A 113050-nucleotide genomic window follows, 5' to 3' on the forward strand; every position below is an offset into this window, starting at 1 on the left:
GGCAAAAAACCGGGCAATCGTCGCAAAGTCTTGTCTGTAACGGACGCTTGTGCAACCACGACCCTCAATACGCCAACGCGATTCAGGAAATCACCATGTCTGAAACGGAAGACAATATCCCGGCACCCGTGACCGGAACCCTCATGAAGGGCAAGCGCGGTGTGATCATGGGTGTTGCCAACAAGCACTCCATTGCCTGGGCCATTGCCAGCGCCTGTGCGGCACAGGGTGCGGAACTTGCTTTCACCTATCAGGGCGAGGCCCTGGGCAAGCGCGTTCGTCCGCTGGCCGAGAGTGTCGGGTCTGAACTCGTCATCTCCTGTGACGTCAGCGATGACGACGCCATCAACACCACGTTCGACGAGATCGAGAAGGTCTGGGGCAAGATTGACTTCGTGCTCCACGCCATCGCTTTTGCGGACAAGCAGTATCTCCGCGGCCGCTATATCGACACGCCGCGCGATGCCTTCCTGCAGGCCATGGACATCTCCTGTTATTCCTTCGTCGCCGTCGCACGTCGTGCGTCTGCCATGATGAATCCGGGCGGGTCCTTCCTGAGCATGACCTATCTCGGCGCCGAGCGCGTCATGCCGCACTATAATGTGATGGGTGTGGCCAAGGCGGCTCTGGAAGCCTCCGTGCGCTACATGGCTGCCGATCTGGGCCGCGACGATATCCGCGTCAACGGTATCTCCGCCGGTCCGATCATGACGCTGGCCGCCAACGGGATCAGCGATTTCCGCTACATCCTGCGCTGGAACCAGCTCAACGCTCCGATGGAGCGCAACGTGACGCTCAAGGATGTCGGCGGTTCGGGCATGTACCTGCTCTCCGATCTGTCCAGCGGCGTGACGGGCGAGATCCATCATGTGGACTGCGGCTACCACACGGTCGGCATGAAGAACCCGGACGCTCCGGACATCGCAGCGGTCGGCTCCGGGAACTGACATGTCGGACAACAGCTTCGGGAAGCTCTTTCGCGTCACCACCTGGGGTGAAAGCCACGGGCCGGCCATCGGCTGCGTCATTGATGGCTGCCCACCCCGCCTGAAGCTGTCCGAAGAGAACATCCAGCCCTGGCTTGATCGTCGTCGTCCGGGGCAGTCCCGCTTTACCACGCAGCGCCGGGAGGCGGATCAGGTCCGGATCCTGTCGGGCGTGTTTGAAGGCCAGACGACCGGCACCCCCATTTCGCTGATGATCGAAAATACCGATCAGCGGTCGAAGGATTACGGCGATATCGCAACCCGCTATCGCCCCGGTCATGCCGACATCGCCTATGACATGAAATACGGCGTCCGCGACTATCGCGGGGGCGGCCGCTCCTCGGCCCGGGAGACCGCCATGCGGGTTGCGGCGGGTGCCGTGGCGCGCGTACTGCTGAAGACACTGGTGGGCGAGAGCGTGAAGATCCGTGCCGCCCTGACGGGCATTGGAGGGCAGACCATCGACCCCTCCCGCTGGGACTGGGACGAGGTTGAGCGCAATCCGCTGTGGTGCCCGGATGCGGACTCCGTGGCGTCTTGGGAGGCGCTGCTCGATTCCGTTCGAAAGGATGGTTCGTCCATCGGTGCGACCGTTGAAGTCGTTGCGGAAGGTCTGCCAGCCGGACTCGGTGCGCCGGTCTATGGCAAGCTGGATGCCGATCTGGCAGGCGCCATGATGGGGATCAACGGCGTCAAAGGTGTCGAGATTGGAGACGGCTTTGCCGTGGCCGCCCTTCGTGGCGAGCAGAACGCCGATCCGATCGCGCCGGGCCCGCAGTTTGCGTCCAATCATGCCGGTGGCATTCTAGGCGGTATCTCAACGGGACAGCCTATCGTGGCGCGCTTTGCGATCAAGCCGACCAGCTCAATTCTTACACCCGTTCCTAGCATCACCCGCGATGGCGAGTCTGTCGAGGTGATGACAAAGGGGCGTCACGATCCCTGCATTGGTATCCGGGCCGTTCCCGTAGCCGAGGCGATGATGGCCTGTGTGCTGGCCGATCATCTGCTGCGCGATCACGCCCAGTGTGGCTGGGGTCGCTAGACCCCCGCCAGCCGGCGCCTCAGCCTTCGAACGTGGCGTCCAGCGTAATCTTGGCCTTGATGACCTGTGATAGCGGACAACCTTCCTTGGCCTTGTTCGCAATCTCAAGGAACTGCGTCTCGGAGGCTCCGGGGACCTTGCCGCGCAGCGTCAGGTGAGACTGGGTGATGGCAAAGCCTTCGCCGGACTTGTCGAGCGAGACGGTCGCTTTCGTTTCCAGTGATTCGGCTTTGAAACCGGCCTGTTCGAGCATCATGGACAGCGCCATGGTGAAACAGCCTGCATGAGCCGCGCCGAGCAGTTCTTCGGGGTTCGTGCCGGGCTTGTCTTCAAAGCGCGTATTGAAGCCATAAGGCTGGTCGTGCAGGGCGCCGCTCTGGGTGGAAATGGTGCCTTTGCCGTCCTTGAGACCGCCGGTCCAGTGTGCCGAAGCTGTCTTTTTGATGGTCATGATGCGCTCTTCCGTTTTGTGGGCTTGGATCCCCAAACGCGGTGTTGTCCGGATCGTTGCTCGACGCGATGTTCACGAAATTTCCCAATTCTGTGACCGGTATCACACACCGGGAAAATGCCCCGGGGGAAAACTCTTGGGATAACAACGCTTAGGGGCGGTTTTCTGCGATCAGCACTATATCTAGGGGAATTAACGAATTCCTTCCCTAGATATGGGATGGTTCAAATTCACAGCTCGTCCGATTTTGCAAGCGAACTTCGTGCTTGCGATCGGGTTCGGAGTGATGGAAATGAGTGCTCGAGATACCAGAAATAGATGCCCGGCGGAGACAACGAATGACCCTTCATGACGTGACGATGGACGTGTCCGACAAGGCCGATCGTGCCCATGATGTGCGTCCGCCTGTTGACCATCCTATTGGAGAAGCACCTCTTTCGGCCGATGCCGATTTCGGGGACATGTTCGACGATGTCGTGCAGCTTCCGGGTCATCACGCCGTGCGGGTGGATCGTTCGCGCGATTCCCTGCTGACGGATTTCGGCAAGGCGACTCTGAACAACCGATACCTGCTGCCGGGCGAGGACTATCAGTCGCTTTTCGCGCGCGTGGCGTCCTATTACGGTGCGGATGCGGGCCATGCGCAGCGGATTTATGACTATATTTCCCGCCACTGGTTCATGCCCGCGACGCCCGTTCTGTCCAATGGCGGAACCGAGCGCGGACTGCCGATTTCCTGCTTCCTGAACGAGGCTGAAGACAGCCTTTCGGGAATCGTGGGACTGTGGAACGAGAACGTCTGGCTGGCGTCCAAAGGCGGCGGCATCGGGTCCTACTGGGGCAATCTGCGCTCCATCGGCGAAAACATCGGCCGCAATGGCAAGACGTCCGGCGTCATTCCCTTCATCCGCGTGATGGACAGCCTGACGCTGGCGATCTCGCAGGGCTCGCTCCGTCGCGGCTCGGCGGCGGTGTATCTGCCGGTCTGGCATCCGGAAGTGGAAGAATTCGTCGAGATGCGCCGTCCGACGGGCGGCGATCCGAACCGCAAGGCGCTGAACCTCCATCACGGCGTACTCGTGACGGATGCGTTCATGCGTGCGGTCGAGGCAGACGAGGAATGGGCGCTGCTCTCGCCGAAGGATCACAGCACGATCCGCAAGGTGTCGGCGCGGGGTCTGTGGATCCGCATTCTGACGGCCCGGATGGAGCAGGGCGAGCCCTACATCATCTATTCCGACCATGTGAACCGCGCCCGTCCGGAGCATCACAAGCTGGCCGGACTGGAGGTGAAAACCTCCAATCTCTGTGCCGAGATCACGCTGCCGACCGGTATCGACCATCATGGCAAGAATCGTACGGCCGTGTGCTGCCTGTCCTCGCTCAATCTCGAGACCTGGGACGAGTGGAAGGATGATCCGCAGTTCATCGAAGACGTCATGCTGTTCCTCGACAACGTGCTGCAGGACTTCATCGACCGCGCACCGGACGACATGGCGCGCGCCAAATATGCTGCCGCGCGTGAGCGTTCTGTGGGCTTGGGCGTAATGGGCTTCCATTCCTTTCTGCAGGCCCGGATGATTCCGTTCGAGTCCGTGATGGCGAAGGTCTGGAACCGGAAGATTTTCGAATATATCCGCAAGCAGGCCGATGCCGCGTCAAAGCATCTGGCGGAAGTGCGTGGTCCGTGCCCGGATGCCGAGGAATACGGCTTCATGGAGCGCTTCTCGCACAAGCTCGCCATCGCCCCGACGGCCTCAATTTCCATCATCACGGGCAATGCCAGCCCCGGAATCGAGCCGATCAGCGCAAACGTGTTCCTGCAGAAGACGCTTTCGGGCTCGTTCTCGGTGCGCAACCGCCATCTGAAGACGATTCTGGAAGAGCGCGGTTACGATACGGACGAAGTCTGGTCTGCAATCACGCTGAACAAGGGCTCCGTGCAGAACCTCGACTTCCTGACGCAGGACGAGAAGGACGTGTTCAAGACGGCGTTCGAGCTCGACCAGCGCTGGGTTGTGGAACATGCCGCCGACCGTGCACCGTTCATCTGTCAGGCGCAGTCGGTGAACCTGTTCCTGCCGGCCGACGTTCACAAGCGTGACCTGCACCAGATCCATTTCCAGGCGTGGAAGAAGGGACTGAAGTCCCTTTACTACTGCCGCTCCCTGTCCGTGCAGCGCGCCGATGCGGTGTCCACGCTGGCGGTGAAAAGCGACATTCTGGAAGACGAAAAATACGAAGCCACGGCTCAGGCCGCTCCGCGCGGCGAGATGAGCAGCGGCGATTACGAAGAGTGCCTGTCCTGCCAGTAATGGTGGGATGCGAAAGGACGAGATCATGAGCGACACGACCCCGACGACCGGACATCAGGCCGAACAGCATTTCGACCTGATGACCGCCAACCCGGTCTACAAGCCCTTCCGCTACCCCTGGGCCTATGACGCCTGGCTGACCCAGCAGCGCGTCCACTGGCTGCCCGAGGAAGTGCCGCTGGCCGATGACGTGAAGGACTGGCACCGGACGCTGACGGCAGCAGAACAGCATCTGGTGACGCAGATTTTCCGCTTCTTCACGCAGGCCGACGTGGAAGTGAATTCCGCGTACATGAAGTACTACAGTCAGGTTTTCAAACCGACCGAAGTGCTGATGATGCTGTCGTCGTTTTCGAACATCGAGACGATCCACATCGCTGCGTACTCCCATCTTCTTGATACCATCGGGATGCCCGAGACCGAGTATTCGGCCTTCCTGAAGTACAAGGAGATGAAGGACAAATACGATTTCATGCAGTCGTTCAACATCGACAACAAGCGTGAAATCGCCAAGACGATGGCGGCTTTCGGGGCGTTCATGGAAGGACTTCAGCTTTTCGCGTCCTTCGCGATCCTGCTGAACTTCCCGCGGTTCAACAAGCTCAAGGGCATGGGGCAGATCGTGTCCTGGTCGGTGCGTGACGAGACGCTGCACTGCCTGTCCATGATCCGCCTGTTCCGGACGTTCATCCGCGAAAACCCGGAACTGTGGACAGCCGATTTCCGCGAGGAACTCACACAGGTCTGCCGCACGACGGTCGAGCACGAAGATGCGTTCATTGATCTGGCGTTCGAGATGGGGCCGGTTGAGGGTATGTCGTCCGACGACGTGAAGGCGTATATCCGCTTCATCGCCGATCGCCGCCTGACACAGCTTGGTCTGGACCCGATCTATGGGCAGGAAAGCAATCCGCTGCCGTGGATTGATGACATGCTCAACGCCGTCGAACACGCCAACTTCTTCGAAAACCGTTCGACCGAATATTCCCGTGCCTCCACGTCCGGCACCTGGGAAGAAGCGTTTGAAGGCAACGTCTTCAGCTAAAAACAGGGTCTGGAGAGGTCCTGACCTTCGGGCAGGGCTTCTCCATCTCTCAACACGCGTTCTGCAGCGGCTGTAAAGCGGCCGTCTGCTTCATGCAGGACAAGTCCGGCCCGCAGCCGGAAGATCCCGCGGCCTCCATGGACCGCGCGGACCAGAACCAGTTTCGCTTCACGGCCCGCTCGCGGCCAGAAGGGATAAAGCTGGATCGAGCCACATCCATTTTCCAGTAATGTCTGACACGCTCGGTCCGCGATGGCCGTGGACAGGACGAATGTCAGCGTGCCGCCCGGAAGCACCCATTTCGTCAGGGCGCGGACCCAGTCTTCGGGTGCAGTCGTCTCGGCACTCAGGGCCAGACGGCGTCGGCTGTCGGGCGAAGGTGTGCCGTGGGGGCTGTGCCAGGGGGGATTGGCCATCACATGATGGAAGCGGCCATTGGCGGTCGGGGTGAGGGCGCGCAGGCTTTTGGGAATATCGGGCAGGTGGGCCTGAAGGACCTGAAGCCGCGTTGCGCCATCGGGATCGGCATTGGCCCGGATATTACGTTCCGCCAGTTTCAGGGTCTCGGGATCGGCTTCCAGCCCGACTCCGCTTATCTCTGCAAGACGGGCAGCCAGGCACAGCAGGGCCGCGCCAGCCCCGCATCCGGCTTCCAGAACCGTCTCACCACGTTTTGCTGGAATGGAGGCTGCCATCAGAACGGGCTCAAGCCCCGTCCTGTAGCCCTCGATGAACTGGTCGTAGCGCACGCGTCCTCCCAGCAGGGATCCTTCTTCCCGTACAGGCGCCTGTACGGAAAATGCGCTCGCGGAGATGGGGTTCGGAGGGGGCAATGGGTTGACCGTCTTCCTGCTGCCGCTCATATGGTCTTTCCAACCTGTCGTCCGGCGTTACATGGTCCGTTCGTTCTTGTCGCGACAGGAGAGAAAGAACGGGCTACGCCACATCATATCGTGCCCGTGCGCTCCTGGGCCAGTCCCCGGAGCCGTTGCGGGAACTGGAGTAATGACCCTTGGATTCTGCCGCACCGGACGTTTCTGCGACCGTTGATAAAGCTGTGCTCAGGGATGCAGGGAGCGAGAGCGCCCTTTCCGCTCTGTCCGCCTATCTGGAACAGGACATGCAGGCCTGCAACCGCGCCATCATCGCGCGGATGGAGAGCCCGGTCCCGCTCATTCCGCAGCTTGGCGCCCATCTTGTCGCTGCGGGCGGCAAGCGGTTGCGGCCCCTGCTGACACTCGCCGCCTCCCGTCTGTGCGGCTACCAGTCGACTCCGGAAAACCAGCGGCACGTCGGTCTGGCGGCCTGTGTGGAGTTCATCCACACAGCAACGCTGCTTCACGATGATGTGGTCGATGAGAGCAACCTGCGACGCGGGCTGGCGTCGGCCAATGCGGTCTTTGGGAACAAGGCGTCCGTTCTGGTGGGCGACTTCCTGTTCGCACGCTCCTTCCAGCTGATGACGGCGGACGGTTCGCTCAAGGTTATGGCGATCCTGTCCGATGCTTCGGCAACAATTGCCGAGGGCGAAGTCCTTCAGATGGTGACGCAGAACGACCTCTCCACGCCGGTTGAGCGTTATCTGGAAGTCATTCACGGCAAGACGGCAGCCCTGTTTGCAGCGGCCTGCCGCGTCGGGGCAGTTGTTGCCGATCGTCCTGAAGCGGAAGAAGTCGCACTGGACCGTTTCGGCACCAATCTGGGCATGGCGTTCCAGTTGGTGGACGATGCGCTCGACTATGCCGCCGATCAGCAGGTTCTGGGCAAGACCGTTGGTGACGACATGCGCGAGGGCAAGATCACGCTGCCAGTTCTGGCCGCCTATGAAGCTGGTTCTCCCGAAGACCGGGCGTTCTGGGAGCGTGTCATTGAAAAGGGTGAGCAGACGGAAGCCGACCTGCCGCACGCGCTGGCCCTGATCGAGAAGACCGGCGCGATCGCCACGACCATCGCCCGCGCGCAGGTCTATGCCGCCGAGGCCGTCGAAGCGCTATCCATTTTCCCGGAGAGCGAACTGCGTCGCCTGATGACGGAGACGGTCCAGTACACCGTCGATCGCGCCCGCTGAGGCGCCTCAACCCCGACCCGTGATCGGGTAGGGGTTTTTCAGCTTTCCGCTGTCATGAGCGGAGCGGGGGCGGTGAGCAGCTCCCACCCCCTGAAACCGAGCCTTGCGATGGCGGCCTGAAGCCCGGGTGCGGTGTGCGGCAGTCGGGTCATGAGGAAACGTCCTTTCTGCGCTGCTACTGCTTCGTGAGGCGTCGTCTGAAGGACGGTTCCGACCTGTCGGGCGACGGCGAAAGCCGGGTCCAGCCAGCGTACACCGGCTGGAGACAGGCGTTTAAAGGCGTCCATCAGGAAGGTGTAGTGAGTACAGCCCAGCCCGACCGTATCAATCTCGCCGCCATAAGACTGCCCAAACAGGCAGTCCAGTTCGTGCTGCACGTCCGCATCCGCGATAATCTCACCCAGAAAAGCACGTTCCGCCAGATCGGCCAGTCTGCGCGCACCATGAGTAATCAGACGGCAATCCGCAGCGAACTCCTGATGCAGCCGGAGTGTGTAGGGGCGTCGTGCAGTGGCGGAGGTCGAAAGCAGGCCGATCACGCGGGTTTCTGAAACACGTCCGGCCCATCGGATGGGAGGGACGCAGCCGACCACCGGGATGCTGAGTCGTTCACGCAGGGCGGGAAGGGCGATCGTGCTGGCGGTATTGCAGGCAATGACCAGCACATCGGGCTGGAGCCTGTCGCAGGCCGCGACCAGCAGGCTGACGATGCGCGATGTCAGCAGGTCATCCGGCTGTTCGCCATAGGGGAAGAGCTCCGTATCGGCGAGGTAGTCGATATGAAGGGCGGGAAAGAAGTCGCGCAGGGCCTGCACGACGCCCATCCCCCCGATGCCGGAGTCAAAAACCAGACTCCGGCCTGCTGGCACGGATGCGCCAGTCTCCATCAGGCTTCGGCTTTGGCCTTGAGAGCCAGCGCTTCTTCCGCGCTGCTCACGCCACCATGCTTCTTGGACCAGCCGCACGGGTCTTCGAGGAAGCGGCGGACCTCGGCGCTGTCTTTTTCAGAGAAATAATTTGCTCCGGCACAGGCTTCCAGAACGTCCCACCAGGTGCACAGCGAATGGAGCGAGATGTCCATGTCCGCCAGCGTTTTGTGAGCGCCAGGGAAGACGCCGTAGAAGAAGACGACGAAGGTATGGTTCACGATCGCGCCCGCATCGCGCAGGGCATTGGCGAATCGGATCTTGGATGCGCCATCCGTCGTCAGGTCCTCGACCAGCAGGGTGCGCATGCCTTCGGGCACATCGCCTTCGATCTGCGCGTTACGGCCGAAACCCTTGGGCTTCTTGCGGACATAGGCCATCGGCGTCATCATCCGGTCCGCGATCCAGGCCGCGAACGGAATACCAGCGGTTTCGCCACCCACGACGGCGTCGATGCTTTCATAGCCGATGTGACGGCCGATTTTCTCGACGGCCAGTTCCATGATCTTGGTGCGCGCGCGCGGGAAGAAAATGATCTTGCGGCAGTCGATATAGACCGGAGACTTCCAGCCTGACGTCAGGGTGTAGGGCTCTTCCGGGCGGAAGTTGATGGCCTTGATCTCCAGCAGGATACGGGCCGTGGTGAGGGCCGCGTCGCGGTCCCACTGGGTGCGGCCCGCCATCGGGCTTTCGGCGAACTGGGTCATGCTTGTCTCCGCTGACGTCGTTTTCTCGTGGTTTACCGGCCTGTCGCCGGGAAGGGTAGGGGCAATATCGCCCGCTTTTGGACTGTGTGAATTTTATCCGCTGCCTGTCAGTGTCACAGGCTGTTCCGATCTTCCTGCTTGCATGGGAGGCCGGGGAGTTCTAGGGAGAGGTATCGATATTCATTCTCATTTACGGCAGGATCAGAAGTGAGCATAGAGACCAGCCGGATCGGCCGGAAATGCGAACGCGCTGTTGTGACGGCCTATCAGGAACTGCGGGACGTCGGTCAGCCCGATATGCAGGCCTTCGCCGCCTGCACGACGCTGTACCGCATCCATCACCCCGAATCTTCCGTCAAGGAAGCCCGCCGCCTCGTGGCGGAATGGATCGACCACCACGTCGTCCGTCAGGCCAGAGGTCAGACCCCGGGCTGCGACTGCTGAATTTTGGAGAGGAGCCTCAGCTCCTCTCGCTCATCGGGATGAAACTCCGCTCCGCCGCACCGATATAAAGCTGTCGGGGGCGGCTGATGCGAACGGACGGTTCCTCGATCATTTCCTTCCACTGACTGACCCAGCCCACCGTCCGCGCGACAGCGAACAGGACGGTGAACATGCTTTTGGGAATGCCCAGAGCCTTGAGGATCAGCCCGGAATAAAAATCCACATTCGGATAAAGGCGACGGCTGACGAAATAGTCGTCCTCGGTCGCCACACGCTCCAGCTCCATCGCCAGATCCAGAAGCGGGTCGCGCTTGAGGCCCAGCTCTTCAATGACTTCATGGCAGGTCGCCTGAAGGATTTTCGCCCGCGGGTCGAAATTCTTGTAGACGCGATGGCCGAAGCCCATCAGGCGCACGCCGGAATTGCGGTTCTTGACTTCATTGAGGAATGCCGGAATGCCGTCGCGGCTTCCGATGGATTCCAGCATCCCCAGAGCCGCCTCGTTCGCGCCGCCATGTGCAGGCCCCCAGAGGGCGGCTATGCCTGCCGCAATGCAGGCGTAAGGGTTCGCGCCGGTCGAGCCGACAAGCCGCACCGTCGTCGTGGAAGCGTTCTGCTCATGGTCGGCATGCAGCAGCAGGATGCGATCCATCGCGCGCGCCAGAACCGGATTGACGCGGTAATGGTTACCGGGCCGGGCAAACAGCATGTGCAGGAAGTTCTCAGAGAAGGACATCTCCTCATCGGGATAGATGAACGGCTCGCCGATGGAGTATTTATAGGCCCAGGCTGCGATGGTCGGAACCTTGGCGATCAGACGCCGGGCGGAAAGATCCCGCGCCTCGGGCTGGGAGATGTCCAGTCCGTCATGATGGAATGCGGATAGAGCGCCGACGGTCCCGCACAGGATCGCCATGGGATGCGCGTCGCGGCGGAAGCCGTTGAAGAAGTTCCGGATCTGCTCGTTGAGCAGCCGGTGGGTGTTCATGTCTTTGCTGAAGGTCTGATACTGCGTGGCCGTTGGCAGTTCGCCATAAAGCAGCAGATAGGCGGTTTCCGTGAAGCTCGCGTTGAGGGCCAGATCTTCGATCGGATAGCCGCGATGGAGGAGGACGCCTTTGTCGCCGTCAATATAGCTGATGGCGCTGGTGCAGGTGGCGGTGCTGCCCAGTCCGGGATCGAAGGAAAACACGCCCGTTTTCTGGGACAGGGCGCGCATGTCCATGACGTCCGGACCGATCGTCGCTTCCAGCAGCGGAAACTGGCGGCTGAGGCCATCGAGGCAAAGGGTCGCGGAACGATTTTCGGACATGCAGAAGATAACCCGCCTGAAATGTAAGGATGTTGTTCTGTTTTATCTCCGAAAGGTTTTTTATGTCCAGAGAGCCCCTCTGGACGGATCTTTCAGGGAAGAAGGAGTGTGGCCGGTTGAATGGTCGACGGACGGACGTCCAGCCACTCTCCCGGAATATCGAGAATCGTCAGGCCCGCGAGCGGATACCCCCGATAAATAGCCGAGAAGTGCGTGCTCTGAAGGGCCGGGCCGAGAAGGTCGCAGGCGAACTCGCCAATGGTCGGGTTATGCCCGACGATCAGAAGCGTTCGTACCGCTTCTGATGTGGCATGTACGAGGCCGTAAAGCGTGTCCGGGGTTGCCGCATAGAGACTGTCTTCGATCGTGAATGCAGGCATCTGATCCAGTGCATCCAGCACACCCTGAGCCGTCTGTCGGGTGCGGGTGGCGGGGCTGCAAAGGATCTGTATCGGATCGGACAGATCGCGCGACGCAAGCTGTATGCCGATGCTTGCGGCCTGTTCTCGTCCTCTGGACGTCAGGGCTCGGCTACGGTCGCCACCTTCCGTCAGGACATGCGGGACAGCTTCCGCATGGCGCAGAAGCAGAAGGCGGCGCAGGGGCATCAGTTCTGGATCACCCGCTTTGGGCCATCAGCCTTCCGAAGCCCTGCGCGCGCTGGCGGCGATGGCTTCGTGATGGCGGATGACTTCGTGAATGACAAAGGCCAGAAATTTTTCGGCAAAGTCAGGATCGAGATGGGCATCGCGGGCAAGCTGGCGCAGGCGTTCGATCTGCCGTGTTTCGCGGGACGGGTCCGCAGGCGGAAGATGGGCACGGGCCTTGAGCTGTCCGACTTCCTGCGTGCAGCGGAACCGTTCCGCAAGCATATGGATCAGGGCAGCGTCGATATTGTCGATGCTGCCGCGCAGGCGTTCGAGTTCAGCCAGAGCGGGATCGGGGTTGCGGGATGTGGAAGACACAGGCTCAGGGCTCATTCAGATCAATCCATGCAAGATGGCCGCCTTTTCCGGCACCAAGATCGGTAAAGACGGCCGTGCCCCCCAGACGTCCCGTCCGGCGCCAGGGGCGTCCGTCGGTCGAGCGGCGGTCATGGCCGACATAGACCGTCATCCCTTCGGGGATGCGGTTGATCCAGGTCAGGCGGCGTTCGGGATAGCCATCCGGCTGCATGCGGCCGGTGGTTTCTCCAAAAAGGGCGCGGGACAAAGGCGCGGACATCTCGCCCAGACCCGGCACGGAAGAGTGGGACAGCATGGCAGTGTGAAAACCGCCATGCACAAACAGGGAGCGTCCGATCCGCAGCCATGTCGGCGCTTGGTCGATCGCCCTGTAAATGCGTTCGGGGAGACCTTCGTACTCAGGCAGCGAAATCTGACGCAGGGTTTCCTCAAGCGGAGGATCGCGTCTCAGACGGCGGCCTTCAAGGGCACGACCGAGTTTGCGGTCATGATTGCCGAGAATGAAAAGCCCGCGCTGCTGTTCCAGAAGATCAAGCATCAGCTCCATTACGCCCGCACTGTCAGGTCCGTGATCGACGAGGTCTCCGAGCTGGATGACGAAGCGTTCCGTCGCCGTTGCATGCCGGAAAGCGTTCAGATCACCATGCACGTCCCCTACCACGCGGATGCCGTGTTCACGGATTCGCGTCATGACGGGGTCGGGAAGGGGAGGATCAACGAAGATGGCGCGTGCTTTCTGATTTTCCTTCTATCAAAGGGCCAGAACGGTCCAAGGTCAATTTATCTGTTTGAGAAAATTGACCTCAGCCGTCCATCAACGCGGCTGCGCGCCCCAGATCGACTGACAGCACCCGGCTTACACCACGCTCCTGCATCGTGACACCATAAAGACGATCCATATGCGCCATTGTCAGCTGATGATGCGTCACCACCAGAAACCGCGTTCCGGCTTCCCTGGTCATGTCGGACAGCAAAGAGCAGAACCGCTCCACATTGGCATCATCAAGCGGCGCATCCACTTCATCGAGCACGCAGATCGGGGCCGGATTGCATCGGAAGGTCGCAAAGATCAGCGAAAGTGCGGTCAGGGCCTGTTCGCCACCCGACAGCAGGGACAGCGTGGAGAGCTTCTTGCCCGGAGGCTGCGCGAAAATTTCCAGCCCGGCTTCCAGCGGGTCATCGCTTCCGACCATACCCAGATGGGCGCGTCCGCCGCCGAACATCCGGGCGAACAAAGACTGGAAATGCCGGTCCACTTCCGAAAAGACCGCCAGAAGGCGCTCGCGTCCCTCGCGGTTGATCGTGCCGATCCCGCCGCGCAGCCTGTTGATGGCAGCCGTCAACTCCGCATGTTCGCGGGCAATGGTTTCCGCCGTCTCGCGGGCTTCCTCGAATTCGGCTTCGGCCCGCAGATTGACCGCACCAAGGTCTTCGCGCTCGCGCGTCAGGCGGGAGAGGCGCCGGCGGGTCGCGGTCTCAGCCTGTTCAGACAGGTCGGAGGGGTAGGCTGCGCCCTGTGCGCCGCCTTGTGGGGGTTCGCTGTCGGCCAGCAGGCGTTCTCGGGCGGCGACAGCCTGTTCCGCGCGCTCGGTCAGGCGTGCGATCGCCTCGCGCCCCGCGGCCAGCGCCAGATCGGCAGTGCGGCGCTGCTCATGTGCTTCAAGCCCGGCAACTCCAGCGGCCTCATCAGCGGCCCGTGCCGCATCGTAAGCGCTCTGGGCGTCCGTCAGGATCTGGTCATGACCGGCAAGTTTGCGCTCCAGTTCGGCGGGAACCGCGCTCACGGTCTGGAAGCTGTTGTGCAGTTCGTCCCGCCGGTCCCGCAGATGCGCAAAGCTGGCTTCTCCGGCCGCGATCTGGTTTGCCAGTCCTTCAAGTCTGGCACGGATCGCAGTCAGGGCGCCGGTAAGGCGAACGTCTTCGAGGGAAAGGCGCGCGCTTTCGGTGCGGGCAGTTTCCAGAAAATGCCGCGTTGCATGGAGAGGAGCCGTGGCGTCCTGAACCGCCTGTTCCAGCCGTGCGGGTTCAGGACGCTCCGCCAGTTCGGCCATCCGTTTCGCATGGTCGTCCCGCAGACGGGTGACGAGGGCCTGAAGCTCCGTCTGACGGGGTTGCAGTGCGTAGCGGCGGGCGAGGGTCGTTGCGGCAGTCTGGTCCAGCGTCTGGAGTTCGCGGGTCAGACGCTGGGCGTCTTCACGGCTCTTTCGCGCGGCTTGTGTCGCTGTATCCGCCGCAGAGCGTGCCAGATCGAAAACCTGCTGCGACGTTTCGGCGGCGGTCCTCAGGGCGAAAATGTCAGGACGGTTTTCCTGCTGTTGAAGAGAGGCACGCTGTTCTGCAAGACGGGCCTGTTCCGCTTCCAGCCGCGCTATGGCTTCATCCAGATCCCGCAGACGCGCCAGCGTGGTGTCGTGGCGCAGAAGAGCCTGATCCAGCGTCCGGGCGGCGGTATCGGCGGCATTCCGGGCGTCCTGAAGTCTCGTTCCCGCCACCCGGAGCGTTTCGCGGGCGGCTTCGGCATCCTTTGTGCTGTTTCGGGCCTGCGCCTGAAGGTTCTCGGGATCGGGATGGGCGGCCAGTTCGGCTTCTGTCTGCGTGACGCTGGTCTGTGCGGCTGTCAGCGCGCCTTCCGCGTCTTTCAGGCGTTCGCTGGCCTGTTCCCAGTGGGCGAGCGCAAGGGCCGCTTTCTGTTCCATCCGCGACGAGACGGTCCGGGCTTCGGCCAGTTGGGGTTCGAGTGTCGCGCGTTCCTGTCGCAGGGCGGTGAGAGCCACTTCCGCCCGCTCGCGGGCCTGCAAGGTTGCGGCACAACTTTCTTCCAGTGCGGGCTGTGACGCAAGATGGGACTGAAGCAGCGTGCGGGCGTCCGTCAGGCGGCGACGCTGCTCCAGCCGTGCAGCACCGGAATCCGGGGCGTCGGCCGAGCGGATAAAGCCGTCCCAGCGCCAGAGCGCCCCGCTGCGACACACCAGAACCTGCCCCGGATGGAGGGTCTTTTGCAGTTCGGGCCCCGCAGCGTCGTCATCCAGCAGGAATGCGGCGTCCAGACAGCGTTGCAGTGCTTCAGGCGTTTGAACAAGCCTCGAAAGCCGGACGCAGTTCTGCAGTTCTGCGGGCGCAAGCCGCTCCAGCGGCCGCCAGCGCCGATCGGCTGGAACACTGTCCGGAGCAAGAGAGGCATCCAGCCCCTCCGCCAGAACTGCCGCGACGGCCCGCGCCATGTCTGCGGGAATGTCCAGCACATCTTCGAGTGGGTCGGGCTGTGCGGCCACGGCACTAAGGCTCTGCTCCAGCCCTTCACATTCGCCCTGCGCGCGCAGGATCAGCGTCTCCAGTGCGGAAAGTGCCTGCCGCGTCTGCGCCTCCCGCTCACGGGCGGTCGTGAGGGTGGCGTCCGCGTCCGAAAGAGACTGTTGAAGGGTTTTCAGGCGGTCTTCAGCCTGCGTTACGGTATCGCGGACGCCCTGAACCGTCTGCTCAGGAACGAGAGCGGTTCGGGCCGTAGCCTCCGTCGTTGCCGCGAGCTGCACTTTCTGGCGCGCCTGATCGCGTGTGTGGCGGCTCTGTTCGACGGCGCGGAGCAGCGTTTTATGACGCTGCATACCTTCCTCGGCCGCCGCACGGGCTTCCAGCCAGATCGTGCCGAGGCGTTCCTGCTCCTGCCTTGCCTGTGCTTCCTGAGCGTGGGCGTCGCTCTGGGCCTGTGCCGTGACGGCGCGGGTTTTTTCAAGGTCCGCTCGGGCTGCTTCGGTCAGGAGCCCGGCCTGGGCAGCCTCACGTGTTGTGCGGTCCTGCGTGATCTGCGCCTGTGTTGTCTGAAGGCGTCTGTCCAGATCGGCTTCCGTGGCTTCCAGCGCCTGAAGGCGATTTTTACCATCTGTCAGCGCCTGTCCGTCCAGTTCCGCTTTCAGGCGCGCGTCCTGCAAGGCCGTTATGCAGTCCTGTTCCCTGCGGCTGTCGGCTTCGGACTGTTCCTGCATCGACGCGACATTCCGGCGCAGCGCATTCAGTGTCGCATCATCAGGTGTGGCCGCGTCCAGCGCTGTAATTTCAGCCTGAATGGCATCGAGCGCGCTGGCTTCCGCATCGAGCCGCAGCGTCAGGGCATCGAGCCCTTCCATCATCGCATCCCTGCGGATGGCTTCGGCATCCCGCAGACGGGTTGCGTCTTCCAGCGTGAGCGCCTGCTCCTTTTCGAGCGCATCAAGGCGTTCGCATTCGGAGCTACAGGCTAAGCGGAGCTGAGGCAGGGCAGCCATCTCGGATTCAAGGTCCGTACATTCCCCGACTGCGATGCCTCGCGCAGTCTGGTCCGCCGTCAGGCTGGCATCACTTCGGGCCAGATCGCCTTCTGCCTGTTCGAGGCGCAGGCGTGTTTCGGTTTCGGTCTGCCGGGCGCGGTCGAGATCCTGTTTCAGGGTCTCGGACTGGACTTTCAGGCGTTCAAGCGTACTGCGCAGACGGTCCGTTTCCTCGCGCGCCTGCGGGGCGGCCTTGCGGGCTTCGAACTCGGCGATGGCCGCGGTTTCGGCGGCAAGTTCGGCTTTCTTCAGATCCTCGCGCGCCTTGGCCAGATCGTCCCGGCTGCGCTGTACGGCCAGATTGGCGCGGGCATGAAGCAGGGCGTGAAGCGCGGTTTCCGTCTCGCGGATTTTTTCGGAAAGCTCACGGTATTTCCGGGCCTGAACCGTCTGGCCTTCGAGGCTCGCAAGCCGCTCCTCAAGTTGAAGACGCAGGTCTTCGGCACGGGAGAGGTTGGCTTCGGTCTGGCGGAGCTTGAGTTCGGCGTCGTGGCGTCTGGCGTGCAGACCTGTGATGCCCGCAGCTTCTTCAAGCAGCAGGCGCCGTTCCTCGGGCTTGGCGGCGATGAGCTGGCCGACGCGGTTCTGGCTGATGATCGCGGAGCTTCGTGCGCCGGAAGCCAGATCGGCAAACAGGGTCTGAACGTCACGCGCGCGCATGACGCGACCGTTGATGCGATATTCGCTGCCCGATCCGCGTTCGGCGCGGCGGCTAATTTCCAGCTCTTCCGCGTCCTGAAACGGCGAGGGCGCCAGACCTGCCGCATTGCTGAGATGCAGCGTGACCTGTGCGATATTGCGGGCCGAGCGTGCGCCCGTACCAGCAAAGATCAGATCATCAAGCTCTCCGCCCCGCAGGGCGCGGGCGGAGGTTTCGCCCATCGCCCATCGCAGGCCTTCGACGACATTGGACTTGCCGCAGCCGTTTGGCCCGATGATCCCCGTCAGACCCGGGAGGATATCGAGACGCACCTCATCGGCGAAACTCTTGAAACCGCCGATGCTCAGGCGGTCGATCGTCGTGGTACGGCTCGACATCAGGGTATGGAAATACTGGTCCTAAGGTTGGCGGATCAGGACGCCTTGGCGACGAGATCGGCGAATTTTTCGTAAGTTTCAGGGTCCTGGTCGTAATGCGTATTGTTGAAGCGGAAATACGGCGTACCCTGGATGTTGTATGTGTCCGCGTCCTTCTTGACCTGATCGAACAGCGCCTCGGCGAAGGCATTGTCCTTGCTGATGGCGTCGAACTGGGCTGCGGAGACACCGGCGAGAGCAGACATCTGCTGAAGGCGCTGCATCGGGTCGCCGCCTGCGGCGAAAGCCCACTGCATCTGGCTGGAGAACAGGGCTTCGATGAAGGGAACGTAACGTTCTTCGGGCAGGGAGCGGGCCACCATGGCCGCCGTCAGGCCAACACGATCACCGCAGAAATCATGGAACTGATAGCGGATCTTTCCCGTGTCGATCAGCTTTTCCTTGATCTTGGGAAATTCTTCCGTCGCGAAATGCGCACAATGCGTGCAGGTGAGCGAGAACCATTCCTGCACCAGAACCTTGGCGTTCGGGTTGCCAAGAATACGCGGGCTCAGTCGGGCGTCGCTTGAAGTCGCATCGGCGGCACGGGCTGTACCGACGGCGGTTCCCGCAACGGCGAGGGCCGGGGCGGCAGAGACGAAAAAGCGGCGGGAAAGGGAAAGACGGGTCATTCAGGAGGCCTTTGCGACTGCTTTGGCGAAATCATCATAGCTCCCGACCACGGTGGGCGCGGGAACATCATTGATGCGGAAATATGGCGTGCCCGGGATCTGGAGGAAAGCGCCGTCGTGATCCTGTTTGTTGATAATGGCTTCACGCAGGGCATTATCGGCGTTGATCCGGTCGAATGCTGCTGCGTTCACCCCGAACAGGGCCGCGCGTTTCTTCAGTTCGGCAACCGGGTCAATGTTCTGTGCGAAAGCCCATTCGTCCTGATGGTCGAGCAGATCCGTCACAAAGGCTGCGTATTGGTCCGCCGGCAGGGAGCGGGCCACCATGGCGGCCAGCAATGCAACCTGATCAATCGGGAAATCATGGAACCGATAGCGGATCTTTCCCGTGTCGATCAGGTTCTTGCGAACCTGCGGAAAAATCTCCCGCGAGAAATGCGCGCAGTGCGAACAGGTCAGGGAGAACCATTCGTCCACTATGACCTTCGCATCCGGCGAGCCGATGAAGCGTGGCCCCATGCGCTGATCGCTGGCGGGTACGTCGTCCGCGTGGGCGAAGGGCGCGGCCGCAGTGGCTATGAGAGCCATTCCGGATGCGAGAAGGGTACGGCGGCCGAGAAGCTGGGCGGCAGGCATGAACGGGGCTCCGCTGGAAACGATGGTGATACTCGAACGACGAACGGGGGGCTCCGTCAAGAGCCCCGATCGTCTTCCTGTGTCTTGAGAGCGGGAAGAGGCTTGTTTTCCCAGCCTTCCGGAACCCTCATGCGCAGGGCGCGGATATGCCGGGCGTCGGCGTCCAGAACGCGGAATTCGAGGCCGCTTTCATGGGTCAGAACCTCATCCCGGGCAGGAACATGTTCGGCCAGACGGAACACCAAGCCCCCCACCGTCTCGATTTCGGCCTCCCGTTCGGCCTCCGTCAGGACGGCGCCAAGCCGTTCTTCAAGCTGCCGGACCGGAAGACGGGCGTCGATATCGAAAGAACCGTCCGGACGCTCCACCCACATGGTCGTCACCGGATCGTCATGCTCGTCCGAAATATCGCCGACGATGGTTTCGATCAGATCTTCGATCGTCACGAGCCCGTCGATGCTGCCATATTCGTCAATGACGAGGGCCATGTGCATCTGGCGCTGACGCATCTGGAGCAGCAGGTCCAGCACGGGGATCGTTGGTGCGATCATCAGGGGCTGACGCAGAAGCGGACGGATGTCGAAGGCTTCCGGCTCGCCGACATAGGCGATCAGATCCTTCACATGGATCATGCCTGCGATGTCGTCGAGCTGATCGCGATAGACCGGAAGGCGGGAGTGGTTTTCCCGACGCATCAGGTCCAGCGCTTCGCCGAACGGGAGAGCCTCGGGCATGGCAATAATGTCTGCGCGTGGGATCATGACGTCATCAGCCGTGATGTCGCGCAGGCGCAGCACGTTCATGATGAGGGCGCGTTCCTGCCGGTCGAGTTCCGGCTCGTCGCTGGAATCCTCGGCCGGCTGGCTGGCTTCGTGAACAAGGGTCGCGATGGATTCGCGCAGGCCCTGATCGCGGTTGCGACGGTTGAAAAGTCCGAAAAGTCCGCGCGATGAGCGGCTTTTGCCCGACTCTTCCGATGAGCGGTCGTTTGTATCGTCACTCATATCCGGACACTCCCCGCCATCTGCCCGTTGCCCTGCTGCCATGGATCGCCAAAGCCGAGGGAGCGCAGCGTCCGGGTCTCGATCCTTTCCATTTCCCGGGCTTCACCGGGGTGGTGATGATCATAACCGGCAAGATGCAGCGCGCCATGCACAACAAGATGGGACAGATGCGCCTTCAGTGAGCGTCGTGCGGCGTCTGCTTCCCGGCGGACAGTCTCATAGCCCAGCACGATATCTCCGCCATGCTCCGGCGAAAGTGGCTCGAACGTCAGGACGTTCGTGGGCTTGTTCTTGTCCCGGAAGCGCGCATTGAGGCGCTTGACGATCCTGTCCGTTGCCAGAAGGATCGAAGGGGCCGGAGACTGTGTGAAATCGGGGCCACCCTGGCGGGCGACCGCGACGAGAGCGCGCCGGATTGCGCGCTCCGTTCCCGGCACCGAGGCGCGCCAGCGCGCGTCCTCGATGATGATGTCAGTGCCGGCGTGTCGACTTGGAGGTTCCATTGTTTTCCCGGCGCAGCCTGTTCCGGAAGACGTCCCGGGGGGCTGGCGCTTTCTGTTCATAGGCATCGACGATACGGGCAACCAGCGGATGGCGCACCACATCTTCGGAAGAAAAACGCGTTATGCCGATTCCCTTGATGCCTTCGAGGGTCTCGACCGCTTCGCGCAGACCGGATGATACACCATTTGGCAGGTCGATCTGACTCAGATCGCCCGTAATGGCCATGCGTGTGCCTTCACCCATGCGGGTGAGGAACATCTTCATCTGGGCTGCGGTCGTATTCTGGGCTTCGTCCAGAATGACGTAGGAATGAGCGAGCGTGCGTCCGCGCATGAAGGCGAGGGGCGCCACTTCGATCTCACCCGTCCCCATGCGGCGCACCACCTGATCGCCCGGCATCATGTCATGCAGGGCGTCGTAAAGCGGGCGCAGATATGGGTCGATTTTTTCGCGCATGTCGCCAGGCAGGAAGCCGAGGCGCTCGCCAGCCTCAACAGCCGGGCGGGACAGTACGATCCGGTCCACCTGTCCGGCGAGCAGCATGCCGACGGCCTGCGCCACGGCGAGATAGGTCTTGCCCGTGCCGGCAGGCCCGATGCCAAACACCATGTCGGTATTGGCCAGCATTTCCATATAAGCGGCCTGACCGTGCGAACGCGGCGCGATCACACCGCGTTTGGTCCGGATGGCGGGCAGATCCCCGAACGGAGTGGCGGGCAGCGTCTGCGGTTTGCCATGACCCTTTTCCGGACGGCGCTGGCCATTGCCGCGCGGAGAAGGCTCCTGCGCAGCAGCCGGACGGGCCTGTCGTGTATCGACCGGACGCTCCGGACGGCTGGGGAGGGCGGTCAGGCGAATGACGCCATCGACCTGCGAGGCATCAATCGTGCCGCCCTGTTCGAGCTGGTTGTACAGGGCGATGATGGCCGCCTGTGCGCGCCCGACCGAGTCCGTTTCGCCAGAGATGGCAATCTTGTTGCCGCGACAGGACAGCTTGACGTTGAACCCTTCCTCCAGCCGGACAAGATGCCGGTCATGGTCTCCCAGCAGGCGCTGGAGCAGGATGTTGTCGTTAAAACGCAGGGCAACGGTGCGGTTGCCTTCGGAGCCACTGCTGGTGGCGACGGGACGGGTCGGGTGCGTTGTCAGCAAGCGGAGGCTGTCTCCCGGATCAGGGTACCGCCCAGGGAATTGGTGCGGCGTGTGGTGATGGCGACCTTGACGGTGGAGCCGATCAGATGGTCGGGGCCGTCGAAGTGAACGGGTTGCAGATAAGGCGAACGCCCGGCGATCTGCTCGGGCTTGCGGCCCCGGTTCGTCACCAGGATTTCCTGCACCGTCCCGACCATGTCGGCATTGAAAGCGTCCTGCTGTTCGCGCAGAAGCGCCTGCAACTCGGCCAGACGGCGATCCTTCACGTCCTCGGGCACCTGCATCGGCTGACCGGCGGCGGGTGTGCCTGGACGGGGGGAATATTTGAAGCTGTAAGCCATGGCGAAACCGATATCGCGCACGAGCTGCATGGTCGCTTCGAAATCTTCCTCCGTCTCGCCGGGATGACCGACGATGAAATCGGAAGACAGGGCCAGATCCGGCCGGGCCTCACGCAGCTTTCGAACGCTCTCGCGGTATTCATCCGCCGTATGGCCGCGGTTCATGGCCTTGAGGATCCGGTCCGAGCCGCTCTGCACCGGGAGATGCAGGAACGGCATGAGGGCCGGGTTGTCCCGGTGCGCGTCGATCAGGCTCTGGTCCACGTCGCGGGGATGGGACGTCATGTAGCGGATGCGGCCCAGACCGGGGATCTGCGCAAGCTGTTCGACCAGCTCCGCCAGCGTGGCACTCCCGCCTTTGCCGTCATCGCCATGATAGGCGTTCACGTTCTGCCCGAGCAGGGTGATCTCGCGCACGCCGCTCTCGGCCATCCGGCGCGCCTCGGCCATGACCGAGGCAACCGGACGGCTCGTTTCCGCGCCGCGCGTATAGGGCACGACGCAGAACGAACAGAACTTGTCGCAGCCTTCCTGAATGGTGAGGAACGCCGTGAGATTGCCCTGTGTCTGTGGGGCGGCATCCGTGGGCAGGAAATCGAATTTCTGCTCGACCGGAAAGTCCGTCTCGATCACGGCGCCACCGGCACGGGCGGCGCGGGCCACCATTTCGGGCAGCTTGTGATAGGTCTGCGGACCGAGCACCAGATCCACATAAGGCGCGCGGGAGAGGATGACCTCTCCCTCGGCCTGCGCCACGCACCCGGCAACAGCGATGATGGTGCGATCCTGACCGTTTCCGATGCGCTCGTCGCGGATCTTGCGAAGGCGTCCGAGCTCGGAAAAAACCTTCTCCGTCGCCCGTTCGCGGATGTGGCAGGTGTTGAGAATGACCATGTCCGCGTCTTCGGGGCGCTCGACCGGTCCATAGCCCAGCGGGCGCAGGACATCGGCCATGCGCGCGCTGTCATACACGTTCATCTGGCAGCCCCATGTGATGACATGAAGGCCGCGCGGTGCCTGCACGGTGGGCATGGGGTCGGAAGAAGCGGGCATGGCTGGGAAATTCGGGGTGGTGGTCAAAGTTTCGGTCCGGGAATGGCAGATTCAGGCACACACATCGGGGCAGGCATCCTCGGGGTCAAGCCTGTTCCGGGAAACGGCATGCCGAACGCAAGGGGCCGACGGATGATCAGACGGTCCTGAATGGGTAATACCACCTCCGGACACGAAGGCCGGGTTGCCGCCGTGTCATGATCCGAAAGTGACGTGGGAGCGGGCTTCAAGTCAAGACAAACCTGATGTCAGTCCCCGCTATGGAGCGCATTTCAGGCTTTCACAGCTTTCGGGCGACCGCGGCGGAGGTCTGCCGCACCGCTGTTGACGGCTTCGAAGGTCGCGCGCGAGAGGTCTTTGCGGGACAGGAAGCCATCCGGTGTGATGGGCTCGTGCAACATAAGGGACGCCCCCATGGAGCGCCACTGCCCGAAGGACCACAGATGCGGCGCAAGATCCATGTCGCCGTACCAGGAGAACACATTCCGTCGTCCACGACCGACCGGCAGCCCTTCAAGGCTGTCATAAACCACGGAAACCGGCTGGATCAGGACAGGCGGTGCCTTGGGCAGGCCCACCTTCTCCAGGCGTCCGGGCTTGGCGACCGCGAAGAACGAGGACAGGAACGGCAGAACGCGTGAGCCGTCCGACGACGTGCCTTCGGGGAAGAGCACGATATCGTCGCCGTCCCACAGATGCGCGGCCATTTCCTGAAGTTCGCGGCTGGTATCCTGACGGTTGCGGCTGACGAAAATGGTGCGGCCCAGACGCGACGCCGTACCGATGAGCGGCCATTTGCCGACTTCGCCCTTGGCCACGAACACGACGGGAAGTTCGCTGCCAATGATGGCGATGTCCAGCCAGGAACAGTGATTGGCGACGAACACGACCGGGCGTTTGCCGTTACGGACGTCCCTTGCGGTCCGCACGCCACCCGCGCTGCGGCCGATGACTTTTGTCTTGATGCCCAGAATCCGGCACACGCCTCTCCAGTAAATGCGCGGCATCATGATTTTCAGCCGCCCGGGCAACCGCACCAGAAGAGCCTGCAGACTGCACGCCCAGAACGTCCAGATCAGGACGAGGGACAGGCGCAGCGCACAGCGCAGACGGCTGTAGAGCGATGTGGACGTTGTTGGCTGCAAAGCCGGAAAGGCGGCATTTCCATCCACGACGGGACGGTTGTGACCGCGTCGGCCGTTCGGGGTCTGGGCATCACGATTGGACATGGGTGCTGAGTGATACGGTTTTCGAAGGGACGACACAATCTTGTTTGTCTCCGCGGCCTTCATTTGTGTTAGTGGGTACGGAGCGTTTTTCCGGCGTGTCCCAGCGGGAGAGGGCTTGACAGGGAGCGCCGTGCAAGGTTCCTCGGACATAGCAGCCCTGTCGTTCGGTCTGCCCGCCCGTATCCGGCTTTCACAAGGCCGGAAATGCTTTCAAGACAGATTTTTCAGGACGCACGGTGAAGTCAGGCCGCCGCTCAGTTTCTTATTCTGTGTCAGTCGCTTCGATGTCCTGCATGCTGGGTGTCGTAACGGTGTTCTGCGCGCCGGTGCCGCTGCATGCGAAGGCATCCAAAGCACCTGCGACCGCTCAGCCGGTTTCGGATGGCACCTCCGATCCCGCCATTCCCTATACCGTGACCCTGACACCGACGAAGCATCCGGAGCTGGATGCCGCCATCAGCGCATCGTCCCAGCTTCAGTCGCTCCAGACGTCCCATTCCGTCGGAGCCTATGCGCTCGCCGGGCGCATCCGCAGCGATTATGATCGTGTGAATATCGCGCTGGAATCGCAGGGATACTATGCGGGTTCCGTGCAGATCAGCGTCAAGGTCGGGACGCGGCTCGTGGACGGTAAGGATCCCTCCCTGCCGGATGTTCTCAAGGCGCTGGAGAAAAACCAGAAAGTCGCCATCACGATTTCCACCACGCTCGGGCCGCGCTTCAGTCTGGGAAGCATCGCGCTGCTTGCACCGCCCGAAAAGGTTGACGCACCAGCTCCTCAGGCAGCAGCTCCGGTCGCAAAGACACCTGCCGCAAAGACTCCCACCGCGAAGGCTCCCGCGTCCAAGGACACTCAGGTGCCAACGCCTGCGGCGACTGCCCCGGTAACGTTCGCACAGGCCATCGCGCAGTCCCGGCCCGTCAGTCTCACGCCGGATGAGCGCAAGGCGTTCAACCTCTCTGCGGGGCAGCCTGCGGTGGCGGAAACCGTGCTGGCCGCACAGAACACGCTGCTCAACCAGCTTCAGGAAGACGGCTACGCGACCGCAAGCGTCTCGACGCCCCTGGCCTATCTGGAACCCCAGGCACAGAAACTCGACATCGTGTTCCGCGTCCAGCGCGGGCCGCGGGTCGTGATCGGTCCGATCGGGATGAAAGGACTGGTTCACACCAACCAGAGCTTCCTGCGCAACCGGCTGGAACTCAAGGAAGGCGAGCTGTATCGTCCGTCACGGATCGAGGCCGCGCGTCAGGATCTGGTGAGTACGGGGGTGTTCGCGTCCGTGCAGGTTCGCAATGCCCCGCCCATCATTACCCTGCCGCCCAGTCGCACCCTGATGCCGGGTATTCTTCAGGCCATGCCCATCGAATTCAGCTTCAAGGAGGCCAAGCGGCGGACGCTGTCGGCCGAAGTCGGATATTCGACCGATCTCGGCGGCCGTCTGGGCGCAAGCTGGACGCATCACAATCTGTTCGGTGATGCCGAACAGCTGAAACTGACGGCTCTGGTCACGGGGCTTGGCGGCTCCGCACAACAGGGGCTGGGCTATGATGTCTATGCGGATTTCATGAAGCCGGATTTCCTGTCGAAGGGACAGAACCTGAGCGTGCGCCTCGAAGGGGTGCGTCAGCTTCTCTATTCGTACCACCAGACCGCCATCATCGCGCGGGCCGGGTTGAACCGGCATGTGGGGAAATACTGGAACCTCTCGGGCAGCCTGATGGGCGAGCAGGAACAGATCAAACAGTTTGGCGACACACGCAGCTATTTCATTGTCGCAGCTCCCCTGAACGCGACATTCGACAATACGCGCCTGTCCAATCCGATCGACCCGGCCACGCACGGCGTGCGGGCATCGCTATCCATCACCCCCTCGGAATCGCTGGAAAGCGGATCGACGTTCTTCACGCTTCTCTCCGCACAGGCTTCGACCTATTTCGATCTGCACCATCTCGGGATTTCCAGACCCGGTCGCAGCGTGATTGCGGTCAGAGGCATCGTCGGCTCCGTGCAGGGCGCGTCGACCTATCAGATCCCGCCCGATCAGCGGCTCTATGCCGGTGGCCCGGCAACGGTGCGCGGCTTCCGCTATCAGGGCGTGGGGCCGCAATACGGCCGCACAAAATATGCGATCGGCGGGACGTCCATGGATGCGGGGAGTGTCGAATTCCGTCAGCGTCTGCCAATGAATCTGGGTTTTGCCGGCTTTGTGGATGCCGGGCAGGTCGGGACAGGATCGCGGCCGGGGCAGGGAACGCTCCGGGTCGGATATGGTGGTGGGGTGCGATATTTCACGCCGATCGGTCCGATCCGCGTGGACGTGGCGCTCCCGATGAACCGGCCGCCGCAGGGCGATAAATGGGAACTGTATTTCGGCCTCGGGGAGACGTTCTGATGCGGGTTCGCAAAGTTCTTCTCCGTGTCGCGGCCGGTCTGGTCATCGTCCCTGCGGGGCTGGTGGCCGTGGCGGTCACGGGAGTTCTGGTCGGGATCAACCTGTCGGCCGGCCAGCGGCTGATCGAGCGGAAGATTGGCCCGCTGACAGGGGGCATGGTCGAGATTTCGGGGCTTTCGGGCTTCCTGCCGCAACATCTCGCGGTGACGAAACTCCTCATCAAGGATGAGAAAGGCCCCTGGATCGAACTGGATAACGCAGACCTGCGCTGGTCGCCGCTGTCGCTGGTGCATCTGGACGCGAAAATTACCAGTCTAAGCGCGTCACGTGTGGCCGTTCTGCGCAAGATGGTGTCGTCTCCGGAGACCACGCCCGCGCAGCCGACACCCGCCAGTACCGCGCCGTCAAAGCTGCATCTGCGGGTCGATCTGGCATCGCTGCATGTCGGGCGGCTGGAAGTCAGCCCGGATTATACTGTCACCCCGACCGTCTTCTCGGCGGACGGACACGCCCATATCCACAGCATCGCGCCGTTTCTGGACGGTGTGACGATGCGCACGCTCCCGGTCATGGACATCGCACTGGCCCTGAAGCGACTGGATCAGCCGGCAAATCTGGCCCTCAATGTCCAGACGCCCAAGGATCGTATCGCGTTAGGCGTGCGATATCAGGAAGGTGAAAACGGCTTCGCCACCACCCTGGGCCAGATGCCGCAGCTTGATCCGCTGGATCTGCATCTGAATCTCAACGGACCGCGCACGGCGGCGGTGCTGGATTTCGGTCTGGGTGCGGGGCCAGTGAAGGCCGTCGCCAGCGGAACGATGAACCTGCTGAGCATGACCGCGGACCTGCATGTGAAGGCGTATGCGCCGTCCATGACGCTGCGTCCGGGCATTGTGTGGAACAGCATCGCGCTGGACACGGATCTGCATGGTCCGCTCATGGCGCCGAACGGTCAGGGGGTGCTGGATATCGACGCCCTGACCGCAGCAGGGGCCGGGATCGGGCATCTGCATGCCCGGTTTGACGGTGTGGAAGGCACACGGCCTGAGGACACGACCGCCCATCTGGCGGCTGTGCTGGATGGTTTGCGCATTCCGGGTTCACAGCCCACGCTTCTGGCGTCCGCGCCGCTGACGCTGGACGTTCTGGCACATCCGCTCGCCGCTTCCGTCCCGGTTGTAGCGAAGCTGGATCATCCGCTTCTGCATGCGAGCGCAACGGCGGATCTGAAGCCGGCTGCGAAAGGCCAGCTGGATCTTGCCTTGCCAGATCTGCACCCTCTGGCGGCGATGGGCAGTACGGATCTCAGCGGCACAGCCGGGCTGCATGCCGATTTTGCCATGCCGGTGACAAAACAGGATGACCTGACGCTGAAAAGCACGGGAACGCTTGCGATCACGGGCGGGCAGCCACAGGCCCTGAATCTGGTCGGAAAAAATGGCACATTCTCGCTCGATCTGGCGAAATCTCCGGCCAATATCCTGACGCTGAAAAGCTTTGCGCTGGATGGGGCGGCGCTGCATCTGCTGGTGTCGTCCGTGATCGACATGGCGCATGGCAACCGGATGCAGACGAAGGCTTCTGTTCAACTTCCGGATCTTGCAAAGGCCAGCCCGGCCATCCTTGGCAACACGACGCTGACCGCCACGGCCGATGGTCCGACGGACGATCTGGCGGTCAAGGCCGATCTGAGCGGGGAATTCGGCACGAAAGACGTGGCGAAAGGCCCCGTGGCGCTTCATGCCGATGTCCAGCATCTGCCGTCTCATCCGGCAGGCGTTCTGACGGCCAAGGGGACGCTCGATCATGCGCCGCTGGTGCTTGATACCGCGTTTCATCAGGATGACGCGGGTGCGTATCATCTGGATCTCAACACGCTGGACTGGAACAGCCTGAGCGGCAAAGGCAAGCTGCGCCTCCCCAAAGGGGCGAAAGTGCCGCTCGGCGATCTGGACATCTCGATCCGCAATCTGGGCGATTTCCGCCGCCTGATCGGGCAGGCGATTTCCGGCCATCTGACGCTGGGACTGCACACGACGGAGACCGAGGGCGCGCCGCCTGTCGTGAAGCTCGGACTGGACGGAATGCTGGGGATGGCGCAGGCCGCCGTCCAGTCTCTCAAGGTCAGCGGAACCATCGCGAACCCGATTGATGCGCCCGAACCCTCGCTGGTGCTGGATCTCGCCGGGCTGCGCTATCAGGCCATGACGGGCAGGGCACATGCCACAATCAAGGGGCCCCAGACCGCGATGGCCGTCGCGCTGAACGCGGCCTTCCAGAACGTGATGGATGCCCCGGCCAATATCGACACCGCACTTGTCCTGAACGTCCCCGAAAAGACGGTGCGCCTCGGGCGACTGGCGGCTCTGGTCAAGGGAGAGAGCCTGCGTCTGAGCCGCCCTGCGGTGGTGTCGTTTGGCGATACGATGGGTGTGGATCATCTGGTGGCGACCCTCGCACCTCAGGGTGTAGCGCCCGCAACGGTCGATATTGCGGGCACGTTCAAGCCCGCACTCGCGCTCACGGCGCGTCTGGATCACCTCACACCCGCCATCGCAAAACCTTTCGCGCCGGATCTGTCAGCCACCGGTACGATCTCGCTTGCGGCGAAACTGGGCGGCACGCTGGATGCTCCGACCGGAACGGTCTCGCTGAACGGACGTGATCTGCGGATGAAGACCGGTCCGGCGGCATCCCTTCCAGCGGCGCAGATTCTGGCGAATCTCGGCCTTGCGGGACATTCCGCGAAGGTGGATGCAACGTTTGGTGCAGGCCCGTCCGTCGCGCTGGCCGTCCACGGAACCGCGCCGCTTTCCAAAACGGGTGCGATCGCCCTTGCAACCACGGGTCATGTCGATCTGTCGGTTGCAAATGCCGTTCTGGGCGCGAACGGCATGGCCGTAGCCGGAAAAATCGGTATCAACCTCAATGTCGCAGGAACAGCCGCGCAGCCGCGGGCATCAGGCCAGATCGGGCTGGAGAACGCCTCTTTCGACAACTATGCGCAGGGCGTGCATCTCAGCCGGATCAACGGGGCACTCGTTGCCTCGGGGGATACGATCAACGTTAACCACATCATCGCCCATGCAGGGCCTGGCACGATCACGCTCGACGGCACTGTCGGAGCCTTCCGGCCCGACCTTCCCGTTGATCTGCACATCACATCCGACAAGGCCCGTCCTGTATCCAGCGAACTGCTGACTGCCACGATCAATACCGATCTGCATATCCACGGTCAGGCCACGACACGGCTGGATGTGGACGGGAAAGTCAATATTCCCAACGCGACAGTCAATATTCCGAATTCCATGCCCGCCTCCGTGCCCCAGCTCGACGTGATCCGTCCGGGGCAGAAGCCGGCTTCCGGGACGGGATCGAGCCTGGTCATCGGACTGGGCGTGGACGTGATTTCGCCCGGCGAGTTTTTCGTGCGCGGGCACGGTGTGTTCGCCGAAATGCAGGGAAGGTTGCGAGTGCGCGGCACGAGTGCGGAGCCTCTGATCAGCGGAGGCTTCGATCTCAAGCGCGGCAATTTCAATCTGGGCGGGATCAACCTCAACTTCACGAACGGGCGGGTGGCGTTCAACGGCTCGGGCGTAAACCACAAGCTCGATCCGACGCTGGATTTCCGGGCGGACCGCAATGCCAGCGGCACGCTCGCAAGCCTTCTGGTGACGGGCTACGCCAGCGCACCGAAACTGGATTTCGTCTCCTCGCCCAGCCTGCCGCGCGATCAGGTCCTGTCTATCCTGCTGTTCGGAACAGACACGCATTCGCTCTCCACGACGCAGCTTGCGGAGCTGGGCGCAGCGGTGGTGCAGCTTGCGGGTGGCTCCGCATTTGATCCGCTGAGCAAGGTTCAGAATCTGCTGGGGCTGGATCGTCTGGCGGTCGGCGGGGGCAGTGGTGTCGATAATGGGGGCACCAGTGTCGAGGCCGGAAAATACGTCATGAAGGGCGTCTACGTTGGCGCCAAACAGGCGACATCCGGCTCGGGCACACAGGCTCAGGTACAGATCGACCTTACGAAACGGCTGAAATTCAACACGACGGTCGGGACTGGTGGTCAGGTCACGGGCTTCACGACGCCGGAAAACGATCCGGGGTCGAGCATCGGCCTGTCCTATGGCTACAGTTACTGAGGTCCGGGTCTCCGGGCAGCGACGACGGCGTCTTCGAGAAGCCGCTTGACCCGTTCCACGACGTCTGACCAGTCCTGAAACCGGGTCTGGCGGACGATCCGCATCTGTGGATACCAAGGGGTGTCATCCCGTCCGTGCAGCCAGCGCCAGCAGTTGTTGATGCGGTCCATCATGATGACGGGCTTGCCCAGCCCTCCGGCCAGATGAACGGCTGATGTATCGACCGAGACGATGATGTCGAGGTTCACCATCAGGGCCGCCGTGTCATCCATCGTATGACAGTCTGGCATGACGTTCACCAGCGCGGCCGGAAAATCCGGGATCTGTTCGGCCGGTGTATCTTTCTGAAGGGAATAGAAGCTCACACCTTCGATCCCTGCCAGAGGTGCAAGCTCCGAGAGCAGCATGGAGCGCTGACGATCCACCATAAGAGCCGCCGTATCTTCGGGGCGTGCCGCACCGGCCCAGACCAGCCCGACCCTCAGCTTGTGATCGTCCTGAAACCGCTGGCGCCATGCTTCGGCCTTCCGACGATCGGCGCTGAGATAGGGGACGGGCGCTCCCATTGCGTCCGGCGTTCCCGAAAAGGCGCGGGGCAGGCTGATGAACGGGCAGTGATAGTCATAGTCGGGCGTCTCACCACCGAACTGCACTTCCGAAACCCCGGCCACGCGTTCGCAGATCGCAGCCAGCGTTTCCGTGCCCCAGATATGAATGATGGCGCCCGTGCGGGCGAGGGGCGGGATGTAGCGCAGATACATAAGCGTATCGCCCAGACCTTCCTCCTGCGTGATGAGAACGCGCTTGCCCCTCAGGTCCAGTGATGGAGAAATGTTGGGCAGCAGGCGATCCAGCGGCATGCTGGTATGGCCGGGCAGTCCGAAACGCCATTCATGCTCGACCCAGCCCTGAGCCATGCGGCCGCTCTTGAGCATGGTGATGGAATGGTTCAGGCGCAGGCGCGCGTTCTGAGGCGCCATGGGAACGGCCTGTCGGTACAGATTGGCGGCTTCTTCCATCCGGCCCATGCTGCTGAGGATACAGGCCATGTTGCAGAGCGGCTCCCAGTCCTGCGGATCCGCGTCTCGCAGACCGGCCATGACCGAAAGCGCGCCTTCGAAGCGCCCGGTTTCCGTCAGGAGCAAGGCGAGCAGATTAAGGGTATTGGGCTCTTCGGGGCAGCGTTGCAGGCTCAGGCGCAGAAGAAGTTCGGCCTCATCAAACCGCGCAAGCTGGATCAGCACCGCCGCCCCGGCGTTCATCAGGCGGAAATCGTCGGGTTTGCGTCTGCGACAGATCTTCAGGAGCGGGAGAAGATCGTCCCGCCGCCGTATGGAGACGGCCTCGTCCAGCAGTAGGGAGATGGCATGAGGCCCTGCATTTGTGCTGGCCCGCTCAAGCTCAACTGCGCAGTCCTGATAGCGGCGAAGATGAAAATATGCCCGCGCCCGAACATAATGTAGGGCCGGAATTTCGGGCGTTCCATCAGGGGTAGGGCGCGCTATGGCAAGTGCTTCTTCCGGGGCGCCACGCATCATGGCGTCCTGTGCCCGTTTCAGGCGGTCCGACGGGTCAGACTGGATGTCCTCGATCTTCGGGGATGACTTTTCGAGAACGGGTCTGTCCAGACTGTCGGACATATGGATCTCCTAGTCCGAGGCCGCTGATGTCATGTCCTCAAGAGCCTCCAGAATACTGGCTAGCGTATAAGGCTTTGAGATGAAACGGTCCCGGGCCGGGTCACCGGAGGTTTCGCCCCGGCGCAGATCTCCATGGCCGCTGATATAAATGACCGGGAGGTCCGGCCAGCGTTGGCGGGCCGGATGGACAAGGGTCATGCCGTCCCCGTCCGGAAGGGTCATGTCAGCCACAAGGGCATCGAGCTTCGGCTCCGCGTCGATGATGGCGCGCGCCTCGGCACAATGATCCGCTTCCCTGACTGTCAGGCCGTTGTCCAGCAGGAATTCCGCCAGACAGGTCCGGATGAGGAAATCGTCTTCGATCAGCAGGACGGTCAGGGAAGAAGGCATCTGGATTACGAGGACCAGTTCTTTTCAAAGTCGCCGTAGAGGGTCAGGCCACCGTCAACATACAGGGTCTGGCCCGTGATGTAGGTGCTGTCCTCGGCGGCAAGGAAGGTGATGGCATCCGCAATTTCGCGGCTTTCACCGGGACGCTTCATCGGGATATGGCTTGAAACGGCTTTGTACTGCTTCGGATCGTTGATCCACGACATGTTGATCGGCGTTACGATGGCGCCCGGTGCCACAGCATTCACCCGGATACCACGACCGGCATATTCCAGCGCCAGCGTCCGGACGATGTTGCCAACAGCACCTTTGGAGGCAGAATAGCCAAGATAATGCGGTTTGGGGATGATCTGATGAACGGAGGAGTTCACGATGATCGCGCCCTCGATGCCATTTTCCAGCCAGTAGCGGATGACTTCGCGGCACGGCAGCATCACGCCTGTGACGTTGACCGCCATCACACCTTCAAAATCTTCGAGCTTGATGTCTTCGGAAGGAGACGGGATCTGATAGCCTGCGTTGCAGACCAGAACGTCCAGACCACCCATGGCCTTGATGCTGTCGGCGACCAGGCGTTTGACGTCGTCTTCCTTGGAAATGTCACCCGTGGCGATCGGGTGTTCTCCGCCAGAAACCTTGGGCAGCTTGTCGCGGACGGCGATCAGCTTGTCTTCCTTGCGGCCGTTGAGGGCGACCTGCGCGCCTTCTTCGGCAAAACGAAGCGCAGTGGCCTCGCCAATTCCCTGTGATGCCCCGGTGACGAGGACTTTCTTGCCGGCGAAACGGTCTTTGTAAGGGGCAGGCATGTGGCCTCACCTCTCCTCTGGAATGCAGGTTTGAAACGGTGACTGAAAACGCGTCACGGAGAAGGTCTTTCGTGTCGCCAACGCGAAAGACCCTGCCCGGGATGCGAAGAAAACCACACCCTGATCCATATTGAAGAAGCGCGGGCTTTTCAAACCCTGTCGCAGACCGTGTTTCAGGCGGCCTTCATCGTCTTGGTCAGATTTTCCAGAACCTGCGCCGGATCGACGTTTTCCAGAACCGCAACCTCGGCCACGAAGCGCTCCTGCGCAGCTTCGAACAGTTTGCGCTCCGAGAAACTGCCATCGAGGCTGTCAACATTGCGGCGCAGGTCACGCAGCACTTCGGCAATCTGGATCAGGTCACCGGAGTTGATCTTTTCCTGATAGGCCACGGCGCGACGGGCCCACATGCCCTTGCTGACATGCGGCTTGCCCTTGATGACGGTCATCGCCTTGTCGACGATATCCCGCGTGACGATCTTGCGCAGGCCGGCCTTGCGGGCCTTGGCCAGCGGAATACGCAGGGTCATCTGGTTGCCGGGGAACGAGATCTGGATCATCTCGATGACGGTATCGGCGACATCAACCATGCCGATCTTGTCCACGCGTCCCACGCCATGGGCGGCGTAAACAATGGAGTCACCTTCGTGGAACGGGTCGGTTTCGTGTTCCGGGTCGGTCTGACGGGCCGTGTTGTTGGCTGCGACACGAGCCATTTCATCGGTCATGCCGCCCTTCTGGGGGCTTTTGAACGTGTTCATAGGCTTGGTTCATAGCAGAAAAACCCCCTGCTGTCTTGTCCGATCGCAGGGGCTGTCCTTTTTGCTGTAACGCTTTTCCAGCGCTGCCTCAGGGCTGGACGCCGTTGCTGGCCTGAATGGCCGGGAGCGGTGTCTCGCCGATCGGCTGGAGCAGGTCGCGCTCGATCGTGCGGGCCATGGTGAGCATGGGAAGGGCGTGAACGCTCTTTGTAAACGGCTCCTGAAGATCACGGCCGCTCCGGTCGAGCATCTGGAACAGCATGCCGATGATGCTCGACCCCAGCGGCGTGATCCAGCCTAGGGTCTGCACGGCCGACAGGGGCAGGATGATGCAGAACAGATGTGTCGCGATTTCGGGGAGCATGGAATACTGCGCGGGAAGGGGCGTGTTCTTGATGCGCTCAAGGCCGCCCTGCGCATTGGCGATGTCCGACAGGATGCGGTCCACCGTGCCGTGAACAGCGCCGTCGATTCCCTTGAGTTCCACTTCATCCCGCACACCAAGGCCGATCTGGTAGAGCAGCATGTTGGCGGTGTTCGAGCAGGAAAAGACCTTCTCGTACAGTTCGGGTGACAGGAGACGCTTTATGTCTTCATTGGGCGGATCGCCCCTGAGGGCCGCGCGCAGGACGTGCGGATACGCGGCCATGGCGCGGGCCAGGTCCGGGCGCCCTCCCAGAAGCGTTGCGGCTTCACGACCGAAGGAGCGGCAGTTGTTGGTGATCGCGCCCCACAGGGTACGGCCTTCCCACCAGCGGTTATAGGCCGCGTTGTTGCGCATGCTCAGGAAGATGGCCAGCGCCGTACCCATCAGGGAAATCGGCAGCGAGGGCTGTTCCATCCAGTCCTGATGATAGATCTGGAACAGGATGACCACCACGAAATCCCAAAGGGTCAGGATGATGAGTGGTGGAAGGGATTCCCGGAAAAGAATGGCCAGTCCATGTGGACGGTTGACGATCAAACGGCTGTCTCCTCGGATGGGCGGAATATGCAGACAAGTCCCCGGCAAGCGTAGCGGCGAACCCGCTTCCCGGCCAACAGCAAAGGGTGTCTGTCTTTTTACTTTCTTTTGCAGCAGCCTCTTGCCGCCAGCCCCTCCGATACGACACCCTGTTTCCACCGTTTCAGAGGAGAGTGATGTTATGGACGTGACCGCAGCCATTGCGTTCGAGGCCGGTCGGCCGCTGGAAATCGACACGGTTCAGCTTGAAGGCCCGCGTGACGGGGAAGTTCTGGTCGAAATTATGGCTACGGGACTGTGTCATACCGACAAGTACACACTCTCCGGTCAGGACCCTGAAGGGCTGTTCCCCGCCATTCTCGGCCATGAAGGAGCGGGCATCGTTCGTGAAGTCGGTGCCGGGGTGAAACACCTCAAGCCCGGCGATCACGTTATTCCGCTCTATACGCCGGAATGCCGGGAATGTCCGTCCTGCCTGTCACGCAAGACCAATCTGTGCACGGCCATCCGCAGTACGCAGGGCAAGGGGCTGATGCCGGATGGCACTTCCCGTTTCTCTTACAAGGGACAGCCGATCCATCACTATATGGGCTGCTCGACCTTCGCGAATTTTACGGTGCTACCGGAGATTGCACTGGCGAAAATCCGTTCTGACGCGCCATTCGACAAGGTCTGTTACATCGGATGCGGCGTGACGACGGGTATCGGGGCCGTGCTGTTTACGGCTCAGGTCGAGGCCGGAGCGACGGTTGGCGTTTTCGGACTCGGTGGCATCGGGCTCAATGTCATTCAGGGTGCCAAAATGGTCGGGGCGAACCGGATCATCGGCATCGACATCAACCCCGAGCGCGAGGCGATTGCGCGCCAGTTCGGCATGACGGACTTCGTGAACCCGAAAGAACTGGGTCCGAACGCCGATCTCGTCGGACATCTGATTGAGATGACGGGCGGTGGTCTGGACTACACGTTCGAGTGTGTCGGCAATCCGACCCTGATGCGTCAGGCGCTGGAGAGCGCGCATCGCGGCTGGGGCGTGTCGTGCGTCATTGGTGTCGCCGGTGCCGGACAGGAAATCAGCACGCGGCCGTTCCAGCTCGTGACGGGACGCCGCTGGATCGGCTCGGCCTTTGGTGGTGCACGCGGGCGGACCGATGTGCCGAAAATCGTGGACTGGTACATGGACGGCCGGATCAACATCGACTCCCTCATCACGCACAAGCTGAAGCTGGCGGACATCAATCTGGGCTTCGACATGATGAGCCGGGGCGAGAGTATCCGTACCGTCGTGGAGTACTGAGCATGTCGGATGTTAAAGCGTCGGGCGACGTTCCGGGTCTCGAGGTTCTGGCGCATCACGCCTGTTTCGACGGCTCCCTGCGGTTCGTGCGGCATCATTCGGATGTGCTCGGCGTGCCTGCAACGTTTGGAGTATTTCTACCGAAAGAGGCGCTGGCGGGGCAAAAAGTTCCAGTCATTCATGTGCTCGCCGGACTGACGGCCACGCAGGAGACGTTCCTCATCAAGGCTAATGCCCTGCGTTTTGCCGCCGAACACGGCATCGCGCTGGTCGCTCCCGACACCTCCCCACGCCATACGGGGATCGAAGGTGAGGATGATGTCTACGATCTGGGGTCGGGGGCAGGGTTTTATATCGACGCCACGTCCGCTCCGTGGAGCCGTCACTATCGTATGGAAACCTATGTCGGCGAGGAACTGCCCGCGCTGACCGAGCGGCTTTATGCGCTGGATGGCGCCCGACGCGGCATCATGGGGCATTCCATGGGCGGAATGGGCGCACTGATCCAAGCGCTGAAATATCCCGGTCGCTGGAAGACGGTTTCGGCCTTCGCACCGATCTGCCATCCGAGCACCATTCCGTGGGGCCAGAAGGCGTTCGATGCGTATTTCGGCGGCGATCCGGCGAAATGGCAGAGCTGCGATCCCACGCTGCTTCTGCGGTCAGGGCACACACATCCTTCCACTATCCTCGTTGATCAGGGGCTGATGGACCAGTATCTGGCGGATCTGTGCCCCGACGCTCTGGAGGGGGCCGCGAAGGAGGGCAAACAGGCTCTCGAACTGCGTCGCCATGCCGCCTATGACCATTCCTACTGGTTCGTGCAGAGTTTCATTGCGGACCATCTGACCCATCATGCCAGGGAGCTATCCGCGTGAAGCGTTCCGTTCTTGTTGCTCTTTTCCTGCTGGGAGGCTGCGTCTCGCAGGTTCCGACGGGGCCTTCGCTCACGCCCACGGCCCATACCGATTTCCGGCACGATACTCTGGCTCTGACCTGGCAGCCGGGGTTCTGCGCCACCGGCGGCGGCTGCGAGTGGGACCAGACGCATCGGATCTCGATCGGTCTGCACGGGCTGTGGGCTTCAGAACCGCACAGTCTGGAAGCGCAGGGTGTGCCGGTGCAGGAATGGTGGTCGAAGGGTTGCGATCTCTACGACCATGACGACACCCCGCCGCAGCTTCTGCCAACGACGGTGGAGGCACTGCGGGGCGTCGTGCCACATCTGAAAAAGCCGCTTTATGTGCATGAATACACCAAACATGCCCGCTGCTTCGGCTATGATGCGGACCATTTTTTCGTCACGTCCATGCAGATGCGGGACCGGCTTGCGGCGTCGGCATTCGGACTGTGGCTGTCGCAGCAGGTGGGCTTTCAGGTCAACCGAGATGACATGCTGGCCACTTTCGCGCGTCTGATGAATGTTCGGGACAGCCGCGCTCTTCAGGTCCGCTGCGAGCCCGCGCATAATGGACAGATGGTCCTGACGCAGCTCTGGTTCACGCTGGACCCGAAGAAGCTGTCGCGCTTCCCGTATGAGGGCGCTTATCTGTCTTCACCAGACGACCAGAATGGCTGCCCGGCCACCTTCCTCGTGCCGGGCTGGACCCTGTCCGGTCAGGCTGCTCAGCGGCCGTAAAGCTCTTCGGCGCTGATTTCGGGCTGCGACGTGTCACGCAGCCCGTCCGGCGTGACGCCGTGATAGAAACAGCTCCGGCGACCGGTGTGACAGGCCACGCCGGTCTGATCGACGATCATGAGAACAGCGTCCATGTCACAGTCGAGCCGCGCTTCGATCAGTTTCTGCTGCTGGCCCGAGGTCTCGCCCTTGCGCCAGAGCTTCTGGCGGCTGCGGGACCAGTAACAGACGCGACCGGTCAGAAGCGTCTCGCGCAGGGCGTCCGCGTTCATCCAGGCGAGCATCAGCACCACGCCGTCCGGCGCCTGCGCAAGGGCTGAAATCAGGCCGTTCGCATCGAATTTCACTTGAGCGATGATGTCATCGACAGTGGACGGGGCAGGGGCAATATAGGTCACGAACGCATCTCCTCAACGCATTTCCGGTGGAAACCAGGCGGGCCAGACGACAGAAAGCGGTTGTCCGTTGCAGGTCAGTTCGGGGGACGACCATGCGTCCCGCCGCAGCATAGCGAGCGCCCGGTTGCCGCTGCGCGAGCGGATGTCTCCAACCTCGCGCTCTCCCGCGATGATAACTCCGCCTTCATCGGTAAACGTTCCGTCCGACAGGACAACGGGCAACAGGCGGCGTTTGACGAGGCCGCGATAATGGGTGCGGGCGGTCAGTTCCTGACCCATGTAGCAGCCTTTTTTCCATGAGACGCCGTGCAACAGGTCCATGTCCGCTTCAAGCGCCAGTGTCTGCTCGCTCTCGAAATCCATCACGTCCGGCAGACCCAGCGTCAGGCGGCGTTCCAGAAATTCTTCAGGCATTTCGCCGCCTTCTTCGCTTGCGGTGACGATGGCCCGCCAGCCCGCGCCATCACAGCGCGGGTCCGGGGCGGTGGCGACCGGAGCGGATGGGGCGGGGCTGCCCACTGCCCCCGTGATGACGCGCAGATCTGTTTTTTCAATCTGCACATCCGCGCGGAGACGGAAACGGGAGAGGCGTTTGACGAGCATGTCGGCATGGTCCGCCGCACAATCCATCAGAATGCGGTCGGATGCGTCATAAAGGAAAAATTCGCTCAGCCAGCGGCCCTGCGGCGTCAGGAGCGCGCTCCAGACGGAGGTCGCGGGTGTGAGGGACTGGGCATCATTCGTGACGAGGCCCTGAAGAAAGCTGGTCCGGTCCGCACCTGTGAAAGACAGGACGGCGCGGTGGGATAGAGAGTGATTCATGGGACAGACCGCAGTTCCGACAGCTTCCAGCAAAACCATCCTGCCGGAAAAACGTCTGACCATAACGACGAACCCTGTAAACCGCCAGTTCGGGAAAGTGAGGGTATTTTCGGGAATGGGGCTGTTTCAGTCCGTGACGGCGGGTTGCAGTCTCGCAATACTCGGAGGATATTGACCTATCGCGGCAGTATGGTCCTGTTCCGCGACCCCGTGCCTGTCCGGAGAGGAAAGACCTTGTCAGCCGCAGAAATCGTGGACCCGACGCAGAGCCCCGCCAGTGATCGTCGCCGGATCTTTCAGATCCTGGGGCCGTTCGTGGGCGTTCTGCTGGTCATTGCCGCGATCACGGGCATCAGTCTTCACAATTACCAGACGACCCGCAGGGGCGCGATTGCGCTGTCCAACGATCTTCTGCGCAGCCAGCAGCGCTATGTGACGCAGGAAGTGAGCGACTATCTGGCTCCGGCCTCCGTCGGCGCCATGATCGCGCGGGATATGTTCCGCGATCCGCTGACGAATACTACCCCTTCTACGTTCATGCTCTACGGACGCTCTATTCTGGCCCATGCGCCTCAGGTGGACAGCTTCTATATTGCGAACGATCAGGGGCAGTTCTGGATGATCACGCGGCATGGAAAGGACGGTTTCGAGCAGACCCATTTCCAGACCGACGATGGCAAACAGGTCTATCACCACGTCTATACGGATCGTGACGGCAATATTACGGGAGAGGCGGCGGACCCGGCTGACGGCTACAATGTCGTGGTGCGTCCATGGTTCGCCAAGGCCGTCAAGCATCAGAACGATCCGGGCCGTCAGCTTCACTGGACGGATCCTTACGCCTTTGTTTCCACGCGTCAGTTCATCATTACGGCGTCGCTCGCCTATGACGGGCATGACGGGCACAAATCGGTCTTTGCAATCAATGTCTCGCTGAATCAGCTCACGTCGTTTCTGAACAAGCTTCAGGTCGGGCGCAGCGGGCAGGCCGTGATCGTGGACATGCATGGCCGGATCATCGCCGGGCATAATCTGGCCCCCGGACAGGACCCCAAGACTTTCGATCCGGGGAATGTCTTCCTTGATCCCAAGACACAGCCGGTCTTCACGCAGGCGCTCAACCGGTATCGCATCGAAGGGCCGGGAACGGGCGTGGTGCATGCGCGGGGGAAGAACTACGTTACGATTGCCTCTGAACTGCCGTTCGTACACCGGCAGTGGGTTCTGCTGCTGAATGCACCCGAAAGTGATTTCGCCGATTTCGCGCAGACGGCGCGGCGACAGAATATCGGGTTTTCACTGCTGATCGTCCTGCTGGCTTCCGTTCTGGCGTTTGCGCTGGTGGCGCAGGGGCGGCATGTGGAGCGTCTGCGAAAGCGGATCCAGCGGGGCCGGGAGCAGATCAGGGCGGAAAATGCCTCACTACTGGAAATCGCCAGCACGCCGGATCTGTTCGATCCCGCTCATGAAGTGCCGATCCTGACGGAAGCCCTGACCGCGCGGACCAGCGCGCGTCGCGCCAGCCTGTGGCGGCTGCTGCCGGATGGCGACCGTCTGTTGTGTGAGGATGCGTTCGATCCATCGCGCGATGTTCACAGCACGGGCATCGAAATCAGCCGCCGCGAAAACGGCAAGCTGTTCGAGGCTCTGGACGAAGGACATACACTGTCGATCGCGGATGCCTCGCAGGACGAGCGGACGCAGAACTTCCAGCGCGTTATCATGCGGGCCGTGGGCGCCAGCACGCTGCTGTTCCAGCCGGTCCGCAATGCTCACCGGACGGTCGGCGCCATTGTTCTGGAAGATCCGGGGCAGCCGGAGACGATGGAGCATATCATTGCCATTGTCGGCTCCGTGGTCGCCCTGCGCTTTGCCAAACCTTTCGATGCGGCGGCCGACGGCACGTCCGGCTTTGCGGTCGCGGCCGAGAAATACGAGACGCGTTTTGGCGAAGGCTTCCTACTGGAGCCGTCGCCCATGGCGGAAGAGCCGGTTGCGGCCGGGTTCTACCCGCAGGTTCCGGTCATGGTCATTTCCTTCGTGGACCCTTACGCGCCGGATCGCGACAGCATCACGCGCGCCATGACCGTTATCCGCACGCTCAGTATTGAAATCCAGAAAATCGCCCGCGACAGCGGGCTGTTCTCCGTGCAGGTGGTAAGCAACAGGCTCGTTCTCGTGGGCGGCTGCTCGCAGACGCCGGACCCGTCTGCCGCCGTGCGTCTTGCGGATGCGGCGGTGTCGATCCGTGAGGCTTGCCTGTCGTCTCTGGCGGCTGCGGATCTGGACCCCGTGTTCCGGATCGGGATGGATGTGGGATCTGTCATGGCCTCCGAACTGGGAGAGGCGCCCTCCGTCTTCAACATCTGGGGCGATGCGCTCAATGGGGCCGAACTCCTGACCGGGAGCGCACCGGATGCCGGGACGATCCAGGTGTCCGAACAGGCCTATCTGATCCTGCGGGAGCATTTTCTCTTCCGGGCCCGCGGGATGTTCTATCTTCCCAATAGCGGCATTACCCGCAGCTTCATTCTGGCTGGCCGCCGATGAAAGGACTGCGCAATCTCGACCGGATCACGATGGTCCGGACCATGCTGGTCCATCTGGGATATTTTTCCCGCACGCAGATGCGTTTCACGCTGATGATGATCGGGGCCGGCTGGGGAATCATGCGCGAAGCGACCCGCCTGACGACATGGCGGCGGACGGTGCGGATCGAATTCTGGGCATCCCTGCATCAGGCTGTGGGCGGAGGCCTGCTGAGTACTCTGGTGACGGCGGCGCTGACAGGTTTCGGAATCGTGGCGCAGACTGTCTACTGGCTCGGCTTTGCAGGCATGGCACAGATGACGGGGTCCATCCTGTCCACTGTGCTGGTGCGTGAAATCGCGCCGGTTCTGGTGGGCGTTATCCTGCTAGGGCGTTCGGGGATGCTGATGCTGACCGAACTCGGAACCCTCACGACTGGCGGTCAGATGCGCGCCATGACCGGAATGGGGGTCGATCCTTTTATTTCGTTTCTTGTGCCGCGCAGTCTCGCCATGACGATCAGCGGCTTTACGCTGGGCATCATCTTCAGCCTGACCGCGCTTGTCGTGGGTTATGCAGTCTGCCGCGTGGAAGATGCGATCACGATGCCGATCTGGGCGTTCATGGATCAGGTCGCGGGGAGCGTAAAACCGATCGACTATTTCGTGATTCCGGCGAAGTTCGTTTTCAGCGGCTATGCGGTGGGCGTCTGTTCATGCCTCTCGGGCATGGATGTGACCACCGAAGACGATCTGGCAAGCATGCTTCCGCGCGGGTTTGCGCGCGGAATGCTGTCGATCATGGTCATCAATGTCGTTTTCAGCGTGTGTTTCGATGGCTGAAAACGACGACGTCCTGTCCGATGCGCTGGAAGCCCGGCTCGAATTAGTGGACGCGCGTCCACGGTTTGATGAGAGCGGCTTGGTGTCGAGCCGCTATAATCTGCGTCTCAACCCCGGCGAGTGCGCGCTGATCGAGTGTCGGGACATGGGGCAGGCGGCACTGTTCGCCGATATGTGCGTGGGTCTTATTCCGCTCGACGACGGTCATGTGCGTTGCATGGGCATGGACTGGGCCGATCTGGACGAGCGGCGCGCCAACGCATTGCGGGGACGGATCGGACGGATCGTGGTTACGGGAGGCTGGGTGGACCTGTATGGGACGCATATGAATATCCTGTGGCCGCAGCTTCATCACACTCGCACGCCCATTGAAAAACTTCAGGCACAGGCCGTGCATCTGGCGGTCACGCTGGGTCTGCCGGGCCTGCCGGTGGTGCCACCGGGACGCCTGTCGGCGATGGACCGGCAGCGCGCGGCCTGTGTGCGGGCCATGCTGGGGGAACCGGCGCTCCTGCTGCTGGAACACCCGATGGAAGGGGTTTCCGCCAGCCTGATGAATGCGTTTCTGTCTCTTGTGACCGATCTGCGGGACCGTGGCTGCGCGGTGGTGTGGATGGCTCCGGATGAAAGCGGGTGGGGGGATTATGCGTCCGATGCCACGATCCGCCTGAGACTGTACGATGATGGACTGTTTTCGATGCGAGGTTCCTGATGTTCCGCCTGCGCCAGACCGAGACCGCCCGCCCGCTCTTTCAGAACCGCTATGCGGATGAATGGGTCGGGCTGCTTGTCCTTGCTGCGATCGTCATGTTCGCGGTTGCGGTCGTGGAGGCCGGATTCCTGCGTCAGTGGCTGACACCAGAAAAGAAGCTGCATTTCATTCTGCCCGAAAGCGGCGTGGCAGGGCTTGCGATCGGCAACGACATCGAAGTCATGGGCGTCCATGCCGGTGAAATCCGGCGCCTCAAGCTTAATGAAACGGGGCGCATGTATGCGGAAGGGGACCTGGACCCGCAATTCGCAAATTTCATCCGTCAGGACAGTACGGCCGTCATCCGCCATCGCCTGATCGTGGCGGGGGCGAGTTACATCGAACTCGGGCGGGGTAAGGGCAAGCCGCTGGACTGGGACTATGCGGTCCTTCAGGCCACGGTAGAGGCGAACCCGGCAGATGTGATTACCCAGACCGTCATGGATCTGCGCAGCAAGCTGGTGCCGGCGATGAATAACGTCCAGCTCATCACGGCGCAGGTGAACGACATGATGACCGATATGCGCAAGGGGCAGGGCACGATCGGCGGCCTGCTGGTGAAAGATGACGTTCTGGACAAAGCCAATGCGGCCTTGGCACATCTCGATACCGTCATTGCGGATCTGAAGCCCATTGAAAAACAGGTCGGGGGAGTCATGACCAAGGTGGATGGAACGATGGACAACGCGCGGGCCGCGACTGCGGGTCTGCGTCAGAGCATGCCCCAGATCCAGCAGACCATAGGACATGCCAACACCGCGACCGCCCAGCTTCCGGCCCTGCTGGCGCAGGCCGAAGCGAGCGCGAGCAGTCTGCGCAAGCTGACGGATCAGCTCCGGGGCCTGTGGCTGCTGGGCGGCGGGGGGGCGAAGCAGGAGCCTTCCCATCGTCTTCCGGCACAGGCAGTGCGCCCATGAAGCGCGGTCTTCTGGCCTGTACGGCTCTGATCGTCCTGACGCTGGACGGTTGCTCTTCTTCCAATGCCACAAAAGGCTCAAAGCCCGATCAGCCTTATGAGGACGCCATGGATACGGGAAAGACCGTCTACGGTATCGGTCAGGCGTCTCAGGCCGAGGCACAGTACCGGATGGCCATGGACCGTGCGTTGATGCGGGACGATGCCGTCGCCATTCATGAAGCCGGCTTCAATCTCGCGACGGTGCTCCTGGTACAGGACAAGCCCCGGAAGGCCCTCCAGAGCCTTGGCGAAACCGAGACCGCGCTAAGCCTGCGCAATGTCTCTGATACGTCTGATCTGGCGGTGATCCGTGCGGCTGCCCTGTACAGACTGCATGACATGATGTTCGCGTCACAGGCCGTGGATCGCGCGTTGCAATCCCCTGATATGGGCATTCGCGAAAGAGCTCTGTATCTGTCCGGCCTGATTGCCGCAGATCAGAAGCGGGACGCTGTTCTGGCGCAACGCGTAAACGATCTGGCGGCTTTTCATGAAAATGGCGCGAGCGTTGACCGGCAGGAACTCCTTGCCCGTCTGGAGCTGTTGCAAGACCAGCCCGAACTCGCCTCTGACGGAGCACTCTCGGTCGTGAAAAGCCGTCGGGATGCTCTGGATTATCGCGGGATGCGTCGTGCGCTCACGCTGGCAGCCGATGCTGCAGAGGCCGCGGGCCATCCGCGTCAGGCCGCAGCCCTGCGGCAGCAGGAAAGCGCCAGCCAGCAGGTGGAGGCCAAGAAGGCGGAAGAGAGTGGTTCGGCAGAAACCCCCTGAACGCTCAGAACTGGCCGCGGGTATTGCCGGCCCGCTTGGCGTCGTCTTCGCACATATAGGTTCCGTGGGCCGTGGCGCCGTACCAGAAGCTGCCCTGTACATGATAGACATGGGTCACCGTGTTGACCCAGACCTGAGTGCAGGTCTCGCTGTTTCTGGTGTCTGCAATTTGTGTGACTGGAGCTTTTCCGTCTGAAGGGGCGGTGATGGCAGCGTTTTCGACCTTGGGGGCCTGTGCGAGTGCCGTTCCACCCAGAAACCCGAGAACCAGAAAAGAAGCGAGCAACGTTTTCATTTGGAAAATCCTCTGTCAGCGATCCTTGTCTGCTGTGAGGTTATGTAAATAAATATTTATACTAAAATCACGAACGGGTAATTCCGGCATCCGGAGATAACGTTCCTGTTAAATCACAAGTAACGGATCGGTTATCCGTGATTTATTCTTACAGGTTTCCAAGAACCTTGAGTCCGATCAGTGTTGCATTTGGAATGATGGACGTTTCGCCGGGGCGCATCATGTATTCGAACTCAGGCTGCACCACGAGACCGGGATGGATGGGAATACCGTAATAGGCTTCCAGAATGGCGGAATGGGTCTGCGGTCCGTTGACGAACGCGCCCATGGACATGCCTGCAAGCTGTCTCAGGCGCTGCCCCAGCGTAATGGCGGGGCTCATCTGGTAGTAGGAATACATCACGCCGAAACGGTCGAACGGTCTGCGTGGAATAATGCCCAGAAGCGACGCCCCAACATAGACCTGATCGGAGAATGTCGAGACGCTGGGCGTATTGTGCACATAGCCCGCAAGAACGTATCCGCCCGCCATCTGATGCTGGCCGCCCTTGCGATAAACCATCTGGTCGGCCTCGATATAAAATGTATCCCGGGGTTTGTTGGCATCGTGAAATACGTCATGCGCGAACATTGCCGGAATTGTCCCCAGACGGTCGGCATAGGGGGAGGTGTCGTGTCCGAAGCCAAGTTTGTAATGACCTGGCAGATTATCTTTACCGATAAAGGGCTCCCAGGTCAGCTCGATGGGAAGCATGACGCCTGTGGAGGTTTCACTGCCCCAGGCCCAGCCGCTCGGATTTTCCGTCAACGGGCCGACCTTGTAGACGCCGGTGCGCAACGTCAGGTCGCGGGTGGGTTTGATTCGCAGTGTGCCGCCCCATGTGGCTTTCGGATAGACGCTCCAGCCTTCATCGGCCTTGATTGCAGGCGGCGCGGAACACTGCACCATGAACGTGCAGAGTAGCACCGACGTCGCATAGGTATGCGTCAGCGTGATGCGACCGATATTGATGTTGACGCGATTGTTGAAGAACGACTTCTCAACATAGATATCCGCCAGATGCGCGGCGGCATGGCCCGAAAGGCTGTAGACTTCGCTCAGCAGGATGCGATGCTCCCCGACATGGTCGTAGGAGATCTGACGGCCCGCACGTTCCATCATTACGGCGTGCAGGATCCAGCCATCCAGCCCCAGCAGTCGCCCGAGATCCCAGCGCGTGTTGAAGGTGAGTTCATGGGCGTAGGACATCCCCTTGCTGATGCCGCCCCCGACATTCGCCATCGACTCTCCCTTATAGGAGAATTCAAAGCTGAAACCGCGCTCCGTCAGCCAGTTCCGGTAAGGCGAAAGCTGGGGCACGAGATGGCCGAAAGCTTCGGCCGGAACGTAATAGCCGGCCGTCAGGTCGCTGCGGCGCAAGGCATCGTTGTTGCGGTTGAGGAGTGAGGAAATACTTTCCGTATCGAAGATCGCACCCAGATGATCGGCGGAAGGGGCGGCCGGATGAGACTTTCCGGTGGCTGTGTGCTGTGCTGCGCTGGCCGGATGCGAAACGCCGGCTGAGGTTGACGGCAGCAGGCGTACCATTGGCTGGTGCGGAGCCTGCTGAAGCACTGGCGCCGTGCCCTGTGCATGAACGGTTAGTGGAAGTGTGGTGAATACTGAAAGGATATTGATCTGCAGGAGTATTTTCAAAAAACGCGGGCGAGACATGTCTGCTTTTCTTTCCTGCGATCATGGACTGCATGATGCATGACTGTAAATCTGGTCTGTGAAAGCAGAACGCTCAGGGACTCCCATGGTGCGTTTCTGGTTCTCCAAGGAAAGATAAAATCCGTAATGAAGAAAATTCCCAATCACATAATCCGGAACTTTCTTCACTAAATAAAAAAGTACAATATATTGTACTGATTCCGGGTCTATTTTGTATCGTCCCGGACAGGGGTATCTTTTGACTGTATAGAGGCAGGTTCAGCTCAGGTGGCGCTCACGTTCAATCAGAGCCAGCCCTTCGGCAACGGACACGAACTCCGACCCTCCATCCACGCGTTCCGCACCGAAACGCCGGTCGAACAGGTTGCGGACCGCGGGGACGAAAGAGGTGCCCCCGGTCAGGAAGACCCGGTCGATATCGTCTGGTCCCAGACCGGTCTGGCGCATGGCATCTTCGATGGCGTCGTCCAGACGTTCCAGGTCGGGGGCGATCCAGCTTTCGAAATCGGCACGGGTGATGGTCTCTTCGATTTTCAGATCGCGATGGACGAAGCGCAGGACGGTACTGTCCTGACGCGACAGGTCGCTTTTGGCCTGGCCAACCGCACGATAAAGATTCTGGCCTTCCTGATCCTCGATCAGTCGCAACAGGCTCCGCAGCTTTTCCGGCTCGGAGGATGTCTTGGCGACGTCTGCGATGTCGCGCAGCGTCTGAGGCGTGCGCATCAGGGACAGGCGATGCCAGCGGCCAAGGCTTGCGAACCATTCGGCCGGGACGGGCAGGGGCTGTCCGCCCATGACGCGATAGGTCGCATCCCGGCCCAGTGCCGGGGCAACGGCATGACTGATGATGCGGTAGTCGAACTGGTCGCCTGCGATACCAACGCCCGAATGGCCCAGTGTCGTGACGCGCTGACGGGCCTGCGGGTCAAAGCGCATGATCGAGAAATCGCTGGTGCCGCCACCGAAATCGCCAACAAGAACGGTCGCCGGGCGGTCGAGGCGTTGCATGAAGCGCCAGCCCGCGCCCTCGGGTTCGAGCACGATATTCGGTTCGGGGAAACCTGCTTCCAGAAAGCTCTCGCGCAGACGGGCAACGCCGAGCGAATCATCGGCCAGTTCGCCCGCAAACCGCACCGGGCGGCCGATCGTGGCACTCACATCGGATGGGTTCAGCCCGGCCTTGTCCATCAGCGACGTGAGGAAACGGGCGATCAGGGCTTCGAGCGTCATGACACTGCTGAAAACCCGCGTTTCGCGAAAGGATCCCTGCGCAAGGTAGGTTTTCATGGACATGATGAGACGGCTCTCGGCCGGATCGTCGAGATAAGCCTCGATGGCGTCCAGCCCGATCGCGTCTTTCATGACGCGGCGTCGTCCGTCCTGATCCATCCACAGACAAAGCAGGGTGCGGCAGGTTTCGCTGGTGGCGTGGTCCGTAAAGACGAAGCGGGCAGGGTGGGTATTGCCGTTTTCATCCGCAATCACGACCACGCTGTTGGTGGTGCCGAAATCAATGCCGACGCGGATTTTGGTCTGGTTGTGTCCGGGCGTCGTCATTGGTTCTGCTTTCTTCCAGTTTGGGCAAAGGGCGTGGGTTTAGGGAAGAAGCCGTCAAAGACCAAGCATAAAAAAAGGGGAAGCACCCTTTCAGGTCCTTCCCCTTCTTGTGCAGCGGCTGAGATCAGGACGCGGCCATCTCGCAGACGGCTTCTTCCGTCACGGCCGGACGCATCGTGCCCATCTCGGCTTCGGACTGCACCATGGGTGACATTCCGAGCGCGGAGAGGAGTTGGCGGTCGCGGTGTTCAGCCGGGTTCGGCGTGGTCAGGAGCTTCTCGCCACAGAAGATCGAGTTCGCACCCGCGAGGAAGCACAGCGCATGGGCTTCGTCGGTCATGTTTTCGCGCCCTGCGGCAAGGCGGACATGACTTTCCGGCATCATGATACGCGCCGTGGCAATGATGCGGACGAAGGTGATGGGATCGACGGCTTCGGCCTCGCCCAGCGGGGTGCCTTCAACGCGGACAAGCAGGTTGATGGGCACGCTCTCGGGGTGCTTGGGCAGGTTGGCGAGCGTCATCAGCAGACCGGCACGGTCGGACAGGTCTTCACCCATGCCCACGATTCCGCCGCAGCAGACATTGATGCCTGCGTCGCGCACGTTCGAAAGCGTGTCGAGACGCTGCTGGTAGGTGCGGGTGGAAATGATGGAGCCGTAAAACTCTTCGGACGTGTCGAGATTGTGGTTGTAATAATCCAGCCCCGCCGTCTTCAGGCGCTCCGTCTGCTGCGCATCGAGCATGCCGAGCGTCACGCAGGTCTCCAGCCCCAGCGACTTCACGCCTTCGATCATCTCGCAGACGGTGTCGAGGTCATGATCCTTCGGCGTGCGCCAGGCGGCTCCCATGCAGAATCGGCCCGCACCGGCTTTCTTGGCAGCGCGTGCTTCCTTCAGAACGGATTCCACGGCCATCAGGCGCTCGGCCTTGACACTTTTTTCGTGAAGCGCGCTCTGCGGACAATAGGCACAGTCTTCCGGGCAGCCGCCCGTCTTGATCGAAAGAAGCGTGGAAATCTGCACTTTCGTGGGGTCGAAGTAGCGACGGTGCAGGGTCTGCGCACGGTACATCAGCTCCGGGAAAGGCAGGCTGATAAGGGCTTCGACTTCGTCGCGGGTCCAGTCGTGGCGGACGTCTGGGTGGGGCGTATGGGTGGCCGTCACGGATCAATCTCCAAGGGTTGCTGCATCACACCTACCCAAAATTGTCCCACCGTGTCATCTGATCGTCACTATTGGTGAGCCGGAAAACGGACGAGGTTGCAGAATGAAACACTGGCATATTGATCAGATGGACTGGAACTCCTTTGATCCGTCCCGCGTGGACCCCGAGATCATCCCCCTCGTGAAGGCCGCTTCCGTGGTGGAAAAAAACGGTCTCGACTATGCCGAATATCTGCGTCGCGTCTTCGTCGGAGATCCGGATTTCAGCGCGGCTGCCGCGAACTGGGCGGTCGAGGAAGTGCAGCACGGTGATGCTCTTGGCCGCTGGGCCATGCTGGCGGATCCGTCCTGGAACTATGAAAAGGCGTTCGACCGCTATCGCGCGTCGTACAAGATCGACGCCGATGTGGACGCTTCCATCCGCGGCTCCCGCACGGGCGAGCTGATTGCGCGCTGTATGGTCGAAACCGGTACGTCGTCCTTTTATACGGCACTCGCGGACGCGACGGACGAGCCATTGCTCAAGGCCATCTGCAAGCAGATCGCAGCGGACGAGTACCGGCATTTCAAGCTGTTCTACGATCACATGCACCGGTATCTGAAGCGCGAGAAACTAAGCGTCTGGGCGCGGACGCGCATTGCGCTGGGTCGTGTGACGGAGAGCGAGGACGACGAACTGGCCTCGGCCTATCACACGACCAACGAGCCGCCAGGCATGGCTTATGACCATCAGCGCTGCATTGCGGCCTATATGTCCAAGGCGATGGGCTTCTATCAGCCCAAACATATCGACCGCGTGACGGCGATGATTTTCAAGACGATCGGGTTTACGCCGCATTCGCGCTGGCAGAAGCTGGCATCTTCGCTGGTCTACCGGTTGATCCAGTGGCGCCGGAAAGTCTTCAAAAGGCAGGTTCAGGCCTGAGGACTTCCACGCAACATCTGGAAACTGGAAAAAAGAAGACGAAACCGGGCGTCTGTGCCATGAAAGGCACCTGATTCTTTCGCCTGCGTCCGGAGATTTCGATGACCGTTTCCGCCATTTTCTCCCGTCGTGCCGTCTACGGCGCAACCCTGTCCCTCTGTGCCGCCGGGCTGTATCAGTTTCCGACAGCGAAAGCGGATCCCTATTCCCTGCCGATCGCATCGTCCGGTCCGGTCAAAACCGATACGGTGAGCGCCGCCACCCTGTCCGCGCAACAGTTGGCCAAGCAGGTCGGTTACGCGCAGTTCACCGCGCCGGACTGGCATGTCGGGCCCGTCCGGCACATGGTGATGTTCCGCTACACCAAGGATTCCACAACGGCACAGCGTGCCGAAGTGTCGGGACGTTTTCTGCATCTCGCGCAGGACAGCCGTCGTGCGGACGGCAAACCGGTTGTCGCCAGCATCGAAACCGGCTTCCAGAACAGTGGAGAAGGGGCGGATGCCGGCCTTCAGCAGGCATTTCTTGTGACGTTCCGCTCCGAAGGAGACCGTAATTATTACGTCGGCAAACCTGTCGTGACAGACGTGGCGTTCATTGATCCCGCCCATGAGGCCTTCAAGGAATTTGCCGGGCCGTATCTCGAAAAAGTTGTCGTCTTCGATTACCCGGTCGCAGCTGCCGTGACACCGGAAGGCACGGGCGCAAAGATCAAAAAAGCCCGCAAGGCCCACTGAACGCAGCGCGGGCATTTTGTCCTTTTGACGAAATGATACTTTATACCTCATTCTAGGGGCACCACTCTGGAATGAGGTACATTGTGAAACGATTCCTTACGTCGCGACATACTCTGAAACATGGTGCCAGCCTTGTCGCTCTTGCCGCGGGTCTGATGGTCTCCGGCGCACAGGCTGCCGGTTACAACGCGGGCTGGGGTTTTGACGAAGCCGGAATGGACCGTGCCGTTCAGCCGGGAAACAATTTCTTCGAATACGCCAACGGCACTTATCTCAAGAACCTCAAGATCCCCGGAGACATGAGCAGCTACGGCCCGTTCCGTATCCTGTATGAACTCTCCCTGTCGCGTCAGAAGACCATTCTGGACGAGGCCGCGAAGAAGGTTGCCCAGCAGCCCACGGACGACATGGGCAAGATCGGCACCTATTACGCCAGCTTCCTGGACCAGAAGGCTGTGGATCGTCTGGGTGGCAAGCCGCTCGCAGCCGATCTTGAAACGATTCGGAACGTGAATGATGGCAAGTCTCTTGCCGCAGCGTTCGGTGCGTCCCTGAAATCCATGATGTTCTCCACGTTCCAGATCGGTGTGGAGCAGGACCAGAAGGATCCGGAACGCTACATGCTGATGCTCGATCAGGGCATGAGCATCGGTGTGAGCGGCGGCCTGGGTCTTCCGGACACGAGCTACTACACAAATCCCAAGCTGGCGGACAAGAAGAAGGCCTATCAGGCCTATGTCGCCAAGATGCTGACGCTTGAGGGCTGGCCGGATGCTGCGAAGAACGCGCAGGCAGTGGTCGATCTCGAAACGGCTCTGGCCAAGGTTGAAGTGCCGCGCGACCAGACCCGTGATCCGCTCAAGATCTACAACCCGATGCCGGTGTCCGAGCTTCAGAAGCTTGCGCCTGATTTCGACTGGGTCACGTTCCTGACCAGCGCCGGATTGCCCGCAGAGGGCCTGGAAAATCGCAAGATCGACGTGCGCGAGCCCGCCGGTATCAAGGCGATGACGGCAGTTCTCAAGGCTGCGGACCCTGCGACGCTGCGCGCGTGGCTGGCGTTCCATCTCGGGGACAATGCGGCCGGTTATCTGTCCAGCACGTTCTATGATGCGTCCTTCGACTTCAACAGCCATACGCTGTCGGGCGTGGCGCAGCAGTCTCCGCGCTGGAAGCGGGCCGTGCGCGTGACGAACGGTGCACTGGGCTGGGCACTGGGCCGCGAATATGTCGCGCGCTACTTCCCGCCTTCCGCACAGGCGCAGATCACGGATCTGGTGCAGAAAGTGAAGGCGTCCTTCCATGATCGTCTCGAACACAACAGCTGGATGGACGAGCCGACCCGCAAGGCCGCTCTGAACAAGCTCGACCATTTCGCCATTCAGGTCGGTTATCCGAAGAAGTGGTGGGATTACAGCAAGCTCGACATCCGCAAGGGCGACGTCTACGGCAATGCCGTGCGCGGTGCGGCGTTCAGCTGGCAGCACGATCTGGACAAGCTCGACAAGCCGGTGGACCGCGACGAATGGGGTATGACGCCGCAGACGGTGAACGCCTACAACGATCCGACCATGAACGAGATCGTGTTCCCGGCTGCCATTCTCCAGCCGCCGTTCTTCGACCCGAAGGGTGATCCCGCCGTCAATTATGGCGGTATCGGTGGCGTGATCGGCCACGAAATGAGCCACGGCTTCGACGATCAGGGACGTCATTATGACGAACATGGCCGTCTGAGCGACTGGTGGAGCAAGGCTTCGACGGAAGCGTTCCAGAAGCTGGCCGACCGTCTGGCTGCGCAGTACGATGCGCAGGAAGTCCTGCCGGGCCTGTATGTGAACGGCAAGATGACCATGGGCGAGAATATCGCGGATTCCGGCGGGCTGAATCTTGGTCTTCAGGCCTATCATGACTCGCTGCACGGTCAACCCGCGCCGGTCGTGCATGGTCTGACGGGTGACCAGCGCGTCTTCTTCGGCTGGGCTCAGGTCTGGCGTGAAAAGGACCGTCCTGATGCGCTGCGTCAGCAGGTGCTTTCGAACGAACATGCCCCGGCCGTTACCCGCGTCAACATTCCGGCTCACAACATTGATGCCTGGTATGATGCGTTCGATGTAAAACCCGGCCAGAAGCTCTATCTGGCACCCGATCAGCGCGTAAAGATCTGGTAAGGTCGTGACAAACTGGAACGTGGGGCCTAATCACGGTCTCACGTTTCAATTTTCTGCCTGACGGACCCATTCTCATGACACAAATGACGATCGGCCATCTGTACACCTCGTTGCATGCGGGATGTGCCAGCGCGGTCGCGCGCGTGCTTGAGGCCTATGAGGTCGAGGTCGAGTACGTCGATCTGGACCCCGATGACGTCGAAGAGGCCCTGGAGCAGGGGGAAGTCGATCTTCTCGTCTCCGCCTGGTTCCCACGGGATGAAAACCTTGCCGGGCCGGGTCGCCGGGTTCTGGGTGATCTGTATCAGCCTGTCGTCAGCTTTGCAGCCCTGACGTCTCTGGGCGCCGTCGGGACCCTGACTGCAACAGATGTGGACCGGATCATCGTAACCGATGACAGCCGTCAGGCTCTGGAAGAGGCGCTCAAGCAGCTTCCGGCGCTTTCGGTCCTGTCCATTGAAACCATCGGTGAGGGCGCTCTGATCGAGCGGCTTGAAAAAGCCCGCGACGCCGGGGAGAAACCGCTGGTGGTCGCAACGCAGCCGCATGCGGTGTTCCATACCGATCTGCTGACCGTGCTCGAAGACCCGTCGCGTCTGCTGGGGGGCGAGATGTCTGCCCGCATGATTTTGCGTGAAGATGTAGCACGTCAGGCAGACAGCGATCTGCTGGATGAACTTTCGGAAATGATGCTGGGCAACAAGGTCATGAGCGCCCTGGATTATGTCATTTCCGTTGACGGGCAGGATCCTGAAGGCGCGGCTGAAGCCTGGCAGCGCGGCCGTCTGATCGGGCGCTGATACATCAGGGGGCGCGGGAAACCGGCCCCCTTTTTTTCTGGCCTCAGCGGAAGACGAGGCCACCATCGATCAGGACGGACTGACCGGTCATGTAATCGGCGTCGCTGCTGGAGAGATAGGCGACGAAACCCGCGACATCATCGGCGGTCTCCACCCGTCCGAGAGCGATTCCCTCGACATATTTCTTGTAGGTCGCGCCGACTTCCGTGCCGGTAATCTCGGCCATGCGCTGGTCGATCGTGACCCACATATCGGTTCCGACAATGCCCGGGCAGTAGGAATTGACCGTAATCCCCGAAGAAGCCAGTTCCTTGGCAGCGGACTGCGTCAGGGCGCGGACGGCGAACTTTGTTGCCGAATAGGCGCCCAGAAGCGGGTAGCCTTCATGTCCGGCAATCGAACAGGCATTGATGATTTTGCCCTTCGTGCCCTTTTCCTTGAAAATTTTCGCAGCGGCCTGAATGCCCCACAACACGCCCTGCACGTTGATGCTGAAGATCTTTTCGATCTCCGCAGGCTCGATCTCCAGAACCGGTTTGACCTGACAGATTCCGGCGTTGTTGACCATAATGTCCAGCCCGCCCAGCGTCTCCGCGGCTTCGCGCAGGGTTGTGGCGAACTGGTCGCGGTTGCTGATATCGGCCGTAAGCGCGACTGCACGACGTCCAAGCGCTTCAACTTCCTTGGCGGTCTGGGCGAGAATGTCCTGTTTGACGTCCAGCAGAATGACGTCCGCGCCATCCTTGGCCAGACGAAGTGCAATGGCCTTGCCGATACCTTGGGCGGCACCCGTGACGGCAGCTACTTTTCCAGAAAGGGACATTGAAAAAAGATCCTTCGATTGTCCGTCATCCGCATGTGAATGCCATGACGGCGCAAACCATCCGTTCTTTATTTTTGCGATTCCACAAAAAACCGCCTGTTTTCCAAAAGTTACACGGAATTGTGTCAGACGGGGCCGACGCAGACTGGAGATGGAGCAGGGGTGCGATTTTCCTGAACCGGCTCTGGTCATGTATTTCCGGGACTGTAAGAATGCGTTAAATAAACGTTACGACACGGCTTCGGCGGGAATTAATGAGCCATTCTGAAAGCATTAGCGCCGTCTTCGAGACATTCGGCGGCATCAGCGACGAGGAATGGCTTCAGGTTCTGGTGTCGTCCGTCCGTATTCCTGAAATTCACGGTGTGAGGATGCCAACCTTTCCGCCGGATGATCTTCAGCGGGAAATCCATGGACATCATGGGGAAATTTCCGTCCATGAGGCGCACGTCTTCTTCCGGGAAATCAAGGCGTACTGCGCCTATGCCGGGCGTCCGGTCCGTCCCGAGACGCGGCTGCTGGATTTTGGGTGTGGCTGGGGGCGCATTGCCCGGCTGTTCATGAAGGATATCCGGCCTTCCAACCTGTATGGCGCGGAAACCACGGACCGTTTTCTCATGGCCGCGCGGCGCAGCAATCCCGCGCTGAATTTTCTGGGCTGCGATCTCGTGCCGCCCATGCTTCTGACGTCGGAAAGCTTTGACCTGATTACGTCATGGTCGGTGTTTTCGCATCTCGACGAGTTCCTTGCGGGGCACTGGATCAGGGAGTTTCACCGTCTGCTCAGACCAGACGGGATTCTTGTCATGACAACGCAGAGCCGCCGTTTCATCGCCTTCTGCGCCGAACAGAGGCTTAAACGCGCCTCCGGCATCCGCCTGGAGCATCCCTGGCATGAGGCCTGTGCCGACAGTTTCACGGATGAAGCGCGTGCGAATGCGGAATTCGAGGCCGGGCGCTTCCTTCACGCGGCGTCCTCGAAACCGCCTCAGCCCCAGTCGCATTATGGCGAGGCAATCATTCCGCGAAATTACATCATCAAGGCATGGGGCGGACTGTTCCGCCTGATCGAATACATGGACAATCCCGTCCGGTTGCCACAGGTCCTGATTGTGATGCAGAAGATCGGATAGTCATCGTTTGTCATGAAGATCTGACAGAGCGGGAGGGAAGGGGCTTGAAAAAAACTGGCATCAGCATGGGATTGCTCGCAGTTCTTCTGGCCGCACCTTTTCCCAGCGTTTCTGCCGAACCGGAAGAAACTGTCACCGTTACCGGCCAGCACGCCATGCGTGTCGGGAGCTACAAGGGTATTTACCGAGTCTATGACCGGTTTGACCGCCTGCCGGAGAAGGCGGGGAAAAATCTGTCTCTGCACTTTCTGGGGGATATTTTGCCCGACCATGCCGTGCCGTCCGAAGCGCGGGTCGTGCTGCATGCCAAAGAGGGCGATATTCCGCTTTTCACTGGTCAGGACCGGGAGATGCACTTCCCGCGTTCAGAGGCCCTTCTGGCGGAAAATCCTCCGGTTCTGCTGACCTTGCCGTCCAACCGGAAGGTCCAGCTTGAGCTGGCGATCGAGGTCGATCCTCTCCCGGCGCCGTCTTTTACGAAAGAAGAGGCTGCGGGGTGGCTTGGCCAGATCAATGCCGCAATCCGCGATTTTTTTGGCGTGATTCTCGCCTTTCTGGCGCCTGATGCGCACCGGTTGAAGGTTGATGTCGCCCCCGGAGCGCGTTTTGAAGCCGTGGAAAACGGAACGCCGAGGCTTCTGGTCGATAATCAGGGTGTCGTGCCCTATACATTCATTCTCCGCCCGCAGGATTATCAGGACGGAACCGTGTTTCGCTCCGACAGGCCGTTTTCCATGATCCGCGTGAAGATTCCGACTGATGAATTTTTCACGCTCAAGCGTAAAAACTGATGCGGGATTTGACAGATGGATCGTGAGGACGCATCACGCGGAACCTTAAATTCACTGCCAGCAGGGGGATCCATGTCGGTTCACGCGTTCGTCTTTCCGGGACAGGGGAGCCAGTCCGTCGGGATGGGACAGGCCCTTCACGAGGCTTTTGCATCCTCGCGCGCCGTTTTTCAGGAAGTGGATGAGGCGCTTGGCGATCATCTGTCGCGCCTGATGTTCGCTGGTGATGCGGATGAACTGACACGGACCGAAAACGCCCAGCCCGCTCTCTTCGCGGTCTCGCTGGCTGCCGTGCGTGCTCTGGAAAGCGAAGGCGGCTTCAAACTGGCGGACAAGGCGGCTCTGCTGGCTGGGCATTCGCTGGGTGAGTATTCCGCGCTGGCCGCTGCTGGCACGCTTGGGATTGCGGAAGGTGCGCGTCTGCTGCGTCTGCGTGGGCAGGCCATGCAGCGCGCCGTTCCGGCCGGGGAGGGCGGTATGGCGGCTCTTCTGGGTGTGGATGCGTCTCAGGCCCGTGCGATCTGCGATGAAGCCTCCCAAGGCGAGACGCTGGAAATCGCCAACGACAATGGCGGTGGGCAGATCGTTGTGTCCGGCGTGATGAGCGCAATCGACCGCGCCATTACCGTGGCCAAGGAGCATGGCATCAAGCGCGCCGTGAAGCTGCCGGTGTCCGCACCTTTCCATTCGTCGCTGATGGCGCCTGCCGCACGCGAGATGGAAGATGCACTGGCGACCGCGACACTGAACGCACCGTCCGTTCCCGTCATTGCCAATGTCACGGCAGCCAAGGTGACCGATCCGGCAACCATTCGCGAACTTCTTGTGAAGCAGGTGACGGGCACCGTGCGCTGGCGCGAGAGCGTGCAGGCGATGGTGGCAATGGGTGTCACGAACATGCACGAGCTTGGTGCGGGCAAGGTCCTGTGCGGTCTGGCACGTCGTATTGCTCCCGAGTTGGCCACAAGCAATGCCGGAACGCCTGCCGAAATCGAAGCCCTGCTCAAGACCCTTTAAGGACAACCGATCATGTTCTCTCTTACCGGCAAGACGGCCCTCGTAACGGGCGCATCAGGCGGCATTGGTACCGCGATCGCCCGCCAGCTTCACGCGCAGGGCGCGACGGTCGTGCTCAGCGGCACGCGCGAAGCGGCCCTTCAGGAACTGGCCGACAGCCTGGGCGAGCGCGCCCATATCGCCGTCGCCAACCTGTCCGATCCCGCCGAGGCCGACGGTCTCGTGGCCAAGGCCGAAGCCGCTGCGGGCGCTCCGCTGGACATTCTGGTCAACAATGCCGGTCTGACGCGCGATACGCTGGCCATCCGCATGAAGGACAGCGACTGGTCGCAGGTTCTGACCGTCGATCTGGAAAGCCCGTTCCGTCTGGCCCGCGCTGCGCTCAAGGGCATGCTGCGCCGTCGTGCGGGGCGGATCATCTCGATCGCCTCCGTGGTGGGAACGACGGGTAATGCCGGTCAGGCCAACTACGCCGCCGCCAAGGCTGGTATCGTGGGCATGAGCAAATCTCTGGCGCAGGAAGCCGGTCCGCGTGGTGTGACGGTTAATGTCGTGGCACCCGGTTTCATCGAAACGCCGATGACGGATGTGCTGCCGGAAGCGGTCCGCGAAAAGCTGGTTGGCTCCATTCCGCTCGGTCGGATGGGGAATACTGGTGACGTGGCGTCCGCAGTGGTATATCTGGCTTCCGAAGAGGCAGCATGGGTCACGGGTACGACCCTGCATGTCAATGGTGGCATGGCGATGGTGTGAATGCTTGGCCTTTTTGGTTAAAGCATGCTAATCGCGCGCTGCTTTGCCCGGCCTGCTGAAGGCTGATGTCCGGTTCTTCCGGTGGCAACGCCTCCCCTTCAACGGGGGCGGCCCTGCTCTGGAGGAACCACTGGGCTTCCGGACTGGCAGGCGGCAGTACGAGTTTTGATGTAACGCACCGGACGGGCAACAGGGTCCCGGATGGGCATAAGGAACGAACAGATGAGCGACATTGCTGACAAGGTAAAGAAGATCGTTGTCGAGCACCTCGGTGTGGACGAAAGCAAGGTAACGCCGGACGCGTCGTTCATCGACGATCTGGGCGCAGACAGCCTCGACACGGTCGAGCTGGTCATGGCTTTCGAAGAAGCCTTCTCCGTCGAGATCCCGGAAGATGCAGCCGAGAAGATCGCAACCGTCAAGGATGCCATCGACTACATCGAAAAGCAGAAAGCAGCCTGAGGCCAGTCCTCAAGCTGACCGGGGCCGGTTTTCCGGTCCCGGATTCCCACCCCGTTCAGGGGTGGAAGACCAGCCGGGTCCTGTCATGAGGCCCGGCTGCAAGACCCGGACATAACGTGAGACAAGAGGCATCGATGAGCGGGACTGCAACTAACGGGCGGCGTGTCGTCGTAACCGGTATCGGTGTTGTCAGCCCACTGGCTGTGGGCGCGGAACTGACCTGGAAGCGGCTGATCGAAGGACAGTCCGGCATTGGCCGGATCACGCATTTCGATCCCTCCGAACTTCCTGCCCAGGTCGCCGGACAGGTTCCGGATGGCCCGACGGCGGAGGGTGGTCTCACGTTGTCCGACTGGGTGCCGGTCAAGGACCAGAAGAAGATGGATCGCTTCATCCATCTGGGCCTTGCCGCAGCCATTCAGGCTGTCGAGGATTCAGGCTGGAAGCCTGAGGACGAAGACGATCGCTGCGCCACGGGCGTGATGATCGGCTCGGGGATCGGCGGTCTTCAGACAATTTATGACGGCTCCCTGACGGTTTCGAGCGGCAAGGCCCGCCGTCTGTCGCCGTTCTTTATTCCCTCGGCCCTGATCAATCTGATTTCCGGTCATCTTTCGATCCGTTACGGCTTCAAGGGACCGAACCATGCGGTCGTGACGGCCTGCGCGACGGGCGTTCACGCCATCGGCGACGCCTCGCGTCTCATCCAGTATGGTGATGCGGATGTCATGATTGCCGGCGGTGCGGAAGCTGCGATCTGCTCGCTCGGCATTGCCGGGTTCTGCTCGGCACGTGCGCTGTCCACCGCTTCGAACGATGATCCGACCAAGGCCTCGCGGCCCTGGGACAAGGACCGCGACGGCTTCATCATGGGTGAGGGTGCCGGTGTAGTCGTGCTTGAGGAACTTGAGCATGCCAAACGCCGTGGCGCGAAGATCTATGGTGAAATCGGCGGCTACGGCATGTCCGGTGATGCCCATCACATCACGGCTCCGGCTGAAGGCCATGAAGGTGCGTTCCGTGCCATGAAGGCCGCGCTGCGCAACAGCGGTGGCCTGACCACGGCCGATATTGACTACGTCAACGCCCACGGTACCTCCACGATGGCGGATGACCTTGAGCTGGATGCGGTCGAGCGCTTCTTTGGCGAAGACGCCAAGCGTCTGGTCATGTCCTCCACGAAGTCGGCCATTGGCCATCTTCTGGGGGCGGCCGGTGCGGTTGAGGCGATTTTCTGCCTTCAGGCCATCCGTGACGGCGTCGTGCCGCCCACGTTGAACCTGGACAACCCCGCGCGTGAAAGCGTGATCGACCGTGTGGCGCATGTCGCCCAGCAGCGCAGGATCGACGTCGCCCTGTCCAACAGCTTCGGCTTTGGCGGGACGAATGCGAGCATCATCCTCAAGCGCTTCAAGGACTGAGGAAGGGTTCGTTTCCCATGTCTGAAGGTCAGTCTGACGGCGAGGAACCGCGGAAGCTCGTTCTTCCTCCAAAGGCTGGCCGCAAGCTGGCGCTCTTCGGAGCGCCGCTGCTTCTCGTGGCCGGACTGGTCGCGGGATATGGTCATTACACCGATCCCGGTCCGCTACAGGACCAAAAGACTTTCGTTATCCCGCACGGCAACAATGCCCGTGTGACAAAAGCCCTTCAGGATGATGGGATTCTTTCCCCGACCTGGGCCTCCGGTACTTTTTTCCGGATTGCCGCTTTCCTGACACATCGCAACGGCCAGATTCATGCGGCGGAACTCCAGTTTCCCTCTCGCGTCTCGGTCGCGCATGTTCTTGAGATCCTGCGTCACGGCAAGCCTGTTTCCCACCAGGTAACAGTGCCTGAGGGACTGACGGCGCTTAAAATTACAGCTATTCTGGACAAGGCCCCGGCCCTGAGTGGTGATCTGCCGGCATTGGCGGAAGGGACGGTTTTTCCGCAAACTGTCTCCTATGTCTGGGGCATGTCGCGTCAGGCCTTGGCCGAAAAATTGCAGAAAATGATGGCGACCAGGCTGGCCGTAGCGTGGGACGGGCGCAATGTCGAGGCTCTGGACGGACTGATCCAGTCTCCGCAGGAGTTGCTGGTTCTGGCATCCCTGATCGAGCGTGAGACGGCAGTACCGTCCGAGCGGCCCATGGTGGCGCGTGTGTTCCTGAACCGTCTGAAGCTGGGAATGCGGCTGCAGACGGACCCCAGCGTGATCTACGGGCTCAGCAACGGTGTGGGAACGCTTGATGCGCCTCTGACGCATGAGGACCTGCAAACGCCGGGGCCGTATAATACCTATCTTCAGGCCGGATTGCCCCCTGGACCCATCTGCTCACCCGGGCAGAGTTCTCTGGATGCGGCGGCGCACCCGGCTGATGGCAAAATGCTGTATTTCGTGGCGACAGGATCGGGCGGGCATAATTTCGCCGAGACCCTTGCCGATCAGGATAAAAATATCCGCGCCTATCGCGCACATCTGACTGCGACACCGCAGAACCCGGACTGAAGTCCCGCCCTCCATACAAGAGGACGGGACGGCGTATCAGTGCTTCAGCGGGGCAAGGCTCTGGCTCTGGACACCTGCGGCCTGCGCCGAATAGGGGCGGGAGGCATCATAGGTCGTGGGATAGGGGCTGTTGCCCACAACGTCCTGCGCGGCCGTGTTACGGGCTGTAGTGGCTGCCTGCGTCACACGGGACGAGACCGTGGAAGCTGCCGGAGTCTGGGCGACCGACATCAGGGCGCGGCGTAGCGGGTCGGCAGACGGGTTGTTGACGCGCATCGTCACGACGATGTCCTCGGGACCGACCGTCTGGTTGTAATAGGCGCGGTTTGCACCGCTATCGACGGTCAGTTTCGAGCCACCCAGAGCCGCACCGGCGTAGAGCCCCTCGTTTTTCTGGGCAGCGTAAATGTCGGTGTTGTGCGCGCCGGCCGTACTGTTTTCCAGACCCGTGCCAATGCTGGCGAAGGAGGCGGAGGCGGAGGCATCAAACTTGAACTGGCTGTCCAGAATGGCCTGAATGCCGCGCTGGGACATGATGAACAGGATGGTTTCAGCGCTCTGGACGCCGACCTGTAATCCCAGCGACGCCGTGCTCAGGCGATAGAAAGCCGGATCGGACCAGGACCCGCGGGCATCGCGGCTGAGCAGCAGGCAGCGACCGCCGGAGCCGCCGATCCCGAATGACATGTTCAGCACGGACGGGCAGACCATGACGGCCTTCGCTTCCGCGAGGAGTTTCTGCGAGCGCGACTGGGGGGTGGTCCCCGCGAAGAGATCCTGAACAGCCAGTGTCGCGCGATCAACGATAAGCTGCTGCTGGCTGGCAGTGGTCTGGGGTGCGTCGGAGCAGGCCGACAGGGCAATGCAGCCCGAAGCGACGAGCGTGGTGGTACGCAGGAGACCGGACAGGGTCATGGAAGATACCTTCTGCAGTCATCGAAAAGATGTTTCCCGCACTATGCGCCAAATACGGCCAAATCACGAGTGCGGGGGGAGGGAGATGTCAGATTTCCACGTCAACGGCGGCTGAAAGAGCGTGTGCCACGCCGGGTGCGGCTGCAAGGATTGTCGCCCCGCCCGTCAGGCCGCCAGTCTGGAGGAAGGGCGAGACGGCCGCGCCGGACTCCGCGAGAATAGCCAGTGCGGCGGCCACATCCCAGAGCTGGATGACAATTTCCAGATAGCCGTCGGAGCGACCGCATGCCACATCCGCCAGAGCCAGCGCGCCGGACCCGCCAGAGCGCGGCATGGCACCCAGCGCCATGATGGCTGCGATCTTTTCGTTGAAAGTTTCGGCAGGAACGCGGGAGGACCAGCCCATTTCGATCATGGCCTCCTGCGTGTTGGTGATGGGAGACGCCTTGATGGACTTGCCGTTCAGGAACGCGCCCTTGCCTTTGCTGGCCGTGAAGACTTCACCCAGCGCCGGGGCTTCAATCACACCCGCAACAGGTTCGTCGCCTTCCAGAAGGCCGAGGGAGACACACCAGCGGTCCCGGCCACGGGCGTAGTTCGATGTGCCGTCGATCGGGTCCACGACCCAGCGGAAGCGGCCCTGGCGGGTGGCGCCGTTTTCTTCGCCCTGAAAACCGTCTTCGGGGAAAAGCTCCTGAATGCGGCGGCTGACGAGGGCTTCGACGGCGCCGTCCGCTTCGGTCAGATAGTCCTGCCGTCCCTTGAGAGTTCCGCTCGGGCCACCGGGGGCCGGGCGCAGGGAGAGGGCCAGCTGAGCTGCGTCGCGGACGACGCTGCGGGCGGCTTCTAGGCGGACGGCAATCGGATCAAAGGTCATGGAACAGTCCTATTCAGCGCGTCGTGCGGCGCGGAGGGATGAGGTGATGGCGGGGTCTTCAAGGCTCATGAGACGGCTGGCGGCTGTTGTCGCGAACAGATGCAGCAGCGTCCGCCTCCGGGCAGGAGCGAGTCTGTGGAGCGCGGGTTCGCGGATGATCGTGCATTCTGCCAGAACGCCGTCGCGCAGGGCAGGGGGGACGGCGCTGACGCTGACGACGATCAGACCCACGTCCGGGGGGATAAGCGCCACGGGAAAAGCATCATCCACAGCGAAAAACAGACGGTCGGACCAGTCGCGGTATTCGGGCCATTTCTGATCGGTCTGAAAATCACGCAGGCCGGACTTGATCTCGATGCAGGTCAGGGAGTGGTCGGGCAGAAGCGCCATCACGTCTGCGCGACGGCCTGCGGCGGGAAGGGAAAATTCATTGATGGCCGCCCAGTTCATCGTCCGGCACAGGCCGAGAACGGCGCGCCGGATGGCCAGTTGCGTTTCGGGCAGACCGCAGGTGATGTCTGCGGGAATTGCGGAAAGAGCCTCACTCATGGTTCCATCCTGCCCCGATCTGCGCTCTACGTCTGCCCCGGCAGATATTTTTTGAAGCTGTATTTTTGCGGAAGGAGTGCCTCATGCCATTTCTGCGGACGGATCACTGGCGATGCGCCATCGTTCATGCGCCTCTGGCGGAGCTTGTCGAAGCGGCCAGCCTGAACGGTTTTCCCATCACGACCCTGCCGGACATCGGAGACCATCGTTTTCTGGCGGACCCTTTCGGCCTGTGGCGGGATGGAAAGCTGCATGTCTTTGCCGAAGCCTTCGATTATCGGCATCCGAAAGGCACGATCGACGTTCTGATCTATGACGGTACGGGGCGGATGCTGTCGCGCGAGAGCGTTCTGGAAGAGCCCTGGCACCTGTCTTACCCATTCGTGTTCGAGCATGAGGGCGAGGTTTTTATGTTGCCCGAAGCAAGCGCTTCCGGGCGTCTCTCGCTCTATCGTACGAAGTCGTTCCCGCGGGAATGGGAGCGGGTCGAAGCGTTCGATTTCCCCGAAGCTGCGATCGACGCGACCCCTCTTCATTATGCCGGTCGCTGGTGGATGTTCTGGACTCCTGCGGGCAGCAAGGTCGAACGTCAGAGTCTGCTGAACATTTCCGTAGCCGATACGCTGACGGGGCCTTGGAAAAACCTCGGACTTTTCCTGAACGACCGTGCGGGAGCACGTCCGGCGGGGACGCCAGTCGTGGTGGATAGAAAGATCATCCTGCCGACGCAGGACTGTCAGGGCACCTATGGGCGGGGCATTCGGCTGCTGGAAATTGAGGGGCTAGAGCGTGAACTGCCGAAAGTCACGCCCGGGCTTACGGTTTCCATCCCAGCCACCCTGCGCCGACGCTTTCCGGACGGCATGCACACGCTCTCCGCAGCCGGGCAGGTGACGCTGATCGACGTCAAGAAAATCGGACTTGGCCCGAAACGGGATCTTCTGAATATGAAGCACCGGATTTTCGGCGCCTGAAGGATATGCCTAAAAGCCCGGAATGCGGTCCAGTACGGCGTTGCCGTTGCGGGTGAAAGCATCCGGGCCGAAGCGTTCCAGAACCCGCTTGCGGGAGCGTTCGCCCATTGCTGCCAGATCGGCGGGTCTGCCGATCAGGTCCGCCAGAGCGGCTGCGAGGGCCGGGGCATTGTCGAATGGAACGATGCGTCCCGTCTCTCTGTCGAGAATGCTTGATGGCAGCTCCCCGGCAGGAGTTGCGACAACCGGCAGTCCGCAGGTCATGGCTTCATGCCCTGCGACACACATCCCTTCCCAGTGCGACGACTGGACGTAGAGGTGCAGGGTTTTCAGGAAATCCAGAGGCTTTGACGTATAGCCCGGAAGGTCGATCGGCAGATTGCCGGCCGTGATACGGGCCTGAAGCGCGCCATGCAGAGGGCCGTCGCCTGCAATCTGAAGACGAAACGGTGGCAGGTCGGGGTGATCCTTCAACAGGGCCACAGCCTCGCAGAGGATGTCATAGGCCTTGACCGGATTCAGTCTTCCCAGTGAGCCGACGCGTACGATTTCGCCCTCTTTCCACGGTGTTGCGATGGGCGCATCCGGATCAGCGCGGAAAATGGGCCAGGCCACGAAATTATCGCTGAGGCCGAGCTCTTTTGCAGCGAACGTGATGACAGACTGGGAGTCTGCGACCCAGAGCGTGGTGTAGGGACGGCACAGCCGGAGAAGAAACGCATTCGCCTTCTTGAGGCGTCCGCAATGCTGCCAGTGGACCGTCGGAGTCTTGCGGCGCAGGGCGACGAGTTGTCCCAGAAGCGTGGCGCGGCTCAGCGACGTCCAGATCAGGTCAGGCTGAAACGCTTCCATCTCGTCGCGCAGCCAGCGATAGGCTGCAATATGGTCGCGCGTCGTACCTTCACGGACGCGGACGGGAATGCCTGCGGCTTCGAGCAACGGAATCGCGAGGCCGTCCTTGCGGGCCAGCGCGAAGACGGTCACCTCTCCGCCGCGTGCTTTCAGCACGGATACGATATCCGGAATGGGAAGCTGTGCGCCGCCACATTCGAGCGAATTGATGATGTAGGCGATTTTCATGGGGTCGTCTGGGCCAGAATCTGTTCAGCCAGCGTCAGGTCTGAGGGTTTGTCCACATCGACCGCTGCACGGCCGTCCGACAATGTCACCAGCCGGACATTGGCTCCGGTGAGTGTCTGGATGCGACGGCACAGGGCTGCGGAGTTGAGCGTGCGCGTCACGGCGCGCAGCAGCGTGCCGAGGCCCAGCGTCAGAGCCATCCGGAGCGGGCGCTTGCGGTTCTGCTGAAGGCGCTTCCACAGTTCGATGACGTTCCTGCCTTTAGGGGTGCCGATCAGGAACAGGTTGCAACCTGAAAAACTCATGTCCGACAGGTGGATGTAGGTGCGTTTCGTGCCGGGAACGTCGCGCTCAACCGTCGCGCGGAGTGCGACACCAGCCGCCAGATCGCAGCCCTGTGCCTTGGCGAGGAACTCCTGGATCCATTCCGGGCGCAGAAGCGCGTGATCGGCCGTCGTCACCAGACAGGGCGTGCCGATCTGCGCGATGGCTTCGGCCACGCTTTCGCTGGGGGAGGAGGCGGAGCGCAGGACCCTGGCATTGCCTGCGAGGTCCCTGATGCAATCCGGGTTTTCGATGCTGATCGTAACAGGGCCGAGGCCGGGTGTGCGGGCGATGGTGGCGAGCACGCGGGCCAGCATGGGCTGACCTGCGACGGGAAGAAGCGCCTTGTGGGAGACCTGCCCGAGTTTTGCGAGAACATCATTCTCGCCGTCCCGGGAGCCGGCGAGGACCAGAACCGGAAGGCTCATGCCGCGCGGTTACGGTCTGGTGTCGTGCGGGATGCGGCCGGACGGGCCCCGTCCGGGCGATCTTTCGGCGGCGAGCCGGTCAGGTCCATGACCCACGGATAGCGGTGTGCTTCTTCAATGTCGTAGCCGAGATTGAACACATGCTTGCTGCGGGGGCGGTCGCGCGCTTCACGGTAGAAGCTGCTGAACAGACGGTCAGGCACATAGTTCGTGATGCCGTAATTGCCGTCTTCGTCGTGGAAATGATGCAGGACGTGCAGCTGCTTGATGTCCGCTACCCATTTCCAGCGCGGCTTGTAGGCCAGATGCTGGATGCAGTGGAAGAATTCATAGATGCAGGTCATGATCAGCGCGGTCGAAAGAGCGCAGAACGCACCGCTCCACCCTGCGATCAGACCACCGATCGGCATCGTGATGATGGCCATCGTCGGCACTGTGTTCAGCGGGGAGCCGAACAGAACGTCCAGAAGATGCGGGTCCTGATGATGGTCGAAATGGATGCGCTTCCACAGGGAGGCGGTCCAGTGGTTGCGATAGAGCCAGCGTCCGTGAAGGATGAAACGGTGGATCGCATACCAGGCCAGCGGGTAGACCACGATCACGACGGGGACGGGGATGAGCGTCATCCACAGACTGGTCGAGAAATGTATGGCCGCCCAGGCAGCGCCCGCGATCAGGGCGAAATAGAGCAGGATTGTCGGATAGGTCAGATAGGCGAACCAGAGCTGGGAGAGGTTCATCTTCCCCAGATCAAAGCTGCGGCCAGTCCGGATGGCGGACATGTTACGCCACGGTGCAGTGAAAGTGCTCATCGTTCCTCCATCCGCAGGATCCAGGTCAAACCCAGAAGGGCGCCAAGCAGCGGCCCGACGCTGACAGCCAGCGGTGCTGGCAGCGTGCCTGCGTTTCCAAGTGCGGAAATCATTCCCTGCAGGATGACGAAGCCCATTCCGGCGCCAAGAACATACACCGGAAGCGGATTTCGAAGTCCTGCCCGAGGAGGGATATAGATCACCGGCAGCGTCAATAGAAGCATTACTGCAATTTCAAGCGGTAAAATCATGCCACCAAAGAGGGCCATACGGTATGTGGCCCGTGGCAGACTTGCAGGGGCGCCCCTGTGCAGAATGGCGCTGATCTGACCCGGGGTGACGAAAGCCCCGTTCTGGGACAGCGTCATGATGGTGGACGGGGTGGCGGGAATGATGAAGGTGCTGTCGCCTCTTGTGACATTCACGAACGACTTGTCTTCGGAAAGGGAAAGATCCTGGGCCCCATCCGGGTGCCACCGGCCCTGTGTGTAGGTCAGGGTATTCGTATGTTCGGTTCCGGTCAGTAGTCCTGTGGCATCACGGTGATAGATCGTCACATCCCGCAGGAAATATCCGCCCTGGGCGATCTGTCCGATCCGCACCAGCGTTGGCCCTGCGCGAAACCACAAAATGTCGTCTTCAGGCTGTCCGTCCTGCCCGGCCAGAGGGTCTGTCCTGTTCCACCATGTGGTGAGGGCATTTTCACAGGCGGGGACCAGCCAGTACTGGGCGCAGGTTCCGCAGAGACCGACAATCAGGACGGCGGGCAGCAGCAGCCGATACAGCGCGGCTGTCGACAGTCCGGCCGCACGCAGGGCCGAGATTTCGCTCGACAGCGTCATCTGTGTGAGGAGAAAGAGCGCGCCGACCATGAAGGCCAAAGGCAGGATGTCGATACTCAGTGCCGGCAGATGCAGAAAGGCGAATGTCAGGATTCCGCGGATACCGAGATGCCGGTTCAGGATCGGCGTCGTCTTCTCCATAAGGGCCAGGATTTCCAGCAGGGAGACGAGCACGACACCGCACAGCACGAACCGGCCCAGCAGGGCCCTGTTGAGCGCCCTAATCAGCACAAAGCGCGGCATGGAAGGCTGGGAGTCGCTCATGCTACAGCCCGTTTCAGCAGGCGACGGCGCCAGGAACCGCGGGACCGACGCAGCAGGGCCGCGAGACAGCCCAGACAGAACAGTGCTTCAGGCACCCAGATTGCCAGCCAGATCGGCAGACGGCCCGTTGAGGCGAGGCTGTGACCGAACATCAGGGTCTGGTCAAACCCGATCAGGATGACGGCAACTGCGATCAGACCCCAGACGGATTTGCGCCGTCGTGCGCTGATGGCCAGCGCGACCGCCAGTGGAGGAATGAAGGGAATGGCGATGGCGCGGGCCATGCGGAAGTCCATTTCAGCCCGGAGCGTACGGTATTCGATACCCGGCAGGCCGTAGCGCAGATCATGGGCCAGTTCGAGCAGGGTTAGTTCACGTTCGTCCGCTCCGCGTGATCGGAAAGCGGTTTCCTTGTCTGGCCGGTCGATGACGCGGACAACATGCTCGAAATGCGTGACCGTCGGCTTGTGGGGATGGGTGGCCTGAAACGGATCGTCCACGATTTCTCCGTTCCACAGGTCGAGGCGCGTGCTACGCGTCTTTTCCGAAATGGTCAGCGCGCCGGTCTGTGCCGTGATGATGTGGGCGACGCCACTGGCACTGACTTCGCGGATAAAGACCCGTCTGAGTCGGGTGCCCGCATGGCTGACACTGTCCGCGGTCATAACGGCCTTGCTGGAGGTGGAGGCGAACATTCCGGCCTGAAGATGGGGCGCCCAGCCGGTATGTTCCGCGAAATAGAAGCCCGCGCGATAGTCATACCGGGCAACGGGCTGGATATAGCCGTACAGGAACACGCTTGCCGCCCCAATAAGCAGGCCGACGATCATGAAGGGACGGCTGATCCGCATGAGCGAGACGCGACCGGCCTGCAGGGCGTCGATTTCGTTGTTGTCGCTCATGCCGCGAACGGTGAGGAACACTGCGATGCACAGCGCCGCAGGCAGGGCGATGCCAAAATAATGAGGCAGCAGATCGGTCAGAAGCGCAATGCAGGTCGCAAGTGAACTGCCTGCAGAGGCGAGATAATCGAAAAGCGACAGCAGGCGCTCGAGAAGCAGGGCGACCAGCATCGCCAGAAGCGCGATCGCAAACGGCGGCGCCATCTGTGTCAACAGATAGCGGTCCAGAATATGGGCCCGCTGTTTCACGTGTCTGTCCTTCCTGCCTGTTTCCGCCCGGAGCGTTCTTGCCTGGACCGTTTCCAAGAGGACCGTTCGCTGACCGAACCATCCAGCCGGTGACGGGCCAGATCAATGTGCCAGCCCCCTTCATATGGGTGGATTGTCAGATGATTCCAGCAGGCCTGCCGGTGAGGGCGTTCATCCGTAAGGGAGGCCGAGGCCACGCCCAGCAGGGGAATGTCCGTTCCGGCGATATGGGTCAGCGTCGCATCATGGGAATGACCATGCAGGACGATCTCCGCTCCGGTCCGCCGCAGGAGGGCGGCAACCTCACGATGGTCCAGCAGGGATTTGCGCCAGGGGACGAGGCCGCGCTTCGGCGGATGGTGGATCATCACGACCCGGCACAGTCCCTCCTGTCCAAGGTGCTCCAGCAGGGCTTCGAGGCGCTCCCGCTGCCTGCGGCCGACGCGGCCATACGCCATGAAGGGCGCTGTGGGTATGCCGGAATTGACACCGACAATCGCAATGCCGTTCTGGATGCGCACATACGGATATTGCCGCGCGGACCAGTGTTCCCACTGGCTCAGCCCCGCGGAAGCTGGTTGCCGGACCATGCAGTCATGATTGCCGGGGATCACGAGGGCCGGAGCGGGCAGCGCTTCCAGCCAGCGGGCGGCCTCGGCAAATTCGTCCGGCGTCCCGAAATTGGTCAGATCCCCGCTCACGAGGATCGTATCCACGCCGGTGTGTCCGATATCCTTCACTAGGGCCGCGCAGGTCTGCGCAAGATGGACGTACTGGCGGTGTTTCTTCCAGGACAGGAGGCTCAGGGCGCGCTTGTTGAGCGCAGCGCGCCAGTGAACGGCCGGCGGGGGCAAATGCGGGTCTGAAATATGGGCCAATGTGACATGAGGCGTTGTGACAGGGGACGTGTGCCGCGATGCGAGGGGATCTGCGGGCAGGTCAGGGGTCATGATCAGAAAGAGGCCTTGTCAGTATCCACGCCATGAACCGGCGCCCGGGACTGCCGGAATGTGCCGTTCTGGCAGTTCCATCATAGCCGTGCTAGACCCGCCCGCATAGCCGAACGCCATATGAAGATTGCCTCCCCAGTGCGCATAGCCTTGATCCATAATGCCCGTAGCCGGAAAAACCGCCGGAACGGTTCCAGTTTTGCTGTCGAGGCCCAAGCCCTTCTGGGGAAGGATTTCGTTCCCTCCGACAGCCGGGAAGGGACCACTGACCATGTCCGCCAGCTTTGCGAGCGGGGGATCGACACCATCATTATTGATGGCGGAGACGGGACGGTCAGCACAGCTCTGACCGCTATTGCGCGCGCTTATCCCGCAGACCGCCTGCCAGATATCGTGGTTCTGGCGTCTGGTAACACGAATCTGATTGCCAGCGACGTGGGGTTTGGTCTGCGTGGCATGGACGCAATCCGCCGCCTGAAGGCAGGCGCTCTGCGCTCCAGCATCCGCACGCCCGTTCGCCTTTCCTGGCCCGGAACCGACCGCATGCCCGTACTTGGGCTTTTCGGGGGATGTGCCGGATTTGCGCGGGCCGTCCGCATCGCCCATTCGCCAACGGTGCTGCGTTTTGCACCGCATGATCTGGCCGTAGGGATCACCCTTCTGACCACGTTCGTCAGTCTCATGTTCCGAAAAAGCCGCGAAGCCTGGCTCCGGGGAGATCCGCTGCGGATCGAAACAGGCGGACATGTCTATGACGGGCAGAGCTTCATGTTTCTGGTGACGGGGCTGTCGTGCCTGTCACGCGGGATCTGGCCGTTCTGGGATGCCGAACCCAATGTGGAGGGGCTTCGGTATCTGGATGTCGGCGCACAGCCTGACAGTCTTTTGCGGGCCACATGGGCGCTTTTGTGCGGTCGCGCGCCACGCTGGCTGCGTCGTCACCCCGATTATGTCAGTGGTCGTACTGACGATATGACCCTGGTGACGGAAAGCGATTTCGTACTCGACGGAGAGGTTTTCAGTGCCGCGCCGGATGGCGTATTGAGACTGGAGCGTGCGCCCAGCTTCCGGTTCCTTCATGCCTGATGCGCTCGAACGGCGCCTGATCGCTGAACTGACCACTCCTGTCGATCCGGGTGTCAGCGCCTTCGCTGATGCTTTAGCCCGTGCCTGCCCCGAACTGCCTCTTGGCGTGCTGTTTTACGGCTCGCTTCTGCGCAAGGCCGATCCGGATGGCATCCTTGACTTCTATATTGTCACCGAAAATGCAGAAGGATTTTCAGGCGGCCTGATCGCCCGGACCGGAAACCTCGTGCTGCCGCCCAATGTGCGGTATTCGGAATTCCGGTATCAGGACCGCGTTCTGCGTGCAAAGATCGCAGTGCTCTCCCGTGAGCAGTTTGCTGCCCGCACCAGTCTTGGAGCCTTGGACACGACGATCTGGGCCCGTTTCTGTCAGCCGGTCCGGCTGGTCTGGGTGCGCGGACCGGAAAGTGCGGACAGTCTTCTCACCCTGATTGCGGGATGTGTGACGACGGCGTCATGCTGGGCTGCCCTGTTGGGGGCGCCTTCCATGACGGCGCTGGAGTTCTGGAAAACCCTGTTCGCCCATACGTATGCGTCCGAACTTCGGGTTGAGAAAAAAGGGCGCGGCAACAGCATTCTGGAAGGACAGGAGGCGCGTTATGCGGCCCTGCTGCCGCTGGGATGGGCAAGGGGAGGGCTTCAGTTCTCCGCTCATGGCGATGCCCTTGAGCCTGTTCTGAGTGTGGCCCTGCGCCGAAAAGCCGCCCGCCGCTGGGCGCTGGTACAGACATCCGGTCGTCCGCGGAACGTCGCCAGACTGCTGAAAGCAGCTTTCACCTTTGAAAACGGCGCGTCTTATCTAGCATGGAAAATACAGCGCCATACCGGTTTCGACATGCAGTTGTCGCCCTTTGAAAGCCGACATCCGCTTGTGATGCTGCCACGGCTTTTGTGGCGTGCGCGAAAACTGTTGGACCGTTCAAAAACATAAAAAAGGGGGATCCGTTGGATCCCCCTTTTTTATGGATTACAGCCCGAAATGTCTGGCGACTTCGCCGAAGACAACAACCGCGCGGTCGATTTCCTCAGGCGAATGGGCGGCCATGACCGAACAGCGCAGCAGGGGCCGGTTGTCAGGCGTTGCCGGCGGCAGTGAGAGGTTCACATAGACGCCGTTTTCCAGCAGCGCGTTCCAGAAGGCGACGGCCTGATCCACGGTTTCGAGCGTCACTGCGACGACTGGCGAAACATGCTCGCCGGTCTTGAGGCCGGCTTTCTGAAGCCCGGCATGCAGACGCGCCGCATTGTCCTGCAGCTTCGTCCGCAGTTCCGGACGCTCGTGCATGTCCTCGAGTGCTGCCATGGTGGCGGCAATGATCTCGGGGGGAAGAGACGCCGTGAACATGTAAGGCCGTGAGCACAGACGCATCAGGTCCACGCCATCGTGGTTTGTGACGCAGTAGCCGCCGACGGTGCCAAGCGACTTGGAGAAGGTGCCGACCACGAAGTCGATTCCGTCCTCGCAGCCTTGAACTTCCGCAACGCCACGGCCATTCGCGCCCATGACGCCGAACGAATGGGCTTCGTCAGCCATCAGATAGGCGCCGTGGCGCGTCTTGATGTCGACGAATTTATCCAGCGGGGCGACATTGCCCGTCATGGAATAGATGCCCTCGGCGACGATCAGCTTCGCGCCCGGATGATCCTTCAGGCGCGCCAGACGCTTCTCCAGATCGATCGGGTCGTTGTGGCGGAAGCGGATGACCTGTGCGCCCGACAGTTTTGCGCCGTCATAGATGCTGGCATGGCTGTCCGCATCGAGCAGCAGGATGTCGTCCTTGTTCACAAGCGCCGAAATCGTGCCGAGATTGGCCTGATATCCGGTGGAGAACACCATGCAGTGCTTGCGACAGAAGAATTCGGCCAGGCGGGCTTCCAGCTTGCGATGTAGTCCAAAAGTGCCGTTTGCGATGCGCGAGCCCGTCGTGCCGACGCCCATCGTCTCCGCCGTTTCCACGGCGGCTTCGATGGCTTTTTTCGACTGGCTGAGACCAAGATAGTTGTTGGTCCCGAACAGGAGCGTTTCGCGGCCTTCGATGATGCCGACGCTGGCGGAAACCGGCCGCTCGATCACGACTTCGAACGGATTGCGCGGTGACGTCGCCGTCAGGGCGCCATAAGCTTCCCGCAGTCCCGCATGTTTGGCGAAAATATCGATCACGCCTGGGCGACTTTCAGCGCATGCAGGCAGCCGGCCAGATCATTGATGGTGCGGATATCAGCCAGTTTGTCGAGAGGGACGGAGACGTCGATTTCGTCTTCGATTTCCATAACGAAATTCATGACGGCCAGGCTGTCAAAGGCAAGATCTTCGACAATCTTGCTGTTGCCATCAATGTCCCGGGGAACTTTCGGGTTGGCAAGCAGTTTCTCAATGATCATTGCGGAAATGTCGGTGACGCTGTCAGTCATGGACTTCAACTCTCGATGTCTGTGCAATCTTGGGCAAGCCTTATGCTCCAAACCCGTCCCATTCGCCAGCCCTCTGTCTTTTTAGGCAGTCTGGCAATCGGGAACGGACAGGATTCAGGCGGCCGAAGACGTGGTTTCGGGCTGCTGGTCAAACTGCCCGGAGAGCAGCATGGTCTTGGCCCTGGCACGGGTCAGCTTGCCGGAGGATGTCTGGGGCAGCGTACGGGGCGGAACGAGGATGACGTCGACATCCACCCCGTGCTGCCGACGGAACAGACTCGTAACCTCGTCACGAAGCTGGTTGCGGCTCGCATCCTCGCTCGCGCGACACTGGACGAGGGCTACGATTTTTTCGCCTTCCTCGCCATCCACTGAGAACACGGCCACGTCACGCGAACGCAGGGTCGGAATTTCGCTTTCGGCGGACCATTCCAGATCCTGCGGCCAGATATTGCGGCCATTGATGATGATCAGGTCCTTGGCGCGTCCTGTCACGACGATCTGACCGTTGAGGTGATAGCCAAGGTCGCCGGTATTCAGCCAGCCATCTGCATCGAGAACTTCTCCGGTCTCGTCAGGGCGGCGGAAATAACCGCACATCAGGCTTGGTCCACGGACATAGACGGTTCCGACCTGGCGGTCCGCCAGATCATGGCCTGCTGCATTCCGGACCTCGATCTGGTGATCGGGCAGAGCTGCACCACACAGTACAAACGTCCGCAGCGGGTGGGACGGGTCGTTGGAAGGCTCGGCAATGCCATCCTTCTCGAGACGGCGCAGATCAATGGTATCGGTCTGGATGCCGGTGTCGAGCGGTGCGAAGCTGATGGCGAGGGTCGCTTCCGCCATGCCGTAACTTGCAACAAAAGCGCTGGCCCGAAACCCGTTGGACGCAAAACGCTCTGCAAAGCCCTCAAGGATATGATGGCGGATCATGTCGCCGCCGATGCCGGCGATGCGCCAGCACGACAGGTCCAGATCGGCCTGACCGCTGCGGCGGGAGCAGAGTTCGTAGCCAAAAGACGGGCTGTAGGCGATCGTCCCGCGATTGCGCGAGATCAGGTCCAGCCAGACATGTGGACGGCGGGCGAACTCACGGGTCGGCAGCAGGTCCACGGAAAGCTGGCAGGTCAGGGGCGTCAGGAAGAAGCCGACAAGACCCATGTCGTGATAGAGCGGCAGCCACGAGACGCAGCGGTCATCACGCGGGTCTTCGGCCGGATGAACGTGAAGGCCGTCCCGGGCAATGGCGCGGGCGTTGGCCATTCCGGCCGCCTGCGTGACCGAAACACCCATCGGAAAGCGCGTGCTCCCCGAGGAGAACTGGAGATAGGACAGGGCCGTCGGAGAGATTTCCGGCAGTTCGACGCGGGCCTCGGCATGTCGGTTAAGATCGGCAGGAGAGCCGCCGAACACCAGATCCAGCCCCTCCACGATGTCGCCGGTCCAGCTTCCGATCACATCGGGCACCACGACGGCACGGGCCGCAGCGCTCTGGATCATGCCACGCAGGGTCGCCACATAGCCGTCCTTGCCGCCAAAGGCGACAGGGAGGGGAAGTGGCGCCGGAACGAGGCCGGCATACTGGCAGCCAAAGAAAATCCGGGCGAAATCGCCGTCGCTTTCCGCAACGATCGCAACACGGTCGCCGGGCGTGAGGCCAAGACCCAGCAGACGACAGGCCATGGAGCGCGCCTGGTCGCGAAGCACACGGTAAGGCAGAGCTTCGAGAAGCTGCCCCCGGCCGGAATAGATGTTGAATCCGCTCTCACCCTGCGCCGCGTAGTCGAGTGCGGCTGCAAAGCTGGGGAAATCTCCGTAACGTCGTTCCAGACCGGATCGGCTGGGCGTCGGGACGGGATTGGCGGTTGGGTTCTGGTTGGCCTCGGTCAAACCTGGACTAGCTCCGTTTGGATCACCTGACATCAGGCAGCCCTTTTCAGAAAATCGACGATTGCGTCCGCCGCAGCGGGAGCAGTGGGTTCATCACCCAGTGTTTCGAATGTCTCTAATACATATTGGCGCTGAGCCTCAAGAAAACGAGGATGCGTTTCGAAGGCATTCTCGATCTTGTCGCCCAGATCCAACACATTTTCTGTCACCGGCCCCAGCGTCCAGAACTGATAATCCGGGTCTCCGTGCCATTTTACGTGGTGGGCATTGAGAAACAGACAAGGACGTGGGCGGATCATGAATTCGGCCACCTGACTGCTGACATCCCCCAGATAGAGGTCTGCCCCCATCGTATAGGTCATGTCGATGCTCCGGTGGCTTCCGGGGTCGATCAGCATGTGCGGGAGATGCCCATACTGACGCTGCAATGCCTCGCCTTCCTCGCGACGGTTGTCGAAAAGACGGAAATGAGGCGCGAAAACAAGGTTATAGCGGTCCTGTCCGGCAAAGAACTTCAGAATCTGATGTCCTATTCCGGGCCAGGAAGACAGACGGCGTACGAAATGCGGATTATACAGGACTGTGGGCCGGTTGTTATTAAAAAGCTTCGGCCGCTTTGCATCCATGCGCCGCACGAGATCAAACTTGGCATAGGTGCCGCGATGATAGGCGCCGGGACGGATGATCCCTTTTTCCAGCATGCGCTGTTCTACCTTGCGTCCGGGGACCAGAAGGAAATCGAATTTGCCAAGATGGCTGGCAAATCCGATGGCCCGATCTCCGGCCCCATGTCCCGTCCAGATCATCTTCGGACGTCGTACTCCCATACGGCGAAGTTGCAGGGATGTTGCTTCCGGCACGATGATGGCATCGAACCCCCGGAAATAATGCCGGGATGCGAACAGGCCGATCAGCCGGTCCACCACCCGCAGGCCATGCTTTTCGATGCGACGGCGGAGTTTCTGGGAGATGGGCAGCAGATCGAACTGGACGCGCGCCTCAGGATAGAGGGTTGCGAGGGAGCGGGCCAGTTCGAGATGGCTGACGGTCAGGCAGGACACATGGACCGCCACGTCTGGATGGCGCGCAGAAATCTCCAGAGCAACGGGCAGGGCGTGCAGGGTCTGGTGGCGCTGGCCGATGAGGGGGAAGGCCACCTTCATGCTGCAAGCCCATCGGGGCTGCGGGCCGCGCGGATCACGAGGACCAGTTGAATCGTGATCAGTAATGTCACGCCGCAGAACGTCGCCGGCCCCACGCCACTCAGCCCGTACTGGCGGACCATCATGACGAGTGCCGGGAGAAAGAACAGGCATTCGAGAATGCGTGCGCCGATCGCGGCGCCAGAGCGATTTGTCGTAAACAGAAGCGGTTCCAGTGGCAGGCCCCAGACAGTCACGACTTCGGCGGCGAGCAGCCACAGCGTGACGGGAAGGGCTTCCGTTGCTCCGGTGTGTCCGATGTAAAGCTGAAGCAGCGGGCGTCCTGCGAACAGTGTCAGCAGGAGCAGGGCCGTCCCGATCCCCCCGGCCATCAGGGCGATCTGTCCCGTCATGCGATACAGGCGGTTCATGGCCCGATCACGCCATAGCCGGGCCATTTCCGGATAAACGGTCGTCTGGATCAGCGTGGCGGGTTTTGCGATTCCCGCGGCGATCTGGCTTGCAATCCGGTAATAACCTGCGCTGGTCGGACCAACGAATGCGCCGACCACGAGCGTGCCGATATGTCCGAAGGCAAGGGCAAGCGTGGAGTTGAGGTTCGTGTTCAGCGCAAAACGCCAGATCCCGGGATAGGTGCGAAAAAACTGTCCGCTCAGGAGTTCGAGGATAATGCCGCGCATTTCCTGAAAAAGTCCGCGAATCAGGTCGCGGCGATACATTTCCCGGGCCGCCATGAAGAAGATCGTGCCCCAGGCGGCGGCTTCGGCGGCAACCCAGACGCTGGCGAGTGCTGTCACCGAAGCCCAGCCCAGAGCCATCGAGGCCGTTCCGATGACCCGGACGATGGTGGCGACGGTTCCCTGAACGGCCAGCAGATCGTAGCGGTCGAACACCCGCAGCAGGCCGGTCGCGGTCGCGGACGCCATAAAGAGAATGGAAACGCAGTAGACGACGCCGATGATATGGATCTGGGGTGGCCATCCCAGAAATTTCATGGCCAGAAGACTGATGAGAACGCCGCCACCAAAGCCCAGAAGTCCTCCCGAAGTGTCCAGAAGAAGGCTGAAGGAGACGATTTTCTGGAAACTGCTACGGTCCCCCTGCGTCAGGGGTTTCAGACCGTAATGCAGAACGGTCTGCCAGGACTGGAAGTCAACGATATCACCCATCGTCCGCGCGAAGGCATACATCATCGCAACGAGCCCGAAGCCGTAGCTGCCCAGCAGATGGGTCGCAAGCCAGATGTGAAGAAGGCTCAACGGAGCGTTCACGGCGCGCCCCCCCAGAAGGACGCCCAGATTGCTCATGACACGCTGGATACCGCCGGGTCTCGCTGCCTGGGAAGACGATGAGTCGTCTGACATCAATTTATGGAAACTTTCGTGACAGTCTTGTCGTTAACGCCGGTCTGGAACAGAAATAGGCGTTTCCCCGGAAATCTGAACTCACTTTTTGTGACGGAAAATTGCGTTCGTATACGGACAAGAGCGTCTTGTTGCGCAGAATCTCCGTTCTGAAAAGAGGGGCGAGAACGTTGCTTCGTGCGACGGGAGTGCCATAAAGGGGCATTACATCCTTGCGGACGGCCCCATGCACATATTTTCTCAGGACGACGCATCCGCCAGGGCGGGGGCATGGCTGACCGTAAGCCTGAAAGCCATTGCCAATAATTACGGTCTCGTTGCCAGGCTAGGCGCGGGGGCTGAATGTGCCGCGGTGGTCAAGGCGGATGCCTATGGACTGGGAGCGGCGCAGGTTGCGCAGGCCCTGGCCGAGCGGGGTGCCGGAACATTCTTTGTCGCGCATCTTGATGAAGGCATTGCGCTACGGGCTGTACTGCCCCAGGCACGGATTTTCGTGCTGCATGGCTTCATGCCGGGTTGTGAGGGCAGTATGGCGGCTCACGGCCTCATCCCCGTTCTGAACAGTCTCGATCAGGTACGGAGCTGGAAACGGTTCTGCGAGCAGGCGGGGCAGGCTTTTCCGGCGGCGCTCCAGTTCGATAGCGGGATGTCGCGCTTCGGTCTGAGTATTGAGGATCTGGCGGAACGCGCCCTCTTCAACGGGCTGAACCTGCAACTCGTCATGAGCCATCTGGCCTGTGCGGATATGCCTGACAGCTCGGCCAACGAGATGCAGCGACAGCGTTTTGTGACGATGGCAGCGGCTTTTCCCGGTGTTCCCCGCTCTCTGGCGGCATCATCGGGAATTTTTCTTGGTCCGGACTATCATTTTGAACTGATCCGGCCCGGCGCGGCCCTTTATGGAATTGCGCCTTCCGAAGGACGTCGTGTTCTCGCGTCAGTCGTTTCGCTCGATGCACGGATTGCACAGATCCGGACGATACAGGCCGGAGACCGGGTGGGATATGGCCTGAGCTGGACGGCCCCGAAAGCCACGCGGATTGCCACGCTCGGCCTTGGATATGCAGACGGGTTTTTCCGTGCTCAGGCCGGTCAGGCAAGTGTCTGGTATGGCCGAACGCGGCTCCCGGTTATCGGGCGTGTCTCAATGGACAGCATTTCCGTGGATATGACCGAAGCGCCTGCCGACCTGAAAGCGGGAGATGTGCTTTCCGTTCTCGGCCCGCAGCAGGATGTGGATGCGCTGGCACGGTCCGCAGGGACGATCGGATACGAAGTCCTGACCGCGCTCGGAAGCCGCTTTCATCGTGTTTACGTGCCGGCGGGCTGACCTGTCTCAGACCGATTTGCGGATCGAGATGGAGACAGTCCGGCCCAGCGGGTCCAGAAAAGCGGGTTCATAGCCCGCCGGTGTCACGCCAAGGCCGTTGCGGGCGCGGATGCGGCTGTTGAAAAGGTTGCTGACCGACACCATGACCCGGAAATTCCTGGCCCAGCTGCGCTTCTGCCAGCGCGGAATTTCCCCCAGATCGGCAAAGGCTGTCGTATCCACCGTGGCCAGATCGCTGAAGAACAGGCTGCTGGCATGGGTGCTGGCGAGCGTTGACGTTGCGGACTGCCATTTGGTCACGAGGCGGAAGCCGAACCCGTTTTTGAAGACACCACCCTGAAGCTCGACTTCATGCCGTGGCTGGCCCCCTGTTCCGCCGATTGTCCCGCCATTGAGCAGGTCGATGGGAGGTAGCCCCCCGCGGAGCTGCACGGTGTCCTTGAGGCGCCAGACCTGCGTCAGAACAATATAATACCGTCCTCCCGCAGCATGTTTCCCGCCTTTTCCTTCCGGCTTTTTTCCAAGCGGTCTGGAAAACGAGAATGTCGCGTTCCACTCATTGCGCTTCTCCATCAGCGCATTGACCGGACGGATATCGACAACGTCGAGAATTCCGTCCGAATTGCGCTGGTAACGGTCCGGGAAAGCGTCTTCGATGGCGGCGGTCGCGGTGGGCAGGCTCATGACCGGGTTGTGGTTCCGGTCCCGAACGTAGTTCACATGCAGACGGGCGCCGTCGAGAAAGCTCGGGGAAATGATCGTCCCGATACTGATTTCATGCCGGTCTGCGGCCTGAAGATTTCGGTTGCCGCCTGAAATCGTCGTCACCTGAACCGACCGTCCGGTGACGTAATCATAGGTCGTGACGTTGGGCGTCTCGATCTGGGGGGCAATAAGGTCGGTGGCGCCGGGGGCCTCGGTGCGGTCGGTGACGGAGAACGGGAACTGGACCCACGGCGCAGGCTCCCACGTCACGCCGCCGCCGATCGTTCCCAGCGTTCCGAAATGGGACACCTGGCTGATGGCACCATTGATGTTCGCATCGAGCTTGCCCAGAAACGACAGGACATGCTTGCGCGCATTGGCAATGGGAATATCGCCGTCGATCTGAAGCGTGCCGACGTCGCGGCTGATATGGGTGCGTTGCTGCTTGCCCTGACTGAGCGAGGTGGCGTTCTGTTCCGTCAGGGTGCCGGTCGGCGCGATGCTGGTGGAGACATCACCTGCGGGCAGGGAAAAGAGCGAGCCCGACAGCAGGCCCGTGACTTCGCCGCTCGTGCCGGTAGTGTGGCCGCGATTGACCAGACGGCTGTTCAGCCAGTTGCGGTCCACTTCAGAGAACGGATCGAAGCTGCCGAGGCCGCTGGTCAGGGCTGTCTGGGCGGCGCTCAGGTCAAGGCCGGTCTGGCTGTTGGTGGACGTGGTGGAGCGGTCGAAACTCCCGGTGCTGTTCCATTTCCAGTCCCCGACATCGCCGTTGAAATTCAACCCGGCATGAACGGTGTCCGTATGCGCCGTGTGTTGCAGGGCGGGAACGGTGGTGTAGTTCCGGTAGAGCAGCGTGTCCTGGGAAAACGGCGAATAAAGGCTGTCAGCCGGAAGGGTGAGGATGCCACGTGCCGGTCCCTGAAGGCTTTCGGAATTGCTGTGGGTGTAGCTGGCATTGAATGACGCCGAAACGGTCTTGAAGATCTGGTCGGCATAGACGCCGTTCAGGCTCAGTTCATGCGTTCGGGGCTGCAGGCTGTAATCCGAGGCGTTCGAACTGACATGCGGCGCATTGGCATAGGCCGTGAAATTCTGAAGCGTCGGAACCTGCCCTGCCGCCAGTGACGGTACGCCTGCGGATGTGACGCTCTGTCCGACCAGCGCATCCAGAGTCGGATCGAGGCTGCCGCCACTGACGGACGTGACATTGCCAGCGTTGGAATACAGGCCGCTTGCGGACGGGGGCGTGACACCGCGATCACTGTCGAGCAGACGGGCCTGCGCCTCATAACGCGCGCTCAGATTGATCCGCTGTTCGCCTGAGAGTTTCGTAAAACTCGCGCCCAGAACCCCATCGTCTCCCCCACCATCGGTGGAAGTGCTGCCATAGGCACGCATCCGGACAGCGCGGAAATTCTTCACGGTAATGATGTTCACCACGCGCTCATCAGCCGGATAGCCGTAACGCAGGGCTTCTTCCTCGGTGAAGATCTCGATACGGGCAATGGCTTCGAAGGGCAGGTCGTTGACTTCCTGCATTCCCGAAATGCGCTTGCCGTTGAGCAGCACAACCGGCGTATTCCCGGTAGCGCCCCGGCCCGAACGGGTTTCGGGGGCAATGGCCGTCAGGAGATCGGCTGCGGTATCGACGCCATAGGAACGGATCTCATCGGACTGGATCTGCATGATCGCCTTGGCATCCCCCAGAACGGCTCCGGCGGGTTTGTGGCCCTTGACGACGATCTTTTCGTCTCCGTTCACGGAGGTCGTGGATGTCGTAACGCTTGTGCCGCTGCTCTGTGCTGCGGGCGGTGTCGCAGTGGAAGCAGGCGTGGTCTGTGCGAATGCGGAGGCGCTGCACATCAGCCCCCCGATACCCCAGACAATCCTGAGAACCGGACAGAGCAGCGGGCGGCTCACAGACGGAAGAATGCCGATTTTCAGGTCATGGTCTGGCATGCGCTCTTCTGCCTGCTCCTGCATTGTCGTGCGGGCCTGAACGTCCACATCAGATGCAGAATGTCACGAATCCGTAAGGATTTCGTAACAGCGGAAGGCCATTTGAAGCCGCTTCTGACGGATTTGCCTCCGCATGTCGAGCCTAAAGGGCGGTTCAGCCCGCCACCATGTTCCGGCTTCGTATCATGTTCCGGCGCGTTTCCTCGTCCAGAATGTCGCGGATCCGGCGCGTCAGTTCGGTCGCATCGGTATATTTTCGGCCATAGGTCAGATTGAACGTATGGTCGAAATCATCCGGGTTGAGCCCGGCATTGTGCTGGCTGATGGTCTCGATCTTGTCGAACGCCTTGGCCAGCCGTGCTTCCGGGGAAGCCGCGTTTTCATACTCGTCCCACAGTGCAAGAAACTCCTCCTGAAGGTCATCAGGCAGGGGAGCCATGATCGTCAGCAGGTCTTCGCGCTCCTGCGCCGCTTTATTGGCGGACGCATGAGCGGATATTGCGGGGACGTCGCCATGAATGGCTTCGCCGAGATCATGAAGGATGCAGATTTTCAGAAGCTTCAGAAGGTCGATGCCTTCAAGCTGGTCGGCAAAAGTCATGACCAGAAGACAGAGGGCCCAGGTATGTTCCGCCGTGCTTTCGGTCTGCCCACCATGGGTATAGGTCCGTCTGAGGATATCCTTCAGCCGGGATGCTTCCCGAAGAAAATCGAGGCGCTTTTCAAGATCGCCTTTCGTCATGAAGCAAAGTCCAGTCTGTGGTGAGCGCCTTATCGGACAAGCGCGTACAGGATTTCATACCCCACAAAGGAAGCAACGGCCAGCAGCACGAGCAGGATGATGAAGCCGGGCCCCTGCTGGAGGGATCTGAAGATTTTGACCATCAATCCAGCCATGAGACACGCTCCCTGAAAGCAGTGCAGTCCGCGAGGCCAGTCAACAGCCTCTCTGCTCCTGAAGAATTACGACATTTCTGCTCTTTCGTCTGCGGGAATATTCCTCCACGATCCGGGATTGTCATTTTCCGTTACCGTGCTGTCCTTGAGAACGCCATATTTCGCCGGGCATGATGGCCATCGACACAGTCGTAATGGAGTATCTTATGAAAAAAATTCTTGCTGTGGTTCTCGGGGCCACTCTGACCCTGTCGCTTGCAGCCTGTGACGGCCCTTACGATGGCCGTCGGGACAATGACCGGCATCACCATCATCATGGTGACAGGGGGTATGGTCAGAATATGGGCGGCCAGGGCATGGGAAGCCAAGGCATGGGAAATCAGGGTCGTGGCGGTATGGGCGGTGGTGGCATAAGCGGCGGTCCGGGCGGACAGGGCGGCTGGTAACTGCCTTTGCGGACCTGTGCTGACAGCGGATGCGTGCCCCGCCCCTGAAGACATGATTTTCGGATTTGACGTCGTGGCCGGGCTGTCGCTGAATGCGGCTTCATAAGCCTCTGCCTGCCCCAGATCCGGAAATCCGTGCCTCAATGAACAGCCAGCCTTCTCATTCCAGTTCAGACGCCCTTCCAGAGGGTGGCTGGTTTCCGGTCTCCCTTCGGCTCGCGGGGGCGCGCGTTCTGCTGGTAGGAGGTGGAGAAGTCGCCGTAAACAAGGGGCGGCTTCTGCTCGATCATGGCGCGCGGATTGATGTTCTGGCCGAGACCCTCAATCCGGTTGTGCAGGGCTGGGTTGAGAGTGGCGCGGTGCGCCATGTTGGCGGACGGGCGGATGAGGCGGCCCTGAGGGAGTATCTGCCAGGCTGTCGGCTGGTCTATGCCGCAACCGATAGCCGCGAGGTCAACCGGCAGGTTGCGGCTTTGGCCGATGCGCTGAACATTCCTGTCTGCGCGGTAGATGATCCGCAGCCGTCGAGCTTCATCACACCGGCTCAGGTCCGCCGGGGCGGCGTGCGAGTGGCCGTGTCCACAGGGGGCGCCGCTCCGGTTCTGGCACGCCGTCTGCGTGAACAGATCGAGGCGCTCCTGCCCGAGGGGACGGGGCGTTTGTCCGCTTATATGCAATCCCGCAGGGCACGGGTTTCGGAGCATTACCCACAGGTGCAGGACCGCAAGCGCGTCTGGGAGGATTTTCTGGATGGCCCCGGCGCGGAAGCCGCCCGGAATGGCGACGAGATCCGAGCGGATGCACTGCTAAACGTGCTTCTGGGCGCGGAACGTAAACCGGGAGAGGTCTGGCTGGTCGGAGCCGGGCCCGGCGATCCGGATCTGCTGACCCTCAAGGCGCTGCGTCTGATGCAGAATGCGGATTGCGTCCTCTACGACAATCTCCTGTCTCCGGCCCTCCTCGGCATGGTTCGCCGGGACGCAGAACTCGTGTTTGTTGGCAAACAGCGGGACCGGCATGCGCTGCCGCAGGATGAGATCAACCGTGAAATGATCCGCCGCGCACAGGCGGGCGAACGCGTCCTGCGTCTCAAGGGCGGCGACCCGTTCATTTTCGGTCGTGGCGGAGAGGAAATCGAAGCGCTGGTCGAGGCCGGGGTCGCCTTTCGGCTGGTTCCGGGCATTTCCGCGGCGAACGGATGCGCGGCCTATTCCGGCATTCCCCTGACACATCGTGATTGTGCGCAGGCCTGCCTGTTCGTGACAGGACATGCGAAAGCCGACGGTGTGCTGGATCTGCCCTGGGACGACATGGCCGACCGCCGCCAGACGGTTGTGATCTATATGGGGATTTCAACCCTGCCGCAGCTTGCCGCCGGACTTCTGGGAAAAGGACTGCCGGCTGACTGGCCGGTGGCGATCGTGGAGCGCGGCACACAGCCGTCTCAGCGTGTGCTGACCGGGACGCTGAGCACCATTGCGCAACAGGCGGCCGAAGCGCGGGTGAAATCGCCTGCGCTGGTGATCGTGGGGCAGGTGGTGCGGCATCGGGTGATTTCCCCCTGATCTGCATGGCGGGAAGGGAGACTCTTTCAGCCATGCTATGAATGCATATCCCTCTTCACGCCCGTGCGGGTTGCCCGAAGGTCGGGCAGCCTGTGAAACTCCTGTCCTTTCAGTCACATCGCGTTCCACACACCGAGGCCCCATGACCACACTTGCGTCCATTATCGTCTCGATCGCAGAGGAAATGCGGACGGCCTCCGAACGGGGTGCTGTTGCCAATTACATTCCTCCGCTCGCACGGGTGGACCTCAACCGCTTCGGCATGGCCGTCGTAGGGATGGATGGAGAGGCGCATACGGTCGGGGATGCGGCCGTGCCGTTCTCGGTGCAGAGCGTGTCCAAGGTGTTCAGCCTCAGCATGGCGCTCAATGCGATGGGGGAGGAGTTGTGGGGACGCGTACGTCAGGAGCCTTCGGGCAGCGCGTTCAACTCCATCATCCAGCTTGAAAACGAGCACGGCATTCCGCGTAATCCGTTCATCAATGCGGGCGCCATCGTAATCGCCGATATTCTGGTGTCCCGCTATGGCCGCGAAAATGCCCGCACGCGCCTGCTGGATTTCCTGCGTCCGCTGGTGGATGATCCGGCCTCGATCGACATCGACACGGATGTCGCGCGGCAGGAACGCGAAACCGGCTTTCGCAACATGGCGCTTGCGAACTATATGCGGACCTTCGGCAATATCCGTAACGTCGTCGAAGACACTCTGGATTTCTATTTCCATCAATGCGCCCTCACCATGACCTGCCAGCAGCTTGCGCAGGTCGGGACCTATCTCATGACGGGCGGGCTGAACCCGCTGACCGGCGAGCGTGTCATGTCAGAGCGCAATGCCCAGACGATCCTCGCGCTGATGATGATGTGCGGCCATTATGATGGTTCGGGGGCGTTCGCCATCCGTGTGGGTCTTCCGGGAAAATCCGGCGTGGGTGGCGGTATTCTCGCGATTGCGCCGGGTGTGGCGTCCATCGCGGTGTGGTCGCCGGGGCTGAATGCTCAGGGTAATTCCCTTCTGGGAACCCGTGCGCTGGAACGCCTTGTGCAGCATACGGGGTGGTCGGTGTTCCGGGCCAGCCCGTGGGTCGCCAACCCGACCTGACGCTCAGCCCGCCAGGGTGTCGTAAAGCAGCTTGAAGTTCAGCAACAGAATGAGCCCCGCCACGCCCCATGACAGGATACGGACGGGCAGCGAGATCACGAATTCGCCCATCTTGCGCCGGTCCGAGACGAACATGACCAGCGGTATGACAGCAAAGGGCAGTTGCAGCGACAGGATGACCTGACTGGCCATTAGCAGATCGCCCACCCCCCGGTTGCCATAGATCAGCGTGACGATCGCTACGGGAATGATCGCCAGCCCGCGGGTCAGCAGCCGCCGCGCCCAGTGCGGGATGCGAAGGTGCAGAAAGCCTTCCATGATGATCTGTCCGGCCAGCGTGCCGGTGATCGTGGAGTTCGTGCCGGCCGCCAGAAGTGCCAGCGCAAACAGCGTGGAGGCGATGCCCAGCCCGAGGATCGGGGAGAGCAGTCTGTAAGCATCCTGGATTTCCGCCACATCCTGATGGCCGGAATTATGGAACGCCGCTGCCGCCACGATCAGGATGGCCGCATTGATGAACAGTGCCAGCGTCAGGGCAATCGTACTGTCCCACGTGGTCCAGCGGATTGCGTCCCGCCGTCCGGCCGGAGTGCGTTCGTAGGCGCGGGTCTGGACGATCGAGGAATGCAGATACAGGTTATGCGGCATGACCGTGGCACCGATGATGCCGATGGCGATATAAAGCATCCCCGGCGTCGTCACGATGTTCGGATCGGGGATCAGACCAGCCAGAATGCTGTGAACGGGCGGAGCTGCCGCGACGAGCTGGATCCCGAAGCACAGGGCAATGATCCCCAAGAGCGCGATCACGAACGCCTCCAGATACCGGAAGCCCCGGTTCATCAGCATCAGCACGATCAGCGCGTCCAGAATGGACAGCACGGCGCCCCCGAGGAGGGGCAGACCGAACAGGAGCTGAAGCGCCACGGCCGTGCCGATGACTTCCGCCAGATCGCAGGCGATGATGGCAAGTTCACAGGCCAGCCACAGAACGATGTTCACGCGCGGGGAAAAATGGCTCCGGCAGGCCTGTGCGAGATCCTGTCCCGTCGCGATCCCGAGGCGGGCGGAGAGTGCCTGAAGCAGGATCGCCATGAGGTTCGACAGCATGATGACGCAGAGCAGCGTATAGCCATACCGCGCGCCGCCCTGAAGGTCGGTGGCCCAGTTTCCCGGGTCCATATAGCCGACCGAGACCATGAATCCCGGCCCGACGAACGCCATGAAACGGCTGAACCACGACGCTTCCGCTCCCGGAACGCGGATGCTGGAAAACACATCGGGCAGGCTCGGGCGCATGGCTGGGGAGGGCGTACGGGGGGCGTTGGTGTCTGGCATCGGGATTGTATTCAATCCCATCCGGAATTTATATTCAATATGCTATATTGATGAGCCTCATGAAAAATACGGAATCTCTGGAAATCGTGATCGTCCGGACTGGCACAGCGGTTCGGAATGTTTTATTCCGCCGTGAATAATGTTTTCTGGATAGAGGCACAGGACGGGAATGGAACGGAAAAAACGGCTGAAGGACACCGCGCCCAAGGAGACGCTGCCTGATGTCGAAACCCATTCCGAAGGCTTCCGCGCCAATCGCGAGGCGCGGCGCAACGTTCTGGTGGAAGACTATGTCGAGCTGATTTCTGATCTGCTGTCGGAAGGGCAGGAAGCCCGGCAGGTCGATATCGCCGGGCGTCTGGGCGTGTCCCAGCCGACAGTGGCGAAAATGCTCGCCCGTCTCGCAACGGAAGGCTACGTCACGCAGAAACCTTACAGAGGGGTATTTCTAACGCCTTCCGGACAGGAAATGGCGGACAGGGCGCGGCACCGGCACCGGATCGTAGAGGCGTTTCTGCTGGCGCTCGGCGTCAGTGAAGAAAATGCCCGCGTCGATTCCGAAGGCGTGGAGCACTACGTCGGAAGCGAGACCCTGACGCTGTTTGAAAAGGCGATCCGGGGCAATCTGAAGCAGTTCATGCAGGACTTGCCGGACGCCTGATATTCCGTGTCTGAAATCTGCACTCAGGTGCAGATTTCGAGATTGACGTCTTCCTGCGCCAGAGCCTTCGCGATGGATGGCTTGAGATGGGAATCAGTCAGGACATGGTCGAATTCCGACAGGGACGCCAGCCGGTGCAGGCCACCTTTGCGAAACTTCGTGCTGTCTACCAGCAGGACGCACTGGTCCGCCATATCCATCATGATCCGCTTGACCTTGACCACATCCTGATCGTTCTGGAACGCGGTGGCGTTATGGATGATGGACGTCGAGAGAAACATCATGTTGGCCCGCAGGGATTGCGCGGCCTGCTCGCAGACCAGACCGAAAAACGCATTGCGCGGCGGATTATAGTCGCCGCCAAGGCAGATCAGTTTCAGGTTGGGATAGGGCGAGAGCGCCTGAATCACACCGACGGCATTGGTAATGATCGTCAGGGGCGCAAGAGCGGGCAGAAGCGGCAGCATGGCCGCGACTGTCGTGGAGTCATCAAGAACCAGAACCTGCTCGGGCTGGATCAGCGAGACGGCACGCTGGATGATTGCGTCCTTGAGATCTGTCGCGCGTGAGCGTCGGAAATTGACGGTTTTCTGCGTCGTAACCTTGTTGCGCAGGACGATGCTGCCATGCAGCTTGTCGATCAGGCCCTGCTGCACGAGGGCGTGGGAGTCGCGGTGGATTGTCATGCGACTGACCCCGAAACGCTCCGCCAGACCTTCGATGGTGGCGCTTCCGGATTCGAGAAGGACGTCGAGGATCTGTTTCTGCCGGGCCGAATTATCCCGCCGTTTCGAACTCTGCGGCGAGGCGGTGGTGATCACGGAGCCCGAACCATCAGTCATGTGTAAAATCGATTCCTGAGCGTGAAAGCAAACAGACGAATGTAAAATCACACATATCATATCAGAGCGGAAGGAACCTGTAACGTCCGTTGAGCGAAATCCGGCTCTAAAAAGGTGACTACTGGTCTTAACCCGTGATTTTCAGAACATGCGCGGTATTTTCCCGCAGTAATGCACACGCCTGCGCGTCTTTGGTCAGGTCAATCCCGTAGGCGGGAAAGACCTGACGCAGACGAGGCAGCCAGTCCGCCTCTGTCAGCCGTCCGGGGAAGACCTGCTGGATAACCTGAAGGGCCACGGAGGCTGCAATCGACGCTCCGGGAGAAGCGCCGAGGACGGCCATGAGGGAACGGTCGGCGCTTTTGACGAGTTCGGTGCCAAAACGCAGTGTTCCGTGCAGCCCTGTGTCCGGTCGGATGATCTGGACGCGCTGTCCGGCCACGACTTTCGTCCAGTCCTCGGGTCTGGCCGTCGGGTAGAAGTCCTGAAGGGCTTTGAAGCGGGCCTCGTTCGTCTGGAGAACCTGACGCACGAGATAGTCCAGCAGTCCGAGATTGTCCTTTCCGGCGGTCAGGGCGGGAATGATGTTTCGAGGCGTCAGGGAGCGGAAATAATCCGTCCAGGAGCCGCTTTTGAGAAATTTCGTGGAAAATCCCGCATAGGGCCCGAAGAGCAGGCATGATTTTCCGTCGATGACGCGCGTATCGAGATGCGGGACCGACATGGGGGGCGAGCCGACAGGGGCCTTGCCGTAAACCTTGGCGTGGTGCTGCCCGGTAATGGCCGGGTCCATGCAGCGTAGCCACAGGCCGCTGACGGGGAAACCGGCATAATGTGCCGCTTCGGGAATTCCGGAGGCCTGAAGCAGTGGCAGCGCATTGCCCCCCGCACCGATGAACACGAAACGCGCCAGAACCGTGGTCGTGTGACCGCTTTCGGTATCTGTGGCCGTCACGCGCCAGCGGCCGTCCGTGGTGCGTGTCAGGCCGGTGACGCGATGATTGTAGTGAATGGCGATGTTGCGGTCTGTCTTGAGAGAGACCGTCAGCGCGCGGGTCAGGGCGCCGAAATTAACGTCCGTGCCCTCTTTGATGCGCGTGGCCGCAACGGGCTGTGACGTATCGCGCCCCGCCATCGCAAGGGGCGTCCATTGCGCGATGACGGCCGGATCGGACGTGTATTCCATATCTGCAAAACAGTGATGGGCGACCATCGCCTCGTAACGGGCCTTGAGAAAAGCGACGTTCTCAGCCCCCCAGACCAGACTGATATGGGGGCAGGGCTGCACGAAAGCTGCCGGATCGGCAATGCGGCCTTCGCGGACCCAGTGCGCCCAGAGTTGCCTTGAGAGGTCGAATTCCGTGTTGATCGCCAGCGCCTTGGAAATGTCGATGCTGCCATCCGCGCGCTGTGGCGTATAGTTCAGTTCGCAGTTCCCGGCATGTCCGGTCCCGGCGTTGTTCCAGGCATAGGAGCTTTCCTGCCCGCAATCGGCCAGCGTCTCGAACATCATCATCGATAGCGACGGATCGAGCTCGCGCAGCAGGGCCGCAAGTGTGGAACTCATGATCCCCGCACCGATCAGAACGACATCGGGACAGAGGCTGGAAACTGACGGCATGAGGCTGAAATCCGGCAAGGGCTGGAAAGAAAAGAGGACAAAAGATCCCCGAAAGTTCAGCCCGTGTAAACAGGGCCTGCAGGCAGGAGCTTGCCGGGATTGAGGATATGATGCGGGTCCATCGTGTTTTTCAGCGCCCGCATCACGCCCAGGCTTCCAGCACCATGCTCGGTTTCCAGAAATTCCAGCTTGCCCATGCCAACGCCATGCTCGCCGCTGCATGATCCTTTCAGCGACAGGGCGCGGGCAACGATTTTCCGGTCCAGATCGAGGGCGCGTTCATGCCCTTCGGGTGTGTCGTCCGTAATGATGAGCGTATGGAAATTGCCGTCCCCAACATGGCCCAGAAGCGGTGCGCGCAGGCCGGACGCTTCGATATCGCGATGCACGCCTTCGATCAGCTCGCCCAGACGCGAAATCGGAACGATACAGTCCGTGGAAATGACCCGCGCGCCCGGAACAATGGCCTTTGCCGCCCAGTAGGCGTCATGCCGCGCCTTCCACAGACGGGTACGCTCTTCCGCACTCTCCGCCCACGCAAAACCCAGCCCGTTATTGCCCGACGCAATGGCTTCCGTCGTCTCGACCTGTTCGCGCACGGCCGCAGGCGAGCCGGTGAATTCGAAGAACAGTGTGGTCAACGGCTGATATTCCGTGAGGCCGGAATACTGGATGGAGGCCGCCATCTGCACGCTGTCCATCAGCTCCACGCGGGTGATGGGAATGCCGCACTGGATGATTTCCATGGCGGTCCGGATCGCGTCATGCAGGCTCTCGAACTGGCAGATGGCTGCCGATACGGTCTCGGGGCGTCCATGCAGCCGAAGCTGGACTTCCGTGATGATCCCCAGTGTCCCTTCCGAGCCGACGAACAGCGACGTCAGGTCATAGCCGGTGGAGGACTTGCGGACGCGTCCGCCCGTGCGGATGATTTCGCCGGTTGCAAGCACAGCGGTCAGGCCAAGCACGTTTTCCTTCATCGTGCCGTAACGCACGGCGGCTGTACCCGAGGCGCGGGTGGCGCACATGCCACCAATCGTCGCTTCTCCACCCGGATCGACCGGAAAAAACAGGCCGGTATCACGGATTTCCACATTCAGCGTCTGGCGCGTGATGCCAGCCTGAACCCGGCAGTCCAGATCTTCGGCGTTCAGTTCCACGATGCCGGTCATGCGCGACAGGTCGAGGCTGATGGCCTGTTCGGGCGGGACGACATGCCCTTCGACCGAGGTACCGGCCCCGAATGCCACAACCGGAACCCGCCATTCATGACACTGCCGCAAAACGGTTGCGACATCCTGCGTGCTTTCCGCGAACACGACCGCCTCGGGCAGTCGGGAGGCATTCATGGCCTCGCCGTGGCTGTGTTCCTCACGAACGGAGGGTGCCGTGCTGATCTGCTCTCCCATGACGGGCTGAAGGGCCTTGAGAACGGCCTGCAGGCGGTCCTGAGCAGGAAGGGAAGAGGCGGTCATGACTGGATCCGGCATAAAGACAGGACGCTCTTCATAGGCTGGATCTCAGGCTTGGGAAATATCTTCTGATTAATATGGGGGTATAGAATGAAATAATCTGTCTGAAACCGGATCCGCACTGAAAGATCAGGGCGCATTCCGGCAAGACATGAAGCCTACTCAAAGAAAATATTGCTTGCCCGGCTGACGAAAATATACGTCCGCTCGTCACCCTTGGTGTTGACGATGATCCCCTGTTCGAGATCCGCCCCGACTTTCATGGCCGAGCCGATCACCAGAATTTTCCTGTTCAGCACCATGTTTCGGAAATCGCCACCAAACCGGATATCGGCATTATAGGCGACCGAAGATGTGATCTGTACGGCGACATTGGCCCGGTCCAGATACGTGTCTTCGGAGTTGAGAAAGACCATCTTGTTAAAAACATTCACGCTTTTGACGGTCATGACAAATGTACCGGGAACGACGGTCCGTTTGGATGTTGCCTGCAGCGTGTCGGCCGGTGTCAGCCTTTTTTCAAGAACCCAGTTGCCGGAACAGGCTGCCTGACTGATCAAAGTCGCAAACAGGGCCAGTGAACAAAGAATTTTGCGAGCGTTCATCTGAATATTGCCACCGACAGTGAAAATGCCGGTTGAGCGTAGGAGAGAATATTCAGGATGTCGTGCGAAATTTTTATGTCCCGTCAAATAAAAACCCGTCTCAGGGCGTGAAGACGACTGTCCTGTTGCCGTTGATGATGGTCCGGCGTTCGATGTGATACCGGACTGCACGTGCCAGAACGCGACGTTCGATATCGCGTCCTTTGCGGATCAGGTCTTCAGGCGTGTCGGCATGGGAAATACGCTCCACATCCTGTTCGATGATCGGACCTTCATCCAAATCACGCGTAACGTAATGGGCGGTTGCACCGATCAGCTTCACGCCGCGGGCAAAAGCCTGATGGTACGGGCGCGCACCCTTGAAGCCGGGCAGGAAGGAGTGGTGGATATTGATGCAGCGACCGGACAGGCTGGCGGCCATCTCGTTTGACAGAACCTGCATGTAACGCGCGAGGATGACCAGTTCGGCACCGCTCAACGCCAGAAGTTCCAGCACATGGGCTTCCTGCGCGGGCTTCGTTTCTTTCGTGACGGGCACGTGATGGAATGGAATGCCGTAGAAATCCAGATCCGCGAACACTTCGCGTGGATGGTTCGATACGATACCAACCGGCTCGATTGGCAGTTCCCCGATACGCCAGCGATAGAGCAGATCGACCAGACAGTGATCGAAGCGGGAGACCATCAGCAGGACCTTCGGCTTGACGCTGCGATCATGCAGGGCCCACTCCATGCTGAAACTGTTCCCCAGAATGGCCAGCGCCTCTTGGAGCTGTTGCATGCTGGTCCGGTCCTGTGCGACTTCGAAGACGATCCGCATGAAGAAGACCGTGCTGTCCCGGTCATCGAACTGTTGAGCTTCCGTGATGTTGGCATCCAGCTCCGCCAGTTTCCCGCTGATGGCCGCCACGATACCCGGGCGGTTGGGGCAGGAAAGCGTCAGAACATAGGTCGTCTGCGGAACTGAAGAGGCCGTCATGGAAGGTCTTTTCCCGTCTTTATGAAAGTCTGCCGTCCTCAGACGGTAAAGTATTTTGCCCGAGGATTCAGCATCACAAGGGCTGATGTCGACTGTTCCGGGTGCAACTGATAGCCGTCCGAAAGCGACACGCCGATGCGTTCGGCATCCAGCATTTTCAGGATCGGTTCCTGATCCTCCAGGCGCGGGCAGGCGGGATAACCGAAGGAATAGCGCGAGCCGCGATAGGACTGTGAGAGCAGCTTTTCCATGTCGCGGTTGTCATCGCCTGCGAAGCCCAGTTCGGCGCGAATGCGCTTGTGGGTGTATTCCGCCATCGCTTCCGCCATCTCGACCGACAGGCCATGCAGGTACAGATAGTCCTGATAGCGGTTGTCCTCGAACCACACCCGCGCCAGATCGGACGCTTTCTGCCCGACCGTTACGACCTGAAGCCCAACCACATCGCGTGCGTCATCGCTGATGTCCCGCACGAAATCGGCGATGCACTCGCCGTCGTCCTTGGGCTGGCGCGGCATGGCAAAGCGTGCGGCTTCCGTTTTGCCGTCCTCTTCGAACAGCACGAGATCGTTCCCGTCGCCCGCAGCTTTCCAGTAGCCATAGATCGCCTGCGGCCGGATGATGTCCTGTTCAGCACTCAGCGCCAGCATCCGCTTGAGCACGGGGCGAAGCTCGATCTTGGCGTATTCCATGAATTCGTCGAGCGACCGACCCTGTTTCCGGAAGCCCCACTGAAACTGGTACAGCGACCGCTCATTGAGAAACGGCAGAACCGCATTCGGCGTCGCTTCCAGAACGCGCGCGCCCCAGAACGGCGGCGTAATGACAGGCTCGGAGCCTGAAATGCGCTCACGCCGGGCTTTTGCAGCGTCACGATCCACCTCACCAAAGCCCCGCGTTTCCGCGATTTCCGGCGCGCGTTCCGTCTTGCGGCTCGCCTGGCTGGCGCGGCGCGTCTGGATGGCACCCAGATAGGAATCGAGGTCGTTGTTGGCAATCTTGTCCATCAGGCCCAGACCGTCGAACGCATCGCGCGCATACGCCACCCGTCCCGGTTCACCGGCACCGTAGGAGCGGGCGCATTCTTCCTCGACGTAATTCCGCGTCAGGGCCGCGCCGCCAAGAATAACCGGAAGATCAAAGCCCTGACGGTGCATTTCCGCGAGGTTCTCGCGCATGATAACCGTGGATTTCACCAGAAGCCCGGACATGCCCAGCGCATCGGCGTTATGTTCTTTCACGGCCGCGATCATGTCTGCAAGCGGCACCTTGATGCCCAGATTGATGACCCGGTAGCCGTTATTGGTCAGGATGATGTCCACGAGGTTCTTGCCGATATCGTGAACGTCACCCTTGACGGTGGCGAGCACCATCGTGCCGCGATGCTGGCCTTCCGTGCGCTCCATATGCGGCTCAAGCCAGGCGACGGCAGTCTTCATCGTCTCGGCGGACTGCAACACGAACGGGAGCTGCATCTTGCCCGATCCGAACAGTTCGCCCACAACCTTCATGCCATCCAGCAGGACGTTGTTGATGATGTCCAGCGGCGGCATTTCCGCCATCGCATCTTCCAGATCCTGCTCGATGCCCTTGCGGTCACCGTCCACAATCCGATCCTTCAGACGTCCTGCGGGCGTTTCCGCACGACGCTTCTTGACGGCATCCGCGGCCTTGCGTCCGGCAAACAGCTCCAGCAGCTTCTGGAGCGGATCGTAGTCTTCGGTGCGACGGTCGAAGATCAGGTCTTCCGCGACCTTGACCTCTTCAGCCGCGATCAGATGCAACGGACGGATCTTGGAGACATGCACGATCGCGCCCGTCATGCCCGCCTTGACGGCATGGTCGAGAAACACCGAATTCAGCACCGCCCGCGCGGCCGGATTCAGGCCGAAGGAAATGTTCGACAGGCCGAGAATGATCTGGATGTCGGGGAATTTGTCGCGGATCAGCTTGATGCCCTCAAGCGTCCACTGACCCAGTTTGCGGTCGTCTTCAACGCCGGTGGCGATGGTGAAGGTCAGCGGATCGATCATCAGGTCCGACTGCGGCAGCCCGTACTGGGTGCAGGCGAAATCGACCAGACGTTCAGCGATGCGCAGCTTGTCCTGCGGCTCCTTCGCCATGCCGACTTCATCAATCGTGAGTGCGATCATGGCCGCGCCGAACTTGCGGGCCAGCTTCATGCGGGCATGCGCCTGATCTTCACCGTCCTCGAAATTGATCGAGTTGATGATGGGCTTGCCGCCATGCAGCTTGAGCGCGGCCTCAATGACGGGAGTTTCGGTGGAATCGATCACCAGCGGCGCATTCACAGACGACGTGAAGCGCGTGACGACCTCGTTCATTTCACGGACTTCATCCCGTCCGACGAATGCTGTGCAGATGTCGAGCGCGTTGGAACCCTCTGCTGCCTGTTCGCGCCCGATGGCGACGCAGCCGTCCCAGTCATTGGCTTCCTGAAGCTCGCGCCATTTCTTGGAGCCGTTCGCGTTGCAGCGTTCGCCGATGGAGAAGTAGCTGTTCTCCTGACGCAGCGGCGTCTGGGTATAAAGGCTGGAGACCGACGGCATCCAGACCGTACTGCGCTTGACCGGGGCAGGGCGCAGTTTCGTGCCACCAAGGCGACGCAGCATCCCGTCCAGCGCCTGAATATGCGGCGTGGATGTGCCACAGCAGCCGCCGATCAGGTTCAGCCCGTCTTCCTTGACGAAGCGCTCCATCCAGACGGCCATTTCTTCGGGGCTGAGCGGATAGACAGTCTTGCCGTCCACAAGCTCGGGCAGGCCGGCATTGGGCTGCATGGAAATGAGGCCGGGCCAGTTTTCTGACAGCCAGCGGACATGCTCGCCCATTTCCTGCGGGCCGGTCGCGCAGTTCAGGCCGAGTGAGGGGACGTCCAGCGCCTGAACGGTGGTGGCGGCCGCGGCGATATCGGGGCCCACCAGCAACGTGCCGGTGGTCTCGACCGTGACCTGCACGAAGATCGGCGCATCCGAACCCAGTTCGATCCGCGCAATCTTGGCAGCATTCACGGCCGCCTTGATCTGGAGCGTGTCCTGACACGTCTCGATCAGGAACCCGTCCACGCCACCGTCGAGCAGGCCACGGCACTGTTCGACCAGACCGGCTTCCAGATCGTCATAAGCAATGTTGCCCAGCGTCGGCAGCTTCGTGCCCGGACCGATGGAGCCCATGACGTAGCGGTGCCGTCCGTCGGAGAACGTTTCGGCCGCCTCACGGGCCAGCGTCGCAGCCGTACGGTTGATTTCGCGTGTACGGTCCTGCAGCCCGAACTCCGCCAGTGTGACGATGGAGCCGCCGAACGTGTTCGTCTCCACCATGTCCGCGCCGGCTTCGAAATAGCCGCGATGGATTTCGCGGACGAGTTCCGGACGCGAAAGGTTCAGGATTTCCGTACAGTTTTCCTGCCCCCAGTAATCGCGCTCTACTTCGAGATCCAGCATCTGCACCCGGGACCCCATACCGCCATCACAGAGCAGGACCTGATCGGCAAGGGCGTCAAGCAGATGGGGACGTGAGGACATGGGCAGCAGGCTCTGTAACTGGAAAGGACGGGAGACGGGTTCGGGAACCCGCGATCAAGGCAGCGCCTCCATACACAGCGAGAGGCAGGGACGGTGTAGCAAAACGCCTGCGCGGCGGCAAAGAATCCCGGACAGGAAAATCGGGGCATAAAAAAGGGGACATGAAAATGCTGCCCGGTTGCGCTGGCCCTGCTAAAGAGGATGCAATGACCGCGTCCCGCACGTCCCTGATCCCCCTGAACTTCCTGTCCGGAGCGTCTTCATGGCCGGAAGAGCGCAGACGTCATGCGCTGCTCATCGGCAACGCACGTCCTGAGGAGGCGTGGGGCGATGTCGCCGCCATTCCCGCACCGTCGCCCTTCAGGAACCGCCACGCTACGGGATGCCTGTGTTGCAGCCGTGATCCGGTGGCCATGGTTCTGGCACAGGCTTTCCAGGACCGCGTGACGGGCAGACGCCCGTTTTTTCACGAAGTGGCGGTTCTGATTGCCCCGCAGGAGATGTCGGCGCTCCGGCAGCAGCTTGAAAATGACGTGCTGGTCCGGGCGCGTTACCGGCTTGTGTCCTGAAGCCGGTGGTTTCTGTCTTCTGGAACGCTTCAGCAGTTCGGGTCTATGCTCGCTGGGGACTTCGGGATAACTGGACGACATGACGACAGACGCACAACAGGATGGCGAACAGGACGGGCCGCTGCGGCAGCGCAAGAAGGACCGCACCCATGCCGCGCTGGTGCGCGAAGCCATGCGCCTGTTTTCGACTTACGGTTATGAAGAAACGTCCGTCGATGAAATTGCAGAAGCCGCGCAGATCTCGCGTCGGACGCTCTTTCGTTATTTTCCGGGCAAGGCCGATATCATTCTCGCCTGGACCCACGGCGTTACAACGATCCTGACCGATGCCATTCGCGCCGTGCCGCTGGACGTTCCGCTACAGGACGCCGTTCTGGCAGGGCTTGTGCCGGTCGTCGCCTGTTATTCGTCCGACCGGATGGATGCCTATGGGGTCGTCAGGCTGGTGGAACAGACGCCCGCGCTGCGTGACATGGCCCTGCGTCGCTATTCCGAATGGGAGGAAACACTCGCTTCCGCCCTGATCGCCCGCTTGCCCGCCACCGAAATGCCGTCCCTCGTGGCCCGTTTGCTGGCCCGGACGGCGATTGCGACGTTCCGGACGGCTCTGGACGAATGGGTCAAGACCGAAGGCCGGTCGGATCTTGAAACCATCCTGCGCCGGACCTTCACGCTTCAGCCCCTGCTGTGGCAGAACGATTTCCCGATGAGTTCAGGCTGAACCCCGCTCAGAGGTCCAGCTCGATGCTGAAATGGTAAGTCCGCGGCAGGCCGGCCACGGCAGAGTTGGTGGCGTTGCTGACGCCATTGATGCTGGATGGATAGACGGAGGCCCAGTAGCTCTGGTTCGTCACGTTGTTCACACCAAAGCGGAACACCAGCGGCTGGCCATAGGCATGGGTCGCGTACCGTGCGCCCAGATCCAGCGTGACGTAAGACGGCGCAAAGGTCGTGTTGTAAACATTGGCAGCGCGACGGCCCATATAATGAACATTCGCGTTGACGGCCGCGCCTTTGAGAAACGGCAGGCGATAATCCAGCAGTGCATTCGCCATCAGTGGCGGGACGCCAACAACCTGCTTGTTGGCCGTCAGCGACGATCCCGTGCCCAGCATCTGGGCATCGAGCCATGTCATGCCACCAAGAAAAGTCAGATCATCGGTGATATTGCCCGATGCCTGAAATTCGACGCCATAGTTCCGCTGCGTGCCGTAATTCGCATAGACATGCGTCACAGGGTCCGTGAAGCCGAACGGACGTGACATGCGGAAGCCCGCAATGTTGACCTGCATGCGCTTGGCGATCAGGATCTTGTAGCCGACTTCATATTCTTCCGACCGCAGCGGTGCCGTGACGTCATTCACGTTGACCGACCCCACCGGGGCGGTCGTTCCCGCCTGTAGCGAACGTCCCCATGTGAAATACAGCGTCTGGCTGTCCGTCGGCTTGTACATCAGGCTCGTCATCGGGCTGAATGCGGCGGCGCGTGTGTAGCTGGATGTCTTGGTGCCCGTCTTGGCGTAGTTGTTGGTGCTCAGCCAGCTCCAGGCGAGGGAGCCCATGATCGACCAGTGCTTGCCCAGCGAAATGGTATCGCCTGCCAGCAGCGACTGGTTCATCGTATCAGCGGATTTGTAGCGGCCGGAATAATAAGGCTGAACGCTTGAGAAGCTCTTCGGATGGCCGATCGTGGCCTCCCCCAGCGTCAGGGTGCCGGTGGAAGATGTGGGGTTGTAGTTCCCCATCACATAGCCATTCGTGCCGAGTTCGATCTGGTGCCGCAGCGGACCGGTGCGGAATTTGCCGTTCAGGTAAGCCATGTTGCTCCCTGCAACGAAATCATTGGCCGTGAGGGCCGCGGAAATCGTCTGGCGGTACAGGCCCGAGGAATTCAGAAGCTGGTTGGACGTGCTGAAGACATTGCGCGCCGCATTCTGCCACAGACCGCCCAGCTTGAGGCTCCAGTTGTCGTTGAAATTATGGATGATCTTGGCCAGAGCCGTATCGGTTTCCATGTTGTAGCCCGCCTGAGGCTGACCATAACCCTTCTGGCTCAGGTCCGGTGCCTGGGGGAGCTGGATTGCGGTGCTGTAGGCGAAACCGCCCGGATAGCCGCGCTCGGCATAGGTGTACTGGCTGGCATCGAGCTGGATGACAGTCTTGTCCGAGAGGTGAATGTCGAAATCGCCACTGACAAGATCACGCCGAAGATGCGAACCTTCGACATAGCCTTCGCCGTTCTGGTTCAGCAGGTTGAGGCGGTATCCGAACCACTTGTTTTTTCCTACGCGCCCCGAGACATCCGCGCTCTCCAGGGGAGAACCGATGGAATCCGTCCCCACGACAAAGCGTTCGGTCATACGGTCCGTCGGGCGCTTGAGCGTGAAGTCGAACGTGCCAGCCGGGTTCTGCGGTCCGTAAAGCGCGCCTGCCAGACCGTTCAGAACCTGAAGGCTGTCGAACTGTTCGGCGGCGTAGGGCGTGGTGATGACCATGTTCAGCCCGTCCATGCGGGTGTTGGCAATCACATCGCCTTCAAAGCCACGGGACTGTGGCCGGCTGGTATTTGGATCCCCACGCATTTCAAGCTGGGCGGACGGCACATACGCTACGAGATCGTTAATATTGCGGCTCTGCTGGTTCACCAGCACATCATGCGGGACAACCATGATGGACATGGGGGTGTCCAGCACCGAACGTGTTCCAAGTGGCCCCAGCGCCACGTCTTTGTTCAGATAATCCGCAGCGGTTCCGGAGCCGTTGCGGCTGTGAACCGTGATTGTCTCGGGTTTTGGTGCAGGCGATGCGGTGTGGGGTGACGACGCAGGCGCGGTCGTCTTGGGCTTGGGGGCCGGTTGTGTCTCGGCTGCAAAGGCGGGCATACTGCTCAGGACAGATCCGGAAAGAAGACAAAGCAGCAGACGTGCGGATTTCATGAGCGGTCCTGATCAGTCGGTATGGGTAAGCTGATGTCTCCTGTCCACATTATGGCACTGAGTGTCAAAATGATTCGCCAGTTTTAGCGCCGGTATCCTGTGCGTTTCCCCATGACTGTTTCCTGAAAGACACAGACGGGGAGGGCCTGTCCCCACAGAGGGTGGCCTGGGATTTACATCTGGATCGGACAATCAAAACCACAGACCGTCTGCCGGAAGAGGGACGGCTTATTTTTCATTAATCTTTCATTAATTTTTCATTGATGTCATCCTATGTTTTAAAGTATTTTTAAGTATTACAGCTGGATATTATGCGATGAAAGTTTTTGTGCAGCTTGCGTACGGTTTTGGAGGGACGGCCTGGCGGGAACGCTGGAAAGCAGGCCGCATTCTGGGGCTGAACGAGGAGCAGGCTTATGGCTACTCCCGGGCTGCCTCTGACGATGTAAAAATCGTCTATTCCGAAGATTCGCAGGAAAATCTACCTCAGAAATTTGTGCGTTACGGCGCTCGCGCCGTGCTGGGTTTCGACTTTGTTCATGCATGGCGTAACCGCAAACAACTGCTTGCGGCCGATGTGGTATGGACCCACACGGAATCGCAGATGCTGGCGGTTCTGCTGCTCTTCCGCATTCTGAGGCCGACGCAGAGGCCCAAAATTCTTGGGCAGGTCGTCTGGCTGATGGACCGGTGGCGTAAGCAGCCGTTCTGGAGACGGTGGTTTTTCCGGTTCCTTATGAAGCACCTCGATCTGCTGACTGTCCTCTCGGTCTGCAACCGTGATGACGGGCGTCAACTGTTTCCGGAGCTTCGTATCGAGCGGGTACATTTTGGTATCCGGGCGGACGACATGAAGCCGGCTCGCAAAACCTGCCAGGGGAAAAAGCTCAAGGTTCTCTCGCTCGGGAACGATGAACACAGGGACTGGAAAACCTTTTGTGCGGCAGCGGAGGCGCTTCCGGACGTTGAGTTCAGTATTGCAAGCAGCGCTCGCGCCGCATCTGACGCGGCAAAGAATGTTCCCAACGTCGAACTGGTGCGGGCGAAAAATAATTCCGAGCTGATCGGTCTTTATTCTGAAGCTGATATTGTGGTTGTTCCTCTTCAGGACAATCGTCATGCTTCGGGCATTACCGTTGTGGAGGAAGCTATTATTCTGGGTGTTCCAGTCATTTCCTCGGATTGCGGTGGTTTGACAGATTATTTTGGCCCGGACTCCATACTTTATGTGCCGGCACAGAATCCGACAGCGCTTGCAGAGGCGATTTCCGCTGTGCGTGCTGATCCGGCTGCTGCGTTGCAAAGGGCTGAAGCCGCTCAGGAGCGGGTTCAGAACGCCATTAACTCTGTGCAATATGCCCGCAAGCATGTTGAACTGTCACGGGAACTTCTGGACGCCTAGTTCGGGGTTTCAGGGGAGTATTTCCATGAAAGTGGCAGTATTCCCCACAGCTTATCCAGCAAGTCTTTTCAGTCGCGCCGTGTGATCGGTCAGGTCTGTTCTGTCAGGATTGACGAGCAGGTCTTCCGAAAGACGGCCAGCGTCATCAAGTGCCTGTTTTGTTTCTTGCAGGCGGGGCAGGTCAACGCGCGTGTTGATGGGTTCCGCCATGACATATTCCAGAGTGCGTTCGCTTTCCAGGAGGGTGGACTGGGTGCTGGCAATGGCCTCCGCACGCACCTGTGGCGTCAGGGCCTGAGACTGTCGTTGCAGGGTCTCGGCCAGTTTGCGCAGACCTTCTCCAATCCGGTCGCGGGCACTGGTCGGCCAGAAGCTCGTGAACATGGCATAAGTGATGAAGTTGCCCAGCATGATCCCTATGATCCGGTCCCGGGCAGTCTCCATGTCGCTGGTGGGGCCAAAGCCTTTCAGATCCGACAGGTAAAAGGCCAGGCCGATCTGAAATCCGGCATAGGCAATCCGCTCATCGCCGGTCTTGACCCAGGCTGCGAGCAGGGACACTGCGAAAATCAGCACCAGAAAGCCGGTGATTCCGTCCAGATGGGGCATGACGAAAATAATGGAGCCAATGCCAATTGCCCCGCCCACAAGAGCCCCTGAGATACGCAGGGTCAGCTTGGAAACCATTTCTCCCATCGTGGGCAGTGCAACGATGAAGCAGGTGATGATGCAGGTGTGGATACCGGGCCAGTCCAGCACCATAAACGCCAGGTAGCTGAGCATGACTCCAGCCGTGCCCTTGACCGCAAAGCGCACATGCTCGGGGTTGCTGAAAGCATCATCCGCAAAGAAGCCGGATTTTTTCTCCTTCAGGCCAGGTGCGGCGCCCTCTGGCGGTGGCGTTGCAAAATCAAGCAGCATATCCGCCAGAGCGGAGGCTGCAGGAGAGGCAGGGCTGACAGCAGGCCGTTCTATGGCAGCCGGATAGTCTCCATCCGTGAAAATGGCAGCCATCTTTTCAAGGGTTTCCAGCAGATGGGTTGCGTCTTCTGCCGGTATTCCGGTTCGGCCTGCTTCATCGGCGAGGGCAAGAACGGCGACGCTGCTGCTCGCGGACTGTCTGAGGCAGGCCAGATCTCTGGCTGCCCAGATTTTTTCAAGGCTGGCCATCTTCGCAGACTTCATCATGTCCGTCGTGCCGGTACGCAGCATGTCCGTTGCCTGCTCGCGGGTGCGATCATCGGCGCCGCGCAGCAGGCGGCACGCCATGCGAAGGCGGGCAGCGATGTCATCGGTCAGAAGTCTGCGGGGGGACGGGCAGATCAGTAGCCCGAGCACGATCATGACGGCTCCCGGCACAGCCAGGAACAGATCCGTATAAAGAATTGCCCGTGTGATGACTTCCCCGACCGGGACCTGGTCAATCACGACCAGCCCGAATACGGTAATCAGGCCGAAGAGATAGGCCACGGGTTTGAGTTTGCTGGCCGATCCCAGAAAAAAGAATCCGAACGACAGGATGGCGATGACGATCACCAGCTCCATCGGATGATCGAGCGTGAGCTGAATCAGGCCATAAATCAGCAGGAGCAGGAGCACCACCACGATGTTCACCGCCACACCGGCGAGAGCATTGGTAACGCGATCTTTCTGCCAGAGCGCCATCGTTACGAGTGCTGGAACGCCCAGATCGGGGACCTGCCAGATTTCTCCAACCAGAACCGTGGTCGTGCAGCCTGCGGCCATGCGCAGAGCGTAGCCCATACGCCCCGGTGCAGGGTCCCCTATCAGACGCCAGATCCGCGCCAGTCCCAATGGGCGTACTGGCGGTGCGGGGCGGGTCACGTCCCGATCCACCGGGACATCCGGAGGATGGGAGGTTTCAGGGACAGGCAGCACCATGCCGGACCTCGACTGTCGCGGTAGCGCCGAGCCGCAGCAGAAGCGGATTTGCCTTCTCCAGCTGGACACGGACCGGAAAACGCTGGGCTACATGGACCCAGTCCATCTGTCGCGGCACAAGGGGGAGGGAGCGGGCAATTCCGGAGGAATCTACCGAAAGAACACCCCAGCCAATGCTCTCGACATGGCCGCGGATCGGCGTGTTGCGGTCAATCATGGAGTGGACCGTCACGCAGTCGCCGATCCCGACGGCATCGAGATCGCCTTCCCGGATATTGGCCATGGCATACCATTCGTTATCCGCGATCAGCGTGAACAGGGACTGCGAGGGGGCCAGGACCTCACCGACCTTCACGCGCAGGCTGGTGACATATCCGTCCGCAGGGGCAATGATCGTCGTCTGTCGCAGTTCATACCGGACGCGGTCGTAGGCTGCCTGACTGGCGTCGCGTGCAGCGATGGAACTTTTCAGGTCGCCTATGGCGGTTGTGGCGGCTGTGGACTGGATGCGGGACTGGGCCAACGATATTTCGGCATCATGCAGGGCGACGCGGGCCTGATCGTACTGCTGCCAGGGGATATAGGATTTTCCGGCCAGAGGCTGAAGCCGTTCTACTGTCCGGGCCGCCAGATCCCGGTTGGTCTGGGCGCGGGAGACCTGATCTCCGGCGGTGGCTGCGTTGGAGGTCTTGACGCTGAGCAGGCGTGTCTGGTTCTCCACTTCCGCATTGGCCAGATCCAGATTGGCCCTGGCCTGTCGGAGCGTCAGTTCGTAAGGCTCCGGGTCGATCCGGTACAGTACGTCGCCCTTGTGAACATGCTGGTTGACCGAAACGTTGAGTTCTTTCAGGCGTCCCCCCACGACCGCGGCGATATGCACCACCTCCGCGTCGATGATGCCGCTGTCAGAAGAGGGGTGCGCGCTGTCCTCGTGAGAGACGTGGATGCCGAAGGTAGTAGCCGCCCCTACGCACAGGACCGCGATGAGGATGCCGACCGGTTTTTTGCTGGAAACAGGAATGCGCTGCACGTTCAGGGTCCGAATACCAGTGTCCACACTGTCAGTGCGGCGATGACGCCAAGGGCGACATAGGTGAAGAGGCGGAAGCTGAGCAGCGCATCAAGCCCCGTCAGCAGAAAGAGGACGCGCAGGCCCACAGCCGTCGCCACGCCGATCAGGGCGCAGGCCATCCATCCCGGAAAATAGGCTCCCATGATCGGAAAAGCCGGAGCGCCGCGAAGAGTGCATCCGCCCGTCAGGAGAAAAGCGGGGCCGGAAATGCAGGATCGAAGGCGGGCAGGTCGCATAAGGAACGGGAAACTTTCGCGCGGCCATCAGGAGTGCTGAAGCCTATCACATTCATTTGCGAAAGACACAGTCCTGTCGACCCGGGAGGGAAGTCGAGAAAAGAAAACTGCTGCTTCTGCGAAAAGTTGCACAAAGAAGGCGCATATCCGGACTGGAAAAGGGATAATGATGTCCTGGCGTTTCATTGCCCTAGGTCTGTCGGCTGGCGCGCTTGAAGGGGGACGGACCATCCGATAAGCAGGCTTGAAAAATTCTTCTTTTCTCCATTTTTCGGCCTGATGGACATGACCTTGCGGACGCCTCTGATCCTTTCCTTTGGCAGTATCAATATTGATCTGACGGCCCGCAGCCAGCGGCTTCCCCGACCGGGCGAAACCGTTCATGCCGACAGTTATGTGATCGGGCTGGGTGGAAAAGGCAGTAACCAGGCTGCCGCCGCAGCAAGACTGGCGCGATTGTTCGATGTGGATGTCGCCCTCGCCGGGCGTGTAGGGTGCGACGCTTTTGGGGCGCAGGCGCGGGCCAGCCTTGAGGGGTTCGGCGTCGATCTGTCTCCGCTGCATGACGATTCCGAGCACCCGACCGGCATTGCGCTGATCGGGATCGACGCCTCGGCAGAGAACTGCATCACCGTCGCCGGAGGAGCGAACATGGCGGTGGACGAAACGGATGTCATGCTGGCCTCGCCTTGGCTGGACAGGGCGAAGGTTCTGTTGCTTCAGCTTGAAATCCCGCAGACGGCGGTTCTGGCGGCGGCGCGCCAGACGAAGCGATCAGGGGGCCTGGTCGTGCTCGATCCTGCTCCTGCTCCTGAACAGGAGCTTCTTGAGGCCCTCTGGGCTGAGATCGACATTCTTACGCCCAATGAAAGCGAGACCTTCAGCCTCACCGGTCTGCGACCGACAACGGTAGAAGAGGCAAAGAGCGCTGCGGAAGCTCTTCTGAAGAAGGGTGTCCGCGCCGTTCTGGTGAAGATGGGGGCGAAGGGGGTGTTCTGGCACGATGGCACTTCATCAGGGCATCTGGCGCCATTTCAGGTTGTTCCCGTCGATACCGTAGCTGCCGGGGACTGCTTCAATGCAGGACTTGCCGTTGCGCTGGCCCGTGGAGAAACCCTGCCGGAAGCCGCCCGGATCGCCTCCGCCTGTGGCGCTCTGGCCACGACGCGTCATGGCGCCGCGGACGCTGCACCGGAGTGGAGCGAGGTCGCGGCGCTGATTCAGGGCTGAAGCAGCCGGGAAGCTGTTTTTCAGCGCGGTCCCGGGCCATATCCGGGCGGCGGAGGAGGAGGGGGCGTCATGTTATTGGCAGTGACGACCCCTGCGATCAGACCGGTTGCCAGAGCTGTCAACAGAAACTGGTTATTATATCGCGTCCAGTAGTAGCCAGGGGGTGGGGCATACAGGCCGCGATAGCTGCGCCAGTTGTTGACAGCCCAACGGCCGCCACGAGGGCCGTCATAACGATCCCCCCGGCGCCAGACGCGGTCATGGCCGCCTCGGCCGCCACCGCGATAATCGCCATTCCGTCCCGGGCCCCCATGCCATCCGGGTCCACCATTTCCCGATGGCCCATTCCCTGGTCCGCCCCGGGGGCCTGCGTCGCGCGGGTCGGCGGAAGCGAGAGGGGCTGCGGCAAGGAGGCAGCCTGCCATCAATCCTGCGAATAATCTTGTCTTCATAACTCACCTTCAGACCCGGTTGTTCCGTTCCGAGCATGCAAGCGTCAGGTAAATCTTCTGACATGGCCGGAATATGGCTTTTGGAGCACGATCTGTAACGGCCTGTGAGGCCCGGTGGTTGCTTTCCTGCATCTGGAAGGAAGGTTTTGGGAATATTGCGGGCTTCCCGTGACAGAAAATGTGCGCTTATGTTCGCTTTCTCACATTTCGTGTCCGGACCACATATCATGCCCTACGATCCGTCCTCCACCAGCCCGAGACAGGACCAGATCGTACGTCTGGTTCGCAGTCAGGGTTACATGGCCAATGAGGAGATGGCGCAGCATTTCAGCGTTGCGGTCCAGACCATTCGCCGGGATGTGACCCATCTTGCGGGACTGGGTTTGCTATGTCGCCATCATGGAGGTGCGACGCCGGTCTCCACGGTAGAAAACCTGGATTATGACGCCCGCCAGATCCTCAATTCTTCCGCCAAGGATGCGATCGGACGTTATGCCGCGGCGCTGATTTCCGACCGTTCGTCCCTGTTCATCAATATCGGCACCACGACGGAAGCCTTTGCCCGATCCCTGACGAGCCACCGGGATCTGCGGATCGTAACGAACAACCTGCATGTGGCTTCGCTGGTGTCGGGACGGGCTGATTTTCATACCATCATTGCGGGGGGGCAGCTGCGCCCGCAGGATGGCGCCATTCTCGGCGCCACAGCCATCGACACGCTGTCCTCGTTCCGCACGGAATTTGGCGTGATCGGGATCAGCGGGATCGAGGAAGACGGCACGTTGCTGGATTTCGATCTGGAGGAAATCCAGTGTGCCCGGACAATCATCCGGAACTCGCGACGTGTTCTGCTGTTGGCGGATCATACGAAGTTCACGCGACACCCGCTGGGCAGGGTAGGGGATCTGCGCGATATCGACGATCTCATCACTGATCGTCCGGTCTCCGAATCCTTCCAGCGGCTTCTGGAAGCTGCAGGCGTCACGCTGCATGTGGCTGAAAATCACGAATAAAGCCGCATCTTCTAACACTATTGCGTTACGAATAACATAAAACACTTTCTTTATCGCTCAACATGCTCCAAAACGAACATCGACCGCTCGTTTTGGAGCGTGATGACAGGAGATCATGATGTCATCGATTCACGAGGTTTCATCTGCGGCCACCCCGTCCGTGCCCTACGATCTGCTGGTCGTTGGCGGCGGGATCAATGGTTGCGGAATTGCGAGAGATGCCGCAGGCAGGGGAGCGAGTGTGCTTCTCGTCGAGCAGGATGACCTTGCAAGCCATACATCGTCTGCCAGCACCAAGCTCATTCACGGTGGTCTGCGCTATCTCGAATATTACGAGTTCCGGCTGGTCCGCGAGGCCCTGATGGAGCGTGAGCGTCTGCTGAAGATTGCGCCGCACATCATCTGGCCGATGCGCTTTGTCCTGCCGCATTCGAAAATGCTGCGCCCGGCCTGGCTGCTGCGTATGGGGCTGTTTCTGTACGATCATCTGTGCCCGAACATGACCCTTCCCAAGACGAAGGCGCTGAACCTGCGGTCTGCTCTGGCGGGCAAACCGCTGCGTTCGGAGTATGTGCGCGGCTTCGAATATTCGGATGGCTGGGTGCAGGACAGTCGGCTTGTGGTTCTGAACGCCATGGATGCCGTGCGCGTCGGTGCGAACGTTCAGACCCGCACTCGCCTCGTCAAGGCTGTTCGTGGCCCGAAAAACTGGACCGCAACCCTCGAAAACACCCGTACGGGCGAGCAGAGCACCGTTCAGGCGAAAGCTCTCATCAACGCCGCTGGTCCATGGGTTGCGGAACTGCTTCAGGATCGCCTGAACGTGCCAAGTCGCAACAAGGTGCGCCTGGTTAAAGGAAGCCACATCGTAGTTCCGCGCGTCTTTGATGGGGCGCAGGCCTACATTTTCCAGAACCCGGACAAGCGGATCGTTTTCGCCATTCCTTACGAGCAGGACTTCACCCTGATTGGGACCACGGACGTTCCGTGGGAGAAGGATCCTGGGAAGGTCGACATCTCGCCTGACGAAATCAGCTATCTGTGCGAGAGCGTGAACCGCTATTTCACGAAAACTGTCAGTCCCGATGATGTCGTCTGGACTTACGCTGGCGTGCGTCCGCTCTATGACGACAATTCGGGCAATGCCTCGGCTGTGACGCGCGATTATGTGCTGGATGTGGATGCGACTGCCGCGCCGATCCTGTCCGTTTTCGGCGGCAAGATCACGACCTTCCGCAAACTGGCGGAACATGCTGTCGAGAAGCTTGCGCCACATCTTCCTGTCCTGCGCAAGCCGGGCTGGACGGACGGAATGCCGCTTCCGGGCGGCGAATTTGCTCCGAAGGATTTCGAGGCACAGCTCCGGCGCTTCCGGGGATATGCCCCGCACCTGTCCGAGCGCAGTTCGTGGCGCCTGATGCGCAATTACGGCCTGCGGGCGTATGAAATCGCCACAGCCGATGCGCAGGGTATGGGCCAGATGTTCGGCGATACGCTCAGTGCGCGGGAAGTGGACTACCTGATCGACAACGAATGGGCCCGTACCGGCGAGGACATCCTGTGGCGTCGTTCACGGCTTGGCCTGTTTGTCAGCGATGCCGATCGCGCGGCTCTTCAGACCTATGTGGAGGAGCGTCTGTCCGCAGGTGTTGCCTCCGTCTCCAATCCCGATCCGGTCGTGCGTCAGAACGTCGCCTGACCATTTTTGCTTCATTTTTCATGGCGGATATCAGTCATGTCAGAAAACAGGCGTTACCTTGGTGAACTCCTTGCGGAGTTCTTCGCAGTCGCAATCATCATTCTCTTCGGAGATGGCGTTGCGGCCATGTACTCGCTCTACGACCCCAGCCCGTACAAAACGGCTTACTGGGGCGTGTGTATCGTCTGGGGTCTGGGCGTGACGGTGGCCATCTATGCCACTGGCGCGATCAGCGGAACCCATGCAAACCCGGCCGTCACCCTTTCACTGGCGATGTTCCGCGGCTTTTCGTGGAAAAAAGTGCTTCCCTACATTAGCGCTCAAGTTCTGGGCGGCTTTGCGGGTGCGGCACTGATTTACTCGCTCTATGTCCCGGTTATCGACCACTTCAACCTGGCGCATAACCTGACGCGCGGCGTTGATGGCGGTGCTGCGGGCGTGTTCTTCACCCATCCTGGCGATTTCGTCACGGTGTCGCATGCGTTCTGGGACGAACTGGTTCTGACAGCCGTTCTGGTTTTCGGGATTTTCGCGATCACCTGCCAGTACAACACACAGGCACCTCAGGCGAATTCCAGCGCGCTGATCATTGGTCTTCTGGTAGCGATCATCGGTGCGTCCTGCGGCTATCTGGATGCCTGGGCCATCAACCCGGCCCGTGATTTTGGTCCGCGCCTATTCTGCTTCTTCGCGGGCTGGGGGCAGAGCGCATTGCCGGCACCGGGCAACTACTTCTGGGTACCCATCGTTGCTCCTCTGATCGGTGGCCCGATCGGTGCAGCGGTCTATCAGTTCGGTCTGCGTCCGTTCATGCCGCGCTATCTGGAGCAGACGGTGATCGTCTCCCCCGCCGGAATCAATCCCGCCGAACCGGTTCTGGTCGTGTCCAATCCTGACGATCCTGCCTTCCCGGCCGTCAACAGGGTTTCCTGAAATCAGTCTGAAATTTCCCGAACTTTCAAGATTTTTGCCGGAGTGCACATCATGAACAAGAAAGACTGCATCCTCGCCATCGATCAGGGCACGACCTCGACCCGCAGCATCGTCTTTGGAAAGGATGCGCAGGCTCTGGCCCTTTCCCGCCGTGAGTTCCCGCAGCATTACCCTGAGCCCGGCTGGGTGGAGCATGACGTCGAGGATATCTGGCGTGACGTGCTCGCCACGGCGCGGGAGACCATCGACGAGGTTGGTGGTCCGGAGCGGATTGCCGCTCTGGGCATCACCAACCAGCGCGAAACCGTCGTGATCTGGGACCGTGAAACGGGCCGGGCCATCCACCGTGCGCTCGTCTGGCAGGATCGCCGGACGGCCCATGAGTGCAGCATCCTGCGTCAGCAGGGTAAGGAAGCCATGGTTCGCGACAAGACCGGGCTTCTGCTGGATCCCTATTTCTCGGCCAGCAAGATTGCCTGGCTCCTCGATCATGTTCCCGATGCGCGCCGCCGTGCGGAAGCCGGGGAACTCGCGGCGGGAACGATCGACTGTTTCCTGCTGTGGCGCCTGACGGGTGGCCGTAAACACGCGACCGACATCACCAATGCCTGCCGCACGTCGCTGTTCAACATCCATACCCAGCAGTGGGATGACGAACTGCTCCAGCTTTTCAACGTGCCGCGCGCCCTTCTGCCGGAAGTCTGTGACAACAGCAGCGATTTCGGCGAAACGGAAGCCAAGCTGTTCGGTGAGAAGATTGTTATCGGCGGCATGGCAGGCGATCAGCACGCTGCCGTCATCGGGCAGGCGTGCTTTCATGAAGGCATGGCCAAGGCGACGTACGGTACGGGCTGCTTCATGCTGCTCAACACCGGCGAAAAGCCGATTATGTCCAACAACCGTCTGCTGACCACAATCGCTTATCGTATTGGCGGCAAGACCTTCTACGCGCTGGAAGGCTCCATTTTCGTGGCTGGCGCGGGCATCAAGTGGCTACGCGACGGGTTGCAGCTGATTACGCATGCCTCCCAGACCGATGACATGGCAACCCGTATCCCGGACAGCCACGGCGTTTACATGGTTCCGGCCTTCGTGGGCCTCGGTGCCCCGCATTGGGACCCCGATGCGCGCGGTCTGATCTGCGGCCTGACGCTCGGCTCGACGCAGGCTCATATCGCACGTGCCATGCTGGAATCCGTGGCCTATCAGACCTACGATCTGATCCGCGCCATGCGTGAAGATGGTGCCATGCGCACGAGTATCCTGCGCATTGATGGTGGCATGGCAGTTAATGACTGGTTCGCCCAGTTCCTGTCTTCCAT

At 60.9% G+C, this 113050-nt stretch carries 102 protein-coding genes (1 of these 102 only partly in view); 44 read left to right on the forward strand and 58 right to left on the reverse strand.

Annotation, left to right across the window (positions count from 1 at the left end; all coding sequences use genetic code 11):
• Positions 1 to 95 precede the first annotated feature (95 nt).
• Together fabI and aroC are read left to right on the forward strand one after the other, a co-directional pair.
• On the forward strand, positions 96 to 947 hold the full coding sequence (gene fabI / locus A0U94_RS04080; protein WP_062030291.1) for an enoyl-ACP reductase FabI: 852 nt from the start codon (positions 96 to 98) through the stop codon (positions 945 to 947).
• Between the two features lies 1 nt (position 948).
• Positions 949 to 2031, forward strand: a complete 1083-nt coding sequence (gene aroC, locus A0U94_RS04085) for a chorismate synthase (protein ID WP_077802527.1) — start codon at positions 949 to 951, stop codon at positions 2029 to 2031.
• Between the two features lie 19 nt (positions 2032 to 2050).
• Here aroC and A0U94_RS04090 read toward each other — a convergent pair whose 3' ends face one another.
• Positions 2051 to 2482: an OsmC family protein gene (locus tag A0U94_RS04090; protein ID WP_143412386.1), complete on the reverse strand. Its 432-nt coding sequence runs from the start codon at positions 2480 to 2482 to the stop codon at positions 2051 to 2053.
• A gap of 461 nt (positions 2483 to 2943) precedes the next feature.
• On the opposite strand from A0U94_RS04090, the gene A0U94_RS04095 reads away from it, so the two are divergent.
• Complete coding sequence (locus A0U94_RS04095; protein WP_369827204.1) at positions 2944 to 4797, forward strand: ribonucleoside-diphosphate reductase subunit alpha; 1854 nt, start codon at positions 2944 to 2946, stop codon at positions 4795 to 4797.
• Positions 4798 to 4822: 25 nt separating this feature from the next.
• Positions 4823 to 5842 (forward strand): ribonucleotide-diphosphate reductase subunit beta, encoded by a 1020-nt coding sequence (locus tag A0U94_RS04100; protein WP_077802528.1) that lies wholly within the window; start codon positions 4823 to 4825, stop codon positions 5840 to 5842.
• Here the strand turns inward: A0U94_RS04100 and A0U94_RS04105 are convergent.
• A complete protein-coding gene (locus A0U94_RS04105) occupies positions 5839 to 6705 on the reverse strand; it encodes a tRNA1(Val) (adenine(37)-N6)-methyltransferase (protein WP_077802529.1) in 867 nt (288 codons plus the stop codon). The two genes, A0U94_RS04100 and A0U94_RS04105, sit on opposite strands and share 4 nt — an antisense overlap.
• 149 nt (positions 6706 to 6854) lie before the next feature.
• On the opposite strand from A0U94_RS04105, the gene A0U94_RS04110 reads away from it, so the two are divergent.
• A complete protein-coding gene (locus A0U94_RS04110; protein ID WP_077802530.1) occupies positions 6855 to 7910 on the forward strand; it encodes a polyprenyl synthetase family protein in 1056 nt (351 codons plus the stop codon).
• Positions 7911 to 7948: 38 nt separating this feature from the next.
• Here A0U94_RS04110 and murI read toward each other — a convergent pair whose 3' ends face one another.
• The gene (gene murI, locus A0U94_RS04115; protein ID WP_077802531.1) at positions 7949 to 8797 is read right to left on the reverse strand and encodes a glutamate racemase; all 849 of its coding nucleotides are present in this window, start codon (positions 8795 to 8797) and stop codon (positions 7949 to 7951) included.
• A complete protein-coding gene (locus tag A0U94_RS04120) occupies positions 8797 to 9543 on the reverse strand; it encodes an orotate phosphoribosyltransferase (protein WP_062110386.1) in 747 nt (248 codons plus the stop codon). Before A0U94_RS04120 ends, murI begins: the two co-directional genes overlap by 1 nt.
• Before the next feature lie 207 nt (positions 9544 to 9750).
• Here A0U94_RS04120 and A0U94_RS04125 point away from each other — a divergent pair, with 207 nt between their 5' ends.
• On the forward strand, positions 9751 to 9987 hold the full coding sequence (locus A0U94_RS04125) for a hypothetical protein (protein WP_062110384.1): 237 nt from the start codon (positions 9751 to 9753) through the stop codon (positions 9985 to 9987).
• Between the two features lie 16 nt (positions 9988 to 10003).
• Here A0U94_RS04125 and A0U94_RS04130 read toward each other — a convergent pair whose 3' ends face one another.
• The 12 genes from A0U94_RS04130 to A0U94_RS04185 all read right to left on the reverse strand — a co-directional run bounded on the left by A0U94_RS04130 (position 10004) and on the right by A0U94_RS04185 (position 24193).
• Positions 10004 to 11299, reverse strand: coding sequence for a citrate synthase (locus A0U94_RS04130; protein WP_062110383.1), 1296 nt, complete (start codon positions 11297 to 11299; stop codon positions 10004 to 10006).
• A gap of 92 nt (positions 11300 to 11391) precedes the next feature.
• On the reverse strand, positions 11392 to 11907 hold the full coding sequence (locus A0U94_RS04135; protein WP_077802532.1) for a SixA phosphatase family protein: 516 nt from the start codon (positions 11905 to 11907) through the stop codon (positions 11392 to 11394).
• Between the two features lie 27 nt (positions 11908 to 11934).
• Complete coding sequence (locus A0U94_RS04140) at positions 11935 to 12279, reverse strand: chorismate mutase (RefSeq protein WP_077802533.1); 345 nt, start codon at positions 12277 to 12279, stop codon at positions 11935 to 11937.
• On the reverse strand, positions 12269 to 12955 hold the full coding sequence (locus A0U94_RS04145) for a metallophosphoesterase (RefSeq protein WP_062030271.1): 687 nt from the start codon (positions 12953 to 12955) through the stop codon (positions 12269 to 12271). The genes A0U94_RS04140 and A0U94_RS04145 overlap by 11 nt, the downstream gene beginning before the upstream one ends.
• 112 nt (positions 12956 to 13067) lie before the next feature.
• On the reverse strand, positions 13068 to 17603 hold the full coding sequence (locus tag A0U94_RS04150) for an AAA family ATPase (protein ID WP_077802534.1): 4536 nt from the start codon (positions 17601 to 17603) through the stop codon (positions 13068 to 13070).
• 35 nt (positions 17604 to 17638) lie between these two features.
• Complete coding sequence (locus tag A0U94_RS04155; RefSeq protein ID WP_062030267.1) at positions 17639 to 18274, reverse strand: thioredoxin domain-containing protein; 636 nt, start codon at positions 18272 to 18274, stop codon at positions 17639 to 17641.
• Complete coding sequence (locus tag A0U94_RS04160; RefSeq protein WP_062110782.1) at positions 18275 to 18910, reverse strand: thioredoxin domain-containing protein; 636 nt, start codon at positions 18908 to 18910, stop codon at positions 18275 to 18277.
• A gap of 56 nt (positions 18911 to 18966) precedes the next feature.
• Positions 18967 to 19914: a hemolysin family protein gene (locus tag A0U94_RS04165; RefSeq protein ID WP_062110380.1), complete on the reverse strand. Its 948-nt coding sequence runs from the start codon at positions 19912 to 19914 to the stop codon at positions 18967 to 18969.
• A complete protein-coding gene (gene ybeY / locus A0U94_RS04170) occupies positions 19911 to 20417 on the reverse strand; it encodes an rRNA maturation RNase YbeY (RefSeq protein ID WP_077802535.1) in 507 nt (168 codons plus the stop codon). The genes A0U94_RS04165 and ybeY overlap by 4 nt, the downstream gene beginning before the upstream one ends.
• Positions 20386 to 21570, reverse strand: coding sequence for a PhoH family protein (locus tag A0U94_RS04175; protein WP_077802536.1), 1185 nt, complete (start codon positions 21568 to 21570; stop codon positions 20386 to 20388). Before A0U94_RS04175 ends, ybeY begins: the two co-directional genes overlap by 32 nt.
• Entirely contained in the window at positions 21564 to 22964 is a 1401-nt protein-coding gene (miaB, locus tag A0U94_RS04180; protein WP_244178063.1) for a tRNA (N6-isopentenyl adenosine(37)-C2)-methylthiotransferase MiaB, read from the reverse strand. Before miaB ends, A0U94_RS04175 begins: the two co-directional genes overlap by 7 nt.
• 272 nt (positions 22965 to 23236) lie before the next feature.
• Positions 23237 to 24193, reverse strand: a complete 957-nt coding sequence (locus tag A0U94_RS04185) for a lysophospholipid acyltransferase family protein (protein WP_077803833.1) — start codon at positions 24191 to 24193, stop codon at positions 23237 to 23239.
• Between the two features lie 284 nt (positions 24194 to 24477).
• Between A0U94_RS04185 and A0U94_RS04190 the strand changes: the two genes are divergently transcribed.
• Together A0U94_RS04190 and A0U94_RS04195 are read left to right on the forward strand one after the other, a co-directional pair.
• Complete coding sequence (locus A0U94_RS04190) at positions 24478 to 26589, forward strand: autotransporter assembly complex protein TamA (protein WP_077803834.1); 2112 nt, start codon at positions 24478 to 24480, stop codon at positions 26587 to 26589.
• On the forward strand, positions 26589 to 30734 hold the full coding sequence (locus A0U94_RS04195; protein ID WP_077802538.1) for a translocation/assembly module TamB domain-containing protein: 4146 nt from the start codon (positions 26589 to 26591) through the stop codon (positions 30732 to 30734). The genes A0U94_RS04190 and A0U94_RS04195 overlap by 1 nt, the downstream gene beginning before the upstream one ends.
• On the opposite strand, the gene A0U94_RS04200 is transcribed toward A0U94_RS04195, so the two are convergent.
• The 5 genes from A0U94_RS04200 to A0U94_RS04220 form a co-directional block, all read right to left on the reverse strand.
• Positions 30728 to 32374: a tetratricopeptide repeat-containing glycosyltransferase family protein gene (locus A0U94_RS04200; protein ID WP_077802539.1), complete on the reverse strand. Its 1647-nt coding sequence runs from the start codon at positions 32372 to 32374 to the stop codon at positions 30728 to 30730. The two genes, A0U94_RS04195 and A0U94_RS04200, sit on opposite strands and share 7 nt — an antisense overlap.
• A gap of 9 nt (positions 32375 to 32383) precedes the next feature.
• Complete coding sequence (locus A0U94_RS04205) at positions 32384 to 32764, reverse strand: response regulator (RefSeq protein ID WP_062110373.1); 381 nt, start codon at positions 32762 to 32764, stop codon at positions 32384 to 32386.
• A gap of 5 nt (positions 32765 to 32769) precedes the next feature.
• Positions 32770 to 33570: an SDR family NAD(P)-dependent oxidoreductase gene (locus tag A0U94_RS04210; RefSeq protein WP_062030257.1), complete on the reverse strand. Its 801-nt coding sequence runs from the start codon at positions 33568 to 33570 to the stop codon at positions 32770 to 32772.
• 173 nt (positions 33571 to 33743) lie between these two features.
• Positions 33744 to 34331, reverse strand: coding sequence for a CarD family transcriptional regulator (locus tag A0U94_RS04215; protein ID WP_062110371.1), 588 nt, complete (start codon positions 34329 to 34331; stop codon positions 33744 to 33746).
• Between the two features lie 88 nt (positions 34332 to 34419).
• Entirely contained in the window at positions 34420 to 35295 is an 876-nt protein-coding gene (locus tag A0U94_RS04220) for a bestrophin family protein (protein ID WP_077802540.1), read from the reverse strand.
• Between the two features lie 181 nt (positions 35296 to 35476).
• Between A0U94_RS04220 and A0U94_RS04225 the strand changes: the two genes are divergently transcribed.
• The 3 genes from A0U94_RS04225 to A0U94_RS04235 are packed head-to-tail and all read left to right on the forward strand — an operon-like array spanning position 35477 to position 38231.
• A complete protein-coding gene (locus A0U94_RS04225; RefSeq protein WP_062030253.1) occupies positions 35477 to 36592 on the forward strand; it encodes an S-(hydroxymethyl)glutathione dehydrogenase/class III alcohol dehydrogenase in 1116 nt (371 codons plus the stop codon).
• Between the two features lie 2 nt (positions 36593 to 36594).
• Positions 36595 to 37470, forward strand: a complete 876-nt coding sequence (gene fghA, locus A0U94_RS04230) for an S-formylglutathione hydrolase (protein ID WP_077802541.1) — start codon at positions 36595 to 36597, stop codon at positions 37468 to 37470.
• A complete protein-coding gene (locus tag A0U94_RS04235) occupies positions 37467 to 38231 on the forward strand; it encodes a ribonuclease T2 family protein (protein WP_077802542.1) in 765 nt (254 codons plus the stop codon). The genes fghA and A0U94_RS04235 overlap by 4 nt, the downstream gene beginning before the upstream one ends.
• Here A0U94_RS04235 and hisI read toward each other — a convergent pair.
• Entirely contained in the window at positions 38219 to 38629 is a 411-nt protein-coding gene (hisI, locus tag A0U94_RS04240) for a phosphoribosyl-AMP cyclohydrolase (protein ID WP_062030248.1), read from the reverse strand. The two genes, A0U94_RS04235 and hisI, sit on opposite strands and share 13 nt — an antisense overlap.
• A gap of 12 nt (positions 38630 to 38641) precedes the next feature.
• Entirely contained in the window at positions 38642 to 39451 is an 810-nt protein-coding gene (gene ygfZ / locus A0U94_RS04245; protein WP_077803835.1) for a CAF17-like 4Fe-4S cluster assembly/insertion protein YgfZ, read from the reverse strand.
• Here ygfZ and A0U94_RS15845 point away from each other — a divergent pair.
• Genes A0U94_RS15845 through A0U94_RS04270 form a run of 6 tightly spaced genes read left to right on the forward strand, consistent with a single transcriptional unit; the run spans position 39450 to position 45302 of the window.
• Complete coding sequence (locus A0U94_RS15845; RefSeq protein ID WP_156474575.1) at positions 39450 to 39626, forward strand: hypothetical protein; 177 nt, start codon at positions 39450 to 39452, stop codon at positions 39624 to 39626. The two genes, ygfZ and A0U94_RS15845, sit on opposite strands and share 2 nt — an antisense overlap.
• A gap of 59 nt (positions 39627 to 39685) precedes the next feature.
• The gene (locus A0U94_RS04250; protein WP_077802543.1) at positions 39686 to 42001 is read left to right on the forward strand and encodes a cache domain-containing protein; all 2316 of its coding nucleotides are present in this window, start codon (positions 39686 to 39688) and stop codon (positions 41999 to 42001) included.
• The gene (locus A0U94_RS04255) at positions 41998 to 42822 is read left to right on the forward strand and encodes an MlaE family ABC transporter permease (RefSeq protein WP_062030244.1); all 825 of its coding nucleotides are present in this window, start codon (positions 41998 to 42000) and stop codon (positions 42820 to 42822) included. Before A0U94_RS04250 ends, A0U94_RS04255 begins: the two co-directional genes overlap by 4 nt.
• Complete coding sequence (locus A0U94_RS04260; RefSeq protein ID WP_062110360.1) at positions 42815 to 43534, forward strand: P-loop NTPase family protein; 720 nt, start codon at positions 42815 to 42817, stop codon at positions 43532 to 43534. The genes A0U94_RS04255 and A0U94_RS04260 overlap by 8 nt, the downstream gene beginning before the upstream one ends.
• Complete coding sequence (locus A0U94_RS04265) at positions 43534 to 44490, forward strand: MlaD family protein (RefSeq protein WP_062030242.1); 957 nt, start codon at positions 43534 to 43536, stop codon at positions 44488 to 44490. The genes A0U94_RS04260 and A0U94_RS04265 overlap by 1 nt, the downstream gene beginning before the upstream one ends.
• A complete protein-coding gene (locus A0U94_RS04270; RefSeq protein WP_077802544.1) occupies positions 44487 to 45302 on the forward strand; it encodes a tetratricopeptide repeat protein in 816 nt (271 codons plus the stop codon). The genes A0U94_RS04265 and A0U94_RS04270 overlap by 4 nt, the downstream gene beginning before the upstream one ends.
• A gap of 4 nt (positions 45303 to 45306) precedes the next feature.
• Here A0U94_RS04270 and A0U94_RS04275 read toward each other — a convergent pair whose 3' ends face one another.
• The 4 genes from A0U94_RS04275 to bioB all read right to left on the reverse strand — a co-directional run bounded on the left by A0U94_RS04275 (position 45307) and on the right by bioB (position 50036).
• Entirely contained in the window at positions 45307 to 45597 is a 291-nt protein-coding gene (locus A0U94_RS04275) for a hypothetical protein (protein ID WP_077802545.1), read from the reverse strand.
• 148 nt (positions 45598 to 45745) lie between these two features.
• The gene (locus A0U94_RS04280) at positions 45746 to 47311 is read right to left on the reverse strand and encodes a carbohydrate porin (protein ID WP_231878151.1); all 1566 of its coding nucleotides are present in this window, start codon (positions 47309 to 47311) and stop codon (positions 45746 to 45748) included.
• A 258-nt stretch (positions 47312 to 47569) separates the two neighbouring features.
• Positions 47570 to 48871 carry an Hsp70 family protein gene (locus tag A0U94_RS04285; protein ID WP_077802546.1) on the reverse strand — a complete coding sequence of 434 codons (1302 nt, stop codon included), beginning with the start codon at positions 48869 to 48871 and terminating at the stop codon, positions 47570 to 47572.
• Between the two features lie 124 nt (positions 48872 to 48995).
• On the reverse strand, positions 48996 to 50036 hold the full coding sequence (gene bioB, locus A0U94_RS04290; protein ID WP_062110351.1) for a biotin synthase BioB: 1041 nt from the start codon (positions 50034 to 50036) through the stop codon (positions 48996 to 48998).
• Positions 50037 to 50139: 103 nt separating this feature from the next.
• Between bioB and A0U94_RS04295 the strand changes: the two genes are divergently transcribed.
• From A0U94_RS04295 to A0U94_RS04310, 4 genes are all read left to right on the forward strand, one after another.
• Positions 50140 to 50961 carry an acyl-ACP desaturase gene (locus tag A0U94_RS04295; protein WP_077802547.1) on the forward strand — a complete coding sequence of 274 codons (822 nt, stop codon included), beginning with the start codon at positions 50140 to 50142 and terminating at the stop codon, positions 50959 to 50961.
• Between the two features lie 101 nt (positions 50962 to 51062).
• Positions 51063 to 51698 (forward strand): Dabb family protein, encoded by a 636-nt coding sequence (locus A0U94_RS04300; protein WP_062110347.1) that lies wholly within the window; start codon positions 51063 to 51065, stop codon positions 51696 to 51698.
• A gap of 71 nt (positions 51699 to 51769) precedes the next feature.
• Positions 51770 to 53866 (forward strand): M13 family metallopeptidase, encoded by a 2097-nt coding sequence (locus tag A0U94_RS04305; protein ID WP_062110345.1) that lies wholly within the window; start codon positions 51770 to 51772, stop codon positions 53864 to 53866.
• Between the two features lie 74 nt (positions 53867 to 53940).
• On the forward strand, positions 53941 to 54666 hold the full coding sequence (locus tag A0U94_RS04310; RefSeq protein WP_062110344.1) for a glycine betaine ABC transporter substrate-binding protein: 726 nt from the start codon (positions 53941 to 53943) through the stop codon (positions 54664 to 54666).
• 43 nt (positions 54667 to 54709) lie between these two features.
• On the opposite strand, the gene A0U94_RS04315 is transcribed toward A0U94_RS04310, so the two are convergent.
• On the reverse strand, positions 54710 to 55489 hold the full coding sequence (locus A0U94_RS04315; protein WP_062030228.1) for an acetoin reductase: 780 nt from the start codon (positions 55487 to 55489) through the stop codon (positions 54710 to 54712).
• A 254-nt stretch (positions 55490 to 55743) separates the two neighbouring features.
• Between A0U94_RS04315 and A0U94_RS04320 the strand changes: the two genes are divergently transcribed.
• The 7 genes from A0U94_RS04320 (at position 55744) to mltG (ending at position 62133) form a co-directional block, all read left to right on the forward strand.
• Entirely contained in the window at positions 55744 to 56622 is an 879-nt protein-coding gene (locus A0U94_RS04320; RefSeq protein ID WP_077802548.1) for a class I SAM-dependent methyltransferase, read from the forward strand.
• A 44-nt stretch (positions 56623 to 56666) separates the two neighbouring features.
• Positions 56667 to 57413, forward strand: a complete 747-nt coding sequence (locus A0U94_RS04325; RefSeq protein ID WP_077802549.1) for a hypothetical protein — start codon at positions 56667 to 56669, stop codon at positions 57411 to 57413.
• A 72-nt stretch (positions 57414 to 57485) separates the two neighbouring features.
• Positions 57486 to 58430 carry an ACP S-malonyltransferase gene (gene fabD, locus A0U94_RS04330; RefSeq protein WP_077802550.1) on the forward strand — a complete coding sequence of 315 codons (945 nt, stop codon included), beginning with the start codon at positions 57486 to 57488 and terminating at the stop codon, positions 58428 to 58430.
• Between the two features lie 12 nt (positions 58431 to 58442).
• On the forward strand, positions 58443 to 59183 hold the full coding sequence (gene fabG, locus A0U94_RS04335; RefSeq protein ID WP_077802551.1) for a 3-oxoacyl-[acyl-carrier-protein] reductase: 741 nt from the start codon (positions 58443 to 58445) through the stop codon (positions 59181 to 59183).
• Positions 59184 to 59405: 222 nt separating this feature from the next.
• Complete coding sequence (locus A0U94_RS04340) at positions 59406 to 59645, forward strand: acyl carrier protein (RefSeq protein WP_011253554.1); 240 nt, start codon at positions 59406 to 59408, stop codon at positions 59643 to 59645.
• 134 nt (positions 59646 to 59779) lie between these two features.
• Complete coding sequence (fabF, locus tag A0U94_RS04345) at positions 59780 to 61066, forward strand: beta-ketoacyl-ACP synthase II (RefSeq protein ID WP_062030218.1); 1287 nt, start codon at positions 59780 to 59782, stop codon at positions 61064 to 61066.
• Positions 61067 to 61083: 17 nt separating this feature from the next.
• Positions 61084 to 62133 carry an endolytic transglycosylase MltG gene (gene mltG / locus A0U94_RS04350; RefSeq protein ID WP_077802552.1) on the forward strand — a complete coding sequence of 350 codons (1050 nt, stop codon included), beginning with the start codon at positions 61084 to 61086 and terminating at the stop codon, positions 62131 to 62133.
• A gap of 36 nt (positions 62134 to 62169) precedes the next feature.
• Here the strand turns inward: mltG and A0U94_RS04355 are convergent, their stop codons facing one another.
• The 3 genes from A0U94_RS04355 to A0U94_RS04365 all read right to left on the reverse strand — a co-directional run bounded on the left by A0U94_RS04355 (position 62170) and on the right by A0U94_RS04365 (position 64474).
• Positions 62170 to 63048 carry a lipid-binding SYLF domain-containing protein gene (locus A0U94_RS04355; protein WP_062030214.1) on the reverse strand — a complete coding sequence of 293 codons (879 nt, stop codon included), beginning with the start codon at positions 63046 to 63048 and terminating at the stop codon, positions 62170 to 62172.
• A gap of 88 nt (positions 63049 to 63136) precedes the next feature.
• Positions 63137 to 63925, reverse strand: a complete 789-nt coding sequence (locus A0U94_RS04360; protein WP_077802553.1) for an inositol monophosphatase family protein — start codon at positions 63923 to 63925, stop codon at positions 63137 to 63139.
• A 9-nt stretch (positions 63926 to 63934) separates the two neighbouring features.
• The gene (locus tag A0U94_RS04365; RefSeq protein WP_062030210.1) at positions 63935 to 64474 is read right to left on the reverse strand and encodes an MmcB family DNA repair protein; all 540 of its coding nucleotides are present in this window, start codon (positions 64472 to 64474) and stop codon (positions 63935 to 63937) included.
• A gap of 83 nt (positions 64475 to 64557) precedes the next feature.
• Between A0U94_RS04365 and A0U94_RS04370 the strand changes: the two genes are divergently transcribed.
• Positions 64558 to 65448: a glucosamine inositolphosphorylceramide transferase family protein gene (locus A0U94_RS04370; protein ID WP_077802554.1), complete on the forward strand. Its 891-nt coding sequence runs from the start codon at positions 64558 to 64560 to the stop codon at positions 65446 to 65448.
• Positions 65449 to 65457: 9 nt separating this feature from the next.
• On the opposite strand, the gene A0U94_RS04375 is transcribed toward A0U94_RS04370, so the two are convergent.
• The 6 genes from A0U94_RS04375 to A0U94_RS04400 are packed head-to-tail and all read right to left on the reverse strand — an operon-like array spanning position 65458 to position 71299.
• Positions 65458 to 66528 carry a glycosyltransferase gene (locus tag A0U94_RS04375; RefSeq protein ID WP_077802555.1) on the reverse strand — a complete coding sequence of 357 codons (1071 nt, stop codon included), beginning with the start codon at positions 66526 to 66528 and terminating at the stop codon, positions 65458 to 65460.
• A complete protein-coding gene (locus A0U94_RS04380) occupies positions 66525 to 67280 on the reverse strand; it encodes a nucleotidyltransferase family protein (protein ID WP_077802556.1) in 756 nt (251 codons plus the stop codon). The genes A0U94_RS04375 and A0U94_RS04380 overlap by 4 nt, the downstream gene beginning before the upstream one ends.
• Positions 67277 to 68092, reverse strand: coding sequence for a sterol desaturase family protein (locus tag A0U94_RS04385; protein ID WP_077802557.1), 816 nt, complete (start codon positions 68090 to 68092; stop codon positions 67277 to 67279). The genes A0U94_RS04380 and A0U94_RS04385 overlap by 4 nt, the downstream gene beginning before the upstream one ends.
• Entirely contained in the window at positions 68089 to 69198 is a 1110-nt protein-coding gene (locus tag A0U94_RS04390) for an LptF/LptG family permease (protein ID WP_077802558.1), read from the reverse strand. Before A0U94_RS04390 ends, A0U94_RS04385 begins: the two co-directional genes overlap by 4 nt.
• Positions 69195 to 70349: an LptF/LptG family permease gene (locus tag A0U94_RS04395; RefSeq protein ID WP_077802559.1), complete on the reverse strand. Its 1155-nt coding sequence runs from the start codon at positions 70347 to 70349 to the stop codon at positions 69195 to 69197. The genes A0U94_RS04390 and A0U94_RS04395 overlap by 4 nt, the downstream gene beginning before the upstream one ends.
• Entirely contained in the window at positions 70346 to 71299 is a 954-nt protein-coding gene (locus A0U94_RS04400) for a metallophosphoesterase family protein (RefSeq protein WP_077802560.1), read from the reverse strand. Before A0U94_RS04400 ends, A0U94_RS04395 begins: the two co-directional genes overlap by 4 nt.
• A 120-nt stretch (positions 71300 to 71419) precedes the next feature.
• Here A0U94_RS04400 and A0U94_RS04405 point away from each other — a divergent pair, with 120 nt between their 5' ends.
• Both A0U94_RS04405 and A0U94_RS04410 read left to right on the forward strand, forming a co-directional pair.
• Entirely contained in the window at positions 71420 to 72385 is a 966-nt protein-coding gene (locus tag A0U94_RS04405; protein WP_244178064.1) for a diacylglycerol/lipid kinase family protein, read from the forward strand.
• Entirely contained in the window at positions 72378 to 73316 is a 939-nt protein-coding gene (locus tag A0U94_RS04410) for a hypothetical protein (protein ID WP_077802561.1), read from the forward strand. The genes A0U94_RS04405 and A0U94_RS04410 overlap by 8 nt, the downstream gene beginning before the upstream one ends.
• Before the next feature lie 36 nt (positions 73317 to 73352).
• Here the strand turns inward: A0U94_RS04410 and spt are convergent, their stop codons facing one another.
• From spt to A0U94_RS04435, 5 genes are all read right to left on the reverse strand, one after another.
• Positions 73353 to 74546, reverse strand: coding sequence for a serine palmitoyltransferase (spt, locus tag A0U94_RS04415; RefSeq protein ID WP_077802562.1), 1194 nt, complete (start codon positions 74544 to 74546; stop codon positions 73353 to 73355).
• Positions 74543 to 74797, reverse strand: a complete 255-nt coding sequence (locus tag A0U94_RS04420; RefSeq protein ID WP_062027581.1) for an acyl carrier protein — start codon at positions 74795 to 74797, stop codon at positions 74543 to 74545. Before A0U94_RS04420 ends, spt begins: the two co-directional genes overlap by 4 nt.
• A 114-nt stretch (positions 74798 to 74911) precedes the next feature.
• Positions 74912 to 76723, reverse strand: coding sequence for a fatty acyl-AMP ligase (locus tag A0U94_RS04425; RefSeq protein ID WP_174694410.1), 1812 nt, complete (start codon positions 76721 to 76723; stop codon positions 74912 to 74914).
• A complete protein-coding gene (locus A0U94_RS04430) occupies positions 76723 to 77853 on the reverse strand; it encodes a hypothetical protein (RefSeq protein WP_077802563.1) in 1131 nt (376 codons plus the stop codon). Before A0U94_RS04430 ends, A0U94_RS04425 begins: the two co-directional genes overlap by 1 nt.
• The gene (locus A0U94_RS04435; RefSeq protein WP_077802564.1) at positions 77850 to 79217 is read right to left on the reverse strand and encodes a lipopolysaccharide biosynthesis protein; all 1368 of its coding nucleotides are present in this window, start codon (positions 79215 to 79217) and stop codon (positions 77850 to 77852) included. Before A0U94_RS04435 ends, A0U94_RS04430 begins: the two co-directional genes overlap by 4 nt.
• A 226-nt stretch (positions 79218 to 79443) precedes the next feature.
• Here A0U94_RS04435 and alr point away from each other — a divergent pair, with 226 nt between their 5' ends.
• Entirely contained in the window at positions 79444 to 80547 is a 1104-nt protein-coding gene (alr, locus tag A0U94_RS04440; RefSeq protein WP_077802565.1) for an alanine racemase, read from the forward strand.
• A gap of 6 nt (positions 80548 to 80553) precedes the next feature.
• Here alr and A0U94_RS04445 read toward each other — a convergent pair whose 3' ends face one another.
• The 3 genes from A0U94_RS04445 to A0U94_RS16235 all read right to left on the reverse strand — a co-directional run bounded on the left by A0U94_RS04445 (position 80554) and on the right by A0U94_RS16235 (position 84111).
• A complete protein-coding gene (locus A0U94_RS04445; RefSeq protein ID WP_077803838.1) occupies positions 80554 to 83214 on the reverse strand; it encodes a TonB-dependent receptor in 2661 nt (886 codons plus the stop codon).
• 154 nt (positions 83215 to 83368) lie between these two features.
• On the reverse strand, positions 83369 to 83956 hold the full coding sequence (locus A0U94_RS04450) for an HD domain-containing protein (RefSeq protein ID WP_062110310.1): 588 nt from the start codon (positions 83954 to 83956) through the stop codon (positions 83369 to 83371).
• Positions 83957 to 83985: 29 nt separating this feature from the next.
• Positions 83986 to 84111, reverse strand: a complete 126-nt coding sequence (locus A0U94_RS16235) for a hypothetical protein (protein WP_255308594.1) — start codon at positions 84109 to 84111, stop codon at positions 83986 to 83988.
• Positions 84112 to 84317: 206 nt separating this feature from the next.
• On the opposite strand from A0U94_RS16235, the gene A0U94_RS15645 reads away from it, so the two are divergent.
• The 3 genes from A0U94_RS15645 to A0U94_RS04465 all read left to right on the forward strand — a co-directional run bounded on the left by A0U94_RS15645 (position 84318) and on the right by A0U94_RS04465 (position 87221).
• Positions 84318 to 84557 (forward strand): hypothetical protein, encoded by a 240-nt coding sequence (locus tag A0U94_RS15645; RefSeq protein ID WP_149026658.1) that lies wholly within the window; start codon positions 84318 to 84320, stop codon positions 84555 to 84557.
• 143 nt (positions 84558 to 84700) lie between these two features.
• Positions 84701 to 86122: a siroheme synthase CysG gene (gene cysG / locus A0U94_RS04460; protein ID WP_077802567.1), complete on the forward strand. Its 1422-nt coding sequence runs from the start codon at positions 84701 to 84703 to the stop codon at positions 86120 to 86122.
• 142 nt (positions 86123 to 86264) lie between these two features.
• Positions 86265 to 87221 carry a glutaminase gene (locus tag A0U94_RS04465; protein WP_062110304.1) on the forward strand — a complete coding sequence of 319 codons (957 nt, stop codon included), beginning with the start codon at positions 86265 to 86267 and terminating at the stop codon, positions 87219 to 87221.
• A gap of 3 nt (positions 87222 to 87224) precedes the next feature.
• On the opposite strand, the gene A0U94_RS04470 is transcribed toward A0U94_RS04465, so the two are convergent.
• Entirely contained in the window at positions 87225 to 88559 is a 1335-nt protein-coding gene (locus tag A0U94_RS04470) for an Nramp family divalent metal transporter (protein ID WP_149026659.1), read from the reverse strand.
• A 169-nt stretch (positions 88560 to 88728) separates the two neighbouring features.
• Here A0U94_RS04470 and mntR point away from each other — a divergent pair, with 169 nt between their 5' ends.
• Positions 88729 to 89220, forward strand: a complete 492-nt coding sequence (mntR, locus tag A0U94_RS04475; protein ID WP_062028357.1) for a manganese-binding transcriptional regulator MntR — start codon at positions 88729 to 88731, stop codon at positions 89218 to 89220.
• Positions 89221 to 89243: 23 nt separating this feature from the next.
• On the opposite strand, the gene A0U94_RS04480 is transcribed toward mntR, so the two are convergent.
• From A0U94_RS04480 to metH, 6 genes are all read right to left on the reverse strand, one after another.
• Positions 89244 to 90062, reverse strand: coding sequence for a DeoR/GlpR family DNA-binding transcription regulator (locus tag A0U94_RS04480; protein ID WP_062028358.1), 819 nt, complete (start codon positions 90060 to 90062; stop codon positions 89244 to 89246).
• 127 nt (positions 90063 to 90189) lie between these two features.
• A complete protein-coding gene (gene mqo / locus A0U94_RS04485) occupies positions 90190 to 91683 on the reverse strand; it encodes a malate dehydrogenase (quinone) (RefSeq protein WP_077802568.1) in 1494 nt (497 codons plus the stop codon).
• A 56-nt stretch (positions 91684 to 91739) separates the two neighbouring features.
• Complete coding sequence (locus tag A0U94_RS04490; protein ID WP_077802569.1) at positions 91740 to 93158, reverse strand: FAD-binding oxidoreductase; 1419 nt, start codon at positions 93156 to 93158, stop codon at positions 91740 to 91742.
• A 155-nt stretch (positions 93159 to 93313) separates the two neighbouring features.
• The gene (locus A0U94_RS04495) at positions 93314 to 93604 is read right to left on the reverse strand and encodes a hypothetical protein (protein ID WP_167369346.1); all 291 of its coding nucleotides are present in this window, start codon (positions 93602 to 93604) and stop codon (positions 93314 to 93316) included.
• A 256-nt stretch (positions 93605 to 93860) separates the two neighbouring features.
• The gene (gene purU / locus A0U94_RS04500) at positions 93861 to 94739 is read right to left on the reverse strand and encodes a formyltetrahydrofolate deformylase (protein WP_077802570.1); all 879 of its coding nucleotides are present in this window, start codon (positions 94737 to 94739) and stop codon (positions 93861 to 93863) included.
• Between the two features lie 38 nt (positions 94740 to 94777).
• Entirely contained in the window at positions 94778 to 98284 is a 3507-nt protein-coding gene (metH, locus tag A0U94_RS04505) for a methionine synthase (protein WP_077802571.1), read from the reverse strand.
• 206 nt (positions 98285 to 98490) lie between these two features.
• On the opposite strand from metH, the gene A0U94_RS04510 reads away from it, so the two are divergent.
• Complete coding sequence (locus A0U94_RS04510; RefSeq protein WP_149026661.1) at positions 98491 to 98853, forward strand: hypothetical protein; 363 nt, start codon at positions 98491 to 98493, stop codon at positions 98851 to 98853.
• A gap of 79 nt (positions 98854 to 98932) precedes the next feature.
• A complete protein-coding gene (locus tag A0U94_RS04515) occupies positions 98933 to 99574 on the forward strand; it encodes a TetR family transcriptional regulator (RefSeq protein WP_062028374.1) in 642 nt (213 codons plus the stop codon).
• Between the two features lie 7 nt (positions 99575 to 99581).
• On the opposite strand, the gene A0U94_RS04520 is transcribed toward A0U94_RS04515, so the two are convergent.
• Entirely contained in the window at positions 99582 to 101789 is a 2208-nt protein-coding gene (locus A0U94_RS04520; RefSeq protein ID WP_077802573.1) for a TonB-dependent receptor, read from the reverse strand.
• Positions 101790 to 102105: 316 nt separating this feature from the next.
• Here A0U94_RS04520 and A0U94_RS04525 point away from each other — a divergent pair, with 316 nt between their 5' ends.
• The gene (locus A0U94_RS04525; RefSeq protein WP_077802574.1) at positions 102106 to 103191 is read left to right on the forward strand and encodes a glycosyltransferase; all 1086 of its coding nucleotides are present in this window, start codon (positions 102106 to 102108) and stop codon (positions 103189 to 103191) included.
• A 51-nt stretch (positions 103192 to 103242) separates the two neighbouring features.
• Here A0U94_RS04525 and A0U94_RS04530 read toward each other — a convergent pair whose 3' ends face one another.
• The 3 genes from A0U94_RS04530 to A0U94_RS04540 form a co-directional block, all read right to left on the reverse strand.
• Positions 103243 to 104955, reverse strand: a complete 1713-nt coding sequence (locus tag A0U94_RS04530; protein WP_077802575.1) for an FUSC family protein — start codon at positions 104953 to 104955, stop codon at positions 103243 to 103245.
• A gap of 118 nt (positions 104956 to 105073) precedes the next feature.
• Positions 105074 to 106123 carry a multidrug transporter subunit MdtN gene (gene mdtN / locus A0U94_RS04535; protein WP_077802576.1) on the reverse strand — a complete coding sequence of 350 codons (1050 nt, stop codon included), beginning with the start codon at positions 106121 to 106123 and terminating at the stop codon, positions 105074 to 105076.
• A 2-nt stretch (positions 106124 to 106125) separates the two neighbouring features.
• The gene (locus A0U94_RS04540) at positions 106126 to 106401 is read right to left on the reverse strand and encodes a YtcA family lipoprotein (protein ID WP_077802577.1); all 276 of its coding nucleotides are present in this window, start codon (positions 106399 to 106401) and stop codon (positions 106126 to 106128) included.
• A gap of 285 nt (positions 106402 to 106686) precedes the next feature.
• Between A0U94_RS04540 and A0U94_RS04545 the strand changes: the two genes are divergently transcribed.
• Positions 106687 to 107631 (forward strand): ribokinase, encoded by a 945-nt coding sequence (locus tag A0U94_RS04545; protein WP_077803840.1) that lies wholly within the window; start codon positions 106687 to 106689, stop codon positions 107629 to 107631.
• A gap of 20 nt (positions 107632 to 107651) precedes the next feature.
• On the opposite strand, the gene A0U94_RS16030 is transcribed toward A0U94_RS04545, so the two are convergent.
• Together A0U94_RS16030 and A0U94_RS16035 are read right to left on the reverse strand one after the other, a co-directional pair.
• Complete coding sequence (locus A0U94_RS16030; RefSeq protein ID WP_231865248.1) at positions 107652 to 107807, reverse strand: RcnB family protein; 156 nt, start codon at positions 107805 to 107807, stop codon at positions 107652 to 107654.
• Positions 107750 to 108040 (reverse strand): hypothetical protein, encoded by a 291-nt coding sequence (locus A0U94_RS16035; protein ID WP_244178131.1) that lies wholly within the window; start codon positions 108038 to 108040, stop codon positions 107750 to 107752. Before A0U94_RS16035 ends, A0U94_RS16030 begins: the two co-directional genes overlap by 58 nt.
• A 270-nt stretch (positions 108041 to 108310) precedes the next feature.
• Between A0U94_RS16035 and A0U94_RS04555 the strand changes: the two genes are divergently transcribed.
• The 4 genes from A0U94_RS04555 to glpK all read left to right on the forward strand — a co-directional run.
• Positions 108311 to 109096 carry a DeoR/GlpR family DNA-binding transcription regulator gene (locus A0U94_RS04555; protein ID WP_077803841.1) on the forward strand — a complete coding sequence of 262 codons (786 nt, stop codon included), beginning with the start codon at positions 108311 to 108313 and terminating at the stop codon, positions 109094 to 109096.
• A 118-nt stretch (positions 109097 to 109214) separates the two neighbouring features.
• Positions 109215 to 110795 carry a glycerol-3-phosphate dehydrogenase gene (gene glpD, locus A0U94_RS04560; protein WP_077802579.1) on the forward strand — a complete coding sequence of 527 codons (1581 nt, stop codon included), beginning with the start codon at positions 109215 to 109217 and terminating at the stop codon, positions 110793 to 110795.
• A 36-nt stretch (positions 110796 to 110831) separates the two neighbouring features.
• Positions 110832 to 111728, forward strand: a complete 897-nt coding sequence (locus tag A0U94_RS04565; protein ID WP_062028389.1) for an MIP/aquaporin family protein — start codon at positions 110832 to 110834, stop codon at positions 111726 to 111728.
• A gap of 51 nt (positions 111729 to 111779) precedes the next feature.
• Positions 111780 to 113050, forward strand: partial view of a glycerol kinase GlpK gene (gene glpK / locus A0U94_RS04570; RefSeq protein ID WP_077802580.1) — the 5' portion only. It continues 268 nt past the right edge of the window; the window shows 1271 of its 1539 coding nt (coding positions 1-1271); it begins with the start codon at positions 111780 to 111782; its stop codon lies beyond the right edge, outside the window.

The sequence above is a fragment of the Gluconobacter albidus genome (assembly GCF_002005485.1).
GTDB classification, from domain to species: Bacteria; Pseudomonadota; Alphaproteobacteria; order Acetobacterales; family Acetobacteraceae; genus Gluconobacter; species Gluconobacter albidus.

What these genes read in the sequence shown, in the direction of transcription:
- A0U94_RS04130 (WP_062110383.1), bottom strand. Translation starts at nt 11,299, where the DNA reads ATGTCCGAAAATCGTTCCGCGACCCTTTGCCTCGATGGCCTCAGCCGC.
- A0U94_RS04165 (WP_062110380.1), bottom strand. Translation starts at nt 19,914, where the DNA reads ATGAGTGACGATACAAACGACCGCTCATCGGAAGAGTCGGGCAAAAGC.
- A0U94_RS04160 (WP_062110782.1), bottom strand. Translation starts at nt 18,910, where the DNA reads ATGCCTGCCGCCCAGCTTCTCGGCCGCCGTACCCTTCTCGCATCCGGA.
- A0U94_RS04090 (WP_143412386.1), bottom strand. Translation starts at nt 2,482, where the DNA reads ATGACCATCAAAAAGACAGCTTCGGCACACTGGACCGGCGGTCTCAAG.
- A0U94_RS04380 (WP_077802556.1), bottom strand. Translation starts at nt 67,280, where the DNA reads ATGAGCCTTCCGGTTCTGGTCCTCGCCGGCTCCCGGGACGGCGAGAAT.
- fabF (WP_062030218.1), top strand. Translation starts at nt 59,780, where the DNA reads ATGAGCGGGACTGCAACTAACGGGCGGCGTGTCGTCGTAACCGGTATC.
- A0U94_RS04405 (WP_244178064.1), top strand. Translation starts at nt 71,420, where the DNA reads ATGAAGATTGCCTCCCCAGTGCGCATAGCCTTGATCCATAATGCCCGT.
- A0U94_RS04280 (WP_231878151.1), bottom strand. Translation starts at nt 47,311, where the DNA reads ATGTCTCGCCCGCGTTTTTTGAAAATACTCCTGCAGATCAATATCCTT.
- A0U94_RS04480 (WP_062028358.1), bottom strand. Translation starts at nt 90,062, where the DNA reads ATGACTGATGGTTCGGGCTCCGTGATCACCACCGCCTCGCCGCAGAGT.
- A0U94_RS04450 (WP_062110310.1), bottom strand. Translation starts at nt 83,956, where the DNA reads ATGACGAAAGGCGATCTTGAAAAGCGCCTCGATTTTCTTCGGGAAGCA.
- A0U94_RS04495 (WP_167369346.1), bottom strand. Translation starts at nt 93,604, where the DNA reads ATGACCGTCAAAAGCGTGAATGTTTTTAACAAGATGGTCTTTCTCAAC.
- A0U94_RS04470 (WP_149026659.1), bottom strand. Translation starts at nt 88,559, where the DNA reads ATGCCAGACACCAACGCCCCCCGTACGCCCTCCCCAGCCATGCGCCCG.
- A0U94_RS04185 (WP_077803833.1), bottom strand. Translation starts at nt 24,193, where the DNA reads ATGTCCAATCGTGATGCCCAGACCCCGAACGGCCGACGCGGTCACAAC.
- metH (WP_077802571.1), bottom strand. Translation starts at nt 98,284, where the DNA reads ATGTCCTCACGTCCCCATCTGCTTGACGCCCTTGCCGATCAGGTCCTG.
- A0U94_RS04365 (WP_062030210.1), bottom strand. Translation starts at nt 64,474, where the DNA reads ATGAGTGAGGCTCTTTCCGCAATTCCCGCAGACATCACCTGCGGTCTG.
- A0U94_RS04105 (WP_077802529.1), bottom strand. Translation starts at nt 6,705, where the DNA reads ATGAGCGGCAGCAGGAAGACGGTCAACCCATTGCCCCCTCCGAACCCC.
- A0U94_RS04425 (WP_174694410.1), bottom strand. Translation starts at nt 76,723, where the DNA reads ATGTCAGGTGATCCAAACGGAGCTAGTCCAGGTTTGACCGAGGCCAAC.
- mltG (WP_077802552.1), top strand. Translation starts at nt 61,084, where the DNA reads ATGTCTGAAGGTCAGTCTGACGGCGAGGAACCGCGGAAGCTCGTTCTT.
- A0U94_RS04210 (WP_062030257.1), bottom strand. Translation starts at nt 33,570, where the DNA reads ATGCCTGCCCCTTACAAAGACCGTTTCGCCGGCAAGAAAGTCCTCGTC.
- A0U94_RS04545 (WP_077803840.1), top strand. Translation starts at nt 106,687, where the DNA reads ATGACCTTGCGGACGCCTCTGATCCTTTCCTTTGGCAGTATCAATATT.
- fghA (WP_077802541.1), top strand. Translation starts at nt 36,595, where the DNA reads ATGTCGGATGTTAAAGCGTCGGGCGACGTTCCGGGTCTCGAGGTTCTG.
- A0U94_RS04360 (WP_077802553.1), bottom strand. Translation starts at nt 63,925, where the DNA reads ATGACCTTTGATCCGATTGCCGTCCGCCTAGAAGCCGCCCGCAGCGTC.
- A0U94_RS04385 (WP_077802557.1), bottom strand. Translation starts at nt 68,092, where the DNA reads ATGAGCACTTTCACTGCACCGTGGCGTAACATGTCCGCCATCCGGACT.
- A0U94_RS04150 (WP_077802534.1), bottom strand. Translation starts at nt 17,603, where the DNA reads ATGTCGAGCCGTACCACGACGATCGACCGCCTGAGCATCGGCGGTTTC.
- A0U94_RS04400 (WP_077802560.1), bottom strand. Translation starts at nt 71,299, where the DNA reads ATGACCCCTGACCTGCCCGCAGATCCCCTCGCATCGCGGCACACGTCC.
- miaB (WP_244178063.1), bottom strand. Translation starts at nt 22,964, where the DNA reads ATGCCCGCTTCTTCCGACCCCATGCCCACCGTGCAGGCACCGCGCGGC.
- glpD (WP_077802579.1), top strand. Translation starts at nt 109,215, where the DNA reads ATGTCATCGATTCACGAGGTTTCATCTGCGGCCACCCCGTCCGTGCCC.
- A0U94_RS04315 (WP_062030228.1), bottom strand. Translation starts at nt 55,489, where the DNA reads ATGTCCCTTTCTGGAAAAGTAGCTGCCGTCACGGGTGCCGCCCAAGGT.
- A0U94_RS04520 (WP_077802573.1), bottom strand. Translation starts at nt 101,789, where the DNA reads ATGAAATCCGCACGTCTGCTGCTTTGTCTTCTTTCCGGATCTGTCCTG.
- A0U94_RS04355 (WP_062030214.1), bottom strand. Translation starts at nt 63,048, where the DNA reads ATGACCCTGTCCGGTCTCCTGCGTACCACCACGCTCGTCGCTTCGGGC.
- ybeY (WP_077802535.1), bottom strand. Translation starts at nt 20,417, where the DNA reads ATGGAACCTCCAAGTCGACACGCCGGCACTGACATCATCATCGAGGAC.
- A0U94_RS04295 (WP_077802547.1), top strand. Translation starts at nt 50,140, where the DNA reads ATGAAACACTGGCATATTGATCAGATGGACTGGAACTCCTTTGATCCG.
- A0U94_RS04275 (WP_077802545.1), bottom strand. Translation starts at nt 45,597, where the DNA reads ATGAAAACGTTGCTCGCTTCTTTTCTGGTTCTCGGGTTTCTGGGTGGA.
- mntR (WP_062028357.1), top strand. Translation starts at nt 88,729, where the DNA reads ATGGAACGGAAAAAACGGCTGAAGGACACCGCGCCCAAGGAGACGCTG.
- A0U94_RS04555 (WP_077803841.1), top strand. Translation starts at nt 108,311, where the DNA reads ATGCCCTACGATCCGTCCTCCACCAGCCCGAGACAGGACCAGATCGTA.
- A0U94_RS04300 (WP_062110347.1), top strand. Translation starts at nt 51,063, where the DNA reads ATGACCGTTTCCGCCATTTTCTCCCGTCGTGCCGTCTACGGCGCAACC.
- A0U94_RS04260 (WP_062110360.1), top strand. Translation starts at nt 42,815, where the DNA reads ATGGCTGAAAACGACGACGTCCTGTCCGATGCGCTGGAAGCCCGGCTC.
- A0U94_RS04205 (WP_062110373.1), bottom strand. Translation starts at nt 32,764, where the DNA reads ATGCCTTCTTCCCTGACCGTCCTGCTGATCGAAGACGATTTCCTCATC.
- A0U94_RS04340 (WP_011253554.1), top strand. Translation starts at nt 59,406, where the DNA reads ATGAGCGACATTGCTGACAAGGTAAAGAAGATCGTTGTCGAGCACCTC.
- A0U94_RS04255 (WP_062030244.1), top strand. Translation starts at nt 41,998, where the DNA reads ATGAAAGGACTGCGCAATCTCGACCGGATCACGATGGTCCGGACCATG.
- A0U94_RS04420 (WP_062027581.1), bottom strand. Translation starts at nt 74,797, where the DNA reads ATGACTGACAGCGTCACCGACATTTCCGCAATGATCATTGAGAAACTG.
- A0U94_RS04215 (WP_062110371.1), bottom strand. Translation starts at nt 34,331, where the DNA reads ATGAACACGTTCAAAAGCCCCCAGAAGGGCGGCATGACCGATGAAATG.
- A0U94_RS04490 (WP_077802569.1), bottom strand. Translation starts at nt 93,158, where the DNA reads ATGACCGCCTCTTCCCTTCCTGCTCAGGACCGCCTGCAGGCCGTTCTC.
- A0U94_RS04145 (WP_062030271.1), bottom strand. Translation starts at nt 12,955, where the DNA reads ATGACGCGAATCCGTGAACACGGCATCCGCGTGGTAGGGGACGTGCAT.
- A0U94_RS04435 (WP_077802564.1), bottom strand. Translation starts at nt 79,217, where the DNA reads ATGTCAGACGACTCATCGTCTTCCCAGGCAGCGAGACCCGGCGGTATC.
- cysG (WP_077802567.1), top strand. Translation starts at nt 84,701, where the DNA reads ATGAACAGCCAGCCTTCTCATTCCAGTTCAGACGCCCTTCCAGAGGGT.
- mqo (WP_077802568.1), bottom strand. Translation starts at nt 91,683, where the DNA reads ATGCCGTCAGTTTCCAGCCTCTGTCCCGATGTCGTTCTGATCGGTGCG.
- A0U94_RS04375 (WP_077802555.1), bottom strand. Translation starts at nt 66,528, where the DNA reads ATGAAAATCGCCTACATCATCAATTCGCTCGAATGTGGCGGCGCACAG.
- purU (WP_077802570.1), bottom strand. Translation starts at nt 94,739, where the DNA reads ATGACGGCCTCTTCAGTTCCGCAGACGACCTATGTTCTGACGCTTTCC.
- A0U94_RS04305 (WP_062110345.1), top strand. Translation starts at nt 51,770, where the DNA reads ATGAGGTACATTGTGAAACGATTCCTTACGTCGCGACATACTCTGAAA.
- aroC (WP_077802527.1), top strand. Translation starts at nt 949, where the DNA reads ATGTCGGACAACAGCTTCGGGAAGCTCTTTCGCGTCACCACCTGGGGT.
- fabI (WP_062030291.1), top strand. Translation starts at nt 96, where the DNA reads ATGTCTGAAACGGAAGACAATATCCCGGCACCCGTGACCGGAACCCTC.
- A0U94_RS04270 (WP_077802544.1), top strand. Translation starts at nt 44,487, where the DNA reads ATGAAGCGCGGTCTTCTGGCCTGTACGGCTCTGATCGTCCTGACGCTG.
- A0U94_RS04140 (WP_077802533.1), bottom strand. Translation starts at nt 12,279, where the DNA reads ATGAGCCCTGAGCCTGTGTCTTCCACATCCCGCAACCCCGATCCCGCT.
- A0U94_RS04390 (WP_077802558.1), bottom strand. Translation starts at nt 69,198, where the DNA reads ATGAGCGACTCCCAGCCTTCCATGCCGCGCTTTGTGCTGATTAGGGCG.
- A0U94_RS04135 (WP_077802532.1), bottom strand. Translation starts at nt 11,907, where the DNA reads ATGCCCCTGCGCCGCCTTCTGCTTCTGCGCCATGCGGAAGCTGTCCCG.
- A0U94_RS04445 (WP_077803838.1), bottom strand. Translation starts at nt 83,214, where the DNA reads ATGCCAGACCATGACCTGAAAATCGGCATTCTTCCGTCTGTGAGCCGC.
- A0U94_RS04200 (WP_077802539.1), bottom strand. Translation starts at nt 32,374, where the DNA reads ATGTCCGACAGTCTGGACAGACCCGTTCTCGAAAAGTCATCCCCGAAG.
- A0U94_RS04465 (WP_062110304.1), top strand. Translation starts at nt 86,265, where the DNA reads ATGACCACACTTGCGTCCATTATCGTCTCGATCGCAGAGGAAATGCGG.
- A0U94_RS04285 (WP_077802546.1), bottom strand. Translation starts at nt 48,871, where the DNA reads ATGACGACGCCCGGACACAACCAGACCAAAATCCGCGTCGGCATTGAT.
- fabG (WP_077802551.1), top strand. Translation starts at nt 58,443, where the DNA reads ATGTTCTCTCTTACCGGCAAGACGGCCCTCGTAACGGGCGCATCAGGC.
- ygfZ (WP_077803835.1), bottom strand. Translation starts at nt 39,451, where the DNA reads ATGAATCACTCTCTATCCCACCGCGCCGTCCTGTCTTTCACAGGTGCG.
- A0U94_RS04510 (WP_149026661.1), top strand. Translation starts at nt 98,491, where the DNA reads ATGACCGCGTCCCGCACGTCCCTGATCCCCCTGAACTTCCTGTCCGGA.
- A0U94_RS04565 (WP_062028389.1), top strand. Translation starts at nt 110,832, where the DNA reads ATGTCAGAAAACAGGCGTTACCTTGGTGAACTCCTTGCGGAGTTCTTC.
- A0U94_RS04370 (WP_077802554.1), top strand. Translation starts at nt 64,558, where the DNA reads ATGCCATTTCTGCGGACGGATCACTGGCGATGCGCCATCGTTCATGCG.
- A0U94_RS15845 (WP_156474575.1), top strand. Translation starts at nt 39,450, where the DNA reads ATGGGACAGACCGCAGTTCCGACAGCTTCCAGCAAAACCATCCTGCCG.
- A0U94_RS04540 (WP_077802577.1), bottom strand. Translation starts at nt 106,401, where the DNA reads ATGCGACCTGCCCGCCTTCGATCCTGCATTTCCGGCCCCGCTTTTCTC.
- A0U94_RS04515 (WP_062028374.1), top strand. Translation starts at nt 98,933, where the DNA reads ATGACGACAGACGCACAACAGGATGGCGAACAGGACGGGCCGCTGCGG.
- A0U94_RS04155 (WP_062030267.1), bottom strand. Translation starts at nt 18,274, where the DNA reads ATGACCCGTCTTTCCCTTTCCCGCCGCTTTTTCGTCTCTGCCGCCCCG.
- murI (WP_077802531.1), bottom strand. Translation starts at nt 8,797, where the DNA reads ATGGAGACTGGCGCATCCGTGCCAGCAGGCCGGAGTCTGGTTTTTGAC.
- fabD (WP_077802550.1), top strand. Translation starts at nt 57,486, where the DNA reads ATGTCGGTTCACGCGTTCGTCTTTCCGGGACAGGGGAGCCAGTCCGTC.
- alr (WP_077802565.1), top strand. Translation starts at nt 79,444, where the DNA reads ATGCACATATTTTCTCAGGACGACGCATCCGCCAGGGCGGGGGCATGG.
- A0U94_RS04195 (WP_077802538.1), top strand. Translation starts at nt 26,589, where the DNA reads ATGCGGGTTCGCAAAGTTCTTCTCCGTGTCGCGGCCGGTCTGGTCATC.
- A0U94_RS04095 (WP_369827204.1), top strand. Translation starts at nt 2,944, where the DNA reads ATGTTCGACGATGTCGTGCAGCTTCCGGGTCATCACGCCGTGCGGGTG.
- A0U94_RS04525 (WP_077802574.1), top strand. Translation starts at nt 102,106, where the DNA reads ATGAAAGTTTTTGTGCAGCTTGCGTACGGTTTTGGAGGGACGGCCTGG.
- A0U94_RS04190 (WP_077803834.1), top strand. Translation starts at nt 24,478, where the DNA reads ATGTCCTGCATGCTGGGTGTCGTAACGGTGTTCTGCGCGCCGGTGCCG.
- A0U94_RS04265 (WP_062030242.1), top strand. Translation starts at nt 43,534, where the DNA reads ATGTTCCGCCTGCGCCAGACCGAGACCGCCCGCCCGCTCTTTCAGAAC.
- A0U94_RS04530 (WP_077802575.1), bottom strand. Translation starts at nt 104,955, where the DNA reads ATGGGCTACGCTCTGCGCATGGCCGCAGGCTGCACGACCACGGTTCTG.
- A0U94_RS04225 (WP_062030253.1), top strand. Translation starts at nt 35,477, where the DNA reads ATGGACGTGACCGCAGCCATTGCGTTCGAGGCCGGTCGGCCGCTGGAA.
- A0U94_RS04410 (WP_077802561.1), top strand. Translation starts at nt 72,378, where the DNA reads ATGCCTGATGCGCTCGAACGGCGCCTGATCGCTGAACTGACCACTCCT.
- A0U94_RS04100 (WP_077802528.1), top strand. Translation starts at nt 4,823, where the DNA reads ATGAGCGACACGACCCCGACGACCGGACATCAGGCCGAACAGCATTTC.
- A0U94_RS15645 (WP_149026658.1), top strand. Translation starts at nt 84,318, where the DNA reads ATGAAAAAAATTCTTGCTGTGGTTCTCGGGGCCACTCTGACCCTGTCG.
- A0U94_RS04120 (WP_062110386.1), bottom strand. Translation starts at nt 9,543, where the DNA reads ATGACCCAGTTCGCCGAAAGCCCGATGGCGGGCCGCACCCAGTGGGAC.
- A0U94_RS04310 (WP_062110344.1), top strand. Translation starts at nt 53,941, where the DNA reads ATGACACAAATGACGATCGGCCATCTGTACACCTCGTTGCATGCGGGA.
- A0U94_RS04320 (WP_077802548.1), top strand. Translation starts at nt 55,744, where the DNA reads ATGAGCCATTCTGAAAGCATTAGCGCCGTCTTCGAGACATTCGGCGGC.
- A0U94_RS04430 (WP_077802563.1), bottom strand. Translation starts at nt 77,853, where the DNA reads ATGAAGGTGGCCTTCCCCCTCATCGGCCAGCGCCACCAGACCCTGCAC.
- A0U94_RS16235 (WP_255308594.1), bottom strand. Translation starts at nt 84,111, where the DNA reads ATGGCTGGATTGATGGTCAAAATCTTCAGATCCCTCCAGCAGGGGCCC.